At 73.3% G+C, this 113,734-nt stretch carries 107 protein-coding genes and 2 pseudogenes (2 of these 109 only partly in view); 49 read left to right on the top strand and 60 right to left on the bottom strand.

Annotation, left to right across the window (positions count from 1 at the left end; genetic code table 11):
• From AB0F89_RS20735 to AB0F89_RS20720, 4 genes are all read right to left on the bottom strand, one after another.
• Positions 1–60: the beginning of an NlpC/P60 family protein gene (locus tag AB0F89_RS20735; RefSeq protein WP_367138619.1), read on the bottom strand. It extends 1,230 nt beyond the left edge of the window; only the first 60 of its 1,290 coding nucleotides appear in the window; it begins with the start codon at positions 58–60; its stop codon lies off the left edge, out of view.
• A gap of 171 nt (positions 61–231) precedes the next feature.
• Positions 232–1,764: an AMP-binding protein gene (locus AB0F89_RS20730; protein WP_367138617.1), complete on the bottom strand. Its 1,533-nt coding sequence runs from the start codon at positions 1,762–1,764 to the stop codon at positions 232–234.
• Positions 1,765–1,811: 47 nt separating this feature from the next.
• Positions 1,812–2,375: a carbonic anhydrase family protein gene (locus AB0F89_RS20725; RefSeq protein ID WP_367138615.1), complete on the bottom strand. Its 564-nt coding sequence runs from the start codon at positions 2,373–2,375 to the stop codon at positions 1,812–1,814.
• 61 nt (positions 2,376–2,436) lie between these two features.
• Complete coding sequence (locus AB0F89_RS20720) at positions 2,437–3,171, bottom strand: NAD-dependent deacetylase (protein WP_367138613.1); 735 nt, start codon at positions 3,169–3,171, stop codon at positions 2,437–2,439.
• 51 nt (positions 3,172–3,222) lie between these two features.
• On the opposite strand from AB0F89_RS20720, the gene AB0F89_RS20715 reads away from it, so the two are divergent.
• The gene (locus AB0F89_RS20715) at positions 3,223–3,663 is read left to right on the top strand and encodes a hypothetical protein (RefSeq protein WP_367138611.1); all 441 of its coding nucleotides are present in this window, start codon (positions 3,223–3,225) and stop codon (positions 3,661–3,663) included.
• Positions 3,660–5,198, top strand: a complete 1,539-nt coding sequence (locus AB0F89_RS20710; protein WP_367138609.1) for a flagellar basal body protein FliL — start codon at positions 3,660–3,662, stop codon at positions 5,196–5,198. Before AB0F89_RS20715 ends, AB0F89_RS20710 begins: the two co-directional genes overlap by 4 nt.
• Before the next feature lie 54 nt (positions 5,199–5,252).
• Here the strand turns inward: AB0F89_RS20710 and AB0F89_RS20705 are convergent, their stop codons facing one another.
• Both AB0F89_RS20705 and AB0F89_RS20700 read right to left on the bottom strand, forming a co-directional pair.
• Positions 5,253–5,900, bottom strand: coding sequence for a hypothetical protein (locus AB0F89_RS20705; RefSeq protein ID WP_367138607.1), 648 nt, complete (start codon positions 5,898–5,900; stop codon positions 5,253–5,255).
• On the bottom strand, positions 5,897–6,643 hold the full coding sequence (locus AB0F89_RS20700) for an ATP-binding cassette domain-containing protein (RefSeq protein WP_367138605.1): 747 nt from the start codon (positions 6,641–6,643) through the stop codon (positions 5,897–5,899). The genes AB0F89_RS20705 and AB0F89_RS20700 overlap by 4 nt, the downstream gene beginning before the upstream one ends.
• A gap of 154 nt (positions 6,644–6,797) precedes the next feature.
• Between AB0F89_RS20700 and AB0F89_RS20695 the strand changes: the two genes are divergently transcribed.
• The 4 genes from AB0F89_RS20695 to AB0F89_RS20680 all read left to right on the top strand — a co-directional run bounded on the left by AB0F89_RS20695 (position 6,798) and on the right by AB0F89_RS20680 (position 12,686).
• The gene (locus AB0F89_RS20695) at positions 6,798–9,623 is read left to right on the top strand and encodes an aconitate hydratase (RefSeq protein WP_367138603.1); all 2,826 of its coding nucleotides are present in this window, start codon (positions 6,798–6,800) and stop codon (positions 9,621–9,623) included.
• A gap of 235 nt (positions 9,624–9,858) precedes the next feature.
• The gene (locus tag AB0F89_RS20690; protein WP_367138601.1) at positions 9,859–10,596 is read left to right on the top strand and encodes a hypothetical protein; all 738 of its coding nucleotides are present in this window, start codon (positions 9,859–9,861) and stop codon (positions 10,594–10,596) included.
• A 664-nt stretch (positions 10,597–11,260) separates the two neighbouring features.
• Positions 11,261–11,557 (top strand): hypothetical protein, encoded by a 297-nt coding sequence (locus AB0F89_RS20685; RefSeq protein WP_367138599.1) that lies wholly within the window; start codon positions 11,261–11,263, stop codon positions 11,555–11,557.
• Between the two features lie 103 nt (positions 11,558–11,660).
• Entirely contained in the window at positions 11,661–12,686 is a 1,026-nt protein-coding gene (locus tag AB0F89_RS20680) for a hypothetical protein (RefSeq protein ID WP_367138597.1), read from the top strand.
• Here the strand turns inward: AB0F89_RS20680 and AB0F89_RS20675 are convergent.
• Complete coding sequence (locus AB0F89_RS20675; protein ID WP_367138595.1) at positions 12,634–14,238, bottom strand: alpha/beta hydrolase; 1,605 nt, start codon at positions 14,236–14,238, stop codon at positions 12,634–12,636. The genes AB0F89_RS20680 and AB0F89_RS20675 overlap by 53 nt on opposite strands.
• Positions 14,239–14,349: 111 nt before the next feature.
• Here AB0F89_RS20675 and AB0F89_RS20670 point away from each other — a divergent pair, with 111 nt between their 5' ends.
• Complete coding sequence (locus AB0F89_RS20670) at positions 14,350–15,372, top strand: DUF4037 domain-containing protein (protein ID WP_367138593.1); 1,023 nt, start codon at positions 14,350–14,352, stop codon at positions 15,370–15,372.
• Positions 15,373–16,227: 855 nt separating this feature from the next.
• Here the strand turns inward: AB0F89_RS20670 and AB0F89_RS20665 are convergent.
• From AB0F89_RS20665 to aroF, 6 genes are all read right to left on the bottom strand, one after another.
• A complete protein-coding gene (locus AB0F89_RS20665) occupies positions 16,228–17,760 on the bottom strand; it encodes an FAD-dependent oxidoreductase (protein ID WP_367138591.1) in 1,533 nt (510 codons plus the stop codon).
• The gene (locus tag AB0F89_RS20660) at positions 17,757–18,455 is read right to left on the bottom strand and encodes a class I SAM-dependent methyltransferase (RefSeq protein WP_367138589.1); all 699 of its coding nucleotides are present in this window, start codon (positions 18,453–18,455) and stop codon (positions 17,757–17,759) included. Before AB0F89_RS20660 ends, AB0F89_RS20665 begins: the two co-directional genes overlap by 4 nt.
• Positions 18,455–18,769 carry a lycopene cyclase domain-containing protein gene (locus tag AB0F89_RS20655; protein WP_367138587.1) on the bottom strand — a complete coding sequence of 105 codons (315 nt, stop codon included), beginning with the start codon at positions 18,767–18,769 and terminating at the stop codon, positions 18,455–18,457. Before AB0F89_RS20655 ends, AB0F89_RS20660 begins: the two co-directional genes overlap by 1 nt.
• Positions 18,751–19,095, bottom strand: coding sequence for a lycopene cyclase domain-containing protein (locus tag AB0F89_RS20650; protein ID WP_367138585.1), 345 nt, complete (start codon positions 19,093–19,095; stop codon positions 18,751–18,753). The genes AB0F89_RS20655 and AB0F89_RS20650 overlap by 19 nt, the downstream gene beginning before the upstream one ends.
• A gap of 247 nt (positions 19,096–19,342) precedes the next feature.
• Positions 19,343–19,912, bottom strand: coding sequence for an ABATE domain-containing protein (locus tag AB0F89_RS20645; protein ID WP_367138583.1), 570 nt, complete (start codon positions 19,910–19,912; stop codon positions 19,343–19,345).
• Positions 19,913–19,916: 4 nt separating this feature from the next.
• Complete coding sequence (gene aroF / locus AB0F89_RS20640) at positions 19,917–20,942, bottom strand: 3-deoxy-7-phosphoheptulonate synthase (protein ID WP_367138944.1); 1,026 nt, start codon at positions 20,940–20,942, stop codon at positions 19,917–19,919.
• Positions 20,943–21,391: 449 nt separating this feature from the next.
• Between aroF and AB0F89_RS20635 the strand changes: the two genes are divergently transcribed.
• From AB0F89_RS20635 to AB0F89_RS20620, 4 genes are read left to right on the top strand one after another with little or no spacing between them, the layout of a single operon-like run.
• On the top strand, positions 21,392–22,945 hold the full coding sequence (locus AB0F89_RS20635; RefSeq protein ID WP_367138581.1) for an FAD/NAD(P)-binding protein: 1,554 nt from the start codon (positions 21,392–21,394) through the stop codon (positions 22,943–22,945).
• A gap of 44 nt (positions 22,946–22,989) precedes the next feature.
• Positions 22,990–23,787: a class II aldolase/adducin family protein gene (locus AB0F89_RS20630; protein WP_367138942.1), complete on the top strand. Its 798-nt coding sequence runs from the start codon at positions 22,990–22,992 to the stop codon at positions 23,785–23,787.
• 22 nt (positions 23,788–23,809) lie between these two features.
• On the top strand, positions 23,810–24,190 hold the full coding sequence (aroH, locus tag AB0F89_RS20625) for a chorismate mutase (protein WP_367138579.1): 381 nt from the start codon (positions 23,810–23,812) through the stop codon (positions 24,188–24,190).
• A complete protein-coding gene (locus AB0F89_RS20620) occupies positions 24,187–25,038 on the top strand; it encodes a prephenate dehydrogenase (RefSeq protein WP_367138577.1) in 852 nt (283 codons plus the stop codon). The genes aroH and AB0F89_RS20620 overlap by 4 nt, the downstream gene beginning before the upstream one ends.
• Positions 25,039–25,111: 73 nt before the next feature.
• Here AB0F89_RS20620 and AB0F89_RS20615 read toward each other — a convergent pair whose 3' ends face one another.
• The 8 genes from AB0F89_RS20615 to AB0F89_RS20580 form a co-directional block, all read right to left on the bottom strand.
• Positions 25,112–25,867, bottom strand: coding sequence for a class I SAM-dependent methyltransferase (locus tag AB0F89_RS20615; RefSeq protein WP_367138575.1), 756 nt, complete (start codon positions 25,865–25,867; stop codon positions 25,112–25,114).
• A 148-nt stretch (positions 25,868–26,015) separates the two neighbouring features.
• Positions 26,016–26,513: a hypothetical protein gene (locus tag AB0F89_RS20610; protein WP_367138573.1), complete on the bottom strand. Its 498-nt coding sequence runs from the start codon at positions 26,511–26,513 to the stop codon at positions 26,016–26,018.
• Between the two features lie 30 nt (positions 26,514–26,543).
• On the bottom strand, positions 26,544–27,572 hold the full coding sequence (locus AB0F89_RS20605; RefSeq protein WP_367138571.1) for a hypothetical protein: 1,029 nt from the start codon (positions 27,570–27,572) through the stop codon (positions 26,544–26,546).
• 291 nt (positions 27,573–27,863) lie between these two features.
• Positions 27,864–28,805, bottom strand: a complete 942-nt coding sequence (locus AB0F89_RS20600) for a prephenate dehydrogenase (RefSeq protein ID WP_367138569.1) — start codon at positions 28,803–28,805, stop codon at positions 27,864–27,866.
• A gap of 162 nt (positions 28,806–28,967) precedes the next feature.
• Positions 28,968–30,191, bottom strand: coding sequence for a multidrug effflux MFS transporter (locus tag AB0F89_RS20595; protein ID WP_367138567.1), 1,224 nt, complete (start codon positions 30,189–30,191; stop codon positions 28,968–28,970).
• Positions 30,192–30,273: 82 nt separating this feature from the next.
• Positions 30,274–30,912: an NAD(P)-dependent oxidoreductase gene (locus AB0F89_RS20590; RefSeq protein WP_367138565.1), complete on the bottom strand. Its 639-nt coding sequence runs from the start codon at positions 30,910–30,912 to the stop codon at positions 30,274–30,276.
• 503 nt (positions 30,913–31,415) lie between these two features.
• On the bottom strand, positions 31,416–31,910 hold the full coding sequence (locus AB0F89_RS20585; RefSeq protein WP_367138563.1) for a flavin reductase family protein: 495 nt from the start codon (positions 31,908–31,910) through the stop codon (positions 31,416–31,418).
• Between the two features lie 75 nt (positions 31,911–31,985).
• Entirely contained in the window at positions 31,986–33,539 is a 1,554-nt protein-coding gene (locus AB0F89_RS20580) for a 4-hydroxyphenylacetate 3-hydroxylase family protein (protein WP_367138561.1), read from the bottom strand.
• 673 nt (positions 33,540–34,212) lie between these two features.
• Between AB0F89_RS20580 and AB0F89_RS20575 the strand changes: the two genes are divergently transcribed.
• The 5 genes from AB0F89_RS20575 (at position 34,213) to AB0F89_RS20555 (ending at position 40,316) form a co-directional block, all read left to right on the top strand.
• The gene (locus AB0F89_RS20575) at positions 34,213–35,226 is read left to right on the top strand and encodes a helix-turn-helix domain-containing protein (RefSeq protein WP_367138559.1); all 1,014 of its coding nucleotides are present in this window, start codon (positions 34,213–34,215) and stop codon (positions 35,224–35,226) included.
• Positions 35,223–36,224 carry a type I glyceraldehyde-3-phosphate dehydrogenase gene (gap, locus tag AB0F89_RS20570; RefSeq protein ID WP_367138557.1) on the top strand — a complete coding sequence of 334 codons (1,002 nt, stop codon included), beginning with the start codon at positions 35,223–35,225 and terminating at the stop codon, positions 36,222–36,224. The genes AB0F89_RS20575 and gap overlap by 4 nt, the downstream gene beginning before the upstream one ends.
• A complete protein-coding gene (locus tag AB0F89_RS20565) occupies positions 36,221–37,129 on the top strand; it encodes a pyridoxamine 5'-phosphate oxidase family protein (protein WP_367138555.1) in 909 nt (302 codons plus the stop codon). The genes gap and AB0F89_RS20565 overlap by 4 nt, the downstream gene beginning before the upstream one ends.
• 537 nt (positions 37,130–37,666) lie before the next feature.
• Positions 37,667–38,581, top strand: coding sequence for a helix-turn-helix domain-containing protein (locus AB0F89_RS20560; protein ID WP_367138553.1), 915 nt, complete (start codon positions 37,667–37,669; stop codon positions 38,579–38,581).
• Positions 38,582–38,735: 154 nt separating this feature from the next.
• A complete protein-coding gene (locus AB0F89_RS20555) occupies positions 38,736–40,316 on the top strand; it encodes an AMP-binding protein (RefSeq protein ID WP_367138551.1) in 1,581 nt (526 codons plus the stop codon).
• 94 nt (positions 40,317–40,410) lie between these two features.
• Here AB0F89_RS20555 and AB0F89_RS20550 read toward each other — a convergent pair.
• The 3 genes and pseudogenes from AB0F89_RS20550 to AB0F89_RS20540 all read right to left on the bottom strand — a co-directional run.
• Positions 40,411–40,527: pseudogene (locus AB0F89_RS20550) on the bottom strand (ATP-binding domain-containing protein); the annotation flags it as partial.
• Between the two features lie 49 nt (positions 40,528–40,576).
• Positions 40,577–41,212 (bottom strand): FMN-dependent NADH-azoreductase, encoded by a 636-nt coding sequence (locus AB0F89_RS20545; protein WP_367138549.1) that lies wholly within the window; start codon positions 41,210–41,212, stop codon positions 40,577–40,579.
• A 91-nt stretch (positions 41,213–41,303) separates the two neighbouring features.
• A complete protein-coding gene (locus AB0F89_RS20540) occupies positions 41,304–41,924 on the bottom strand; it encodes a TetR/AcrR family transcriptional regulator (protein ID WP_367138547.1) in 621 nt (206 codons plus the stop codon).
• A 99-nt stretch (positions 41,925–42,023) separates the two neighbouring features.
• Here AB0F89_RS20540 and AB0F89_RS20535 point away from each other — a divergent pair.
• The 3 genes and pseudogenes from AB0F89_RS20535 to AB0F89_RS20525 all read left to right on the top strand — a co-directional run bounded on the left by AB0F89_RS20535 (position 42,024) and on the right by AB0F89_RS20525 (position 45,142).
• A pseudogene (locus AB0F89_RS20535) lies at positions 42,024–42,633 on the top strand (zinc-binding dehydrogenase).
• Positions 42,634–42,714: 81 nt separating this feature from the next.
• Entirely contained in the window at positions 42,715–44,211 is a 1,497-nt protein-coding gene (locus AB0F89_RS20530; protein ID WP_367138545.1) for a hypothetical protein, read from the top strand.
• Positions 44,212–44,254: 43 nt separating this feature from the next.
• Positions 44,255–45,142 (top strand): class I SAM-dependent methyltransferase, encoded by an 888-nt coding sequence (locus AB0F89_RS20525; RefSeq protein ID WP_367138543.1) that lies wholly within the window; start codon positions 44,255–44,257, stop codon positions 45,140–45,142.
• Here the strand turns inward: AB0F89_RS20525 and AB0F89_RS20520 are convergent.
• Positions 45,099–45,488, bottom strand: a complete 390-nt coding sequence (locus AB0F89_RS20520; protein WP_367138541.1) for a DUF4267 domain-containing protein — start codon at positions 45,486–45,488, stop codon at positions 45,099–45,101. The genes AB0F89_RS20525 and AB0F89_RS20520 overlap by 44 nt on opposite strands.
• Positions 45,489–45,579: 91 nt before the next feature.
• Between AB0F89_RS20520 and AB0F89_RS20515 the strand changes: the two genes are divergently transcribed.
• Positions 45,580–46,149 carry a TetR/AcrR family transcriptional regulator gene (locus tag AB0F89_RS20515; protein ID WP_367138539.1) on the top strand — a complete coding sequence of 190 codons (570 nt, stop codon included), beginning with the start codon at positions 45,580–45,582 and terminating at the stop codon, positions 46,147–46,149.
• Here the strand turns inward: AB0F89_RS20515 and AB0F89_RS20510 are convergent.
• Complete coding sequence (locus AB0F89_RS20510) at positions 46,142–46,717, bottom strand: TetR/AcrR family transcriptional regulator (protein WP_367138537.1); 576 nt, start codon at positions 46,715–46,717, stop codon at positions 46,142–46,144. The genes AB0F89_RS20515 and AB0F89_RS20510 overlap by 8 nt on opposite strands.
• A gap of 74 nt (positions 46,718–46,791) precedes the next feature.
• On the opposite strand from AB0F89_RS20510, the gene AB0F89_RS20505 reads away from it, so the two are divergent.
• The gene (locus AB0F89_RS20505) at positions 46,792–47,271 is read left to right on the top strand and encodes a GNAT family N-acetyltransferase (protein WP_367138535.1); all 480 of its coding nucleotides are present in this window, start codon (positions 46,792–46,794) and stop codon (positions 47,269–47,271) included.
• A gap of 7 nt (positions 47,272–47,278) precedes the next feature.
• On the opposite strand, the gene AB0F89_RS20500 is transcribed toward AB0F89_RS20505, so the two are convergent.
• The 3 genes from AB0F89_RS20500 to AB0F89_RS20490 all read right to left on the bottom strand — a co-directional run bounded on the left by AB0F89_RS20500 (position 47,279) and on the right by AB0F89_RS20490 (position 51,212).
• Complete coding sequence (locus AB0F89_RS20500; protein ID WP_367138533.1) at positions 47,279–49,357, bottom strand: AAA family ATPase; 2,079 nt, start codon at positions 49,355–49,357, stop codon at positions 47,279–47,281.
• Between the two features lie 101 nt (positions 49,358–49,458).
• Positions 49,459–50,634 (bottom strand): FAD-dependent oxidoreductase, encoded by a 1,176-nt coding sequence (locus AB0F89_RS20495; protein ID WP_367138531.1) that lies wholly within the window; start codon positions 50,632–50,634, stop codon positions 49,459–49,461.
• Positions 50,631–51,212, bottom strand: a complete 582-nt coding sequence (locus AB0F89_RS20490) for a PadR family transcriptional regulator (protein WP_367138529.1) — start codon at positions 51,210–51,212, stop codon at positions 50,631–50,633. Before AB0F89_RS20490 ends, AB0F89_RS20495 begins: the two co-directional genes overlap by 4 nt.
• 168 nt (positions 51,213–51,380) lie before the next feature.
• On the opposite strand from AB0F89_RS20490, the gene AB0F89_RS20485 reads away from it, so the two are divergent.
• Positions 51,381–51,947: a snapalysin family zinc-dependent metalloprotease gene (locus AB0F89_RS20485; RefSeq protein WP_367138527.1), complete on the top strand. Its 567-nt coding sequence runs from the start codon at positions 51,381–51,383 to the stop codon at positions 51,945–51,947.
• Between the two features lie 90 nt (positions 51,948–52,037).
• A complete protein-coding gene (locus AB0F89_RS20480) occupies positions 52,038–52,337 on the top strand; it encodes a DUF6191 domain-containing protein (protein WP_367138525.1) in 300 nt (99 codons plus the stop codon).
• On the opposite strand, the gene AB0F89_RS20475 is transcribed toward AB0F89_RS20480, so the two are convergent.
• Together AB0F89_RS20475 and AB0F89_RS20470 are read right to left on the bottom strand one after the other, a co-directional pair.
• The gene (locus AB0F89_RS20475) at positions 52,315–52,518 is read right to left on the bottom strand and encodes an MbtH family protein (protein WP_367138523.1); all 204 of its coding nucleotides are present in this window, start codon (positions 52,516–52,518) and stop codon (positions 52,315–52,317) included. The two genes, AB0F89_RS20480 and AB0F89_RS20475, sit on opposite strands and share 23 nt — an antisense overlap.
• A 121-nt stretch (positions 52,519–52,639) precedes the next feature.
• Positions 52,640–53,980, bottom strand: coding sequence for a lysine N(6)-hydroxylase/L-ornithine N(5)-oxygenase family protein (locus AB0F89_RS20470; RefSeq protein ID WP_367138522.1), 1,341 nt, complete (start codon positions 53,978–53,980; stop codon positions 52,640–52,642).
• A 136-nt stretch (positions 53,981–54,116) separates the two neighbouring features.
• Between AB0F89_RS20470 and AB0F89_RS20465 the strand changes: the two genes are divergently transcribed.
• The 3 genes from AB0F89_RS20465 (at position 54,117) to AB0F89_RS20455 (ending at position 58,529) form a co-directional block, all read left to right on the top strand.
• Positions 54,117–55,790: an ABC transporter ATP-binding protein gene (locus AB0F89_RS20465; protein ID WP_367138520.1), complete on the top strand. Its 1,674-nt coding sequence runs from the start codon at positions 54,117–54,119 to the stop codon at positions 55,788–55,790.
• Positions 55,790–57,595: an ABC transporter ATP-binding protein gene (locus AB0F89_RS20460; RefSeq protein ID WP_367138518.1), complete on the top strand. Its 1,806-nt coding sequence runs from the start codon at positions 55,790–55,792 to the stop codon at positions 57,593–57,595. The genes AB0F89_RS20465 and AB0F89_RS20460 overlap by 1 nt, the downstream gene beginning before the upstream one ends.
• 298 nt (positions 57,596–57,893) lie before the next feature.
• Positions 57,894–58,529, top strand: a complete 636-nt coding sequence (locus AB0F89_RS20455) for an MBL fold metallo-hydrolase (RefSeq protein ID WP_367138516.1) — start codon at positions 57,894–57,896, stop codon at positions 58,527–58,529.
• A gap of 4 nt (positions 58,530–58,533) precedes the next feature.
• On the opposite strand, the gene AB0F89_RS20450 is transcribed toward AB0F89_RS20455, so the two are convergent.
• Entirely contained in the window at positions 58,534–59,520 is a 987-nt protein-coding gene (locus AB0F89_RS20450) for a LacI family DNA-binding transcriptional regulator (protein WP_367138514.1), read from the bottom strand.
• Between the two features lie 294 nt (positions 59,521–59,814).
• The gene (locus AB0F89_RS20445) at positions 59,815–60,051 is read right to left on the bottom strand and encodes a hypothetical protein (RefSeq protein WP_367138513.1); all 237 of its coding nucleotides are present in this window, start codon (positions 60,049–60,051) and stop codon (positions 59,815–59,817) included.
• A 101-nt stretch (positions 60,052–60,152) separates the two neighbouring features.
• Between AB0F89_RS20445 and AB0F89_RS20440 the strand changes: the two genes are divergently transcribed.
• The 5 genes from AB0F89_RS20440 (at position 60,153) to AB0F89_RS20420 (ending at position 63,288) form a co-directional block, all read left to right on the top strand.
• Complete coding sequence (locus AB0F89_RS20440) at positions 60,153–60,692, top strand: MOSC domain-containing protein (protein WP_367138511.1); 540 nt, start codon at positions 60,153–60,155, stop codon at positions 60,690–60,692.
• A gap of 157 nt (positions 60,693–60,849) precedes the next feature.
• The gene (locus AB0F89_RS20435) at positions 60,850–61,245 is read left to right on the top strand and encodes an SSI family serine proteinase inhibitor (RefSeq protein ID WP_367138510.1); all 396 of its coding nucleotides are present in this window, start codon (positions 60,850–60,852) and stop codon (positions 61,243–61,245) included.
• A gap of 204 nt (positions 61,246–61,449) precedes the next feature.
• The gene (locus tag AB0F89_RS20430; RefSeq protein ID WP_367138508.1) at positions 61,450–62,175 is read left to right on the top strand and encodes a hypothetical protein; all 726 of its coding nucleotides are present in this window, start codon (positions 61,450–61,452) and stop codon (positions 62,173–62,175) included.
• Positions 62,162–62,614, top strand: coding sequence for a phage holin family protein (locus AB0F89_RS20425; protein WP_367138506.1), 453 nt, complete (start codon positions 62,162–62,164; stop codon positions 62,612–62,614). Before AB0F89_RS20430 ends, AB0F89_RS20425 begins: the two co-directional genes overlap by 14 nt.
• Positions 62,590–63,288: a DUF3618 domain-containing protein gene (locus AB0F89_RS20420; protein WP_367138504.1), complete on the top strand. Its 699-nt coding sequence runs from the start codon at positions 62,590–62,592 to the stop codon at positions 63,286–63,288. The genes AB0F89_RS20425 and AB0F89_RS20420 overlap by 25 nt, the downstream gene beginning before the upstream one ends.
• A gap of 102 nt (positions 63,289–63,390) precedes the next feature.
• Here AB0F89_RS20420 and pcaC read toward each other — a convergent pair whose 3' ends face one another.
• From pcaC to AB0F89_RS20380, 8 genes are all read right to left on the bottom strand, one after another.
• Positions 63,391–63,765 (bottom strand): 4-carboxymuconolactone decarboxylase, encoded by a 375-nt coding sequence (pcaC, locus tag AB0F89_RS20415; protein ID WP_367138502.1) that lies wholly within the window; start codon positions 63,763–63,765, stop codon positions 63,391–63,393.
• Positions 63,762–64,505 carry a 3-oxoadipate enol-lactonase gene (gene pcaD, locus AB0F89_RS20410; protein WP_367138500.1) on the bottom strand — a complete coding sequence of 248 codons (744 nt, stop codon included), beginning with the start codon at positions 64,503–64,505 and terminating at the stop codon, positions 63,762–63,764. The genes pcaC and pcaD overlap by 4 nt, the downstream gene beginning before the upstream one ends.
• Complete coding sequence (gene pcaB, locus AB0F89_RS20405) at positions 64,502–65,875, bottom strand: 3-carboxy-cis,cis-muconate cycloisomerase (protein WP_367138498.1); 1,374 nt, start codon at positions 65,873–65,875, stop codon at positions 64,502–64,504. Before pcaB ends, pcaD begins: the two co-directional genes overlap by 4 nt.
• Entirely contained in the window at positions 65,850–66,413 is a 564-nt protein-coding gene (gene pcaG / locus AB0F89_RS20400; RefSeq protein ID WP_367138496.1) for a protocatechuate 3,4-dioxygenase subunit alpha, read from the bottom strand. Before pcaG ends, pcaB begins: the two co-directional genes overlap by 26 nt.
• The gene (pcaH, locus tag AB0F89_RS20395; protein ID WP_367138494.1) at positions 66,406–67,113 is read right to left on the bottom strand and encodes a protocatechuate 3,4-dioxygenase subunit beta; all 708 of its coding nucleotides are present in this window, start codon (positions 67,111–67,113) and stop codon (positions 66,406–66,408) included. The genes pcaG and pcaH overlap by 8 nt, the downstream gene beginning before the upstream one ends.
• An 80-nt stretch (positions 67,114–67,193) precedes the next feature.
• The gene (locus AB0F89_RS20390; protein ID WP_367138492.1) at positions 67,194–67,394 is read right to left on the bottom strand and encodes a hypothetical protein; all 201 of its coding nucleotides are present in this window, start codon (positions 67,392–67,394) and stop codon (positions 67,194–67,196) included.
• 84 nt (positions 67,395–67,478) lie between these two features.
• Positions 67,479–67,751: a hypothetical protein gene (locus AB0F89_RS20385; protein WP_367138490.1), complete on the bottom strand. Its 273-nt coding sequence runs from the start codon at positions 67,749–67,751 to the stop codon at positions 67,479–67,481.
• A 142-nt stretch (positions 67,752–67,893) separates the two neighbouring features.
• Entirely contained in the window at positions 67,894–69,291 is a 1,398-nt protein-coding gene (locus AB0F89_RS20380) for a PP2C family protein-serine/threonine phosphatase (protein ID WP_367138488.1), read from the bottom strand.
• Positions 69,292–69,440: 149 nt separating this feature from the next.
• Here AB0F89_RS20380 and AB0F89_RS20375 point away from each other — a divergent pair, with 149 nt between their 5' ends.
• Positions 69,441–73,829 (top strand): HAMP domain-containing protein, encoded by a 4,389-nt coding sequence (locus AB0F89_RS20375; protein ID WP_367138940.1) that lies wholly within the window; start codon positions 69,441–69,443, stop codon positions 73,827–73,829.
• Positions 73,830–73,999: 170 nt separating this feature from the next.
• Here the strand turns inward: AB0F89_RS20375 and AB0F89_RS20370 are convergent, their stop codons facing one another.
• Positions 74,000–74,329 (bottom strand): STAS domain-containing protein, encoded by a 330-nt coding sequence (locus AB0F89_RS20370; protein WP_367138486.1) that lies wholly within the window; start codon positions 74,327–74,329, stop codon positions 74,000–74,002.
• A 202-nt stretch (positions 74,330–74,531) separates the two neighbouring features.
• Between AB0F89_RS20370 and AB0F89_RS20365 the strand changes: the two genes are divergently transcribed.
• The gene (locus AB0F89_RS20365) at positions 74,532–74,894 is read left to right on the top strand and encodes an ATP-binding protein (protein ID WP_367138484.1); all 363 of its coding nucleotides are present in this window, start codon (positions 74,532–74,534) and stop codon (positions 74,892–74,894) included.
• A gap of 288 nt (positions 74,895–75,182) precedes the next feature.
• Complete coding sequence (locus AB0F89_RS20360) at positions 75,183–75,413, top strand: hypothetical protein (protein WP_367138482.1); 231 nt, start codon at positions 75,183–75,185, stop codon at positions 75,411–75,413.
• A 101-nt stretch (positions 75,414–75,514) separates the two neighbouring features.
• On the opposite strand, the gene AB0F89_RS20355 is transcribed toward AB0F89_RS20360, so the two are convergent.
• Together AB0F89_RS20355 and AB0F89_RS20350 are read right to left on the bottom strand one after the other, a co-directional pair.
• Positions 75,515–75,715 carry an antitoxin gene (locus tag AB0F89_RS20355; protein ID WP_367138480.1) on the bottom strand — a complete coding sequence of 67 codons (201 nt, stop codon included), beginning with the start codon at positions 75,713–75,715 and terminating at the stop codon, positions 75,515–75,517.
• A gap of 92 nt (positions 75,716–75,807) precedes the next feature.
• Positions 75,808–75,963 carry a hypothetical protein gene (locus AB0F89_RS20350; RefSeq protein ID WP_367138478.1) on the bottom strand — a complete coding sequence of 52 codons (156 nt, stop codon included), beginning with the start codon at positions 75,961–75,963 and terminating at the stop codon, positions 75,808–75,810.
• A gap of 284 nt (positions 75,964–76,247) precedes the next feature.
• Here AB0F89_RS20350 and AB0F89_RS20345 point away from each other — a divergent pair, with 284 nt between their 5' ends.
• Complete coding sequence (locus tag AB0F89_RS20345; protein ID WP_367138938.1) at positions 76,248–77,042, top strand: peptidoglycan-binding protein; 795 nt, start codon at positions 76,248–76,250, stop codon at positions 77,040–77,042.
• A gap of 30 nt (positions 77,043–77,072) precedes the next feature.
• On the top strand, positions 77,073–78,011 hold the full coding sequence (locus tag AB0F89_RS20340) for a pirin family protein (protein ID WP_367138476.1): 939 nt from the start codon (positions 77,073–77,075) through the stop codon (positions 78,009–78,011).
• On the opposite strand, the gene AB0F89_RS20335 is transcribed toward AB0F89_RS20340, so the two are convergent.
• The gene (locus AB0F89_RS20335) at positions 77,989–78,918 is read right to left on the bottom strand and encodes an aminoglycoside phosphotransferase family protein (RefSeq protein ID WP_367138474.1); all 930 of its coding nucleotides are present in this window, start codon (positions 78,916–78,918) and stop codon (positions 77,989–77,991) included. The two genes, AB0F89_RS20340 and AB0F89_RS20335, sit on opposite strands and share 23 nt — an antisense overlap.
• 75 nt (positions 78,919–78,993) lie before the next feature.
• Between AB0F89_RS20335 and AB0F89_RS20330 the strand changes: the two genes are divergently transcribed.
• The 4 genes from AB0F89_RS20330 to AB0F89_RS20315 all read left to right on the top strand — a co-directional run bounded on the left by AB0F89_RS20330 (position 78,994) and on the right by AB0F89_RS20315 (position 82,281).
• Positions 78,994–79,803 carry a class I SAM-dependent methyltransferase gene (locus AB0F89_RS20330; protein WP_367138472.1) on the top strand — a complete coding sequence of 270 codons (810 nt, stop codon included), beginning with the start codon at positions 78,994–78,996 and terminating at the stop codon, positions 79,801–79,803.
• Positions 79,804–79,825: 22 nt separating this feature from the next.
• A complete protein-coding gene (locus tag AB0F89_RS20325) occupies positions 79,826–80,446 on the top strand; it encodes a TetR/AcrR family transcriptional regulator (protein ID WP_367138470.1) in 621 nt (206 codons plus the stop codon).
• A gap of 475 nt (positions 80,447–80,921) precedes the next feature.
• Entirely contained in the window at positions 80,922–81,329 is a 408-nt protein-coding gene (locus AB0F89_RS20320) for a hypothetical protein (protein ID WP_367138468.1), read from the top strand.
• A gap of 292 nt (positions 81,330–81,621) precedes the next feature.
• Complete coding sequence (locus AB0F89_RS20315) at positions 81,622–82,281, top strand: hypothetical protein (RefSeq protein WP_367138466.1); 660 nt, start codon at positions 81,622–81,624, stop codon at positions 82,279–82,281.
• 15 nt (positions 82,282–82,296) lie between these two features.
• On the opposite strand, the gene AB0F89_RS20310 is transcribed toward AB0F89_RS20315, so the two are convergent.
• The 3 genes from AB0F89_RS20310 to AB0F89_RS20300 form a co-directional block, all read right to left on the bottom strand.
• On the bottom strand, positions 82,297–83,805 hold the full coding sequence (locus AB0F89_RS20310) for an extracellular solute-binding protein (protein ID WP_367138464.1): 1,509 nt from the start codon (positions 83,803–83,805) through the stop codon (positions 82,297–82,299).
• A gap of 129 nt (positions 83,806–83,934) precedes the next feature.
• The gene (locus AB0F89_RS20305; RefSeq protein ID WP_367138462.1) at positions 83,935–85,011 is read right to left on the bottom strand and encodes an acetate/propionate family kinase; all 1,077 of its coding nucleotides are present in this window, start codon (positions 85,009–85,011) and stop codon (positions 83,935–83,937) included.
• 1 nt (position 85,012) lies between these two features.
• Entirely contained in the window at positions 85,013–87,346 is a 2,334-nt protein-coding gene (locus tag AB0F89_RS20300; RefSeq protein WP_367138460.1) for a phosphoketolase, read from the bottom strand.
• A 93-nt stretch (positions 87,347–87,439) separates the two neighbouring features.
• Here AB0F89_RS20300 and AB0F89_RS20295 point away from each other — a divergent pair, with 93 nt between their 5' ends.
• The 5 genes from AB0F89_RS20295 to AB0F89_RS20275 all read left to right on the top strand — a co-directional run bounded on the left by AB0F89_RS20295 (position 87,440) and on the right by AB0F89_RS20275 (position 95,621).
• Positions 87,440–89,773: an HAD-IC family P-type ATPase gene (locus tag AB0F89_RS20295; protein ID WP_367138458.1), complete on the top strand. Its 2,334-nt coding sequence runs from the start codon at positions 87,440–87,442 to the stop codon at positions 89,771–89,773.
• Positions 89,774–90,028: 255 nt separating this feature from the next.
• Entirely contained in the window at positions 90,029–91,180 is a 1,152-nt protein-coding gene (locus tag AB0F89_RS20290) for an alkaline phosphatase family protein (RefSeq protein WP_367138456.1), read from the top strand.
• Between the two features lie 53 nt (positions 91,181–91,233).
• On the top strand, positions 91,234–94,590 hold the full coding sequence (locus AB0F89_RS20285) for a DEAD/DEAH box helicase (RefSeq protein ID WP_367138454.1): 3,357 nt from the start codon (positions 91,234–91,236) through the stop codon (positions 94,588–94,590).
• A gap of 58 nt (positions 94,591–94,648) precedes the next feature.
• Entirely contained in the window at positions 94,649–94,981 is a 333-nt protein-coding gene (locus AB0F89_RS20280) for a substrate-binding domain-containing protein (RefSeq protein ID WP_367138452.1), read from the top strand.
• A 34-nt stretch (positions 94,982–95,015) separates the two neighbouring features.
• A complete protein-coding gene (locus tag AB0F89_RS20275) occupies positions 95,016–95,621 on the top strand; it encodes an acetoacetate decarboxylase family protein (RefSeq protein ID WP_367138450.1) in 606 nt (201 codons plus the stop codon).
• Here the strand turns inward: AB0F89_RS20275 and AB0F89_RS20270 are convergent.
• The 4 genes from AB0F89_RS20270 to AB0F89_RS20255 form a co-directional block, all read right to left on the bottom strand.
• Positions 95,618–96,817 carry a cysteine desulfurase-like protein gene (locus AB0F89_RS20270; protein ID WP_367138448.1) on the bottom strand — a complete coding sequence of 400 codons (1,200 nt, stop codon included), beginning with the start codon at positions 96,815–96,817 and terminating at the stop codon, positions 95,618–95,620. The genes AB0F89_RS20275 and AB0F89_RS20270 overlap by 4 nt on opposite strands.
• Before the next feature lie 493 nt (positions 96,818–97,310).
• On the bottom strand, positions 97,311–97,676 hold the full coding sequence (locus AB0F89_RS20265; RefSeq protein ID WP_367138446.1) for a hypothetical protein: 366 nt from the start codon (positions 97,674–97,676) through the stop codon (positions 97,311–97,313).
• A 55-nt stretch (positions 97,677–97,731) separates the two neighbouring features.
• Positions 97,732–98,712, bottom strand: coding sequence for a squalene cyclase (locus AB0F89_RS20260; protein WP_367138444.1), 981 nt, complete (start codon positions 98,710–98,712; stop codon positions 97,732–97,734).
• A gap of 9 nt (positions 98,713–98,721) precedes the next feature.
• Complete coding sequence (locus tag AB0F89_RS20255; RefSeq protein WP_367138442.1) at positions 98,722–100,047, bottom strand: PLP-dependent aminotransferase family protein; 1,326 nt, start codon at positions 100,045–100,047, stop codon at positions 98,722–98,724.
• Between the two features lie 81 nt (positions 100,048–100,128).
• Between AB0F89_RS20255 and AB0F89_RS20250 the strand changes: the two genes are divergently transcribed.
• Positions 100,129–100,914, top strand: a complete 786-nt coding sequence (locus AB0F89_RS20250) for an alpha/beta fold hydrolase (RefSeq protein WP_367138440.1) — start codon at positions 100,129–100,131, stop codon at positions 100,912–100,914.
• On the opposite strand, the gene AB0F89_RS20245 is transcribed toward AB0F89_RS20250, so the two are convergent.
• Entirely contained in the window at positions 100,901–101,752 is an 852-nt protein-coding gene (locus AB0F89_RS20245) for a serine/threonine-protein kinase (protein WP_367138438.1), read from the bottom strand. The two genes, AB0F89_RS20250 and AB0F89_RS20245, sit on opposite strands and share 14 nt — an antisense overlap.
• Positions 101,753–101,857: 105 nt before the next feature.
• Entirely contained in the window at positions 101,858–102,805 is a 948-nt protein-coding gene (locus AB0F89_RS20240; RefSeq protein WP_367138436.1) for a lysyl oxidase family protein, read from the bottom strand.
• Between the two features lie 182 nt (positions 102,806–102,987).
• On the opposite strand from AB0F89_RS20240, the gene wecB reads away from it, so the two are divergent.
• The gene (wecB, locus tag AB0F89_RS20235; RefSeq protein ID WP_367138434.1) at positions 102,988–104,196 is read left to right on the top strand and encodes a non-hydrolyzing UDP-N-acetylglucosamine 2-epimerase; all 1,209 of its coding nucleotides are present in this window, start codon (positions 102,988–102,990) and stop codon (positions 104,194–104,196) included.
• Here the strand turns inward: wecB and AB0F89_RS20230 are convergent.
• A complete protein-coding gene (locus AB0F89_RS20230; RefSeq protein ID WP_367138432.1) occupies positions 104,114–105,430 on the bottom strand; it encodes an FAD-dependent oxidoreductase in 1,317 nt (438 codons plus the stop codon). The two genes, wecB and AB0F89_RS20230, sit on opposite strands and share 83 nt — an antisense overlap.
• A complete protein-coding gene (locus AB0F89_RS20225) occupies positions 105,430–106,257 on the bottom strand; it encodes a glycosyltransferase (protein WP_367138430.1) in 828 nt (275 codons plus the stop codon). Before AB0F89_RS20225 ends, AB0F89_RS20230 begins: the two co-directional genes overlap by 1 nt.
• Before the next feature lie 333 nt (positions 106,258–106,590).
• On the opposite strand from AB0F89_RS20225, the gene AB0F89_RS20220 reads away from it, so the two are divergent.
• Entirely contained in the window at positions 106,591–108,006 is a 1,416-nt protein-coding gene (locus AB0F89_RS20220; RefSeq protein WP_367138428.1) for a sugar transferase, read from the top strand.
• Entirely contained in the window at positions 108,003–109,331 is a 1,329-nt protein-coding gene (locus tag AB0F89_RS20215) for a putative glycoside hydrolase family 15 protein (protein WP_367138426.1), read from the top strand. The genes AB0F89_RS20220 and AB0F89_RS20215 overlap by 4 nt, the downstream gene beginning before the upstream one ends.
• A 24-nt stretch (positions 109,332–109,355) precedes the next feature.
• Here AB0F89_RS20215 and AB0F89_RS20210 read toward each other — a convergent pair whose 3' ends face one another.
• The 4 genes from AB0F89_RS20210 to AB0F89_RS20195 all read right to left on the bottom strand — a co-directional run.
• Entirely contained in the window at positions 109,356–110,447 is a 1,092-nt protein-coding gene (locus AB0F89_RS20210) for a glycosyltransferase family 4 protein (RefSeq protein WP_367138424.1), read from the bottom strand.
• A 445-nt stretch (positions 110,448–110,892) separates the two neighbouring features.
• Entirely contained in the window at positions 110,893–111,981 is a 1,089-nt protein-coding gene (locus AB0F89_RS20205) for a glycosyltransferase (protein WP_367138422.1), read from the bottom strand.
• Positions 111,978–113,378 carry an oligosaccharide flippase family protein gene (locus AB0F89_RS20200; protein WP_367138420.1) on the bottom strand — a complete coding sequence of 467 codons (1,401 nt, stop codon included), beginning with the start codon at positions 113,376–113,378 and terminating at the stop codon, positions 111,978–111,980. Before AB0F89_RS20200 ends, AB0F89_RS20205 begins: the two co-directional genes overlap by 4 nt.
• A gap of 38 nt (positions 113,379–113,416) precedes the next feature.
• A protein-coding gene (locus AB0F89_RS20195) for a glycosyltransferase family 87 protein (protein ID WP_367138418.1) crosses the window boundary here: on the bottom strand, positions 113,417–113,734 show its 3' end. 951 nt of this gene lie beyond the right edge of the window; the window shows 318 of its 1,269 coding nt (coding positions 952–1,269); the start codon falls outside the window, past its right edge; the stop codon is at positions 113,417–113,419.

The raw sequence follows: 113,734 nt of genomic DNA, 5'->3' as shown, positions 1-113,734 counted from the left end.
TCCGGCCAGGCCGATCGCGGTGGTCAACGCGATCACGACCGAGATCACCCATCGAGCCACGGTTGCCGCCTCCCGAGCGTCCGGCCGGTCCGCCGTTGCGCCGAACGGCGGTATACCCGGCCGACTCTGCCACCCGTGCCACACCGTTTCCAATGGACCCGATGACAACATCAGCCACACGAGTCACAGCGGCGGCGGAGGACGACCCACGCCCGGGTGAGCGGGTCACGCTCAGTTGACCTTGCGCTCCAGATCGGCCCAGTACGGCTCGCGCAGCAGGAACTTCTGCACCTTCCCGGTGGCGGTGCGCGGGATGGCGTCGCGGAACTCGACCGACGTCGGCGCCTTGTACCCGGCGAGCCGGGCCTTGCAGTGCGCGATCAGCTCCGCCTCGGTCACCTCCGCGCCCCCGGCCCGCACCACCAGCGCCTTGATCGTCTCGCCCCACCGGTCGTGCGGCACGCCGATGACCGCCGCCTCGGCCACCGCCGGGTGGCTGAACAGGGCGTCCTCCACCTCGATGGACGACACGTTCTCGCCGCCGGTGATGATCACGTCCTTCTTCCGGTCGGAGATCGTCAGGTGGCCCTCGTCGTCCAGCTCGCCGCCGTCGCCGGTGTGGAACCAGCCGCCCTCCAGCGCGGCGGCGCTGTCGCCGGGGTTCTCCCAGTAGCCGGCCATCACGACGTTCCCGCGGGCCAGCACCTCGCCGGACTCGGACACCCGCAGCCGCACGCCGAGCCCCGGCGCGCCCGCCCGGGACAGCTTGCGCGCCCGCTCGTCCGCCGACAGCCCGTCGTCGGCCGGCCGGGCGCGGTTGAAGGTGAGCAGCGGCGACGTCTCGGTCAGGCCGTAGAGCTGGATGAACTCCCAGCCCAGCTCCTCGCCGACGCGGGCGATGGTGCGGCTGGGCGGCGGCGCGCCCGCGCAGATGACCCGGACCCGGTCGCGGCCGGGGATCTCGCCGTCCCAGTCCCGGGCGGCGTCCAGCACGGCGTTCCACACGGCGGGCGCGCCGCACATCAGCGTGACGCCGTGGTCGCGGACCCGGCGCAGGATCTCCGCGCCGTCGACCTTGCGCAGCACGACCTGCGGCACGCCGAGCCCGGCCAGGCCGAACGGCATGCCCCAGCCGTTGCAGTGGAACATCGGCAGGACGTGCATGTAGACGTCCCGCTCCCACGCGCGGGCGTGCATGGCGAAGGTGACCGCGTTGAGCCAGACGTTGCGGTGGGTCAGCTGGACGCCCTTGGGCCGGGCGGTGGTGCCGGAGGTGTAGTTGATCGTGGCGGTGGCGTCCTCGTCCGGCTCGGCCCACGGCCGGGGCTCGACGTCGAAGCGCATCAGCTCGGAGTCGGTCTGCCCGCCGAGGACGAACCGGTGCCGCGCGGTGACGGCGGCCGGCTCCAACTCGGGGTCGACCAGCAGCACGGACGCGCCGCTGTGCTCGACGATGTAGGACACCTCGTCCGGCCGCAGCCGGAAGTTCACCGGCACCGCGATCCGCCCGGAGCCGGGCACGGCGTGCAGCAGTTCGAGCACCCGAGCCGAGTTCTGGCTGACCACGGCGACCCGCTCACCCTCGCCGACGCCGAGCGCGTCGAACCCGGCCTGCCACGCCCGGACGCGGGTGGCGAACTGCCGGTAGGTGGTGGTCGGCACGGGCGCGGCGGGCTGGTCCGGCTCGTCCACGGTGGCCGTGGTGTCGGCGAAGACCTGCTCCGCCCGGTACAGGAAGTCCGCGACAGTCAGGGGTACTCGCATGCGACGTGAGCCTATTCACCCCGGCTCGGTCCCGGCCAGCTCCGAGTTCACCCGGTGCTGAGCACGAACCGGCGGTTGACCGGCTGGACCGGGCGCGGGTGGTCGGCGTGGGTGCGGATGAAGGCGCGCAGGGCCGGGTCCTCGACCTGGACCGGCGCGGTCATCACCACCCAGCTGACGATCTCGTCGAACTCGCCGGTGGTCAGCGAGCCCTCGTAGCGGTGGAAGCCGCCGTCGGGCAGCAGCGAGGGCAGGTCGATGCCGCTGGGCGGCTTGGCCTCCGACGCGCCCGGCTCGCCGAGGTCGACGAACACCGCCACCACGCACGCCTGGAGGTCTTCGCCTGCCCTCAGGTGCACGGCGTGCATCTCCGCGCCGCGCGCCCGGCCGCCGACCCAGTGCTCGCTGGGCCGGTGGAAGTGCAGGTTGTCCAGCCGGAACTCGCGGTCGCCGAGGCTCACCAGGTGCTCGCCGCGCGGCCGGAAGCGCCAGCCGTGCCCCTCGTCGGCGGCGCTGAACTGGTCGGCGCGCCACCGCACCACCAGCTCGCGGGCCAGGTCCGGCACCACCACCGCGTCGCGCAGGTTGATCGGCGACTGTTGACCACCCATGCGGCCACCCTCTCACCGCGCCCGCTTCCCGTTGGGGTGATCGAGCCGCACGGACGAGTGATCACCAGGTGCTCGGGTCGCCCCACGTGCGGATCGGGCCGGTCGCCACCACGGGCACCGCGGCCAGCTCGGGCAGCGCCGAACCGGCGGGCTCGCGCACGACGGCCGCCGCCAGGTCGTCGTACGGCGTCGGGTCGAGGGTGCAGATCAGCACCGCCGCGCCCGCCCGCGCGGCCAGCGGCACCAGGTGCGCGGCGGGTTCGACCGTCAGCGACGTCCCGGCCACCAGCAGCAGGTCGCAGTCCAGCGCGGCCGTCCGCGCCGCCCGCAGCACGTCGGCCGGCAGGGGTTCGCCGAACGCGACCGCGGCGGGCCGGAGGACCCCGCCGCACACCGCGCAGCCGGGCACGACCTCGCCGCCGCGCACCCGTTCCAACGCCTCGCCCATCGCGCCCGACGCACCACACGAGACGCAGACCACCCGGGACATCGTCCCGTGCAGCTCCACCACCTCGGACCCGGCGCGCTGGTGCAGCCCGTCGACGTTCTGGGTCAGCAGCGACCGGACCCGGCCGGCCCGCTGCAACGCGGCCAGCGCGTGGTGCGCGGCGTTCGGCGCCGCCGTCCACAAGGGATCGTCCAGCCAGGACCGCCAGACCTCGCGCCGCACCCGCTCCGAGGCCAGGAACCCCGACGCGTCGAACCGGAACCGCACCACCCCGGACCCGACCGACACGCCGGCGCCGGTGAGCGCGGTGATCCGCCGTGCGAGGGCCATCACGTCCCGTGCAGACATGCGCCCACCGTCCCACACGCCTGCGAGCATGTCGGTGTGCGCAGGACATGGGTGGGTGCGGTGCTCGGAGTTGTCGGTTTGGTCACAGCGGTGGTCGGCGCGTTCCTGCCCTGGCTCCGCTCCGGGACGGTCACGCGGACCAGTTACGAAGTGCTCGCTCTTCGTGATTTCGCCGGGTTGGACGGGGTGGCGGGCGAGGTGGTGCGCGGCGTCTGGGTCGCGCTCACCCCGTTGGCGGTGTGCTGCGTGCTCCTCTGGGCGGTGCGGTTTCACCGGATCGCATCATGGCTCGCACTGGTGTTTGGCACGATTGCGGGAACGGTGGCGGCACTTGCCGCCGTCCAAGGGGGCGACGAGGCGGCACTGGTCGGGATCAGCTCGACCGGACCGGTGGTGACCCTCGGTGGTGCTGTGCTGGGGGTCGCCGGGGCGATCACCGTGCTCACCGCGAAATCCCGCACAGCGATCAGCACTCCAGGAGGAGCACCGTGACGCACCCAGGCGGCGGCGGAGGCGAATGGCCACCGCAGAACAACCCCTACGGCCAGCCGCAGGGCGGGTTCCCCCAGCAGGGCCCGCAGCAGGGCGGTCACCCCCAGCAGGGCGGCTACCCGCAGCAAGGTGGCTACCCGCAGCAGGGCGCCTACCCGCAGACCGGCCCCCAGCCGCAGCAGGGCTACCCGCAGACCGGTCCGCAGGGCTTCGCGCAGCCCCAGCCCGGTTACCAGCAGCCCGGTTACCAGCAGCCCGGCTACCAGCAGGACTTCGGCCAGCAGCCGTTCGGCTACGCGGGTGGCGAGCCGCCGAAGAAGAAGCGCACCGGCCTGGTCATCACCGCCGTCGTCGCGGTCCTGGCGCTGGCCGCGGGCACGGTCGCCACGGTGTGGGCGCTGCGCAGCTCCGACGACGTCGCGGCGGGCGCGGAGAGCCCGTCCACCGCGGCGAACAACCTGCTCAACGCGCTGGGCAGCGGTGACGTCCTGGGCATCATGAACGGCCTGGCGCCCGCCGAGGCCAAGCTCAGCAAGGACTACACCGAGGCCACCGTCAGCGAGGCCAAGCGGCTGGAGATCCTGAAGCAGGACGCCGACCCGAACAAGGTCAGCGGCGTGCAGATCAAGAGCGAGGGCATCAAGTTCGACGACGCCGCCGCGGAGAAGGTCAACGACCGCCTGACGATCAACAAGGTGGTCGAGGGCAAGATCACGATCACCTCGGACGTCAAGCAGATCCCGCTGACCGACAAGCTGGTCGACGCGCTCGGCTCGGACCTGCAGAAGCAGGGCACGGAGACCGAGACGCTGGACTTCGCCAAGGAGAAGGCCGACCGCAAGGGCAAGCCGATCGGCATCGCCACCATCAAGGTCGGCGACGAGTGGTACCCGAGCCTCTTCTACACCCTCGCGAACGCCGCGCTGGAGGAAGAGGACCTGAAGTGGCCCGCCAAGGGCATCGCCCCGGCCGGCGCGGGCTCGGCGAACGACGCCGCGAAGCAGCTCGTGGAGAAGGCGCTGGCCGGTGACGTCGAGGGCGTCATCGCGCTGCTGCCGCCGGACGAGATGGGCGTGCTGCAGGACGTCGGCCCGGTGATCCTGGACCAGATCGGCCGCACGCCGCCCACCGGCGCGAAGCTGGTCGAGCTGGAGACCGACGCCAAGGACGTCAAGGGCGGCTCGCAGCTCACCATCCGCAAGCTGGTGGTCGAGGCCGAGGGCGAGCAGGTCGAAATCAGCCGGGACGGCGACTGCTACAGCGCGTCGGTCAAGGGCCAGACCCAGCGGCTGTGCGCGGACGAGCTGACCCAGCTGATCGAGCAGCAGGGCGGCGGCGACATCCCGTCGGCGGCGGTCGACGTGATCGGCCGGGTCGGCGCGCAGGTGCTGAAGGACGGCATCGGCGTGGTCGCCACCGAGGTCGACGGCAAGTGGTACGTCAGCCCGTTCCGCACGTACAGCGAGCTGTTCCTGACGCTGATGCGCGGTCTGGAGCCGAAGGACATCGACGAGCTGATCAAGGCGATCAAGTAGGTCGAGGTCGGAACGAGCGGGTAGAGGTCGACCGGTCGGCCCCCGTCGCGCGCACTAGCCGCGGCGGGGGCCGACCGCTGTCGCGAGCCAGGTCGCGCCGGCCACGAACAGCACGGCGACCACGCCGGACAGCGCGAGCGCGGACGTGACGCCCTCGTCGTGGGACAGCGCCCAGAGCACGTTGCCCACCGGCGGGGTGCGGCCGAACAGGAAGACCAGCACGACCAGCGCGGTCGCGGCGAGCACCGACCAGCCGGTCTGGTCGATCACCGGGCGGCTGCACAGCACGCCGACGCCGACGCCGACCAGCGCGCACACCGCCAGCGCGGCGAAGCCCTGCGCCACCACGCCCGGCGGGTACGGGCGGGGCTGCGTCACGACCGGCGCCAGCGCGGCGAGCAGGGCGACGCCCAGCGCGGCCGGCGCCGACAGCAGGGTCACCGCCGCCTGGGCGCGGGCCCAGCCGCCCGCGGTCACCACCGTGACGGTGCGGCGGACCGGGTCCTCGGCGGTCGCGACCACCACCGTCAGCCACACCGACACCGGGTAGACCAGCACGCACGTCCCGGCGTACGCGGGCAGCGGCGGTCCGGCGTCGGAGGCGTAGAGCATGCCGAGCACGGCCACGTGCAGCAGCAGCGGCGGCAGCCAGCGCTGCGTGCGGACGACGTCCGCCGCCAGGTACCGCACGAGCGCCGTCACGACCGCACGCTCCGCACCGAGCAGCCCAGCCGCAGCGCCTCGGCCAGCACGCCGTCGCTGAACCCGGCCCGCACCTCGACCCGCGCCCCGCCGCCGACCTCGCGGGCCTCCGCCACCCCTTCCAGTGCGCTGATCAGCGCGAACGCCTCCCCCACCCGGTCCAGTTCGATCACCACGCCACCGGGCCGCGCCGGTCCGAGCGCGATCTCGCGCGCGCCGGGCAGGTCGTTGCCGTGGTGGTCGGTCAGCACCACGGCGGCCGGCGACGACGACACCAGCTCGCCGAGCACCGCGCCCGCGGCGGCGTCCAGCCCGGACCACGGCTCGTCCAGCACCAGCAGGTCGGTCGCGTGCAGCGCCTGCGCCAGCGCGACCTTCTGCGCGTTGCCCTTGGACAGGGTGGCCATCGGGGCGGCCGGGTCGCCGACGAACCCCAGCGCCTCGACCAGGTCCCAGCGCGCCGGCCCGCCGCGCACGGCGGCGAGGTGGCGCAGGTAGTCGCGCGCGGACAGCTTCACCCCGGTCGGGAACCGCTCCGGCGCGTAGCCAACGGACGCGCCGCGGCTCACCCGGCCGGTGGACTGCGCGGTCACCCCCGCCGCGATGCGCAGCAGGGTGGACTTGCCGGAGCCGTTGCCGCCCCGCAGCACGACCACCTCGCCCGGTTCCACGGCCAGCGTGACGTCGCGCAGCACCCACGGGCCGCGGCCGTAGCGCTTGCCGACTCGATCAAGACGCACCACGGGTGTGATGATGCCCCGATCAAGGTAGGGCCGGGTTGAAGCGCAATACAGGACACGCGTACTGTTTGGGGTGAGAGGGCATCGCACCCGCGGGTGCGGGAGACTCGGCAGAAGTTCCCCAACCGACTTTGCGCGTCACCAGATGGAGTTTCACGTGACTGCCAGTAAAGACAGCTTCGGCGCCCGCGGCACGCTCAACGTCGGCGACGCCTCCTACGAGGTGTTCCGGCTCAGCGCGGTCGAGGGTGCGGAGCGCCTGCCGTACAGCTTGAAGATCCTGCTGGAGAACCTGCTGCGGACCGAGGACGGCGCGAACATCACCGCCGACCACGTGCGCGCGCTGGGCAGCTGGGACCCGTCGGCGGCGCCCGACACGGAGATCCAGTTCACGCCCGCCCGCGTGGTCATGCAGGACTTCACCGGCGTGCCGTGCGTGGTCGACCTGGCCACCATGCGCGAGGCGGTGACCCAGCTCGGCGGCGACCCGACGAAGGTCAACCCGCTGGCCCCCGCCGAGCTGGTCATCGACCACTCGGTGATCGCCGACATCTTCGGCCGGCCGGACGCGTTCGAGCTGAACGTGGACCTGGAGTACGAGCGCAACAAGGAGCGCTACCAGTTCCTGCGCTGGGGCCAGACCGCGTTCGACGAGTTCAAGGTCGTCCCGCCGGGCACCGGCATCGTGCACCAGGTGAACATCGAGCACCTGGCCCGCGTCGTCATGGTCCGCGACGGCCAGGCGTACCCGGACACGCTGGTCGGCACCGACAGCCACACCACGATGGTCAACGGCATCGGCGTGCTCGGCTGGGGCGTCGGCGGCATCGAGGCCGAGGCCGCCATGCTCGGCCAGCCGGTGTCCATGCTGATCCCGCGCGTGGTGGGCTTCAAGCTGCACGGCGAGCTGCCCCCCGGCGCGACCGCGACCGACCTGGTCCTGACGATCACCGAGATGCTGCGCAAGCACGGCGTGGTCGGCAAGTTCGTCGAGTTCTACGGCTCGGGCGTCGGCGCGGTGCCGCTGGCCAACCGCGCCACCATCGGCAACATGAGCCCCGAGTTCGGCTCCACCTGCGCGATCTTCCCGATCGACGGCGAGACCATCGACTACCTGGAGCTGACCGGCCGCTCGGCCGAGCAGCTGGCGCTGGTCGAGGCCTACGCCAAGGAGCAGGGCCTGTGGCACGACCCGGCGGTCGAGCCGGTGTACTCGGAGACGCTGGAGCTGGACCTGTCCACGATCGTGCCGTCGATCGCCGGCCCGAAGCGCCCGCAGGACCGGATCGAGCTGACCGACGCCAAGGAGGCGTTCCGGCAGGCGCTCGGCGCGTACGTGTCGAACACCGAGCCGACGTCCGGGTCGAGCGTGGACGAGGCCGTCGAGGAGACCTTCCCGGCCAGCGACCCGATCTCGCCCGCCGACGGCGACAACGGCGGCGCGCCGCGCGTCGTCCACACCGCCGCCGAGGGCTCCGAGGGCCGGCCGTCCAACCCGGTGAAGGTGACCCTGGACGGCGCGGAGTTCGAGCTGGACCACGGCGCGGTCGCGATCGCCGCGATCACGTCGTGCACGAACACGTCCAACCCGTCGGTGATGCTCGGCGCGGCCCTGCTGGCGAAGAAGGCCGTGGAGAAGGGCCTGGAGCGCAAGCCGTGGGTGAAGACCACCCTGGCGCCCGGCTCCAAGGTCGTCATGGACTACTACGAGCGGGCCGGGCTGCTGCCGTACCTGGAGAAGCTGGGCTTCCACCTGGTCGGCTACGGCTGCACCACGTGCATCGGCAACTCGGGCCCGCTGCAGGACGAGATCTCGGCGGGCATCAACCAGGGCGACCTGGCCGCGGTGTCGGTGCTGTCGGGCAACCGGAACTTCGAGGGCCGGATCAACCCGGACATCAAGATGAACTACCTCGCGTCCCCGCCGCTGGTGGTGGCGTACGCGCTGGCCGGTTCGATGGACAAGGACATCACCACCGAGCCGCTGGGCGTGGACCAGAGCGGTGAGCCGGTGTACCTGGCCGACATCTGGCCGTCGCCGCAGGAGGTCTCCGAGGTCGTCGCGTCGGCGATCTCGCCGGAGGGCTTCACCAAGGGCTACGCCGACGTGTTCGCGGGCGACCAGCGCTGGCAGTCGCTGCCCACGCCGACCGGCAAGACGTTCGAGTGGGACGCGCAGTCCACCTACGTGCGCAAGCCCCCGTACTTCGAGGGCATGGAGATGGAGCCGGCCCCGGTGACCGAGATCGGCGGCGCGCGCGTGCTGGCGCTGCTGGGCGACTCGGTCACCACCGACCACATCTCCCCGGCCGGCGCGATCAAGGTCGACTCGCCCGCGGGTCGGTACCTGACGGAGCACGGCGTCGAGCGCAAGGACTTCAACTCCTACGGTTCCCGCCGGGGCAACCACGAGGTGATGATCCGGGGAACGTTCGCCAACATCCGGCTGCGCAACCTGCTGCTCGCCGACGAGGACAACGGGCAGGGCGTGCAGGGCGGCTTCACCCGCAACTTCCTGGAGGAGGGCGCGCCGCAGACCACCATCTACGACGCGTCGGTCGCCTACGCCTCGGCCGGCGTGCCGCTGGTCGTGCTCGCGGGCAAGGAGTACGGCTCGGGCTCGTCGCGCGACTGGGCCGCCAAGGGCACCTCGCTGCTCGGCGTCCGCGCCGTGATCGCCGAGTCGTTCGAGCGCATCCACCGGTCGAACCTGATCGGCATGGGCGTCCTGCCGCTGCAGTTCCCGGAGGGGTCGACGGCGGAATCGCTCGGCCTGGACGGCACCGAGACGTTCGACTTCACCGGCATCACCGCCCTCAACGACGGTGACACCCCGCGCACGGTGCACGTGGTGGCCGCGAAGGCGGACGGCTCGAAGGTGGAGTTCGACGCGGTGGTCCGCATCGACACCCCCGGCGAGGCCGACTACTACCGCAACGGCGGCATCATGCAGTACGTGCTGCGCAAGATGGTCCGCAGCTAGTCACCGCCGCACGACGAGGGCCGTCCACCTCCGGGTGGGCGGCCCTCCGCCGTCTGTTGACCCGTTCCGGATGGCCCGGCGGCACTCGTGCCCGCGCGGCGCTCGTGCCTGCGGACCGCAGTACCCGCACTATTGCGGTAATTCGATGCCCATTTGCCGATCGTATTCTCAACCACCGCTAAGGGTGTTCTCAGTCTGCCCCGGTACACATGCGCTACGGGGAAAGGTGGGGGCCATGGTGCGGGAGGCGCACAACGAGTTGAGCGGGACCGCCGACGCCTCGGCTCAAGCGCACACCGTCAACGGAGGGGTGCACTTCCACGGCTCGCCGCGGCGCGAACCGGGGGCCCGCGCGTGGTTCGCGCACGGGCTGTTCGCGGTCGGGATCTTCGTGGTCCTGTCGGTCGGCCTCCAGTCGCGGGGCGGCGACCCGCCCCCGGGGCCCGCGCCAGCGGCGGGCGGACCGGCTCTCGCGCTGCGCATCCCGGCGCGCCTGGACCGGGCGACGTTCCGGTACCGGGCGGACGTGCCCGAGGGGGCGCAGGTCCTGGGGTTGGAGGGGCGCCGCTGCGGCGACCGGATCCACGGCCGGGTCGGCATCGCCCACGTCGGGGTGGACCCTTCGGCGGGCGCGTTGGACCTGGTCGCCCGCGCCCACGCGGACAGGTGGGTCCGCCTGCGGTGGGGTGACGACGCCATGACGAAGTACGGCGCGCCCAGAGAGACCGGCCGGGTCGCCGCGGACGGCGGTGCGCGCTACTACGGCGTCCAGCTCAGGGTCGACGTGCTCGCCCCGCACGCGGACCCGTGCCTCGGGCGCACCGGTGTCGTGCACGTGCTGGTCCTGGACGTGGGCAGCGCCTACTGCGTGCTCGTGCTGTTCGCCGCCACCGGGAGCGACCCGGGGTCCGGGGAACCGGTGACCGACCGGGACCTCGCCGACATCGTGGCGGGCGCGCGGCCCGCCCGCTGACCGGACCCCGCCGGGTCGAAAGGGGCGCGTGGTCGTCACAATTCGAATTCCGCCGGTGACGATCGGCAGATCAAAACGACGGAAAATCTTTTTGCGCTGAACGGGTGCCCCCTTTTGACATTCGCCAAAATGCCCGCCCAACCTTCTGGCGCCGACGCCGCCCGACCTGCACGGAGCTGTCAACCGTCCGGCCTCGGGCGGCGGCGCGCTGCCGGTCAACCCGTCGGTCACGTACACCGACGCCGAGGGCCACGTCGTGATGTTCGGCAACCCGTCGGTGAACGTGCGCGGGTGCGTCGCGGCCATCGACGTCGAGCCCGAGCACGCGGTCGACGAGCTGGGCACGCCCGGCAGACGCACACCGCGACCGCCACCGTCACCGACGACTTCGGCGACCCGGTGCCGGCCACGCCGGTGACCTTCACCGGCCTCGACGGCCCGAACGCGGGCGCGGCCGGCGGCGCGGACACCACCGCCACCGGCACGGCCGACTTCACCTACCCGGACGTCCAGGGCCCGGCTGGGCTCGGCACGGACTCGATCCGCGGCTGCTTCACCCACGCGGCGGGCCACCAGGTCTGCGACGACGTCACGAAGGACTGGGTCGACACCACTCCCCCGGTCGTGACGTGCCAACCGACCGACAACCCCGGCGGGCGGCACCGTGCCGCCCGCCGACAACGAGGACGGGTTCTTCGTCCTGACCGCGACCGACGCGGTCGACCCGGACCCGCTGGTCTTCGTCTCCGGCTCGGCGGGCCCGGCGGTGTTCGGCGGCTTCCCGAGCGGCACCGAGGTGAAGCTGGTGCAGGCCCCCGGCGCGACGCCGAACCAGAAGCCCGGCGTCGGTGACATCGACTGGCGCATCACGCTCAAGGGCGACGCCCTCGTCCACGGCGTCGACGCCTCGGGCAACCGGTCGCTCCCGGTGAGCTGCCTGGTCCCGCCGCCGCCCAAGTAGGGCGCGGCAACGAGTGAGGGGCGTCCGACCGGACGCCCCTCACGCCGCGCGCGGCGGTCGATAGGGTGGCGCGCTTGTGGGGGCTGTCGCTTGGTCGTTACCGGTGTTGCTCGGGCTCGTCCTGCCGCTGTGGGACGACGGCCCGCCGGTCGGGGCCTCGTTCGCCCTGGTGGTCGCCGGCCTGCTGGTCAAGGCGCACCAGGTGCACGCCGACCGGCCCGGCGCGTGGTTCCCGCTGCTGGTGACGGGGTCGACGTCGCTGGTGGTGGCGCTGTCGCCCCCGGTCGAGTCGATCCCCTCCGAGCTGTGGCGGTACCTGATCGGGTTGGCGGCGGCCATCGCCCTGGCGCTGTGGGCCTGGCGGGCGCGCAGCGGCGTGGTGGCGGTGACCGCGTTGGCCTACCTGACCGCCGTGCTCCGCTTCCAGCCCGTCGCCCCCGAACCCGGCTCGCAGTTCCTGTCCGCCGAGCAGTTCCACGCCCTCCCGCCGGCCTTCGACCCCGGGTCGCACCCGGAACTGGTCATCGTCGCGGGCGCCGTGCTCGCGCACGCCCGGCTGGACCGCGCGCGACCGTGGCACGTGCTCGCGATCACCGGCCTGCTCGGCTCGTTGTGGCACGTGGGCGCGTTCGCGCTGGTGGCCGCGGCGGTGGTCGTCGGCGCCCACGACCTCAACGCCCGCCGTCCCGGCGCGTGGTACCCGTTGGCGGTGGTCGGCGTGGGGCTCGTGGCGTGGCCGGTGCTGGAGAGGGCGACCGCGCCGCGGTGGACCGATCCGGCCTTCGAGGGGCTGCCCGACGGCTACTACGCCACGTTGACCTACGTGCCCATGAACGCCGCCGAGACGAGTGCCACCGCGCTCGCCATCTCGCACGCCGACCACGACGAGGTGTTCGCGGCGCTCGTCGTCGCGGTCGGGCTGGCCGTGTGGGCCTGGCGGCGTCGGAGCCCGGTCATGCTGCTCACGGCCGTCGCCTACCTGAGCGTGGCCTACCTCGACGCCTGGTCGCCGCCGGAGCTGGTGGTGCTCGCGGGTGCGGCCGTCGCCCTCGCGACGACGGCCGCACCCGGGGGCGTCAGAACGGCTGGACGTTCGGCTGGAACACCTGGCCGTTGGCCGGGGCCTTGAGGTTGACCAGGTAGTCGGTCACCAGGGTGTCCACACCGGCGCTGTCACCGAGGATGCAGTGCCCGAACGCGTCCACGCTGAGCAGCCGCGCGTTGCCCAGCTGGCGGGCCATCCGCTTGGAGAAGTCGTACCGCGTCGCGGGGTCGTAGTAGTTGCCGACCACGACGACCGGGTTCGGCGTGCGCTTGTTCCACGGCCCGGCCCAGCGGTCCGGGTGGCGGACCGGCCAGGTCGCGCAGGTCAGCAGGTCGGACGCGGCCTGCTGGCGGCCGAACGTCGGCGACTCGCGCTCCCACAGCGCGGCCAGCGCCGGGAACAGCTGCGGCACCCGCAGGAACGGCTTGTCGGTGCAGTTCACGCCGTAGTACGAGTCGTCGTAGAGGTATTCGGTGTCACCGGTGCGGCCGGGGCGGATGTCGGCGAGGCCGTGCTTGTTCGCCAGCGGCGGCAGCGGCTCGGCCTGCTCCTGCGCCGAGAACGCGGCCGCGCCCGGGCGCACCACCGCGTAGGCGTTCTGGAGCCACGCGGCCAGCGCCTTGAACCGGGTCGGCGCGTACAGGTCGCTGGTGACCCGGCCGATGTAGCCGTCGTAGGTGACGACCTCGCCGGACGGCAGCGTGATCGACCGGGTCCGCAGGTGGTCGCGCACCTCGTCGAACTTCGCCCGCGGGTCGCCGTCGCTGTACGCGCACTTGTCGCCCTCGGCGTCGCAGCGCTTCAGCCACGCGTCGAGCGCGACCTCGAAGCCCTGCGCGCGCTGCCGGTCGTACTCCGCGCCGTTGGTGGTGCGCAGCGCCGGGTCCACGTTGCCGTCCAGCACCAGGGCGCGGGACTTCGACGGGAAGATGTTGGCGTAGGTCGCGCCGAGCAGCGTGCCGTAGGAGAAGCCGACGAACGTCAGCTGCCGGTCGCCGACGCCCTGCCGCAGCAGGTCGAGGTCGCGCGCCACGGCCTCGGTGGACATGTGGTCGAGCAGCGGGCCCGCCGTGCGCGCGCACGCGTCGGTGTAGTCCTCGGTGGCGTCCATGGTGTTGCGGATCTCGGTGCGGGTGACCGGGATCGCGGACATCCGGCCGAAGACCTCGTTGGCCTCTTCGAGCGTCTTGAAGCAGCGCAGCGGCGAACTGCGGCCGACGCCGCGCGGGTCGAACCCGATCAGGTCGAACCGGTTCATCACCTCGGGCTGGAAGAACGAGCTGCCGTAGGCCGAGTAGATCAGGCCGGCGCCACCGGGGCCGCCGGGGTTGATGAACAGCGAGCCGACCTTGTTGGCCTGGTCGTCGGCCGGGCGCTTCATCAGCGCGACGGTGATCTTGGGGCCGTTGGGCTCGCGGTGGTCCAGCGGCACGGGGTGGTTGGCGCAGCTGACCTTGTCGCGCTGCGCGGCCGGGATCTCGGCGAGCACGTCGTCGGCGCAGGTCGACCACTCGATCGGCGTCGCTCGTGCTTCTTGCGCTTCCTGGGCGGCGGCGGCGGCGCCGGTCCCCGCGAGGCCGGACACCGCCGTGCCGGCGACCAGCGCGAGGACCAACGCTCTGTTACGAAGTTGCATGCGGTAGCGCTCCCTCGGTTCACTCGACGTCGCCCCTCAGTGACACCGCGACGCCATCGCGCGAGGCTTTCACTCGATCGTGTCCGAGAACACCCGCAGAACGGAGGATTCGTGCCCGACGGACGGTTCTTGCCCGGGCTGACCCTGGCCGAGCGCTTCTACCGGGAGGCGGTCGAACCCCTGGTCAGGGAGCACTTCGGCGAGGTGCCGCACAGCGCGGCCCGGATCGGCGCCGGTTCCGAGGTGCTCGGGTACGACACCGAGCGCTCCGCCGACCACGAGTGGGGACCGCGGGTGCAGCTGTTCCTCGACCCGGACGACACCAGGGCCGAGGACATCCGGACCGCGTTGGCCGAGCACCTGCCCAAGGTGTTCCTCGGGTACCCGACGCACTTCGCGGAGACGGGCGAGGCCGGGATCGGGCGGATGGCCCCGACGGACGGGCCGGTGCGGCACCGGGTGGAGGTCACCGACGCGGGCACGTGGTTCGACCGGCAGCTGGGGTTCGACCCGCGGGCCGGGGTCGGCGTGCGGGACTGGTTGAGCGCGCCGACGCAGCGGTTGGCGGAGACGACCGGCGGGGCGGTGTTCCACGACGGGTTGGCGGTGCTGACGCCGGCGCGCGAGGCGCTGCGGTGGTACCCGGACGACGTGTGGCGGTACGTGCTGGCGTGCCAGTGGTGGCGGATCGCGCAGGAGGAGGCGTTCGTGGGGAGGTGTGGCGAGGTCGGTGACGAGCTGGGGTCGGCCGTCGTCGCCGCCCGGCTGACCCGTGACCTGATGCGGCTGCGGTTGCTGGTGGACCGCCGTTACCCGCCGTACGGCAAGTGGCTCGGCAGTGCGTTCGCCCGGTACGCCGATCTGGTGCCCGTGCTGCGGTCGGTGGTGGCGGCGGGTGATTGGCGGGTGCGGGAGGGGCACTTGGTGGAGGCGTACTCGGTGGTGGCGGGGGCGTGCAACGAGCTGGGGCTCGCCGAGCCGGTGGACCCGGGCGCCCGCCCGTACCACTCGCGCCCGTTCCGGGTGCTGCGCGCCGATCGGTTCACCGCCGCGCTGCGTGGTGCGATCACCGATCCCGAGGTGGCCGGTCTGCCGCTCACCGGTGCTGTGGACCAGCACCGGCACATGTCGTGAGCGTTGTGGGAGTTGCGATCCGGGTGTCGATTCCGGACTTAGGACGCGCGGGTTCTGGGTAGTCCGGGTGGGACAAGGAGGTCGACATGGTGCAGCCTCAACCGCCCCAGCCGAAGCCCGTGCCGGTTCCGGAGCCGGTGCCCGAGCCGCCGGGCCCCGAACCCTCACCCGCCACCGAACCACCGCTCCCGCCCACCCCGGAGCCACCCACGCCCAGCTGATCAGCAGGTCCAACGACCGAGCCCGCCACCGCTGACCGATCCGGTCGCCGCGGTGGCGGGCTGGTCTGCGAGCCGGAACGGCTAGCAGCGATACCACCCCTAGCGATGGTAGTTCTTCTAGTAGCGATAGTTCAGCTAGCAGCGCTAGAGTGAATAGCGTTGACAGGGCGGCGAGCAGCGGCAGGTCGGCTAGCGATGACAAGGCGACTGCCTGTTGAGTCGGCTGCGGTGGCGGACGGCTGCGGGGCGGCAAGCGGCTGTAGGGCGGCAAGCGGCATGGAGCGGCAAGCGGTTATGGAGCGGTGGTTGGCGCCCGTAGCGGCGGCTGGCCGTGGCGGGCGGCTGCAATAAGTAGCTGGCGGTGGTCGGCGGCTGTAGTAGATAGCCGGCGGGCGTTAGCGGTTGCGGTAGGCGGCTGGCGTGGTTAGCGGCTGCTGTAGGCCAACCACGGCCAGCCGCCAGCTGCCCCCGCCCACCTACACCGCAGCCGCCCGCCACCGCCAGCCGTCCATCCAGCCGCTGACCGTCGCCAGCCAACTACAGCAGCCGCCAATCACGGCCAGTGGCGGGCGCGATGTGGCGGGTGAGGGACGGTGGGCGGCGGTGGTGTGGTGGTGCCGGGTGGGGGGGCGGGTCAGGTGCTGGGCACTGCTGCCGGTCGGGTTGTGGACGGGTTGCGGCCGAAGCGGCGGGCCAGGGTGCGCAGCACGGGGCCCCGGCCGGTGGTGGGGACGCTCCACAGGTCCGTCCCGGAGACGCCCCACCCGGCCAGCAGGTGGTTGGCCGCCGCGAAACCCGTCGTCGCCGCGCGTTCCATCAGCGCCACCGGCAGGTCCACCCGCACCAGGTCGCCAGCCAGCACCAAACCCTCCACCGGAGTCCGCACCGCGGGCCTACGAGCGAATCCGCCCGGCGCGAACAGCGGACAATCGGCACGCAGCTCGTGCCGCACGTCCACCACCCGCGCCGCCCGCGTCTCCGGGTACACGACGTGCAGCTGCTCCAACAACCGCTCCGGGTCCACATCGGACTGCAACGCGTACCCGTGCAGCTCGACCACCGACCCGCCGGTGCGCGACGCCCACTCACGAGCCTCGCGCTCGTAGTGGTTCAACACCGAGACGTTGTCCAGCTCCCCGTAACCACTGGTGCCGAGGAACCCCGGCCGGTCCGCTCGCACCGGCCGGTCCAACCAGTAGCGGGACACCAGGAACGGTGGGGCGCACTCCAGGTCGGCGATGTCCGCCCGCCACTCCGGGGTGCCCAGGTCGGACGCGCCGACGACCTCCCGCAGCCCTCCGACGTCCATCGCCAGCACCACGGCGTCCGCCGCCACCGTCGAATCCGCCAACCGCACGGCGAACCGCTCGCCCCGCTCCACGCCCAGCACCGGCGTGCCCGTCCGCACGCTCACCCCGAGCCCGGCCAGGTACCGGCCCAGCGGGTTCCACATCGACTGCGGGAACGGGTCGGCGGCCACGTCGAACAGCAGGCCCTCGCTGGAACCCAGGAAGTAGATGTGGAACATGGTCGCCAGCTCGGCCGCCGACATCCGGCTGGGGTGCGCGAAGAAGCTCCGCGAGAACACCTCGAACGCCAGCGCGTGCACGGCCGGTGGGAAGCGGATGCGTTGCAGGTACGTGGCCGCGTCCAGGTCGTCCAGCTCGTGGTAGGTGCGCGGCACGGAGACGTCCAGCAGCGGCAGGGCGGCGCGGGCGTCCACGGAGGGCAGGTCGCGCAGCGCGAACGCGGGGCTGCGCAGCAGGAAGCCGGCCGCGTTCCACGGCACGGCGCGCGGCAGCCCGGCGAAGCCCTCGCGGTGCCCGGACGCCTGCCACAGCGGGTAGTCCGGCAGGCCGACCAGCCCCGCACCGCCCGGGTCGACCCTGGCCAGCAGCGACCGCAGGTTGTAGTACTGGCGGAAGAACGCGTGGAAGCCGCGGGTCATGGTGGCGCGGCTGCCGTCGGCCAGCCGCGTCTCCCAGCCGCCGACCCGGCCGCCCAGGTAGTCCTCCCGCTCGCACAGCACGACCCGCGCGCCGCGTTCGGCCAGGACGGTCGCGGCGGCCAGGCCGGCGATCCCGCCACCGACGACCACGACGTCCTTGTCGCACGTCGGCCGCCCGGCCGGTCCGGGCAGGCGCACGGCCTTGCGGTCCCGCCTCATGCCCGTCCCACGACCGTGTGCACGATCCCCCGCTGCCACCCGGCCGCCGGCAGCACCCGGACGTCGGCGAACCCGGCCTTCACGACCCGGCGGCGCAACGCGCGGACGCCGTCGAAGTCGAGCACGCTGCGCCACAGGTACGTGTAGAGGCTCGCGGACCGCGTCACTGCCACGCCGCCGGGGATGATCACGGTCCAGCAGACGGCCGTCCACAGCGCGGTGGCCGCCACCGAGTCCCGCACCGAGTACTCGTGCGCCACGAACCTCGCTCCCGGCTTGAGCAGGCCGCGCACCTCGCTGAGCACGGGGTCTGGGTCGGCCAGGTTGCGAACCAGGTAGGCGGCGAAGACGCCGTCGAACGGGCCGCGCTCCGCCAAGTCCTCGGCGCGCGCGTGCACGAAGGACACGTTGTCCGGCCAGGGTTTGCGCTTCGCCTGGTCGAGCATCCCGGCCGACGCGTCCACGCCGATGATCTCGGCCCGGGGCGCGACCGACAGCAGCGCCGCCGTGGACGCCCCGGTGCCGCACCCGAGGTCCAGCAGGCGCTGCCCCGCACCGTCGCCGACGACGCCGAGCGCCGTGGCCGACCGGCGCAGCTCCCGGTGGTAGCCGGGGTTCGCGCCGACCAGCAGGTCGTAGCCGCGGGCCGCCGCGTCGAACGCGTCGGGCACCTCGGCCACCGCCAACTTCGCCATCAGACCGCCTTCCGGGTGCGGGCACGTTCCCACAGCAACAGGGTCAGGGTGATCATCGAGAAGCCGAACAGGAAGTCCTCGACGGGGATGTCCCACGGCACGCGCACACCGCTGATCACCGCGGGCTCGTAGAGGACGATGGGCGCGCTCAGCTTGGTCAGCCAGCCGTCGACCGGCACCTGGAACGCGAAGACGATCGCCATCGTGAGCCAGTAGGCGCGGCGGCGGAACAGCCCGGTGCGCAGCAAGAGCAGTTCGGCGGCGACCGTCAGCCCGACGGACGCCGCGGCGGCGATCAGGTACTCCGGGCCCACCGCGCGCCTTCCGGTCGGGGAGCCGTCACGGCCGACACGGCCTCGTAGGTGAGCAGCGCGCACAGCGGGATCACCAGGAAGAACAGCAGTTCCTCCACCGGCATCCCACCGGGCAGGACGAGTCCCAGCGTGAACCGCTCGCTGAACGTCCAGTGCCCGCGCGCGATGGCGATGAGGTCCCACGTGGCGAACAGCAGCACCACCGGCAGGAGCGTGCGGGCCACCGCCTCGAACCGCCGGTACACACCCGCGCCCAGGAACTCCAGCGGCGCGGTCAGCAGCAGGCAGACAGCGAGCACCGCCAGGTACTGCCACCGGTCTTCCATGCGACTCACCGTAAGGCGGCACACCGCGGTCCGCATGACAGGCGGAACGGCGGGCGGCAGGCAGCGGATGGCGGTGGCGGATGGCTGGTGGCGTTGGCGGGTGGGGGCAGAGCAGCGGCGGCAAAGCGGCGGGCGGCGGTGGAGGGAGCGCGGCGGGCAATAGCGGTGGCGGTGGCAGAGCGGCGGTGGCAGAGCGGCGGGGGCGCCGGGGGCGGGGGCTTCCCCTCCCCCGGCGCCGACCGCGCCGTCAGGACCAGGACGCGGGCGACTGGCGGCGGTAGTGGCGGGCGACGCGCACCCGGTTCCCGCACTGCCGGGAGCACCACTGCCGCCGGCCGGTCCGCACGTAGTGGTGGACGCACCCCGGCGCCCGGCACGCCGACAGGCGACCGTCGGCGAGCAGGTCGACGGCCTCGGCCGCGATGCCCGACAGCAGTCGCTCCGCCGGGGTGCCCGAGCAGCACGGGCGGCGGCTCGGGCCCTCCTCGGTCAGCACGAGTTCCGTCCAGACCGTCGTCGCGGTCACCGCCCCGTTGATCACCTCGACCGCCCGCGCCACCCGCTCGGGCGGCAGCGGCGACGTGGCGGTCCGGTGGTGGACGACGTCCCGCAGCGCGTCCCGCAACTCGCGGAACGCGGCCAGGTCCCCGTCACCGGCAGTCGTCCCCGCGCTCACCACCTCGACCCACCGGCGCAGGCGCCGGACGTCGGACAGGGCGTCGTGCACCCGGCCGCGCTCGGACCACACCGTGTTCATCAACCGCACGGTCAGCGGTTCGTCGGGCAGCACGAGCACGAAGCCGTCCGTCGGCGGCACCGGTTCAGACCGCCAGGCGGTCGCCCGCGGCCGCGGTGCGACCGGTGAGCCGGGCGAAACCGTCGACCACCTCCGCCAGCTCGGCCATGTCGGCCGACACCAGCGCCTGCGGGCCGTCGCACAGCGCGGTCTCCGGCGACGGGTGCACGTCCACGATCACGCCGTCGGCGCCGACCGCGATCGCCGCCTTGGTCAGCGGCAGGACCAGGTCGCGCCGGCCGCCCGAGTGCGACGGGTCGACGATCACCGGCAGGTGCGAGAGCTGCTGCGCGACCGGCACGGCCGAGACGTCGAGCGTGTTGCGGGTGGCGGTCTCGAAGGTGCGGATACCGCGCTCGCACAGCACGATGTCGAGGTTGCCGCGCTGCGCGATGTACTCGGCGGCCATCAGCCACTCCTCGATGGACGAGCTCATCCCCCGCTTGAGCATGACCGGCTTGTCCAGCGCGCCGGCGGCTTGCAGCAGCGGGAAGTTCTGCATGTTCCGGGTGCCGATCTGCACCATGTCGACGTGCTCGGCGACGATGTCGATGTCGGCCGGGCTGACCACCTCGGTCACCACCGGCAGCCCGGTCGCCTCGCGGACCTCGGCGAGGATGCGCAGCCCCTGCGGCCCCAGCCCCTGGAACGCGTACGGCGACGTGCGCGGCTTGTACGCGCCGCCGCGCAACAGCGTCGCGCCCGCCGCGCGCGCCATCACCGCCGCCTCCATCGTCTGGTCCAGCGTCTCGACCGCGCACGGTCCGGCGATCAGGGTGACCGTCCCGGGGCCGATCGGCACGCCGCCGACGCGCACGGTCGAGCGGTGCGCGTGGTGCTCCCGGCTGACCAGCTTGTACTTCGACGAGATGCGGACGACCTCCGCCACCCCCGGCAGCGCGCGCAGCTCGGCATCGCTGAACTGCCCCACGTCGCCCACCAAACCGATGATGGTGCGATTGACACCGCGGCTCACGAACGCCTGGCAGTTTCCGCTCTCGATGCGTTCCACGACCCCGCGCAAGTCAGCCTCGATCGCACCCGCCCCCATGACGATGACCACGGCACCCGCCCCTCGCTCGACATTTGAATTGACGATCCAATCGCTGCGGAACGCTACCCAGGACGCGTGTCCTGGTATGTCGAACCAGCGCAGGCTCGTTGCCGCATTCGCGAACACGGGCACGTCCGACCCGGTGCCGCCCCCTGAAACCGGCCCCCGGGCGTCTCGGATACCGCAGCGGGCGAACGTCGCCGGAAGAATGTCGTCGCACCCGTTCGAAGGCAAACGGTCGGCACCGTAGCACGGGTGGGCCGGTCCGGAACAATAGACCGATCGGCCCACACCGCACTCGCGGTTCGCTTTTTGGCAATCGTCGTCGCGCGCAAGCGTCAGCCGCCGCCGAGAACCGCTGTCTACCATGTCGGGACACATCGCAACTTTTCCGCGAATAACCACGAATGCACCCGACCACTGTGCGGGAGAATATCGGGTTCGCCATGAAAACAATTCCGGCAATAGCTGTGGTGGGTGGCGGCGCGTCCGCGGTCTGCCTGCTCGACGCACTCGCCTCGGACGACCGCCTGCCCACCGGCGAGGTGGTCGTCTTCGAACCGTCCGGCCACCTGTGGCGCGGCCGCCCCTACCAGCCCGACCTGGAGGTCATCCGGGTCAACGCCGTGCCGGAGGACATGTCGGTGCGCGCCGGCGACCCGGCGCACCTGGCCGACTGGCTCGCCACCAGGGCGTCGGCCGGCTCGCGGCCGAACGCCTACCTCGACCCGCTCGGCGGCGCGCGGTTCGTGCCGCGCGCGGTGTTCGGCGACTACCTGGAGCAGTCCGCGCGGTCGGCGCTGTCGGCGCTGGTGCGCAAGGGCTGGCAGGTGCGGATCGTGCGGGACGCGGTGACCCGCGCGACGCCCACCGCCCACCGCCTGGCGCTGGAGACCACGGCGGGCGCCCGGTTCGAGGTCGACCACGCGGTGCTGTCCTTCGGCGCCGGCCAGCCGGCGGACGTGTTCGGGCTGACCGGCGCCGCCGGGTTCGTCGCCGAGCCCTACCCGACGGCGCGAGCGCTCACCGCGGTCCCCGACGACGCCGACGTCGCCGTCATCGGCTCCGGGCTCACCGCGATCGACGTGGTGCTGGCGCTCAACGCGCGCGGCCACCGGGGTCGGATCAGGATGGTGTCGCGCCGCGGCGCGCTGCCGGGCGTCCGGCAGCGGCCGATCCACCACCGGTTGCGGCACTTCACCCCGGCGCACTTCCGCCGGATCGCCGCGAGCGGTGGCGCCGTGAGCCTGCGCGACGTCGTCTCGCTGATGGAGACCGAGCTGCGGACGGTCGGCGAGGACCTGGCCGTGGTGCGCGCCGAGATCGACGCCATCGCGCACGAGGACCCGGTGGACCGGCTGCGCCGCAACCTCGCCGAGGTGGACTCGCCGAGCATCGCGATCCGCGTGCTCCAGCAGGCGGTGCCCGACGCCGGTCCCGACGTGTGGCCGCTGCTCGACGAGTCCGCCCGGCAGTGGCTGCTGGCCCGGCACGACCGGAGCCTGATGAGCCTGTGCTGCCCGATGCCGCCGGCGAGCGCGGCCACCCTGCTCTCGCTGCTGGACGCGGGCCGGGTCGAGCTGGTCCGGGGCGTCACGGCGGTCCGGCCCGGCGAGCACGGCGGGTTCACCGTCGTCGCGGGCGGCGTCGAGTCGTCGGCGGACGTGGTGGTGAACGCGGTGAACGCCCGGCTCAACCACCGGGCGGGCTCGTCGCAGCCGCTGGTGGAGTCGCTGGTCGAGGCGAAGCTGGCCGAGCGGCACCCGCGTGGCGGCGTCCACGTGCTGCGCTCCACCAGCGAGCTGGTCGCGGACGGCGTGGCTGACGCCAGGCTGCACGCGCTGGGCGACCCGGCCCGGGGCACCCTCTTCTTCACCTTCGGCGTGCAGTCCCTGGTGGACCGCGCCGTCGACATCGTCGAGTCGATCCGGCTCCGCTGGGCGACCTCGACGCCGACACCCGCCGACCGCTTCGACGACGACAGCCTCCAGCTGATCTGAACCCCGCCCGTCCGACGATGTGAGGAGTTCTGCTCGTGACCACGATGGAAGTGAAGGCGCCCGGCTACCTCGCCGACACCCACACCGGCCTGCCGATGCCGGCCCGGGAAACCCGGACGACGGAAGAGGAGCGGCGCGACCGCAAGCAGCGCCTGACCGCCGCCCTGCGGCTGTTCGGCAAGTACGGGTTCGGCGAGGGCATCTCGGGGCACATCTCGGTGCGCGACCCGGAGTTCGACGACCGGTTCTGGGTGAACCCGTTCGGGGTCTCCTTCAACCTGGTGCGGGTGCGCGACCTCATCTGCGTGGACTCCGAGGGAGTCGTCGTGGAGGGCGTGCACAAGGTCAACCCGAGCGCGTTCGTGATCCACTCGAAGATCCACGAGCTCAACCCCGGCGCCGAGGCCGCCGCGCACGCGCACACCGCGCACTCGCGGGCGATGGGCGCCCTGGGCAGGCTGCTGGAGCCGCTGGACCAGGAGTCGGCCGCGTTCTACCAGGACCAGGTCCTCTACGACGACTACCGCGGGCCGTCCATCGCCGTCGAGCAGGGCCTGGACATCGCCGAGAAGCTGGGCGACCGGCGGGCGATCCTGCTGCGCCACCACGGGCTGATCACCGTCGGCGGCTCCATCGAGGAGGCCGTGCACTGGTTCTTCACCTACGACAGCTGCGCGCAGGTGCAGCTGCTGGCCGCCGCCGCCGGGACGCCCCAGCGGATGAGCCACGAGCAGGCGGTGGCCGCCAAGGACGGCTTCGGCGACCGGCAGCTGGGCTGGTTCAGCTTCCAGCTGCTCTACGACGAGATCGTCGCCGAGCAACCCGAACTGCTGGACGAGTGAGTCGCACCGGGAGGAGCAGGTGATGGCAGGCACGGTCCGCGCGGTGCGCGGTGCGGTTCAAGTCGACGCCGACGAGCCCGACCTCATCGCCGACGCCACCAGGGCGCTCGTGAGCGCGATGCTGGCCGACAACGCGCTGGACCCGGAGGACGTGATCAGCGTGCTGTTCACCGTCACGCCGGACCTGGTCAGCGCCTACCCGGCGACGGCGGCGCGGACGGGTCCGCTCGACGGCGTGCCGCTGATGTGCGCCACCGAGATCGCCGTGCCGGGCGGCATGCCCAGGGTCGTCCGCGCCCTGGCGCACGTCAGCGTCCCGGACGCGGCGACGTCGGTCCGGCACGTGTACCTGGGCGGCGCGGCGGCGTTGCGCCCGGACCTGGTCCGGACGGGCGCTCGGTGACCCGACCGGCGCTGCGGACCCTGGTGGTGGTGGGCACCGGCCTGATCGGCACGTCGATCGCGCTGGCCGCCCGCGCCGCCGGGGTCCGCGTCCTGCTGGCCGACCGCGACGTCGACGCGCTCGACGTCGCGGTCGGCCGCGGCGCGGGCCGGCCCGTGGGCGACCGCCCGCCGCGCGCCGACCTGGCCGTGCTGGCGGTGCCGCCGGACGCCGTGCCCCCGGTCCTGCGCGACGCGCGGGACCGGGGGCTCGCGCACGTCTACACCGATGTCGCGAGCACCAAGGCGACCGTGGTCCGCGCCGCCGGGGCGGCGGTGGACTTCGTGCCCGGCCACCCGATGGCGGGCAGCGAGAGGTCCGGCCCGGGGGCGGCCGACGCGGCGCTGTTCCGGGGCGCGGCCTGGGTGCTGTGCCCCCGGCCAGGCGTGGGCGCCGGGGCGGTCGACGTGGTGCGCGAGCTGGTGGCGCTGTGCGGGGCGCGGGAGGTGGAGATGGACGCGGTGGAGCACGACCGCGCGGTGGCGCTGGTGTCGCACGCGCCGCACGTGGTGGCCGGCGCGATGGCGGCGGCGCTGCGCGGCGCGGGTCCGGACGTGCTGCGGCTCGCGGGGCGCGGTGTTCGGGACACCACCCGGATCGCGGCGGGGGACGTCGCGCTGTGGACCGACATCCTGCGGCACAACGCCGAGCACGTCGCACGGGTGCTGGCCGGTGTGGCGGCGGACCTGGGCCGCACGGCCACCGCGCTGGCGGCCGTCGCCCGCGGTGACGACGAGCCGCTGCCCGAGGTGGCCGAACTGCTCGCGCGCGGGTGCGCGGGACGTGCGGAGCTGACCGACCGCGGTTGACCCGCCGCGCGCACGACGAGAACCGGCCGCCCTCAACCGAGGGCGGCCGGTTCTCGTCGTGCCGGGGGGTGGGTCAGCGGTCGATCTCGGCGACCTGGATCAGCGGGCCGCGGCCGACCGGCGGGGTGGACCGGAACGAGCCGTGCTCGGCGACGACCCGGAACCCCGCCGCCGCCAGCAGGTTGCGCAGCTCGGGCGCGGTGAGCACCCACTGGTCGAAGAAGTTGTGGTGCAGCGTGGCCGGGCCGCCGGAGGCGCCGACCAGCAGCGTCTCCTCGTTGCGCCACGTCGCGCGGTGCGGGTGGACCGAGATCCGGGCGAGCCGGGTGACGACCGTGCCGTCCGCGGCCGGGTGGTGGGTGACCTGGCTCGGCTGGAAGGAGTCGACGAAGTTCAGCAGGTGCGCGGCCTCCAGCACCAGCCGCCCGCCGGGCTTGAGCCACTGGCGCGCCTTCACCAGCAGTCCGGGCAGCTCCGCCGGGTCGACCATGTTGAGGGTGGCGAACAGGCAGGACACCACGTCGAAGGTCTCGTCGGTGTCGAACTCCAGGAAGGAGGCGTTGACGTAGCGCTCGCGGTCGTTCGCCCGGCTCTTCGCGTGGTCGACGAACTGGCCGCTCACCTCGACGCCGACGCCCTCGAACCCCTGTTCGGCCAGGGCGTGCAGCGTGGAGCCGGAGCCGGACCCGAGGTCGAGCAGCCGGCCGCCGGCGGGCAGCAGCCCGGCCAGGAAGTCGGTCTCGCCCGGGAGGTCGCGCATGCCGGCCCTGATGGTCTCGTAGACCTCGCCGGGGAACTCGAACGCCATCGGAACCTCGATTCTGCTCACGGGACTGGGGTGTCGACCGCGCGGGGACGTGCGGTGGTCCGGCTGCGGCGGACCACCGCACTGGCTCTGGGGCCGTTCCCGGTGGCGCGGTCGTGGTGGCGCGGCGCCCGGTGACCCGGGCGCGGTCGGGACCCGCGACCGGTCGCGGTCAGCGCCGGGCGCGGACGCCGGTCATCGTCACCGGGTTGGGGCCGACGGTGGTGCCGTCCGGCTTGTCCACGAACGACTCGCCCGAGCTGCTGAACCGGAAGGCGGAGAGCTGGCCCTCCTGGTGGCCGCGGAGGGTGCCGATCACGCCGCCGCTGCCGTCGGGCAACGGGTGCTGCAGGTCGAAGCTGAAGGTCCTCGGCGACGTCCGCACCCAGCTCCCGGTGCCCACGTAGACCGGCTCGCCGTCGGTCCCGATCGGGCCGTACATCTCGATCCGGTGGTCACGGCGGAACACCAGGACCACCTCGCTCGGCGGCTTGCCGTTGGGCAGCACGGTGGTGTTCCAGCGCCCCTGCACCAGTCGCGCGCCGAGGGCGTCGACCTGCGCGCCCGCGCCGGTCGACATCAGCGGCAGCGCCAGGGCGGCGGCGAACACGACAGCCCCCGCGCGGAGGGCGCCGCGCAGTCCGCGCACGCCCACGAGTCTTCCGGTCATTGCTCGTCCCTTCGTCGGTGTCCGACGGCTCTAGCTGTGGCTGAAGTCCTGGAGCGTCACGACGTACTCGTCGCGGTTCGGGCGGAACTCGGTGCAGTAGACCTTCGGGTACCAGCCGGGTTCCTGCCACGCCGCGGGCTGGTTGATCGGGAAGCAGCCGCCGGCCTGCTGCCCGGAGGACAGCCGGTCGAACCACCCCTTGGTGATCATCGGCTCCAGGAAGGTGATCTTCCCGGCGTAGGCGCCGTAGATGAACGTCTTGACGAACGGGGAGCCGTTCCACTCCTCGTCGGTCATGTCCACCAGGTGGTTGCCCATCAGCGCCTCGACCGCGGCGTTGTCGGAGTAGCCGGCGGGCAGGTACTGCGCGGGCACGGGCGCGGTGCCGGTCGCGAAGTCGTCGCAGTGGACCACGACGCCGCACGGGCCGAGCCGGATCGCGTCGCGCTCCGCCTTGGGCTGGGTGTAGAAGTGGAAGTCGAAGTGCGAGTGCTCGTAGATGCCGGGCGGTCCGTGCCCGTGCGGGTTCCAGTTCACCAGCGCCCACTTGAAGGGCACGTCGGACAGCCTGGTCAGCGCGGCGGGCAGCTCCAGCGGCCGCTCGTGGCCGCCCGCGCACTCCAGCATCTCCTGGCGCACGCCGTCGCCGTTGACGTCGAAGCAGCGCAGGCCGTCGGTCATCTCGGACGGCAGACCGGTCAGGGTCTTCGGCGAGAAGGTGATGCCGACCGAGGTCGGCCGGTTGCCCTGCAGCTGGGCGAACGTGCGGACCGTGCCCTGCCCCAGCGGGCGGGCGGCGCCGTACACCGCGCACGGGCCGTAGTACGACGAGGACTGCCGGACGAGCAGGTCGGCCACGCGCTGCGACACCGTCAGGGTCCGGCCGTGCTCGGAGTTCGCGTCGCGGTGCGCCACGACGCAGACCGTCACCGGGTTCTGCCCCGGGGCAGCCGCCGCGGAGTCGTCCGCGGTGAAGTAGGCGGGCGCCGCGACCGCCAGCAGGGCGAGCACGCCGAGCACGCTGCCGGACAGCAGTAATCGTCTTCTTGGAGAAGTCATCGACCGACTCCTAGGTGGGTGTGGTTGACCGCCACTGGCGAAGAGCGCGGGAGCCGGCTCGAAGCGGCTCGGCGGCGGGACTCGGTCTTTCCGATGGGCAAACGCTAGACGCCCGCGAGGGCGGTGGCACCACCTGAACACGCACGGTTGTGGCCCAAAAGCGAACGGGTGAACCGAATTTCACCGTCCGAACAGGACTCGTCACGCACCGGGCGCGGCCGCCCGGCGGCAAGGCGGGCGCGGCCGGGACCGCGGGCTCGGTTCGCGAGCGCGGTCCCGGCCGCAGCGGGCTCAAGCCTGCTGCCGCGCCGTCGGGTTCACGGGCGGCAGGAGGTCCGCTGACGGGGCGGGCAGGCGCGCGGGGTCCAGCACCACCGTCTCGACCAGGTCGCGCCGGCCGGCGGCGCCCAGGGTCAGCAGCTCGGTCACGTCGCCGATGAACGACCCGTCGCCCTCGCCCGCCAGCTGCAGCGCGGCGGCCACGTCGGTCAGGTTGGCGGCGATCTCGGAGAGCACGGTGGCCACGCCGCGCGCGTTCTGGGTCAGGATCTCCGTCCACAGCGCCGGATCGCCCTCGGCGACCCGCGTCACGTCCCACACCCCCGCGCCGCCCAGGCGCAGGGTCCGGTGCTCGGCGCCGAACAGCGCCGCCGCCATCGCGCCGGCCACCAGGTGCGGCGTGTGCGAGACGAGGGCGAGCGCGTCGTCGTGCTCGGCGGCCGACATCACCACCGGGATCGCCTCGCACAGCGCGATCAGCTCCCGGACCACGCGGACGGCCTCGTCGGCGGTCTCCTCCTCGGGGCACAGCACCCAGGACTTGCCGCCGAACAGCGAGCCGGACGCGACCGCCGCCCCGGAGTGCTCCCGGCCGCCGACCGGGTGGCCGGGCACGAAGCTGGTCATGTCGCAGCCCAGCCGCCGGGCGGCGGTGCTGGGCGCGGTCTTGACGTCGGCGACGTCGGTGTACCACTCGGCGACGCGGTCGGCCTGGGCGCGCAGGAGCACGGCGGGCACCGCGGCCGGCGGGACGGCGAGGACCGCCAGGTCCGCCGGCGGCTCGTCGGGCGTCGACGCCCGACCGGCGCCCCGCCGGACCGCCGCGGCGACGGACTCGGGATCGCGGTCCGCGAGCGTCACGCTGATGCCGTGCTTGCGCAGGACCAACCCGATCGACGTGCCGACAAGGCCCGCGCCCAGCACGGCGACCGTGCCCAGCCGAACGTCGCTCACCACAACTCCTCACGTAGGAAGCCCGGCGCGGGTGGACGGGTGCGGCGCACGTCGGCGGCACGTCGGTGACGGCCGCGCGACGGGACCGGCGACGACCCGGCCGGGGGTTCGAGGTCCGAGCGGTGGCGGCGGGGCCGGTGGACCGGACCCGCCGCCACGCGATCAGTCCTGTCCGGCCAGGGCGACCGGGGCCGCGCTGTCGACCGGGACGTCCTTGCGCTTGCGCGCCAGGACGGCGAACGACAGCAGGGCGGCGACGCCGAGCACGGTGATCGTCACCGCCATCGGCAGGGCGTTGACCGCGCCCGCGACACCGGCGAACGGGGCGGCGACCGCCCCGAGCAGGTGCTGCACGAGCCCGATCAGCGCGGCGGCCGAGCCCGCGACCGCGCCGTGGTCGTTCAGCGCGAGCGCCATCGAGTTCGGCATGATCAACCCGACGCTCGCGACCACCACGAACAGCCCGATCAGCAGCGCCACCAGACCGAGGTCGGCGAGCACCGCGGCGAGCACGACCAGACCGCCCGCCGCGGAAGCGGCGACCCCGGCGCCCAGCAGCGCACGGGGGTTGACGCGGTGCACGATCCGACCGCTGACCTGGGCCGCGATGACCAGGCCGAAGGCGTTCACCGCGAACACGGCGCTGTACGCCTGGGGGGAGAGCCCGTGGATCTCCTGGAGCACGAACGGGGAGCCCGCGATGTAGGCGAACATCGCGCCGAAGCCGAACCCGCACGCCAGGCCGTAGCCGACGAACACCCGGTCGGACAGCAGCCGGCCGAAGGTCGGCAGGATGGACTTGAGCCCGCCCGCGTCCCGCCGTTCCGGTGGCAGCGTCTCGCGCAGCCCGAGCGCCACCGCGACGACCATCAGCCCACCCGCGGCGGCCAGGGCGATGAAGATCCCCGGCCAGGTGGTGAACCGCAGCAGCTGGCCGCCGATCACCGGCGCCAGGACCGGGGCGAGCCCGGTGACGAGCAGCAGCATCGAGAAGTACTTCGCCGCGGCGGCGCCCACGTGCCTGTCGCGGACGATCGCGGCGGCGATCACGATGCCGGTCGCGCCGCCGAAGCCCTGGAGCAGGCGCAGCACGATCAACAGCCAGATCGAGGGCGCGAAGGCGCACAGCACCGACGTCACCGTGTACAGGAGAAGACCGACGAGCAGTGGTCCCCTGCGCCCGAACCGGTCCGACAGCGGTCCGGCGATCATCTGCCCGACGCCGAGTCCGACCAGGCAGGCGGTGAGGCTCAGCTGCACCGCGGACGGGGTGGCCGAGAGGTCCGCTGCCAGCTGCGGCCAGCTCGGCAGGTAGGCGTCGTTGGACAGCGGACCGAGGGCCGTGAGCGCGCCCAGGATGATGATCAGGCCCACGTTGCCCGACAACCGGGCCGGTTTTGTCGTACCCGCTGTAGACATCGCTGCGGGTTCCTTTCTGCTCGTGTCCGTCCCAGGCGATTCGCCGACGTCAGTAGGCAACGCCGATGCGGCGCTTGATCGCATTGCCCTTCTCCAGCTCGTCGACGAAGGCGACGGCGTAGTCGGGGATCGAGATGTTGCTGTCCCCGTTCTCGTCCACGAGCAGGTCGTCGCCGCCGACCCGGTACTCGCCGGTGCGCTCGCCCGGTTCGATGTGGGCCGCGGGCGAGATGAACGTCCAGTCGAGGTCGTCGACCGTGCGGAACAGGTCGAGCACCGCGATCTGCGCGAGCGCGTTGGCCTTCCACATGGCGGGGAAGTGGGGGTTGTCCACCACCCGCTCGCCGGACGGGGTCTTCAGGCTGCCCGCGCCGCCGAGCACCACCACGCGGCGCACGTCGGTCTTGGGCAGCGCCTCCACCAGGCTGCGCGCGGCGCCGAGCAGGATCTCCTCGTCGTTCTCGACACCGACCTTGGGGCCGACCGCGGAGGCGACGGCGTCGTGGCCCTCCACCAGCGCGATCACCGTCTCCGGGTCGGTGATGTCGCCGGACTTCACGGTCAGCCCGGGACGGGCGTCGCCCGAACCGGAGCGCGTGACGGCGGTGACCTCGTGGCCACGGGAGAGCAGCTCGTCGGCGATGGCCGAGCCGATGTGGCCGCTCGCACCGAACAGCGCGATCTTCATCGTGTTGCCTCTCTGTTGTCCGGCTGCGGGACGCAGCCGTCATCCTTGGGCGACCGCGGGGAGCGTCGGGGGCGCTCCCCGCGGTCGCGAACCCGCTCGGGCGGCAGGGTGGTGGGGCGCCTGGCGGCGGTCAGGCGCCCCGTGCCGTCGAGCGGGGTCGCGCACCGGTCGCCCGGCTCCCCCACCCCGCCCGGCAGGGCCTGGGCGGGAGCGGGGGACCTCCGGGTCCGGTGCGCTGCGCTGATCTGGTCGGGGGTGTCGCGGGCGCAGAGGTCGAGGGCTCCGACCGCCCTCAAGACGCGCGCCTCACCGACAGGTAGTGCACGAGGCCGCCAAGAGCGGCCGCCCCGGGTTCGCGGCGTGCGGGAACCGCGGAGAGCCGAGCGCCGGACGACCGCGCAGGTCGCTTCCCGCGGGTTCACCTCCACGCCTCTCCCCTCTCACGTCCGGCACGCCGGTGTTGTCGTCCCATCGCCGCCCACCCGGATGTGAGCGGCGGCCCGTCACACTCCGCTGAGCGTGTGGAACCCGCCCTGGAGGAAGATCAGCGGCGGTCGGCGCTCCTTCGTGCCGAGCCCGATCACGTCGCCGATCAGCATCACGTGGTCGCCCACGGTCACCGTGTCCGCCAACTTGCACTCCAGCCAGCTCGGCGAGTCCAGGACCAGCGCACCGGTGAGGTCGCCGCGTCGCGTCGACAGGGTGCGCATGGCCACGCTGCGGGTCTCCCGGTCCTTGGCCAGGGCGCGGGCGATGTCCTCGGTGCCCGCGTCCAGGATCGACAGGGCCCAGAAGCCGACGGCGCGGACGTTGGCCAGGAACCCGGAGTCGGGCCGCAGGCACATCGACACCAGTGGCGGGTCCATCGACACCGAGGTGAGCGAGTTGATGGTGATCGCGTCGTCGAGCCGACCGTCCGGCCCGTCGGAGTAGGTCGTCGCCACGCACACGCCGGTGGCGTAGTTGCGCATGACGTCGCGCAGGTTTGTGGTGCTCATCGCAATCCCTTCCCCGTGCGGCGGGTGTCCCGTGCCCCAGGCGCGCGGCGCCCGCCTCCGACCTGCTCCGTGGGATCAGCTGCCGGTGGCCCAGCGACCCCGGGTCCAGCCGTCGACGTCGTAGTCGTCCATGCACTGCTCGACCAGGGCGCCGTAGTCGTCCATCAGGCCCACCGCGCGCGACCAGTTCAGGGTGTCCAGCCGGACCTGGTCGGGCCCGCCCGCGTAGTTGAGCTCGTAGAGCTCGTGCCGGCCGCCGAACTCGCTGCCCAGCGCGTCCCAGGCCAGCTTGAACAGCTTCACCCGGTCGTCGGCGGAACCCGCCGAGCCCCGGTAGTACCGGTCGATCAGCGGGCGCAGCTCCGGGTTCTTCATGTCCTCGGCGCCGGCCGGGGTCATCAGCAGCGCCGCCGCCAGGTGCTCCTCGAAGAAGCGGTGCGTGCGCTCCCACGACATCGGCGCGAGCGCGCGGTAGCCGGCCGCGTAGGACATCTTCGGCAGCACGGTGCCCGCCGGGCCCGGCTCCGGGTCCATCGCCATCGCGGTGGTGATGGCGTGGGTGACGTGCCGCCACGCCAGCATCTCGCCCAGCCCCGCCTGCACGCCGCGGAACTGGTGGGTGCCGTTGAGCCTGGTGCCCTTGTCCATCAGGCCGGCCATGAACTCCAGCTTGGTGGCCATCCGGATCGCGCCCTGGAAGAACCCGCGCGAGAGCAGGCCCGAGCGCGGGAAGTACTCGTGCACCTTCTCCACGTCGCGGTAGATCAGGACGTTCTCCCACGGGATGAACGCCCGGTCGAACACCAGGACCGCGTCGTTCTCGTCGAACCTGCTCGACAGCGGGTTGTCGTACGGGCTGTTGGCCTTCTGCTCGTAGGACGGGCGGCAGATGACCTTCATGCCCGGCGTGTCGAGCGGGGCCATGAACGCCAGCGCGTAGTCCTCGGCCTTGCCCTTCTCCAGGTTCGCCAGGTGGATCTGGCCGACGAACGCGGCGTGGGTCAGCGCCGAGGCGGTGCCCATGAGCTTGGCGCCGTCGACGACGATGCCGCCGTCGCGCTCCTCGACGACCTTGACGAACACGTCGCCGACCTCGTGCGTCGGCTTGTTGCGGTCGACCGGCGGGTTGACGATCGCGTGGCTGATCGACAGGCCCTGGCGGGCGTACCTCTCGTACCAGGCGCGGGCGTTGTCGCCGAACGGCTCGTAGTACTCGTGGGTGACCGCGAGGCCCGCCATGAAGGAGGCCTTGTAGTCGGGGGTCCGGTTCATGAACCCGTAGCTGAGGCGGGCCCAGTGCTCGATGGCGGCGCGGGCGTCGAGCAGGTCCTGCGCGGAGTGCGCGGGGGTGAAGAAGCGGTGCACCCGGGCGCCGGTGTAGCGGTCGACCGTCGTCATGAGGTCGGCGGTGGCCGGGTCGTGCAGCGCGTCGTACAGGTGCGCGGTCGACCGGGCGGCCTGGGCGAAGGCCGGGTGCTTGGTCACGTCGGTGACGCGCTCGCCGTAGAGGTAGACCTCACGGCCGTCCCGCATGCTCTCCAGATATCCGTCACCGGTGAGCAGGTCGTTGGGCGCCTGCGTCACTTCCTCCGGCCGGTTCAGCAGGGTCGTCGCAGTGGTTTCGGCCACGATCAATCCTCCAAGAGTGGTTCCAGAAGAGGTCATCGGTCGACCACCAATCGTTGCTCGTTGCCCCGGGTGCGGCGTCGGACAATGAGTGGTCATTGGACTCGACCGGGCGAAATTATTTCGATCCCAGTGGCCGGAACTGACCTCGATGTCGGTCTACTCGTACAGTACGACCCCTGGCCGGCAGCACTTGCCGGTCCGCGCATCGGATGTTGCGGATCGGCGCACCACCGACCGATCAGGGCCCTCACCAGTGCGGAACGTGAGTTCGCCACGGCTCTGCGACGGGTCGCGAGGTAACAGAAAGCCCCTTGATACAGTTAACTTTCAACATCATCGCGACTGGCAATGACCCCGATAGCACCGCGCCGCACTTTGCTCCGCGGCACCTGGGTGCGGTTTCAGGACTGCTTGCCCAGCCGCTACCACTGGGGTAAATTTATTGGGCCAAACGGAACCGGAGGGGTCCAATCCCGAAGGTGGGTGTTCGCTCCGGGGGAAATCGGAGCGCCAACGGTGCATCCACTCCGGCCCGAATGGAGTATCGGAAGCCCGCTGCGGCACGACACCACGCGACGGTCGGTTCGCACCGAAGATCCTGGGGGATTGGTGGACCATGGCGTTACACACGGCGAGCATTACCGGCAATTCGGACAAAACAGATCGTAGCTTATTGGACAACGGTTCGGTGGAAGTCCTCACCGCCGACGAAGCCGCTCCGGGACAGCGGCTCGACCTGTGGCGCAGGCAGGTCCAGCTGACCTGCGGCGCCCTCCAGGTCGGCGGCAACCGGGACGAGTTCGCCAACGGCACGATCACCACCGGCAGGTTCGGCAAGATGCAGGTGTCGCTGATCGCGGCCGACCCGCACATCGTGTCCCGCAGCGACCGCGTCACCGGCAGCCCGGAGGACGGCTGGCTGTACGTGTGCCGGATCGAGAGCGGGCGGGCCTACCTGCGGCAGGACGACAAGGAAGCCGTCTCCGTCGCGGGCGACGTCATGTGCTTCGACAGCCTGCGCGCCTACACCCTGGCCATGCCCGAGCCGTTCGAGATGGTCGCCCTGCGCTTCCCGCACCAGGCCATCGGCCTCAAACCGGGCCGCACCCGCTGCCTGACCACCGAGCCCTGGTCCGGCGCCAGGGGGGTCGGCGCGCTGGTCGGCCAGCTGCTGCACAGCCTGGGCGCCAACCTCGGCGAGCTGGACGCGGCGGCGGTCGAACCGCTCGGCTCCACCATCAGCAGCCTGATCAACACGCTGTTCGCCGAACGGCTGCGCACCTCGGGCAACGACCCGCTGATCGCCAGGCAGGTGCTGATGATGCGGGTCCAGGCGTTCGCCCGGGAGCAGCTGGCCGACCCGGACCTCACCCCCGCCTCGCTCGCCAAGCGGCACAACATCTCGCTGCGCTACCTCCAGCAGCTCTTCGCCGAGCTCGACACCAGTCCCGCCCGCTGGATCCGGGAGGAGCGGTTGACGCGCTGCCACGCCGCGCTGCGCAACCCCGCCTACGACCACCTGACCGTGGCCGCCATCGGCGAGCGCTGGGGCCTGCCGGGCCCGTCGCACATCAGCCGGCTCTTCCGCGACCAGTACGGCCTGACGCCGCGGGAGTTCCGCAAGCAGTGGCAGCTCGACCACGGCACAGCAACGACGACGCAACCAGAACTGGGGAATGTCTCATGACGATCAGGATCGGCGTCAACGGCTTCGGGCGCATCGGCCGCAACTTCCTGCGTGCCCTGCTCGACTCCGGGCGGACCGACATCGAGGTCGTGGCCGTCAACGACCTCACCGACGCGGCGACGCTGGCGCACCTGCTGCGCTACGACAGCATCCGCGGCAAGCTCGCCCAGGAGGTCGGCGCGGGTGAGCGCGAGCTGGTCGTGGGCGCCAAGGCGATCGCCACGTTCGCCGAGCGCGACCCCGCGGCCCTGCCCTGGGGCGACCTGGGCGTCGACGTGGTGCTGGAGTCCACCGGCGTGTTCACCGACGCCGACAAGGCCCGCGCGCACCTGACCGCCGGCGCCCGCAAGGTGATCATCACCGCGCCGGCGAAGAACGAGGACGTCACGATCGCCTACGGCGTGAACCACGAGGTCTACGACGCCGAGGCGCACTCGGTCGTGTCGAACGCCTCGTGCACCACGAACTGCCTGGCGCCGATGGTCAAGGTGCTGCACGAGTCCTTCGGGATCGAGCGCGGCCTGATGACCACCATCCACGCCTACACCCAGGACCAGAACCTCCAGGACGGCCCGCACCGCGACCTGCGCCGCGCGCGGTCGGCGGCCACCAACACCGTGCCCACCTCGACCGGCGCCGCCAAGGCCATCGGCCTGGTGCTGCCGGAGCTGGCGGGCAGGCTCGACGGCTACGCGCTGCGCGTGCCCGTGGCCACCGGCTCGGCGACCGACCTGTCGGTCGAACTGGGTCGCGAGGTCACCGTCGAGGAGGTCAACGCCGCGTTCCAGGCGGCTTCCGAGGGCGTGCTCAAGGGCGTGCTGGCCTACACCGAGGACCCCATCGTCTCCAGCGACATCGTGACCGACCCCGCCTCGTGCGTCTTCGACGCGGGCCTGACCAAGGTGATCGGCTCCCAGGTCAAGGTCGTCGGGTGGTACGACAACGAGTGGGGCTTCGCCAACCGGCTCATCGACGTCGCCGGACTGGTGGGTCGGTGAGCGCCGCCCACGAGGGCGAGCAGGCCGTCCAGCGCAAGGCGGGAGAGGGCCGCCCCGGCTGGGGCTCGCCCATGTTCGACGGCGAGATCCCGGACGGCTTCGCCGAGTACATGCGCGCCCAGCGGTTGATCGCGATCGGCGGCCAGGACGACCGGGGCGCGGTCTGGTGCACCGTGCTCGACGGCGACCCGGGTTTCGTCGACGCCCTCGACGACCGCACCATCGACATCCACGCCCTGCCGCCGCCCGGCGACCCGGTGCGCGAGGTGTTCGGCTCGGGGCCGGGCAAGGACATCGGCATGGTGGTGATGTCGCCGGAGACCCAGCGCCGGGTGAAGGTCAGCGGCACCGCCCGGCGCGAGGGCGGCAAGCTCGTGCTGCGCACCGAGCAGGTGCTCGGCAACTGCCCCAAGTACCTCCAGGGGCGCGAGGTCGTCGGTGTCGCGCCGGCCGTCGAGCCCTCGGCGCACCGCGGTCGCGAGCTGACCGCCTACCAGCGCGAGCTGGTCGAGAGCGCGGACACGTTCTTCATCGCCAGCTCGGCGCCGGGGCACGGCGCGGACGCCAACCACCGCGGCGGCCTGCCCGGTTTCGTCACGGTGACCGGTCCGCGGAGCCTCACCTGGCCGGACTACGTCGGCAACTCCTTCTACATGACCCTGGGGAACATGGAGCTCCAGCCGCGGTGCGGCCTGGTGTTCCGCGACTGGGAGACCGGCGGCACGGTGCAGCTCACCGGCACCGGGCGCGTCAACTGGAGCCGCGAACCGGCCGAGCGGTTCCCCGGCGCCCTGCGCACGATCGACTTCGAGGTCGAGGAGGTCGTGCAGGTCGACAACGCCACCCGGCTGCGGTGGAAGCTGTTCGGCTACTCGCGGTTCAACCCGCCCGCGCCGGAGCGCTAGCCCGCGTTCGGCGGTGCGGGCACGTGGAACACGGACGAACGACCGACCGGTCGCCGACGGCGCGGGTCCGACGCGGGTCACCACCCGCGCGACCCCCGTGCCGACGACGCGACGGGCGCCGGCCACCCCCGGCGCCCGGCCGCGGACGTCGGCCACCCCGGCCTGCCCGCGACCGGTGGGCCCGATCGCCCGCCACCGGTGTGGGCGGCACGCCGTTCCGGTGAAGCGGTGCGGTGAAAGCGGTGCGGTGCGGATCACCGGTCGGGCGGGGGCGCCGACCGGGTTCCCGATCGCGCCCGGACCGCGTCCGAACGCTTCCGGAGGAATCGACCGGCCGATTACGAACTCCCGAACCAGGGAATTGCCGGAAATCGAACCGCGCCGGTAGCCTACCGGTCGAATTCGGACGCCGAACTTTTCACGATTGGGTATCGAACATATTCTGGGGGAGCACCGAGCGTCATGAGAGAAAAAACGGAACCCGAGTTATGCTCAGCGCCTGACGCTGATTCCCGATGGCCCGCGGGCAACGTCGTGGTGAAGACCGAGGACCTGTGCGCCATCTGGGACGACCTCGTGCGGGCGCCGGTGCGGGTCCGGGTCGACGGCGCCGGCAGCCGACGGGGCGGCACCCGCACCGGCGCGCTGGGCGCCGCGGCGGTCCGCACCGTCCGGGCGGGGCCGCACGCGGTGGTCGCGCGCCCGGCGACCGGCGCCGGGCACGTGCACTTCTGCCTGGTCCTGACCGGGTCCGCGACCCTGGCGCAGGACGGCCGGGAGGCCACGGCGTGCGCCGGCGACCTGATCTGCTTCGACAGCAGCCGGGCGTTCACGCTGACCATGACCGAGCGGTTCTCGCTGGTGGCGGTCCGGGTGCCGCACGCGTCGCTGCGCGCACGCGCCGTCGACACCAAGAGCGTCACCGCGCAGCCGTGGGGTTGCGAGCCGGGGCTGGCCGCGGTGGTGCGCCACACGCTGTCCGGGTTCGGCGACTGCCTGGAGGACCTGCACGAGGACATCACGGACCTGATCGGCGCGAGCTTCGTCAACCTGCTGGGCATGCTGCTCGCCCAGTGGCTGGAGAACCGGGCCGACGAGTCCGCGTGCGGTCGCGGTGACCTGCTCGCCCAGGTCATGCGGCACGGCGAGGCGCGCCTGGGCGACTTCGAGCTGACCCCGCACGACCTCGCCCAGGCGAACCACGTGTCGGTGCGCCACCTGCAACAGCTGTTCGCCGACAAGGGGACCAGCCCGGCCCGGTGGATCCGGGAGAAGCGGCTGGAGCAGTGCTACGCCGACCTGTGCGACCTGGCGAAGCGGCACCTGTCCGTCGCGGCGATCGGCGCGCGCTGGGGCCTGCCCAACGCGTCGCACTTCAGCCGGCAGTTCCGCCTCCGCTACGGCGTGACTCCCCGGGAACTCCGCAACATGCTGCAGGCCGGCGTCGCTTGACCGCGAGCCGCCGTCCCGCACCACCGAAAGAACAAAAACCTCACCCGACCGCGTGAGGGAAATCCGACAGGAGTCGTCCGGTAGTGCGCCGGGCGATCGTTCGCGGTTGACACCCACCTGTGCCGGCCATTTCGCCGGTCGCGTTGGAGGACCCATGACGAACACCCTCGAAACCCTTGCCGTGGCCGACGGCGGCCCGCTCCCGGAACCCGCGGACGCCACCCTGGTGGACGTGCTGGTGCGCTCCGCCGAGGCGGGCACCGGCGGGATCGTCCACATCGGATCGACCGGCAGCGCGGAGCAGTCCTACGCGGACCTGCTGGCCGACGCCGCCCGCGTGCTGACCGGTATCCGGTCGGCGGGCGTGCGGCCGGGCGCGAAGGTCCTGATGCAGCTCGACCACGCGCCCGACCTGCTCGCCGCGTTCTGGGCGTGCGTCCTGGGCGGGTACGTCCCCGTGCCGGTGACCACCTCTCCCCCGCCGAACAGCCCGTTCGACGCCGCCCAGCTGCTGGAGGGCATGTGGGGCGTGCTGGGCGACGCCTGGGTGATCGCCGACCGGCAGTTCCGGACGTCGTACCTCGGCACGGTGGACGACCTGCGGGCCGCCGACCCCGCGACCTCGTTCCACCGCGCCGAGCCGGACTCCCCCGCCGTGCTGCTGCTGACGTCGGGCAGCACGGGCCTCCCGAAGGCCGTCGCGCTGACCCACCGCAACATCGTCAGCCGATCCGCGGCCACGGCGGCGGTGCGCGGCCTGTCGTCGGCCAACCGGACGTTCAACTGGATGCCGCTGGACCACGTCGGCGGCCTGATCATGTTCCACGCGCGGGACGTCTTCCTCGGCTGCCACCAGGTCCACGCCCCGATCGACTGGGTGCTGGCCGACCCGCTGCGCTGGTTGGACGCGATCAGCGAGCACCGCTGCGACACCACGTGGGCGCCCAACTTCGCGTTCGGCCTCGTCGTGGACCGGGCCGACGAGGTCGCCGCGCGGTCGTGGGACCTGAGCCGCCTCGGGTACATCATGAACGGCGGCGAGCCGATCAAGGCGAGGGTGGCCAACCGCTTCCTGGACCTCCTGGCGCCGTTCGGCCTGCCGCCCACCGCGATGCACCCCGGGTGGGGGATGTCGGAGACGACGGCCGGTGTCGTGGACTGCGTGTACCCCAAGGGGATGGACGAGGAGGTCCGGTTCATCCCGGTGGGCACGCCGCACCCCGGCCTGTCGCTGCGGGTGGTGGACGCGGCGGGCGCCGTGGTGCCCGAGGGCGTGGAGGGCCGCCTGCAGGCCACCGGGCTGCCGATCATGCCGGGCTACTACGCCAACCCCGAGCAGAACCGGCAGTCGTTCACCGCGGACGGCTGGTTCAAGACCGGCGACCTGGCCTACCTGCGGGACGGGGTGCTGACCGTCACCGGCCGGGTGGACGACGTGATCGAGGTCGAGGGGGTCGGGTACTTCGGCCACGAGATCGAGGCGGCGGTCGAGGAGCTGCCGTTCGTCGCCCCGTCGTACACGGTCGCCTGCACGGTGCCCGGCGGGCTGGTGATCTTCTACCACCCCCGGTCGGGCGGTGGGTCCGACGCGGAGTCGTGGCGGATCGTGGACCACATCGCCCAGCGGATGGACGTGCCCGTGCACCGGGTCGTGCCGGTGACCAGGGAGCAGGTGCCCAAGACGGGCATCGGCAAGCTCCGCCGGGCCGCGCTGGCCGCGACCCTCGTGGACTGACCGGCGGCCCCCGGCGCCGGTGGCGCGGCTCCGACGCGGGGTCGCGCCGCCGACGGGGTGGCCGCACCGGCCGGGGGCTCCGAAGCGCCCCCGGTCAGCTCCGGAGCACGACCAGCCGCTGGGTGGCCCTGGTCAGGGCCACGTACCGCTCGGCGGGCGTCATCAGCTCCGGGTCCACCACCACGACCGCGTCGAACTCCAGGCCCTTGGCCGCGCGGGGTGGGCGACGTCGAGGGCGCGCCCGACCGCTCAGGCCGTCGTCACCGGGTCGAGTCGGCCCAGAAGTTCCCGGCGGCGGTCGCGGCGGCGTCGTGGGCCCGCTCGCGCCGCTGCCCGGCGTCGGCGGTGGCGAGGTTCGGGCGGAACTCGACCTCGGTCAGGTCGGTGATGCCGGCCCAGCGCAGCCAGCCGGAGAAGAACGGCCGCTGGAAGTCCGCGCCGAAGGCCGGGTCGCGGCCGTCGCCGTACACCGCGCTGGTGTAGACGACGGCGGCCCGCTTGCCCTCCAGCAGGCCCGAGTAACCGCGCGAGGGGTCGAACGAGAACGCCAGGCCGGGCTGGCTCACGACGTCGACGAACTGCTTGAGCACGTAGGGCACGCCCGCGTTCCACATCGGCACGGTGAACAGGTACGCGTCGGCGGCGGCGAAGCGGGCGAACGTGCCGGTCACCGCTTCCCACGCCGCGCCGGCGGCCGGTCGACCCGCGAACACCTCCATCTTGGCGGCGACGGCCTCCGGGCCGAACGGCGGCAGCGTGCCGTCCCAGAGGTCGAACTCCTCGACCGCGTGGTCGGGGTGCGCCGCCCGGTAGGCGTCGAGGAACGTGCGGGCGATCGACAGCGACTCCGAGCGCTCGCCCCTCGGTGACGCGGAGATGTGCAGCAGGGTCGTCATGGCCGGGTCCTCCATCGCGGAACAGAAGCGGACTGCGGTCCGCTTGCACCACTTTAGCGGACTGCGGTCCGGTTCTGCGCGGAGACCCCGATCACGCCACGATCCGACCCGTCAGGACCAGTCGGGCCAGGTGGCCGACGTCGGCGGCGGCGCGTTCGGCGGTGAACGCGTCGGCGGTCGCGTGCCGCAGGTCGGCGGCCAGCGGGGCGAGCAGCGCGTGCGCGAAGTAGTCCACGTCGAGGTCCGGCCGCGCCTCGGCCAGCAGGACGCGCACGTGCAGCCGCCAGAACCGGTACGCGCCGGTCCGGTAGCGCGCGCCGGGGCTGGCCGTCTCCGACAGCCGCACGAGGTCGAGGTTGGCCTCCAGGAACCGCGCGTAGGCGGTCACGAACGCGATCAGCCGCTCCCCCGCCGGCGCGCCCGGCCCCAGCGGCGGCGGCCCGTTGAGGATCGCGCCCTGCAACTCCTCCTCGCGCGCGCCCAGCAGGGCCGAAGCCAAACCCGCCTTGTCGCCGAAGCGGCGGAACAGCGTCCCCTTGCCCACCCCGGCCTCGCCGGCGATCTGGTCCATCGACACGTCCGCGACGCCGTCCCGGGCGAACAGCCGGGCCGCGACGTCGAGGATCCTGGCCCGGTTGCGCGCCGCGTCGGCCCGCTCCCGCGGCGGGGACTCGCGCGACCGGGCCGGTTCCAGGTGGTGCATGTCCGTCATGGGGGCGGACTGTAGTCCGGTCGGACCGACCGGAACGCGACCTCGCCGGCGCGCTCGGACCCGCGACCGCCGGCCGTGGCTCGAAGGTGGGACACCGTGGTGAAAGGCGTTGTGCTGAGCCGTTTCGGCGGCCCCGGGGAACTGCGCCCGGACGACGTCGACCGGCCCGAGCCCGGCCCCGGCCAGGTCCGGATCCCGCTGCCGACAGTCCTGGGCTCCGAGGTGGCGGGCGTGGTCGACGCGGTCGGCCCTGACGTCACCGGCGCGTCGGTCGGCGATCCGGTCCTCGGCTGGGCCGACCCCGGGGCGTGCGCCGAGTACGCGCTGGTCACGACGTTCGCCCCCAAGTCCGGGGCCTGCCCTGGGAGCACGCCGCGGCGCTGCCCGTCGCCGTCGAGACCGCCGACCGCGTGCTGGGCCTGCTCGGCGCCGAGCCGGGCGGGACGCTGCTCCTGCACGGCGCGTCGACCGCATCGTCACCATCGCCGACGACGCCGCCGCGGAGCTGGGCGTGACGTTCTCCGGCGGCCCGCAGCAGCGGTCTCCCGAACGCCTGGCCGAGCCGGCGGAGCCGGCCGCGCGCGGCGAGCCGGTGACCACCGTGGCCGCCACGTTCCCGCTGGCCGACGCCGCCGAGGCGCACCGGGTCAGCGCCTCGGGTCACGCGGGCGGCAAGCTCGTGCTCCTCGTCGCGGAGGGCGCCCGCTGAGCCGGACGGCCTATGGACACTTCCTCACGCCTGCCTGTAACACATGGTTGACAAGTACCGGCAGGAGTCCGAGGAGGTCCGATGACGGCACGGGATCTGGATCGGCGCACGCTGCTCCGCCACGCTGGGACGGCGGGCGCGGTCGGGGCGCTCTCGGCGCTGCTCGGCACCGTGCCGGCGATGGGCTCGCCCGCCGCCACCCCGTTCGACCTGCACTTCGAGGTCTTCCACAAGCACCGCCCGTTCGACCTGGTCGCGCCGCGGTTCGTGCAGTACGACAGCGCGATCGCGCCGCCCGCCGCCGCCTCCACCCTGGTCCGCACCGGCGTCCGGCCGCGCGCGCCGTTCGGGTCGGTGCTGGTGGAGGTGCAGCGGGCCGAGGGCGTCGTGGTGGCGGGCCTGGCGGGCGGCGCGACGTCCGTGCTCGGCACGCTCGACGTGACCGCCGGCCGGGCCGCCATCGAGGTGACCACCGGCGGCACGACCACCGTGGTGAAGTCCGCCGAGGTGCGGGTGACCGGCGCGTTCCGGTTCGCCGTGGTGGTCAACGAGAACGCGGTCACCGTCCTGGTCGACCCCACCGGCACCGGCGCGGGCTGGCAGCCGGTGCTGACCGAGCGGGACGGCGTGCGCGCGCTGGTCGACCTGCGGGTGCCGGCGGTGCTCGGCGCCCTCGACTACGCCTACGGCGGGCGCGGTGGCGACGTGCGGCTGGGCCGGGTGCGGGCGGGCTACTTCGGCCAGGCCGGCGTGCGCGACCCGCACGTCGTGCAGCACGCCGACGGCAGGCCGTTCATCCGCGACGGCAAGCTGTACCTGACCATGACCAACGCCGGGCTGGGCTTCTTCCAGCAGGCGCACTGGGCGGTGTGGACGCTCGACCTCGCCGACCCGTCCCGGCTGGAGCAGGTGGCGGTGCTGTTCTTCGAGCGCGACGGCGTCGTGCTCGGCGACCACGCGGGCCAGGTCGTGTACGACGACCGGACCGGCCGGTTCATCCTGCTGATGAGCTCGTGGGGCGACTTCGCGTTCCAGGGCGTGCACATCAGGCACACCACGACCAGGGCGAACGTCCTGAGCGGCGTGCACGTCCTGCGCACCGAGCGGCTGCCGCTGCCCACCGCGGTCAGCTCCTGGGACCCGGCGCTGACCCGGATCGACGACCGCTGGCACCTGGCGTTCGTGGAGAGCGAGGCGCAGCAGCCCGCGTTCGTCTTCCACCCGGCGCTCGCCGTCTCGGCCCGCGGCGCGGACTACACCGCGACCCGGCTGGTCGGCGCGGACGACACCGTGGACCAGACCGAGGGGACGATCATCCAGCGGGTCGGTCGCCGGTGGTACGTGTTCGCCAGCGACGGCGACGCCCGGCAGTACCCGGTGTACGACCTGGCGATGCGCAAGCTCGGCGCCCTGGACGCGCCCTACGGCACGAACATCCCCCACCCGGTGCTGCTGCCGGTCGGCCGCGAGTGGTGGATGATCACGTTCGACGGCACGCAGTACGCCGAGCCCGTGCTGGGTTACGGCGGGCACGGCGACCTGGTGGTGATGCGCAGCCCCGCCCCCGGCCGCGGGTGACGCGGCGTCCGCGCGCCGGCGCGCGCCTTGACATGCTCGTGCGATGACGAACCACATCGACCGGGCACTGGCGGCGCTGGCCGCGGACGACCTCGACCTGGCCAGGGAGGCGGCGCTCGGCGGCGGCACCCCGCTCGCGGCGGCGTTGGCCGAGTACCTGGCGGCGACCCGGGACGGCTCGGTGTACGACCAGCCGGCCGCGTTCGAGGCGTTCATCGACGGCGGTGGCAACGTCGGGCTCTACGGGGCGGTGACCGCCGCGCTGGGCCGGGTCCACGCCGACGCCCGGCCGACGAGCCTGCTGGACGTCGGCTGCGGTGACGGCCGGTCGCTGCGACCGGCGCTGGCGTCCGGGCACGCGCCCGCCTCCGTCACGCTGGTCGAGCCGTCCACCGCGTTGCTGGACGTGGCGGTGCGGGCGTTGGCGGAGTTCGAGGGGGTGCGGGTGGACGCGCGCAACGGCCGGGTCGAGCCGTTCGCGGCGGAACTGCCCGAGGGCGCGGTGTTCGACGTGGCCCAGTCGACGTTCGCGCTGCACGCGTTGCCGCACGAGGTGCGCGACGGCGTGCTGGCCGACCTGGTGGACCACGTCGGCGTGCTCGCGGTGGTCGAGTTCGACGTGCCGGACCTGCCGCACGCGAGCCCCGAGCACCGGCGCTTCCTGGCCGAGGCGTACGAGCGCGGGCTGGCCGAGTACGACGCGGACCGCGACCTCGTCGCGCAGGGGTTTCTGATGCCGGTGCTGACCGGGCAGCTGGCGCCGGGCGCGACCCGGGCGACGTGGGAGCAGCCGGCGACCCGGTGGGCGGAGCAGGTGGAGCGGGCCGGGTTCACCGACGTCCGGGTCGCCCGGCTGCACGACTACTGGTGGTCGCCCGCGTTCCTGCTCACCGCTTCCGGGTCTCCCACAGCAGCGACGCCGCCGCGATGAGCACCAGCGCGGCGGCCGAGCCGTGCACGCCGAGGGCGTGGGCCGCGGTGCCGCCGTGGGTGAACACGGCGACGCAGTCGCCGATCGGGATGATCGCGTCGGCCAGCACCACCCAGCCGAGGGCGCGGCGGTGCCCGAGCAGCAGCAGGACCAGCGCCGTCAGCCCGTACGCGATGTCGCGCACGCCCTTGACCACGTAGTAGCCGGCCGCCTCGCCCCGCGGCCACGGGTCGATGCCGAAGCCGGAGGCGGCGTACTCCGGGTCGAGCAGGAAGCCGAGGCCGAACCAAAGACCGGCGAGGACGACGAGCACGGCAAGACCTGTGTTGACCCGCTTGTGGGACATGGCGTCGACTCCTGAAGCTAGCAGTGCTAGATATACGAGCAACACTAGACATAGTGGCGCTCGGATGTCTAGCACTGCTAGAATTCCGGTCGTGGCCAACCAGGAACGCCGTGCGCGCGACCGCGCCGAACGACACCGGCTGATCATCGACGTGGCCCGGGAGCTGGCCGAGGCGGAGGGCTGGGACGCGGTCACCACCCGGCGGCTCGCCGAACGCGTCGAGTACAGCCAGCCGGTGCTCTACAGCCACTTCGAGAACAAGGACGCGATCGTGCGCGCGGTCGCCGTGCGGGGTTTCGACGAGCTGGCCGAACGGATGCGCGCCGCCCGCGCGGCGCACCGCTCGCCTGCGAAGGCGCTGCGCGCGGTCGCCGAGGCGTACCTGAGCTTCGCCGCCTCCCACCCCGCGCTCTACGACGCCATGTTCGTCCGCGAGGTCGACCTGCCGTTCGGCACCGACGAGACGCCGGCCGAGGTGCGCGCCGGGTTCACCGAGTTCGTGGCCGCCGTCGGCCCGCTGGCCGGTGACGAAGACGTGGAGCCCCTGGTCGAGGTCCTGTGGAGCGCCCTGCACGGCCTGGCCGCCCTCGACCGCGGCGGGCGGCTGCGCCCCGTCCACCGCCGGGCCCGGCTGGACCTGCTGCTGGGGCGGATCACGTGAGCGCGAGCGCGGCCTCGATCGCGGTGTCCTTGACGTCCTGGGTGTAGGTGCCGGGGTCGCGCACGGCGAGCACGTTGAAGCCCTCGACCAGGGCGACCAGCGCCTTGGCGGTCCGACCGCGGCGCGCCTCGTCCCAGTCGGGGCGGACCGGGGCGAGCAGCCGTTCCAGCCGGCGCAGGAACGCCCGGCTGTGCGCGACGTGGACGTCGGCCAGCGCGGGGTCGGCGAGCGAGGCGGCCAGGAAGCCGATCCAGACGCGGGACTCGTCGTGGTCACCGGTCGGCGTGACCGCCAGCGACAGCACGGCCTTGAGCTTGCCCATCGCGTCCGGCGCGTCGTCCTCGGCGGCGTCGGCCCGGACGGCCGTGCGGTGGTGCAGCAGTTCGCGCGCGTGCACGAGCAGCGCCCTCTTGTCCGGGAACGTGTGCAGCACGAGCCCGGTCGTGCACCCGGCCCGCTCCGCCACCGCGCGCAGGGTGAGCCCGGTGGGACCCCGTTCGGCCAGCACGGACCAGACCGCGGCGGACAGCCGCCGCCGGTCCCCCTCCACGTCCTTCTTCCTGGCCACCCCGACCTCTCCCCGCCGACTGCCACCAGATCGTACCGTTTGTTACGGTAACGCTTGTTACGGAGGAGGCGCGGGTGGACGTGCGGGTCGAACCCTGGGACGGCGTGGACGGCACGCGGCTGCGTGCCGCGCAACGGGCGGAGCTGGACGCCCGGTACGGCACCGACGACCACGAGCCCGGCGCCACGCCGGGAGCGCACGACGTGGTGGTCTTCGTGGTCGCCCGGGATCGCGACGGTCGCGCGGTCGGCTGCGGCGGCCTGCGGCTGGTCGAACCGGGCACGGCCGAGGTCAAGCGGATGTACGTCGCCCCCGCGTCACGCGGCGCCGGCGTGGCCACGCGCATCCTGCGGGCCCTGGAGGACCAAGCCCGCCGCGCGGGTGTCGTGGACGTGCTGCTGGAGACCGGCACGCGCCAACCGGAGGCGATGCGCTTCTACGAACGCGAGGGCTACCACCGCATCGACAACTTCGGCCCGTACCGCGGCGCCCCGGAATCCGTCTGCTACGCCCGCCGGCTGCCGGCGTTCGCGGTCGACGGCACGACCCGCTGACCCGCGCTCAGTCGGGCGGCTGAGGGCCTGGCGTGTCCGAGAAACGGGCGTTCCAGCTCACGCAGGACTCCAGCATCCCCGTGAACCGGGCGCGGAGGTCTTCGGCTGCCAGTGGGAGATCGTCACGCGTGCTCTCATCGCCGTCCATTTCGTCGACCATGGTGATGAGCCGGACGATCTCCTCCTCCAGCACGTGGTCGGCCGCACCGGCCCGGTGCATCCGCCGCCACAAGTGCCCGACCAGGCTGACCTGCGTCGTGAAACCGATCCGCTCCACCCCGCCGAACACCTGCCGCCCGAGCCGGACCACGTCGCGGTAGTGCTCCGCGACCGAGGGACCTCCCGAATCGTGGGACCGGACCAGCGCCAAGTCGAACCGGCACAACAGGGTCAGCGGATCTTGTTCGCCCAGGGTGTCGCGGCACCGCCGGGTCAACACCTCGTACTCGTCCACGCACTGCCGGAACCGGTCCTGGTCGGTGGCGGCGTTGTTCCAGTGCAGCCACGCGACCTCGCGACGCACGCCCAGCACTTCGGGGTGGTCCTCGCCGAGCAGTCGGACTCGCACCACCAGAGCGTGGTTGAACAGGACCTCGGCCCTCATGTGGTCCTCGGTCACCTGTGCGAACCTCGCCACGGTGCAGGCGAGCTTGGTCGCCAGCAGCGCCCAGTCGTCGGAGAACACCCCCTGCTCCTGGTGGATCCAGTAGCTCACGTGCTCGCAGTGCGGGCTCAGGGCGGCCCACCTGGACATGTCCTCCGCGACTCCGATCGAGAGGTAGGACGTGAATCCGTCCAGCACGGCGACCGCGACCTTGATGTACTCCCTGAGGTCGCGGGCGAAATCCGGTTGGTGGCGGTTCGCCTCGCGGATGACGGGGTGCAGTCGCAGGCTGTCGGTGGTGACCGAGGACGAGAGGACGTGGCGGAAGGCAGCGTTCTCCGTCAGGCCGAACCTCTCCAGCGCGACGAGCGTCCGCAACACCGACCTGCCGGTGGCGCCGGCGAACAGCGGACTGCGGGCGATCACCCTCGCATCCACGAGCGTGTAGGGGATCGGCGCTTGGGCGAAGCACGACAACCACCGCAGCAGCGGGCGGGCCAGCGGGTGGCCGAGCTCGTGCAGGAGGTCGAGGGTGAATTCCCACGTGCGGGTCAGCAGCTCGCGCGGCCCCAGCGCCCGGTCCAGCCCGTGCAGCTCGTCCAGGGTGCCGAAGTCGCTGCGGAAGACGAGCCGGTAGCTGTCGAAGTCCTGCGGCAGCTGCACGTCCGGCACCGGGGGGAACGCCTTCGCCGCGCTGAGGTACCGGCCCGCCAGGTGCAGGGTCAGGGGCAGGTGACCGAGGGTGCCGGCGAGGTCACGGGCCTGCTTGACGGTGCCGCTGTCGGGGGCGAGGGCACGCAGCAGCGCCACGGCCTCCTCCTCGTCCAGCGGGCCGACCCCGCGCAGCTCGGCGTTGGGCCAACTCACGGGACGGCCGTCGCGGGTGGTGACCAGCACCGCGCCGCGCTGCTGCGCGAGCGGCTGCCACCAGGGCTCCAGCAGCCGCTCGTCGTCGGCGTTGTCGATGACGAGCACCCACGGGTGCGCGCAGTTCCCGAGCGCGGCCCTGAGGACCCGGGCCGCCGATTGACCACCCGACCACGCCTGGATCACCTGGTCCAGCGGGGCGCCCGCCTCCAGCGCGACCTCGCGGAACCCGGCGCGCAACGCCTTCTCGGCCGACGCGTCGAGCCACCACACCCTGATGTCCCGGGAATCGCGGGCCAGTCGGGCCGCCACCGCGAGCGCGGCGGTCGTCTTGCCGCTGCCGCCCAGTCCGTGCAGCACGACGTGGGCGCCCCGCTGCGCGCGAACGGTCCGGACCAGGTCCCTGATCAGCTCGGCGCGGCCGTGCAGGGCGCCGTCGAGCCGGAACGTCGGCGGCACGACGGACACCAGGTCCGGCCCGAACCCGGCGCCCGCTGCGCCGTGGAAGACGACGCCGCCCGTGATGGTGCCCGCCTGCACGACGCCGCCGGTCGCGTCGACGACGCGATTGCCCACCACCCGGTCGGCGGAGCGGGGAGGTCCCGCGTCGTCCATGGCTCTCCCCAAGTCGGCGAGCCGCGACGATAAAGCCCCGTTCCGGGCCATCGGTCCCGATCATGCATCCCGTCACCCGAAGGTGGACATTTCAGCGGTTGCTACGCGGCGGTGAGGGTGTCGTCCCACTCGATGCGGTGGTCGAACTGCCAGGTGAACCGGGCCGGGTCGGTGAACTTGAACGCCAGCGGCAGGAGGGCGGAGAGCAGGAGCCTGGCCACGGGGCCCGCGGCCTTGTCGCGGTTGGTCCTCGCGGCTTGGGCGATGATCCGCTCGACCCGGTCGCGGCGCAGGGACTCGTAGGTCCGGAACGCCTCGGGGTGCGGCAGGTCGCGCAGGCAGCGGGCCAGTTGCACGGCGCTCTCGAACGCCAGGGAGGCGCCCTGGCCGGAACTCGGCGACGTGGCGTGCGCGGCGTCGCCGAGCAGCACCAGCCGGCCCCGGCTCCACCTCGGCACGCTCGGCACGTCCTCCAGCGCGCCCGTCACCACCAGGTCGGCCGGGTCGGTGGCGGCGATCAGGCGGGTGGCCGGTGTGCGGTCGGCGGCGAACGACCCGCGCAGCACGGCCAGCCACTCGGCCGGCGCGGTGGCGCGGGCCTCGGTCGTGGTCAGCGGGGTCTTGCGGGGCAGGTTGGCGAACCAGCCGCCGGAGCCGTCGTCGTGGACCTGGTAGCCGAAGAACGCGCGCTTGCCCGAGACGAGCCGCATCGCGCCGCCGGTCGGCGGCTCGCCCGTCCGCCCCACCCGCGCGCCGAAGCCGAGCAGTCCCGCGTACCGCGGGCCCGGGGCGTCCGGGTCGATGGCCCGGCGCACCGCCGATCGGATGCCGTCCGCGCCGACCAGCAGGTCGGACGCCACCTCGGACCCGTCGGCGAAGCGCGCGGTGACGTGCGGGCCGTGGTCGACGGCGGCCACGAGCTCCCGGCCGTGCTCGATGACGACGCCGCGCCGCGCCGCCTCCTCGCGCAGCACGCGGTGCAGGTCGTTCCGCCACACCAGCAGCTGCGGCGGCTCGCTGCCGAACCGGCCGAGCGTCCGCCCGGTCCAGCTCTGCAGCTCCACGGCGGTCATCGGCGTGCCGATGGCGCGCACCGCGTCGGCGAGACCGACGACCGCCAACGCCTGCAGCCCGTTGGGCGCGATGCTCAACGCGCCGCCCGATCCGCCGGTCGTCCCGGGGTGGCGCTCGTGGACGGTCGCCTCGATCCCGGCCTTCCGCAGCGCCATGGCCGCCACCGGCCCGCCGATGCCGCCGCCGATGACGGTCGCCCTCATCGTCCCCCCTCGTGGAAGCCCGCCCACTGCGGGCGCCAGTCGCCGATGCGCGCCAGGAAGTGCCGCACGAAGGCGACCTCGGCGTTCAGCAGCGCGATCCGGTACTCCTCCTCGACCAGGAACAACGGGTGCGCGTCGGCGCCCGCCAGCACCGCCTCGGCCTCGTCCAGCTGCAGGCGGAGCCCGACCAGCCGGTCGCGCAGCAGGTCGACGACCTCGTCCGGGTGCAGCGCGGCGATCATCGAGAGCGCCGCGACGAACTGCGGGCGCTCGTGCCGCGGTTCGGCGACCAGCTCGCGCATCCAGTCCTTCAGCTCGGCCCGCCCGGCGTCGGTCAGCGCGTAGGTGGTCCGCTCCGGCCGCTGCCCCTCGCGGGACGTCCCGTGCTCCACGATGAACCCGGCCTTGGCTAGCTGCCCGAACACCATGTACAGCGAGCCGTGGGTGAACTTGATGCTGCGGTCGTCGCCGTGCGCCCGCATGAGCCGGCTCAGCTCGTAGGGGTGCAGGGGCTCGCGGACGAGGTACCCGAGCACCGCCAACCCGAGCAGGTTGCCGACCTTGCGCTTGGACGTCACCGCCACCTCCTAGTCAGCTCTGACTATTACTGAGAGATCAGTCAGAGTCAACTATTCTCCAGGACCCTACGTATGGGGCTGGTGACGGCGGGCTACGGCTGGTTCGTTGGTGGGGCGGGAGCCTCCCCTGTCCTGTGGCTCCCCGTCCCTGTACCCAAGGAGACCACCATGCTCGTACGAAAGGCCGCGCGTGTCGTCGTGGCCGTGATGGGCCTGCTGCTGCCGCTGGTCGCGGTCGGCGCGCCCAGCGCGTCGGCGGAACCCCAGGCCCTGGTGCGCACGCTGTACTACGACGTCAGCCAGGCCCAGGAGTTCACGGCGGACTGGGACCGCGCCGCGGCGAACTGGAACAACTCGGTGAGCAACGTCAAGCTGGCCCGCCGGGCCTCCGGCACGCCGACCAACATCCGCATCCTCGCGGACAACGGCTGGCCCCGCGCCTACGTGACGTCGCTCGGCAACGGGACGGTCTACATGGGCCGCCAGGCCGTGCAGCAGGGCTACCACCGGCCCCGGATCAGCACGCACGAGATCGGCCACATCCTCGGCCTGCCGGACCGGCGGACCGGCCTGTGCGCCGACCTGATGTCCGGCTCCAGCGCGCCCGTCTCGTGCCGCAACGAGCTGCCCAACGCGGCCGAGCGGGCCGAGGTGGACCGCCGGTTCGCGGGCCAGCTGGCCACCGCGGACGTCCGGGTGGCCGGGTACGCCGGCACGGAGTGCTTCGTCTACTGATCCCGCCGCCCGTGACGGGGCCGGTCGGCCCCGTCACGGGCGTTCGCCACCGCGTCGGAACACCACCGCCCCGCCGGCCGTTCGGGTGGTGTGGACTCGGTGGAGCTGGTGCTGGCCTGGTCGATCCCCGGCGGCACGCTGTCGATCGTCGGGGTGGCCGTGTACGAATTGCTGCGTCAGCGGCGGCGCAAGCGCGCGGGCACACCGCTGGCGACCACGACCGTCAACGAGATCACCGCGATGTTCTACGGGTCCAAGCGGATGGAGCTCGACCACCGCGATTCCACGGCCGTGATGCGCGAGGAGGACGCCCAGGGCGCCCCGCCGCACGGCGTCGACCTGGACAGCGGTGTCGCGGTCATCCGGCTCAAGCCGGTCCGCGAAGGCTGAGCGGGCGCAGGTCGGTCCAGTTCTCCTCCACGTGCGCGACGCACGCCTCCCGCGTGTCGGGGCCGAACGCGGCGGTCCAGCCGGCCGGGACTTCGGCGAACGCCGGCCACAGCGAGTGCTGGCCCTCGTCGTTGACCAGGACGTGGAAGCGGCCTTCGGGGTCGTCGAACGGGTTCGTCACGGTGGGTCCTCCGGTCGGGGTCGGTTGTCGCTGACTTCTGCCACGCACGCCGTGGCCGCGCCGCGGTCGGGAAAGCCCCGGGCCGCACCGGAGGCCCGGGTCGGGCTCGTCGGGAGGCCGGTCAGCGCATCGGAGAGGCGCTGACCGCGTACTCGGGCCGCGGGGGCACGGCCGCCGCGGCGCTCTCGCAACGGCGGTCGAGGACGGAGCGCAGGATCTCGCCGACCCGCACGGAGGTGTTGGACAGCAACGACGACGAGATGCCGTGCGTGTGCTCGGTGCCGCCCTGGAGGTAGAGGCCGGCCGCCAGGTCGTCGTCGGTGACCAGGCGGTAGTCGCGGCCGACGTCGAGCCTGCCGCGCGGGTCGCGGGCGCAGCGCCGGGCCAGGTCGCCGAGCAGCGCGGTCGGGTCGGCCTCGCGGTAGCCGGTGGCGTAGACGACCGCGTCGGCTTCGAGCACTTCGCGCGCGCCGGTGCCCAGCGACTCGACGGTGACGGTCACCCCGTCCTCGCGGTCGTCCAGCTCGGCCACCCGGGACAGGTTGAGCACCCGCAACCGCTGCCGGCCCAGCACCTTCTCCCGGTAGACCCGCCGGTACAGCTCGGCGATCAGGTCCTGGTCGACCACCGCGTAGTTGGTGTTGGCGTGGTAGTCCATGAGCTTGTGCTTCACCGGTTCCGGCGCGGCGTAGTAGTCGTCCACCGCCGCCGGGTCGAAGACCCGGTTCGCGAACGAGCTGTCGTCGGCCGGGCTGTAGCCGTAGCGGGCGAACACCGCGCACACCTCGGCGTCGGGGAACCGCTCGTGCAGGTGCGCGGTGACCTCCGCGCCGCTCTGCCCGGCGCCCACCACGACCAGCCGGCGCGGGTCGGCCAGCGACTCGACGCGGTGCAGGAAGTCGCGGTTGTGCCAGACCCGCTCGGACGGCTCGACGCCGTCGGGCAGCGCCGCGCGCAGACCGGTGGCCAGCACCAGGTTGCGGGCCCGGCGGACCTCCTGCTCGCCGGTCGCGGTCCGCGAGACGACGTCGAAGTGCGTGACCGCGCCGCCCGCCGCCACCGGGTGCACGGCCACCACGTCGTGGCCGTAGGACACCAGGTCGTCCACCCGGCCGGCGGCCCACTCGAAGTAGTCGTGGAACTCGACCCGCAGCGGGAACATGCTCTTGTGGTTGATGAAGTCGACCAGCCTGCCCTCGCCGTGCAGGTAGCTGAGGAAGGTGAAGTTGCTGTTCGGGTTGCGCAGGGTCACCAGGTCCTTGAGGAACGACACCTGCATGGTGGCGTCCTCGATCAGCATGCCGCGGTGCCAGCCGAAGCCCGGCTGCCGCTCCAGGAAGTGGGCGGTCACCACGTCTTCGGCGCGCGCGGTCGCGTTGTACTCGGTGAGGGCGATAGCGAGGGCCAGGTTGGAGGGCCCGAAGCCGACGCCGAGGACGTCGAAGACCGGTGGCTGCGGCATGGGTGTCCCATCGGTGCGACAACAGGATGATCGAACTTTGGTTACCCTAACCTAAGTCAACCGCCCGCGGGAGTGATCCAGCCCTCTTCACTGATTAGGCTAGCCTCACCTGGGAATCAGCGGAAGGCGGCACCGGGTGAAACCCGTCCTCAAGACGGACGTCCTCAAGACGGCGGTGACCGGGCAGTGGAGGTCGGTGGCCGTCGCCGCGGTGCTCGGCGCGGCCCACCAGGCCGGCGAAGCCGCGGTGCCGCTGCTGATCGGCGTGGTCATCGACGAGGCGGTGCGCACCGGCGCGGGCGGGCGGCTGGTGTTCTGGGTCGGCGTGCTGGCCGCGGTGTTCCTGGTGCTGTCGCTGAGCTTCCGCTTCTCCTTGCGCAGCGGGGAGAGGGCGTCGCACCGGGCCGCGCACGAGGTGCGGACCAGGCTGGCGACGCGGGTGCTGTCGACCGGTGGCGCGACGCGCGGCAGGCTGTCCGGCGAGCTGGCGAGCATCGCGACCAGCGACGCGCAGCGGGTCGGCCAGGTCAACCTGGCGCTGCCGATCGCGTTCTCCGCGGTGGTCGGCGTGCTGGTGGGCGCGGTGGCGCTGCTGCAAGTGTCGCTCGCGCTCGGCCTGCTGGTGCTGGTGGCCGCGCCGGTCCTGCTGGTCCTCGCGCACTTCCTCGGCAAACCGCTCGAACGGCGCAGCGACGCCGAGCAGGACCAGGCCGCGCTGGCGTCCGGGGTGGCGGCCGACCTGGTGGCCGGGCTGCGGGCGTTGAAGGGCATCGGCGCGGAGGCGACGGCGGCGCGGCGCTACCGGGCGACCAGCCGGTCGTCCATGGCGGCCGCGGTGCGGGCGGCCGGATCGCGGGCCTGGCTGGATGGCTCGATGCTCGCCCTGACCGGCGTGTTCCTCGCGGTCGTCGCGCTGGTCGGCGGGACGCTGGCCGCCGCCGGGACGATCACCGTCGGCGAGCTGGTGGCCGCCGTCGGGCTGGCGCAGTTCCTGCTGTGGCCGCTGTCGGTCTTCTCCTGGGTGAACGGGCTGCTCGCCCAGGGCCGGGCGTCCGCCGCGCGGGTGGCCGAGGTGCTGAACGCTCCCCCGGCCGTGCCGCCGGGCTCGACCGACCTGCCGGCCCCGGTGGCGGGCCGGGTGGAGCTGACCGGCGTGGTGTCCGGGTCGCTGCGCGGCGTGACGCTGGCGGCGGCGCCCGGCGAACTGCTCGGCGTGGTGGCCCGCGACCCGGCGGACGCGGTGTCGCTGCTGGCCGTGCTGGCGCGCGAGGTCGACCCCGAGGCGGGCTCGGTGACCCTGGACGGCCTACCGCTGTCCACTGTGGAGGGTGTCGCGCTGCGGTCCGCGGTGCTGGTGGCGGCGCACGACGCGGACCTGTTCGAGGGCACGGTGCGGGAGAACGTCGCGGCCGGCGGCGACCTGGTCGAGGAGGCGATGGCCGCGGCCCGGGTGGACGACGTGGCGCGGGCGCTGCCCGACGGGCTGGACACGGTGGTCTCGGCCCGCGGCCGGTCGCTGTCCGGCGGGCAGCGGCAGCGGGTGGCGCTGGCCCGCGCCCTGGCCGCCGCCCCACCGGTGCTGGTGGTGCACGACCCGACGACCGCGGTGGACGCGGTGACCGAGGTGTCCCTGGCCGCCGGGATCAGGCGGGTGCGGTCGGGCCGGACCACCGTCGTGGTGGCGACCAGCCCGGCGCTGCTGGCCGCGGCGGACCGGGTGGTGTTCCTGGCGGGCGGCGTCGTCGCCTCGGCCGGCGCGCACGCGGACCTGGTCGCGGACGAGGACTACCGACTGGCGGTGTTGAGCTGATGCGCGGACTGCTCGCGACCGCGTCCGGCGCGCGGACCTGGGCCGCCGTCGGCGAACTGGCGCGACCGCGCCGGGGGTTGGCGTGGGCGGCGCTGCTGGTGCTGCTGGTCGGCACCGCGGTCGGGCTGCTGACCGCGCCGGTGCTCGGCCGGATCGTGGACCTGGTCGGCGCCGGGTCGTCGGACATCGCCTGGCCGGTGGTCCTGCTGGCGCTGGTGGCCGTCGTCCAGGGCGTGTCGACCGCGTTCGGGACGTCGCTGGTGGCGCGGCTGGGCGAGGGGGTGCTCGCCGACCTGCGGGAGCGGTTCGTGGACCGGGCGCTGCACCTGCCGCTGGAGCGGGTGGAGGAGGCGGGCGCGGGCGACCTGACCTCGCGGGTGACCCGGGACGTGCAGGTGATCGCCGACGCGGTGCGCAACGCGCTGCCGGTGATGGCCCGCTCGGCGCTGACCATCGGGCTGACCGTGGTCGGCATCGCGGTGCTGGACTGGCGCTTCCTGGTCCCGGTGCTGCTGGCGCTGCCGATCCACGTGCACACCGTGCGCTGGTACGGCGGGCGGGCCGTGCGGCTGTACGCGGCGCAGCGGGTCGCCGTGGGCGTGCAGCAGCAGCAGTTGCTGGACTCGATCGGCGGCGCGGCGACCGTGCGGTCGTTCGGGCTGGCGCCGTCGCACGTGGCGCGGGTGCGGGTGCGGTCGCGGGAGGCGGTCGACCTGGCGCTGCGCGGCATCCGGCTGCTGACCCGGTTCTACGGCAGGCTCAACGCGGCCGAGTTCATCGGGCTGGCCGGTGTGCTGACGACCGGTTTCTGGCTGGTCGGCGCGGGTTCCGCGTCGGTCGGCACGGCGACCGCCGCGGCGCTGTACTTCCACGGCCTGTTCAACCCGATCAACGCGGCGCTGGCGCTGGCGGACGACGCGCAGGCCGCGACCGCGTCGCTGTCGCGGCTGGTCGGGGTGACCGACGAGCCGGCGCCCGCCACCGAGGGCCGGGTGCGGCCCGCCGACCCGGTGGTCGGGCTGACCGGCGTCTCGTACTCCTACGTGGACGGTCACCCGGTGCTGCGCGACGTCGACCTGGAGCTGGCGGCGGGCGAGCGGGTGGCGCTGGTCGGCGCGTCCGGCGCGGGCAAGACGACGCTGGCGAAGCTCATCGCGGGCGTGCACGAGCCGACCTCCGGGTCCATCACCCTCGGCGGGGTCGAGCTGGCGTCGGCGGCGCGGTCGGTCGCGCTGATCACCCAGGAGGTGCACGTCTTCGCCGGACCGCTGGCCGACGACCTGCGGCTGGCCCGGCCGGGCGCCGACGACGACGAGCTGCGGGCGGCGTTGGCGAAGGTCGGCGCGCTGGGCTGGGCTTCGGCGTTGCCGTCAGGTCTGGGCACCGTGGTCGGCGAGGGCGGCCACCGGTTGACCGTGGCGCAGGCGCAGCAGCTGGCGCTGGCGCGGCTCGTGCTGGCCGACCCGCCGGTGGCGATCCTGGACGAGGCCACCGCCGACGCGGGCAGCGCCGGGGCGCGGGAACTGGAGGAAGCGGCGGCGCGGGCGCTGGACGGCCGGACCGGGCTGGTGGTCGCGCACCGGCTCACCCAGGCCGCGACGGCGGACCGCGTGGTCGTGCTGGAGGCCGGTCGCGTGGTGGAGAGCGGGCCGCACGAGGAGCTGCTGGCCGCCGGCGGCCGTTACGCCGAGCTGTGGGCGGCCTGGTCGGGCACCCGGTCCCAGGGGGCGCGAACGCACGTCCCGCCGGTCGGACTGCTCGCGTCCGACCGGCGGGAAGGCTTGTGCGCCAGGGGTTCCGACTAGAAGAGGATGATGAGCAGGATCACCGCGAGGATGATGGCGATGATGGTCGGAACGGTGGCGGGCGACTTGCGGTAGTGGCTCTGCACCGACGTCGTGCGGAACCAGCTGTACGGCACGCGGCGACGGTGTCGCTGGACCCAGGGCATTTCGGCTCCCAACGTAGTGTTGTCCCCCATGCTGGGTCCTGGACTACCCGGGATCACCGGATCGAACACCTCCGGGTGATCGGGAACCGGTCCGGTCCGCCCGTGGCGAAACCCGGCGCGGTGCGGCGGTCGAGCGGTTTAGCTTGGCGGGCGTGGAGATCATCGAGGTGGCGCCCGGCCTGAGGATGCTGCGGTTCCCGGTCGGGCAGGCGTACGTGTGGGACGACGGCGGCGCGCTGACCGTCGTCGACACCGGGACCACCGGGCACGCGGAGCGGATCGCCGAGCTGGGACCGGTGGAGCGGATCGTGCTGACGCACTTCCACGACGACCACATCGGTTCGGCGGCGCGACTGCGGGCGCTGACGGGCGCGGAGGTGTGCGCGCACCCGTTGGAGGCGCCGGTGATCCGGGGTCTCGCGCCGGCGCCCGCGCCGGTCATCCCGCCCGAGGAGCGGGAGCTGTTCGACCGGATCACGCCGGGCGTGCCCGTCGCGCCGCGGTCACCGGTGGACCGGGAGGTGGAGGAGGGCGACGTCCTGGACTTCGGCGGCGGCGCGCGCGTGCTGTCGATCCCCGGTCACACGCCGGGCAGCATCGCGATCCACCTGCCGGAGCACGGGGTGCTGTTCACCGGCGACACGGTGGCCACCTGGGAGGGCGCGGCGATCCCGGGCGTGTTCAACGTGGACCGGCCGCGGCTGCTCGACTCGGTCCACCGCCTGCTCGCCCTCGAACCGGCCGTGCTGTGCGTGGGCCACGGCGACCCGCTGATCGCTCGGCCCTGACCGGTCAGCCCGATCGGCGGGCGACGAAGGCGGTGGGGAGGACGACCGGCTCCCTGGCCAGGGTCGCGCCCTCCAGCCGCGACAGCAGCAGCCGGGCGGCGGCTTCGCCCATCTCGCGCATCGGCTGCCGCACGGTCGTCAGCTCGGCGTGCGCGGCGATGGGTATGTCGTCGAACCCGACCACCGCGACGTCGTCGGGCACCTTCCGGCCGGCCGCGCTCAACGACCGCACCACCCCGAGCGCCGACAGGTCGTTGTGCGCGAACACCGCGTCGAACCGCAACCCGGTCGCCATCAGCTTCTCCGTGGCCACCGCGCCGCGATCGGTGCTGAAGTCGCCCTCCACCACCAACCGCGGGTCCACGTGCACCCCCGCGTCGCCCAGCGCGTCGAGGAACCCGTCCAGCCGCTCGCGCACGCACCCGAAGTTCGCCGGTCCCGTCACCACCGCGAACGCCGACCGCCCGGCCGCCACCAGGTGCTGCGCGGCGGCCTGCGCGCCCTCCCGGTTCGTGGTGCTGACCGACGGGAACCCGGGCCGGCTGCCGCGATCGTCGATCATCACCACCGGCAGGCCCTGGTCGTGCAGCGTCTCGATGTAGCTCAACGTGTCCGGCGGCTCGATCACCAGCAGCCCGTCGAACGCCTTCGCCGACACGTGGCTCGCGAACTGCGCCAGCGACTCCGAACCCCGGTTCACCGTGTACAGCAGCAGCCCGTACCCCTCGGCCTCCAGCTCGTCCACCGCGCCCTGCACCACCTCGCCGGTCCACGGCCAGGTCAACGACGGCACCAGCATGCCGACGGTGCGGGCGCGGCCGCGGGCGAGGCCGACGGCGCGGGCGCTCGGCACGTAGCCGACGTCCGCGATCACCTGCCGCACCCGCGCCGCCGTGGCGGCGTCGACGTCCGGTTTGCCGTTGAGCACGCGGGACACGGTCGCCTTGCTCACCTGGGCGCGTTGGGCGACTTCGGCGATCGTGACCCGCACGGTGCACTCCTCGGCTGCTGCCCTGCTGAAACGGTTCCGTAACCGGTACCGAAACCGGTTACGGACACGCAGTCAACCGCTACGTGCACGCAGCGTCAAGAGTTGTTCCGCGCAGGACCGATCCGGGCACACCGGTCAGGCGCGCCCCATTCGGGCGGTGGTCAGGCGACGACGGCCCGGCCGGTGGGCACCGGCCCAGGCGATAACAGCCCGACCGGCGGCTGCCGAATCCGGCGACGACAGCCCAGCCGGTCGGCACAGGCTCAGGCAACGGCCTGACCGGCGGGCGTCAGCTCAGGCGATGACAGCCCGACCGGCGGGCGTCAGCTCGGCGGGCACCCACGGTCCGGGAGCTTCGCGCCCCGCCGGGCGGAGCAGTCCGGCGTGAGCCAGCTCGCGAGCGGCGACCTGGTCGCAGCACAGCAGGCCGTCGACCCTGAGGTCCGGTTCGCTGCTCCGGGTCACCTCGGCGCGACCCGCCCCGATCGCGCGCAGCAGGGCTCGCGCCCGGTGGTTCAACTCGTCATCCATGTCCGATCACCATCATCCCCAGGTGGTTGTGCACCTGGTCTATCGCCGCGGGGCCGCGAAGTCTTACCGGGGCTCGGTCCCGCCTGGGTAGGGTCGGCCCCATGGGGATGGTCACGGCCGTGAGCCGCAGCGCCGAGCACACGTTCACCAAGCCGAACCAGGACTCGATCACGCTCGTGGCCGGCCTCGGCGTCGAGGGCGACGCGCACCAGGGCGTCACGGTGAAGCACCGGTCACGCGTGCGGCGCGACCCGACGCAGCCGAACCTGCGCCAGGTGCACCTCATGCACGCCGAGCTGCACGACGAGCTGAACGCCGCCGGTTTCGAGGTGGCCGCCGGCCAGCTCGGCGAGAACGTGACCACGCGCGGCGTCGACCTGCTCGCGCTGCCGACCGGCACGCTGCTGCGCCTCGGTCCGGAGGCCGTGGTGGAGGTGACGGGCCTGCGCAACCCGTGCCCGCAGATCGACCGGTTCCAGGACGGCTTGCTCAAGCGGGTCGTCGGGCGGGACGAGGACGGCAACGTGGTCCGCCGGGCGGGGGTCATGTCGGTCGTCCTGGTGGGCGGCGTGGTCGGGCCGGGCGACGGGATCCGGGTCGAACTCCCCGCCGGGCCGCACACCCCGCTGGTGCCGGTTTAACCGGGAAAATACCTGGTGAAGCCCGGTCCAAACCGCGCCGGACACCTCTCCCGAGCTATTCTGCGTGAATTGGAAACGTTAATTCACAGATTAGTGCATATCGGTGAGATGCGAATCCTGCCGAATACGTTCCACTCGATCGGGTCACCCCATTGCCATGCGACGAACACGAACCCTCATGGCGTCCTTGTTCGCCTCCGGCCTGCTGGCCGCCCCGCTGATCGGCGCGGGCTCCGCAGCCGCCGCACCACCGGAGACGGACCTCGTGCTGGCGGTCTACGACGAGCGGACCGGAGTCGAGAGCACCCGCCTGACCTGCGACCCGGCGGCCGGTGAGCACCGGGCGGCGCAGGCCGCGTGCGGCGAGATCGAAGCCGCTGACGGCGATTTCGCGCAGTTGGAGGGCACCGAGCCGCAGCTGTGCACGTTCGACTACACGCCGGTGACGGTGGCCGCGTTCGGTTCTTACCGCGGCGAGCCCGTGCGGTACGTCGAGGAATTCCCGAACCGGTGCGTGATGGAGCAGGAGACCGGCACGGTCTTCTCGTTCTGACCCGTCCACCGGACACCACCACCGACAATTCGACCCCGCGGCCGGAACCCGGCCGCGGGGTCGCCGCGCATTCACCGCCGATTACCCGCCCGGCGTTCCGCTGTGGCGACGGTCACCCAGATGGTTGTTCTTGCGAAGGAGGTTAGCCCTCGCCCAGATGGGTAGGTCGGTAGGCGAGAGCACGCCGACCGTGAGGAGTCCGTCGTGGACGAGAACCAGGTGGGTGCGGTCCGCGAGACCGCCGAGCAGGAAGGCACCGCCGTGGCGCAGCACGCCAGGCAGGCCGCCGGAGAGGTGCGTGCGACCGCGCGTGAGCAGGTGGGGCAGGTCGCCCACGAGGCGAAGGGCCAGGCCAAGCACGTCGTGCACGACATGCGCGAGCGCGTCGCGAGCGAGGCCGAGGACCAGGCGCGACGGGTGTCGAAGCAGATCGACCGGATCGCCGACGAGCTGGGGTCGATGGCCGAGAACTCCGGCCCGGACTCGCTGACCGCGGGCACGTTGCGCCAGGTCTCCGACGCCGGCCGGAAGGCGGCCCGCTACCTCGACGAACGGGGCGCGAGCGGCCTGCTGGACACGACTCAGGACTACGCCCGGCGCAAGCCGGGCACGTTCCTGATCGGCGCCGCGGTGGCCGGCTTCCTGATCGCGCGGGCCGCGAAGAGCCTCAACGCCCCCGACCAGCCGAAGCACGCGCAGCCGCAGCAGCCGCAGCACGGCTACACCGACACCCTGCCGACCACGCCGGTGGCCGCGCAGAGCGCGGTGCCGCCGGTGGCGTCCTCGCCGTCGCCGGTGCCGGAGTACAGCTCGCCGGAGTACGGCTCTTCACCGGAGTACGGCACCCCCGGCTACGGCACGCCCGGTTACGGAACGCCGACGCCGCGCGCCCCGTACCAGCCGGAGGGGGCGCCGTATGTCCAGCGCTGAGCCGCACGTGCGGGAGGTGCGGGTGCCGGAGAGCCGGATACCCCCGACCGGGGCGGCCGACGACGAGGCGTCGCTGGGGCAGTTGATCGGTGAGCTGACCGAGGACCTGTCCCGGCTGATGCGGCAGGAGCTCGAACTGGCCAAGGCGGAGATCCGCCAGGAGGCCACCAAGGCGGGCAAGGCCGCCGGGATGCTCGGCGCGGCCGGGTTCGCGGGCTACATGACCGCGGTCCTGCTGAGCCTGGCGCTCGCGTTCGGCCTGGCGACGTTCATGGGCCTGGGGTGGGCGACGCTCGTCGTCGCCGTGCTGTGGGGCATCGCCGGGTTCGCCCTGTTCTCCGCCGGCCGCGCGCGGCTGAAGACCGTCAACCCCAAGCCGGAGCGCACGATCGAGACGTTGAAGGAGGACGCGGAATGGGCCCGTCACCCGACCAAATAAGGCACGAGATCGACCGGACTCGCGCCGAGCTGGTGGCCGACGCGAACCGGATCGTCGACCACACGAGGCCGCGCAACATCGCCCAACGCCGGGTGGACCGGGTCCGGTCCCGGATGAGCACGTTGAAGGAGCGAGTCATGGGCACGGTTCCGGAGACCGCGTCGACGGTGCAGGACCGCACGGCGAACATGGCGTCCACCGTCGGTGACAGGGCGCACGACGCCGCGTCGACCGTCGGCGACAAGGCGCAGCAGGCCGCTTCGGTGGTCGGCGAGAAGGCGCAGGAGGCCGCGCACGCCGTGCAGAACGCGCCCGCGCAGGCACGGCAGCAGGCGCGCGGCAACCCGTTGGCGGCCGGCCTGATCGCGTTCGGGGCGGGCGCGCTGGTCGCCACCCTGATCCCGGCGACCAGGGCCGAGCAGGACGCCGTGCGGCAGCTCAGCGAGCGGGCGAGCGGCGCCGTGGAGCCGGTGAAGGAAGCCCTCACCGAGTCCGCGCAGAAGCTGAAGGACGACGCGACCGCGGTGGTCGGCGAGGCGGCGGACCAGGTCAAGCAGGTGGCGCAGGAAGCCACCCAGACGACCGTGGAGCAGGCCAAGGGCTCGGCCCAGGAGGTCGGCCAGCACGCCCGCGAGTCCGGCCAGCAGGTCAAGTCCGAGGTCAAGAGCCAGTAGCGGACCACCCTCCCGCTCAGCGCACGCGAGCAGCGCCGCTCCCCTTCGCGGGGTAGCGGCGCTGCTCGCGTTCGCGGTCCGTCCAGCGCGCCGGGAAGTCGCTCACGACGGCTCGCCCGCCAGGATCGGCTGCGCCACGGCGAACGCGCGGTTCGCGGCGGGGACGCCGGCGTAGACCCCCACCTGCAGCAGGACTTCCTTGATCTCCTCGCGCGTGACCCCGTTGCGCAGGGCCGCGCGGACGTGCATCGCCAACTCCTGCTCGTGACCGAGCGCGGCCAGCACGGCCAGCGCGACGCACGACCTCACCGGCCGCTCCAGCCCCGGCCTGGTCCACACCTCGCCCCACGCGTAGCGGGTGATGAAGTCCTGGAAGTCCGCCGTGAACGCGTCGGTGCGCGCGACCGCGCCGTCCACGTGCTCGTCGCCCAGCACCTCCCGGCGCACCCGCATGCCCTCGTCGAAGACCGGGTTCACAGGTGCTCGTCCAGGATCGCCGACACCTCGTCGGCCGCCTCCACGTTCGCCAGGTGCGCCCCCGCCACCAGGTGGAACGACGCGCCCGGGATCGAGGCGGCGACGGAACGGCCGCAGTCCGGCGGCGTGGCCTCGTCGTGCCTGCCCGCGATGACCGCCGTCGGCGCCTCGATGGCGGGCAGCACCGAGCGCAGGTCCATCACCGCCAACGCGTCGCAGCACCCGGCGTACGCCTCGTCGTCCACTTCGGACAGTCCGCGTTCGAACGCGGCCACCAGCTCCGGTGACCGGAAGGCCGGGGTGAACCAGCGGCCGACGACGGCGGGGGCGATGGAACCGGTCCCGGCCGCGCGGACGGCCGCCGCCCGGTCCAGCCACGGGACACCGGTCGGGAACGCGGCCGTCGTGCAGCACAGCACCAGTCGCTCGATGCGCTCCGGCGCGTGCCCGGCCAGCCACATGCCGACCATGCCGCCCATCGACACCCCGCAGTAGGACACCCGGTCCAGGCCGAGGGCGTCCAGCAGCTCCAGCACGTCGTCGGCGAGGTCGTCGATCCGGTACGGGCCCGCGGGCGCGCCGGACCCGCCGTGCCCGCGGTGGTCGTAGCGCAGCACCCGGAACCTCCGGTGCAGCACCGGTAACTGCCGGTCCCACAACGCCGTCGTGGTGCCCAGCGAGTTGCCCAGGACGACGACCGGCGCGCCCGGCGGACCGGTCAACTCGTAGTGCGGCTTCACGGCCGGCCCCTCCCCCGGTGCGCCGCCAGGGCGCGGTCCACGAACTCGCCCGCGCTGCCGGTGTACCCGGCCGGGTCGAGCGCGTCGTCCAACTCCGTCTCCGACAACCCGATCCGCAGGTCGGCCAGCAGCGCCTCGCGCAGCGACAGCCCGGACGCCGCCGCGGTCCGGCACACCTCGGCCACCAGCTCCTGCGCCTCGGCCCGGCCGATCCGGTCGGCCAGCCGACCGGCGACGTTCTCGGCCATCAGCAGCCCGCCGGTCAGGTCCAGGTTGCGGCGCATCCGACCCGGGTCGACCCGCAGCCGCGGCAGCAGCTCGCGGGCGCCGCGCACCGCGCCGCCGACCAGCCGCAGCAGGTCGGTGACGGTCTGCCACTCGCTGTGCCACGCCCCGGCCGCCCGCTCGTGCTCCTGCGCCATCCCCGACAGCACCGTGGCCACCAGCCCCGGCACGCGGCGGGTGCACGCGGTCACCAGCACCGCGCGCACCGGGTTGTGCTTGTGCGGCATCGCCGACGACGTGCCGCCGTCTGCCTCGGCCACCTCGGCGACCTCGGTCTGGGCGAGCAGCACCACGTCCTGGGCGATCTTGGCCAGCACCCCGGACGCCTCGCCGAGCGCGCCCGCCAGCTCGGCCACCCTGGTCCGGTTGGTGTGCCACGGGATCAGCGGCGCGGCCAGGCCCAGTTCGGCGGCCAGCTGCCCGGTCAGGTCGCCGCCCGAGCGCACCGCCGCCATCGTGCCCGCCGCGCCGCCGAACTGCACGGCCAGCCGCTGCTCGCGGACGCGGGTCAGCGCGGCCTCGGCCTCGTCCACCGCGACCAGCCAGCCCGCGCACTTGAGCCCGAACGTGGTCGGCAGCGCGTGCTGGGTCAGCGTCCGACCGGCGATCAGCGTGTCGCGGTGCCGCCTGGCCAGCCGCTCGCACTCGGCGGCCACGCCGCGCAGCCCGGCCAGGATCGGGCCCAGCGCCCGGTGCGCGACCAGCGACAGCGCGGTGTCCAGCACGTCCTGGCTGGTGGCGCCGTTGTGCACGGCCGCGCGCCCCTCGGCGGTGACGTGCGCGCCGATCGCGCGGACCAGCGGCACGACCGGGGTGCCCGAGGTGATGGCGCCCTCGCCGAGGGCGACCGGGTCGTAGTGCCCGACGTCGATGGCCGTGACCACCATCCGCGCCGCCTCCTCGGTCACGATGCCCGCCCTGGCCTGCACGATCGCCAGCGCGCGTTCGAAGTCCAGCATGGCCCGCACCCAGGCCCGGTCACAGGTCTCGGCCTCCACGTCCGGGTCGGTGAACAGCGTGCCCCACAGCGAGCGGGCCCCGCTCGACCGGGAGGTGTGCTCAGAGGTCGAAGAAGACGGTTTCATGCTCCCCTTGCAGGTGGATGTCGAAGCGGTAGCCGAGCGGGTCGCTCCCGGCGATGAGCGTGGCCCGCCTGGCCGGGTCGTCGATCGAGGTGAGCACCGGGTCCGCGGCGTTGGCCTCCTCGTCGGGGAAGTAGATGCGGGTGACCAGCCGCACCAGCATGCCCCGGCAGAAGACCGACACGTTGAGGTGGGGTGCCTCCCGACCGCCCCCGGGCACCGGCAGCGGGCCCGGTTTGACGGTCAGCACCGAGTACCGCCCGTCCGGGTCGGTGGCGCTGCGGCCGAAGCCGCGGAAATCCTGCCGGCGGACGGGACCGCGCGGGTCGTCGGGGTGGTCGAACCGGCCGTCCGGGTCGGCCTGCCAGGTCTCGACCACCGCGTCCGGCACCGGCGCGCCCGCGCCGTCCAGCACGACGCCGCCGACCCGGAACGCGCCGGGCGTGCCCTCGGGCACCACGAACGGGCCGTCCTCCCACACCAGGCCGAACGAGAAGAACGGGCCGACGGTCTGCGACGGCGTGGTCCGCAGCTCACTCATCGTCGTCGTCCTCGTCCAGCGGGGTGGGGTTCTTGCCGCGCAGCACGATGTCCCACCGGTAGCCCAGCGCCCACTCCGGCACGGTGGTCGCCAGGTCGAACCGGGCCACCATCGCCGCGCGCGCCGCCGGGTCGCGGACCGAGTTGAAGATCGGGTCCTGGTCGAACAGCGGGTCGCCGGGGAAGTACATCTGGGTGATCAGCCGCTGGGTGAACGCGGTGCCGAACAGCGAGAAGTGGATGTGCGCGGGCCGCCAGGCGTTGTCGTGGTTGCGCCACGGGTACGCGCCGGGGTGGACGGTGGTGAACGAGTAGCGGCCGTCGGCGTCGGTGATCGTGCGGCCGACACCGGTGAAGTTCGGGTCGAGGGGCGCGGGGTGGCGGTCGGCGTCGTGCCGGTACCGGCCGCCCGCGTTGGCCTGCCACACCTCCAGCAGCGTGCCCGCGACCGGCCGGCCGTCGCCGTCCAGCACCCGGCCGGCGACGATGATCCGCTGGCCCTGCGGCTCGCCGTCGTGGCCCAGGGTCAGGTCGTTGTCGTCCGGGCCCACGCGGCCCTCGCCGAGCAGCGGCCCGGTGATCTCGCCCAGCCGCTGCGGCAGCAGCGCGAACGGCCGGCGCGGCGCCCGGAGCGCGTTGGACCGGTACTCGGGGAAGTGCGCGGGCGGGTGCGACGACGCGTCCGAGCGGTAGGTCGGCACCTCGTTGTCCTCCGGATCGTCGTGCCGCGGGCGTCCGGCCGCGGGCGCGGCGGAACGCTATTGAGGGCGCTCGACGGAGGTCAACGGGATCTTCCACTCACCGGAAGGCGCGATCCGTCGGCGTGCCAGTCCGGCAGGTCCTGCCGACGCGCCGGGTAGGCGGGCCACGGCCCCAGGTCCGGCAGCGGCGACGGCTCGGCGACCTGCGCGTCGGTCAGCCCGGCGATCGCCCGGAGCAGCCGGCGGTGGGCGAGTGCGACCGCGTCCAGGGGTGGCTCCACGTCACCCGAGGCTAGCGACAGCCGGCACGGTGATCACCCCCTCTGGCGGACACGTCCTCGACCGGGATGCGACCGGCGCGACGATCAGCCGCCGAGCCCGGCCAGGCGCCGCCGCACCCGTTCGACGTCGTCGTCGCCGTCCTGCGCCCGGTACACCTCCAGCGCGCTCTCCCACGCGGCGCGGGCGGCGTGCGGGTGGGTGTTGTCCAGGTCGCGGAACAGGGCCGTCGCCTGCCGCAGGTGCCCGATCGCCTCGTCGTGCCGGCCGAGGTCGGCGTCAGCAGTGCCGAGGAAGCGGTGCGCGAGGGTGGCGGCGGTCGGATCGTGCGGTGCACCGCCGAACCGACCGCCGCTCACCGCCCACCTCCACCGCGCAGGCCGAAGTCCCGACGTGAGCAGGGTCGGGCGCGACGGCGGGACGTCAACCGCCGCCGGGTGATTCGCCCGATCACCGCAGACCCGATCACCGCCGACCTGCGCGCCGCCGACCCGCGCGCCGTCAGGGCGCGGCCTGCACCACCAGCAGCGTCAGGTCGTCGTGCTCGGTCGGCCCCAGCCAGTCGAACACCACCCGCCGCAGGTGGTCCGACACCGCCGAGGCCGACAGGCCGGCGCAGTCGGCCAGCGCCGACTTCAGCCGCGCGTCGCCGAACAGCTCCTGCCGGTCGTCGTGCTTGCGCGCCTCGGTCAACCCGTCGCTGTACAGCAGCAGCGTCTCGCCCGGCGCGAGGGTGACCGAGGTCTGGTGGAACCGCACCTCGGCCAGCACGCCGACGATGCCGCCGTGCACCGCCACCTCGTCCACCCGCCCGTCACCGCGCAGCACGAGCGGCGCGGGGTGGCCGCCGGCGGACAGGGTCAGCCGAAGCCCACCGGCCTGCACCGGCATCATCGAGCCGACCACGAGGGTGGTGAACAGCCGGCTGCCCGCCGCCCGCAGCGCGGCGTTGAGCAGGTGCAGCAGGTGCGCGGGCCGCTGCTCGACCACCAGCAGCGAGTGCAGGCTCTGCCGCACCCGGCCGCTGTGCGCCGCCGCCTCGATCCCGTTGCCCGCCACGTCGCCGAGCACGAACGCCGCGCTGCCGTCCTCGCGCGGGTGCACGTCGTAGAAGTCGCCGCCGATCATCGCCCCCCGGTGCGCGGGCTCGTAGACGCACGCCAGCCGGGCCCCCACCACCTCCGGCAGCGGGGTGGGCAGCAGGTTGGCCCGCAACGCCTCCACGACCCGCTGCTGCTCGCCGGCCCGGGTGCCGGCGGCCACCGCCGGCTCGACCCGCGCCGCGTACCGCTTGAGCAGGTCCACGCCCCACGTGCCGCCGAAGCACACCAGCGCGCCGCCCGGCGTCAGCGGCACCGCCACGCCCACCCCCGACACGCCCCACGGCCCATCACCCAGTTCGGTGAGTTCGGCGTGGTCGACCACCCCGTCCAGCACCTCGGTGAGACCGGGCGCGGTGCCGGCCACCTGAGGGGTGGTGCGGGCCACCGCCACGTCGCCGGCGGGCGTGCGCCGCCACCACTCCAGACGACCGCGCACCCCTGGCAGCACCACCACGGCGTGATCGACGGGCGCCAGCTCGACCACGGCCCGCACCGCGTCCGCGCGGTCGGTCAGCGGCGCCAGCAGGCGGGTGGCCTCGTCCAGGTGGTCGTCCACGCCCCGGTACCACGCGACCCAGCCGCCGCCGAGCTCCTGCCGCCGGGCGCCCCGGGCGGGCGCGGGCAGCGCCGAGCCGGTCCTCGCCTGCGGGAACAGCGCGCCTGCCGGGGAATTCGCCAACCGGACGACGCCTTCCGGGTCCAGCACGACGACGGCCTCGTGGAAGCCGTCGACCACGCGACGCCACGCGTCGAGGTCGAGGCCCGTCTCGGCGCCTTGCCGGTAGCCCTGGGCCATCACGGCTCCTGTGTGTCGGTTCGACCCAACCTATCGGACAAGCCACCACCAACAGTGGCAGGCTTGGCGCAGTTGCGCTGACATCGGAGGCTCGTGTGACGACCGCTCAGGACGACACGGACGTGACCCTGTCCCGACTGCTGACCGCGATGCGGGAGATGAGGGACGGCAACTTCCGCCGTCGTCTCGTCGTGCCGCGCGACGGGGTGGCGGCGGAGCTGGCCGGGGTCTTCAACGAGATCGCCGAGCGCAACCAGTGGCTGGTCGGCGAGCTGGTGAAGGTCCGCCAGTCGGTCGGCCAGGAGGGCAGGCTGGGCGAACGGCTCGCCCCGAGCACCGCCACCGGCGGCTGGGCCACCGCCGCGGACGCGGTGAACGGCCTGGTCGAGGACCTGACCAGACCGACCGCCGAGCTGAGCCGGGTGCTCGCCGCGGTCGCCGAGGGCGACCTGTCGCAGGAGATCGTGGTCGACGCCCGCGGCGAGGTCGCCGCGCTGGTGGAGAGCTTCAACTCGATGACGGCGACGCTGCGCACGTTCGCGGGCGAGGTCACCCGGGTGGCGCGCGAGGTCGGCACCGAGGGCCGGCTGGGCGGCACGGCGGCCGTGCCGGGGGTGGCGGGCACCTGGAAGGACCTCACCGACTCGGTCAACTTCATGTCGGACAACCTGACCAAGCAGGTCCGCGACATCGCGCAGGTCGCGACCGCGGTGGCGCAGGGCGACCTGACCCAGAAGATCACCGTCACGGTGGCGGGCGAGATGCTGGAGCTGAAGGACACCGTCAACACGATGGTCGACCAGCTCTCCTCGTTCGCCGACGAAGTCACCCGCGTCGCCCGAGAGGTCGGCACGGACGGCCGACTGGGCGGCCAGGCCCAGGTGCCCGGCGTCGGCGGCACCTGGCGCGACCTGACCGACAACGTCAACTTCATGGCGAACAACCTGACTTCGCAGGTCCGCAACATCGCCCAGGTCGCGACCGCGGTGGCGCAGGGCGACCTGTCGCAGAAGATCACGGTCGACGCGCGCGGCGAGATCCTGGAGCTGAAGTCGACCATCAACACCATGGTCGACCAGCTCTCCTCCTTCGCCGACGAAGTCACCCGCGTCGCCCGGGAAGTCGGCACCGACGGCCGACTGGGCGGCCAGGCCCAGGTGCCCGGCGTCGCCGGGACCTGGCGCGACCTCACCGACTCCGTCAACTTCATGGCCGGCAACCTGACCTCCCAGGTCCGCAACATCGCCCAGGTCACCACGGCGGTGGCACAGGGCGACCTGTCCCAGAAGATCGACGTCGACGCGCGCGGCGAGATCCTCCAGCTCAAGACCACGATCAACACGATGGTCGACCAGCTCTCGTCGTTCGCGGCCGAGGTCACCCGCGTCGCCCGGGAGGTCGGCAGCGACGGCCGACTGGGCGGCCAAGCACAGGTGCCCGGCGTCGCCGGGACCTGGCGCGACCTCACCGACTCCGTCAACTTCATGGCCGGCAACCTGACCTCCCAGGTCCGCAACATCGCCCAGGTCGCGACGGCGGTCGCCCGGGGCGACCTGTCCCAGAAGATCACGGTCAACGCGCGGGGCGAGATCCTGGAGCTGAAGGACACCATCAACACCATGGTCGACCAGCTCTCCTCCTTCGCCGACGAAGTCACCCGCGTCGCCCGGGAAGTCGGCACCGACGGCCGACTGGGCGGCCAAGCACAGGTGCCCGGCGTCGCCGGGACCTGGCGCGACCTCACCGACTCCGTCAACTTCATGGCGAACAACCTCACCGCGCAGGTGCGGTCGATCGCCCAGGTCACCACGGCCGTCGCGGGCGGCGACCTGTCGCAGAAGATCACGGTCGACGCGCGCGGCGAGATCCTGGAGCTGAAGTCGACCATCAACACCATGGTCGACCAGCTCTCCTCCTTCGCCGACGAGGTCACCCGCGTCGCCCGAGAGGTCGGCACCGACGGCCGACTGGGCGGCCAGGCGCGGGTGCCGGGCGTGGCGGGCACCTGGAAGGACCTCACCGACAACGTCAACGTCATGGCCGACAACCTGTCCACCCAGGTGCGGTCGATCGCGGCGGTGGCCACGGCGGTCGCGGGCGGCGACCTGTCCAAGAAGATCGCCGTCGAGGCGAAGGGCGAGGTCGCCGCGCTGGCCGACACGATCAACGGCATGGTGGACACGCTGCGGGCGTTCGCCGACGAGGTCACCCGCGTCTCGCGCGAGGTCGGCACCGAGGGCATCCTCGGCGGCCAGGCCAGGGTGCCGAACGTGGCGGGCACCTGGAAGGACCTCACCGAGAACGTCAACTTCATGGCGAACAACCTGACCTCCCAGGTGCGCAACATCGCCCAGGTCACCACGGCGGTGGCGCGCGGCGACCTGTCGAAGAAGATCGACGTCGACGCGCGCGGCGAGATCCTGGAGCTGAAGACCACCATCAACACCATGGTCGACCAGCTCTCGTCGTTCGCCCAGGAGGTCACCCGCGTCGCCCGGGAGGTCGGCACCGAGGGCAAGCTGGGCGGCCAGGCCGAGGTGGAGGGCGTCTCGGGCACCTGGAAGCGGCTGACCGAGAACGTCAACGAGCTGGCCGGGAACCTGACCCGGCAGGTGCGCGCGATCGCCGTGGTGGCCACCGCGGTGACCGCGGGCGACCTGACCCGGCAGATCACCGTGGACGCGTCCGGCGAGGTCGCCGACCTCAAGGACAACATCAACCGGATGATCGGCAACCTGCGGGCGTCCACCAGGGCGAACCAGGAGCAGGACTGGCTGAAGACGAACCTGGCCCGGCTGTCCGGCCAGATGCAGGGCCACCGCGACCTCAACGCCATGGCGTCGCTGGTGATGAGCGAGCTGACCCCGCTGGTGTCGGCGCAGCACGGCGCGTTCTTCCTGGCCGACCTGGAGTCCAACGCCCTGGACCTCACCGCGACGTACGGCTACCTGCCGCCCGCCCGCCGACCCGTGCGGTTCACCCGCGGCGACTCGCTGGTCGGGCAGGTCGCGGTGGAGAAGAAGACGGTGCTGGTCACCGACGTGCCGCCGGGGTACCTGGCGATCGGCTCCGGGCTCGGCTCCGCGCCGCCCGCCAACCTGGTGATCCTGCCGATCGTGTTCCAGGGCGAGACGCTGGGCGTGATCGAGCTGGGGTCGTTCGGCGAGTTCACCGAGGTGCACCTCGACCTGCTGGACCAGCTCAAGGAGAACATCGGCGTCAACCTGAACACCATGCTGGCCAACGCCCGCACCGACAGCCTGCTGGTGGAGTCGCAGCGGCTCACCGAGGAGCTGCGGGCGGGCTCGGTCGAGCTGGAGGCCAGGGCGCGGCAGCTGTCGTCGGCGTCGAAGTACAAGTCGGAGTTCATGGCGAACATGTCGCACGAGCTGCGCACGCCGTTGAACAGCCTGCTGATCCTGGCCAAGCTGCTGGCCGACAACCTGGACGGGAACCTGAACCCGAAGCAGGTGGAGTTCGCGAAGACCATCCACTCGTCGGGCACGGACCTGCTCCAGCTGATCGACGACATCCTGGACCTGACCAAGGTCGAGGCCGGGCACATGCAGGTGCAGACCGACCCGGTGCGGGTGGCCGACGTGGTCCGCTACGTCGAGGCGATGACCACGCCGCTGGCCACCGAGAAGGGGCTGGCGTTCGGGGTGGTGGTCGACCCGGACGTGCCGTCCACCCTGCACACCGACGAGCACCGGTTGCAGCAGATCCTGCGCAACCTGCTGTCCAACGCGGTGAAGTTCACCCACGACGGTGAGATCAAGCTGCGCATCCGGGCGGCCGAGGGCTCGATCGCGTTCGACGTGCAGGACACCGGCATCGGCATCCCGGCGGAGAAGCTGTCGGTGATCTTCGAGGCGTTCCAGCAGGCGGACGGCACGACGTCGCGCAAGTACGGCGGCACGGGGCTCGGCCTGTCGATCAGCCGGGAGCTGGCGGCGCTGCTGGACGGCCGGCTGGACGTCCGGTCCGAGCCGGGGCTGGGTTCGACGTTCACGCTGTACCTGCCGCTGGGCGAGCTGGGCCTGGTGGCGCAGGTCGAGGTGGAGCCGGAGGCCGTGGCGGAGCTGCTGACCCCCGCCGACGCCGAGCCGCAGTCCCTGGTCGCGCCGGCCGAGCTGCCGCCCGCGCCGATGCGGTTCCACGGCGAGAAGGTGCTGATCGTCGACGACGACCTGCGCAACGTGTTCGCGCTGACCAGCGTGCTGGAGCTGCACGGGTTGCAGGTGATCTACGCGGACAACGGCATCACCGGCGTGCGGGCGCTGGAGCAGTACGACGACGTGACGCTGGTGCTGATGGACATCATGATGCCGGAGCTGGACGGCAACGCGACCATGGCGGCCATCCGGGCGATGTCGCGGTACTCGGACCTGCCGGTGATCGCGGTGACGGCGAAGGCGATGAAGGGCGACCGGGAGAAGTCGCTGGCGTCGGGGGCGACGGACTACGTGACCAAGCCCGTGGACACCGAGCACCTGCTCCGGCTGATCGCGTTCTACCTGGGCGTCGAGCAGGACTGACCACCGCCCGCTCTTTCACCCGCACGGGGGAATCCGTCGTCGAACGGCCCGGCGCCGACCCACCCGGTCGGTCCCGGGCCGGCGCGCGGGACGGGGCGGTCAGCGCGGGCCCGGCGACGCGGCGCGCCACGCGGGACCGTCGGGGCGCGGGTCCCGGGAGCCGTCCGGGATCACGCGGCGGTCGTGGCCGACTCCACGGTGTCGTGGATGTGCATGACCTCGGTCAGCTCGGTGAGCCGGAACAGCTTGTGCACCGACGGTTGCAGGGACGCCATCCGGAACTGGCCGCCCCCGCCGTCGAGCCGCCGGTGCCAGTCGAGCATCAGGGACAGGCCGGTGGTGTCCATGAACGGCACGCCGCTCAGGTCGACCACCACCCGGTCGCCCGTGCTCTCCTCGAGGCGGTCGGACAGCACGGGGACCGTGTCCGCGTCCAGTTCGCCCGACACCGCGACGACCGTCCAGCCGCCCCGCACCTCACTGCGCACCCGCAACTCCATGGTGCACGAGCCTAGCCACCGGACCGACCGGATGCCGCCACCTGTTCGCCGCCACGCCGGCGCGGCCGGTCACGACGACGCCGTTGGCCGTCGCCAGGCGGCCGATCGGCGCGACCGCCCGGTGCCGCGCCGGGGGGATGTGCGACGATGCGGTGACGGCCGATCAACGGGAGCGGATGTGCGCAATGAGCCAGCAGCGCCGGTGGCCGTGACGCTGCCCGCCTCGGCGGGCTCATCGGCGCAGGCACGGCAGGTGGTGGGAGACGCGGCGGCGGCGTGGGGGCTGTCCGAGGACGCGACCGACGACGCCGCCTTGGTGGTGACCGAGTTGGTGTCCAACGCGGTGGACCACGCGACCGGCCCGGTGGGGCTGACCGTGACCCGGACCGAGTCCGGGATGCGGATCGAGGTGGCGGACGAGTCGACCGCCATGCCGCAGCCCAGACCGGTGCAGGTCGACTCGGCACGGGGGCGCGGGCTGATCATCGTCGCCGCCCTGAGCCGGTCGTGGGGCACGGACCTGACGGCCGACGGCAAGGTCGTGTGGGCCGAACTGGACGGCTGACCGGGCGCTCTCGGCCGGGGTGCCGCGCGGACGCGCGGAAGCCCCGACCGGGCAGGGTCCGGTCGGGGCGGGATCCGCGCCGGGTCGTGGCGGGCGCGGGGGCTCAGGCGGCGCGCGGGGCGAGCTCGCCCACTGTCGGGTGACACCCGGACGGGAACAATCAGGGACCCGATCCGCAGGGGTACGGCACTGATCCGGCGGGACGACGATCGGGTGGTCCACCACGCGGTCGGCGTTCGACGGGTGGGAACGGGGTAACCCCGGTGCGCCGACTAGTGAGGAGGTCAGGTGTCCACCACCGAGGCCGGTCAGGTGACCGGCACGCAGGACAAGGACTACAACATCATCTGGTTCGTCGAGGCGTGCCTGAGCAACGCGCTGCGGCTGGAGACCTACATCGCCGACGCGGAGCGCGCGGGTGACGGCGAGCTGGCGGACTTCTTCCGCCGCGCCCAGGGCGAGAGCCGCAAGGGCGCCGAGCAGGGCAAGCGACTGCTCGCGTCACGCCTGGCGCCCTAGCGGGCCCCGTCCTGGCGGGCCTGACGCCAACCGAAGGGCTCCGGACGCCGAAGGGCCGCCCTCCACGTCGGAGGGCGGCCCTTCGTCCGTCTCGGAATCCGCTACTGCTGCTCGCGGAACCGGTCCAAGCCTTCCTTGGCCTTGTCCGTGCCCGTTCGGATGTGCTCGGAGTGCTGACCACCGGTCCGCTCGTCGGCGAACTGACCGGCCTTGTCGATGCCCTGATCGGCCTTGTCGCCGTGCTGGCCGAGGGCGTCCTTGGCCTTGTCCTTCAGCTCGTCGAACTTGTCGCCAATGCCCATCTGCGCTCGAACCTCCTCCGAGTGTCCCTCTTGGACACCCCGCGGCACGGGTACCCGCGAGTCGGCGGAGTTGATGCGCGACGGGAGCTACGTCACCCGGTCGGGTCGGGGTCGGGCAGGCCGAGCATCAGCAGCAGCTCGCGGCAGTCGTTCGCGTCGACCGAGTTGTCCACCACGGTGCGGGCGGCCATGCTGCGCTGGATGGTCTCGGCCCGGTCCGCCGCGGCGCGCGCGTCGGCGAAGCCCACCGCGGCACCTTGGGAACGACCGGGTCTGGTCTGCGTCATGGCGAGAAGCCTCCCCTGCCGGCAGTGCCGACTGGGCCGGGGACCGCGCCGACCGAGTGCCGACAGCTCGTGCCCCAACCCGGAGGACTCTACTCCACGACCGCGTCGTCAATTTTCAACCAACCAAACGGCACTCTTGCCAGGAAGTGCCGGTCCGCGCTTGACTGGCCCGGTTCGTCGGTTCCCGACCGGAGGTGGACGTGCTCAACGCCAAGATCGCCGCGGTGGCCGGCGTGCTCGTCGGGCTGGTGGGCCTCGCGTCGCCGGTGACGGCCGCGCCCCAGGTCACCGCACTGCCGGTGGTGGACATGGAGGCCGTGCTCAAGGCCGCGCAGATCGACCCGCGCCGGGCCGACTCGGCCGTCACGCCGGGCAGCGGCGACAGCGTGCGGGCGGTCGAGCAGGCGCTCGTGGCGAAGGGCCTGCTGGCCTCGACCTACGCCGACGGGCACTTCGGCACCAGGACGATCGACGCCTACGCGGCCTACCAGCGCTCGCTCGGCTACACCGGGCTCGACGCGTCCGGCCTGCCCGGACCCACCTCCCTGCGGCTGCTGGGCGACGCGCGGTACACGGTCGCGCGCGTGGTGTCGGCGGGCAGCCGGGTCACCTACCGCGCCGCGCTGATGAACACCCGCACGAAGGCCATGCTGGTCGAGGCCGAGCGGCTGCTCGGCCGGTCGCTGGCCATCACCCAGGGCTCCTACAACCCCGGCGGCGTGCCCGGTTCGGCGGGCACCCACGACGGCGGCGGCGCGCTGGACGTCTCGGTGTCCGGGATGACCGCGACCACCCGCACGACCGTGGCCAGGGTGCTGCGCCAGGTCGGCTTCGCGGCGTGGGTGCGCACCCCGGCCCAGGGCGACTGGGGTTACCACATCCACGCGATCGCGCTCGGCGACCCGGACCAGGCCACCGGCGCGCGCAACCAGGCGGGTGACTACTACCTCGGCTTCAACGGGCTGGCCAACCGCGCGCCGGACGACGGGCCCGCGGTCAGCCCCAAGCGGACGTGGGAGGAGTACCAGCGTTCGCCCTAGCCGCCCGCACGGGGCTCTACCATGGCTGACATGGGCGTTGAAGTGCTCGAACCCCGGGACGTCCCGCTCGGCGGGCCGCGCGCGATGACCGTGCGGCGCACCCTGCCGCAGCGGTCGCGGTCCCTGATCGGCGCGTGGTGCTTCGCCGACCACTACGGCCCGGACGACGTGTCGGCCAGCGGCGGCATGGACGTCGCGCCGCACCCGCACACCGGGTTGCAGACCGCGAGCTGGCTGTTCAGCGGCGAGATCGAGCACCGCGACAGCCTGGGCGTGCACGCCGTCGTGCGGCCGGGCGAGCTGAACCTGATGACGGCCGGGCACGGCATCTGCCACTCGGAGGTCTCGACGCCGGGCACGACCGTGCTGCACGGCGTCCAGCTGTGGATCGCGCTGCCCGACGCCGACCGCGACGCGCCGCGCGACTTCCAGCACCACGTGCCCGACCCGGTGGCGCTGGACGGCGCGACCGCGCGGGTGTTCCTCGGCACGCTCGCGGGCCGGACGTCCCCGGTGCGCACGTTCACGCCGTTGCTGGGCGCGGAGCTGGTGCTGGACGCCGGGGCGCGGGTGGCGCTCGACGTCGACGGGGCGTTCGAGCACGGCGTGCTGGTCGACGTCGGCGAGGTGGCGCTGGACGGCACGCCGTTGGGTCACGGCGCGCTGGGCTGCGTCGACGTCGGCGCGACCCGGCTGGAGCTGGCCAACACCGCGACCGGCCCGGCGCGGGTGGTCCTGCTCGGCGGCCCGCCGCTGGGCGAGGAGCTGGTCATGTGGTGGAACTTCGTCGGCCGCAGCCACGAGGAGGTCGCCCGGTACCGCGACCAGTGGCAGGCCGGGTCGGAGCGGTTCGGCCGGGTCGAGGGCTACCCCGGTGACCGACTGCCCGCGCCGCCGCTGCCGGGGGGCCACCTCCGACCGCGCGGCAACCCGGCCCCCACCTCGCTCACGCCCGCCGAACCCCACTGACCGACGGCCGCGGCCGATTCAGCAGGGCGTCGGCGAGGGCGACCTCCTCCCGGTCCAGCGCGGTCCCGCCGTCCTCGACGTCCCACAGCGCGTTCTGCAGCACCCGCCCCAGGGTCCAGGCGGTGGCGCGGTCCCGGTCCAGCTCCAGCGCCTCGGTGAGCAGGTCGAAGCGGCGCAGCAGGGCGCGCGGCACGTCACCCGTGGCGACCACGGCATCCCAGCGCCCGTTCAGCGCGGGCCACAGGTCGAACCCGGGGTCGCCCGCCAGCGGCTCGGGGTCGATCGCCAGCCACGGCTCCCGCTCGCCCGCCAGGACGTTGTCGTGGTGCAGGTCCCAGTGCAGCAGCCGGTCGCCCGCCTCGGGCAGGACCTCCGCGACCGCCGAGGCGCACGTGCGCAGCAGCCCCCGGTCGGCCTGGTCCGGCAACGCGGGCAGCGCCGCCGGCGCCCGGTCGAGCATGGCGGCCGCGATGTCGGCCAGCCGCCGCACGCCCGGCGGCGCGGGCACGGCGACCAGGCGGACGAGCAGGTCGGCGATCACCCCGGTGGCGGTGTCGTCATCGGGCATCGAGGACAGCGGGCGGCTCGCGTCCAGCCGTTCCAGCAGCGCCGCGCCCGGCTCGTGGTCGAGCAGCCGGACCGCGCCGTCGCCGTCCCACGCGCGCAGGCCGACCGCCGCGGCGGCGTTGTCCTCGGTGACGGGTTGCAGCTTGAGCGCGGCGGGCGTGCCGTCCGGGCGGACCACCGGCAGCACCAGCCCCGCCATGCCGTGCGCGGCAGGGCCGTCCGGCCGCAGCTCCCACCTGTCCAGGACGTCGGCGGCCCGCGCGGGCAGGTCGGCCGGCCACGCCGACCCGACCGGGTCGTGCCGGTAGGAGGCGGCCAGCGCCTCCGGGACTTCGATCACCCCACCAGCTTGACACAGCCGCCCTTGTTATGAACAGTTGTTCATGAACACACGTTCACAACGAGGGGCGACACCGTGCCGAACATCGTCAACACCCACCAGGCCGAGGCGTGGAACGGGTACGAGGGCCACCACTGGGCCGACAACCAGGACCGCTACGACGCGGTGAACAGCGGTTTCAACGAGCTGCTGCTGACCGCGGCCGCCCTCGCGCCGGAGCACCGGGTGCTCGACGTCGGCTGCGGCAACGGGCAGGTCACCCGGTTGGCGGCCCGCCGCGCCGCGCACGCCACCGGCATCGACCTGTCCGGCCCGATGCTGGCCAGGGCGCGGGCGTCCGCGGTGGCCGAGGGCGTGCCCGACGTCGTGTTCGTGCAGGGCGACGCCCAGGTCCACCCGTTCCCGCCGCACGCGTTCGACGTCGCGCTCAGCCGGTTCGGGATCATGTTCTTCGCCGACCCGGTGGCCGCGTTCGGCAACATCCGCGGCGCGCTGCGACCCGGCGGCCGGTTGGCGGCGCTGGCGATGCTCGACCTCGGCGACCTGGCCGGGGTGTTCGCGGCGCTCGGCGGCCGGTCGACGCCCACCGGCGCCGGTCCGCTGTCGCTGTCCGACCCCGCCGCGGTCGACCGGGTGCTCACCGGCGCGGGCTTCGCCGACGTCCGGTCCGAGGCGGTGCGGGCCACGCAGGTGTGGGGCCGCGACGTCGCCGACGCGACCCGGTTCGTCCTGGGCTGGGGTCCGGTGCGGTTCGCCCTGCGCGACGCCGACCCGTCCACCGAGGACCGGGTCGAGGCGGCCGTGGCGGCGGCGCTGACCCCGTTCGCCGAGGCCGACGCGGTGCGGCTGCGCGGCACCGCCCGGCTGATCACGGCGACGGCCTGACCGGGGCCTACGATGCAGCGCGATGGCACCGCGACGAGCAGCAGCCCTGCGTGACGGCGACGTGAGCCTGCGCGACCACCTGATCGCCGCGGCCGCCCGCCTCATCGCCGAGCGCGGCACCGCCGGGCTCACCGTCCGCGACATCGCCCGCGCGGCCGACGTCGCGGTCGGCGTGCTCTACAACCACTTCGCGGACAAGGAGGAACTGCTCGCGCTCGCGCTGCACGAGCACGTCCGCGCGGTGGAGCGGCGGATCGGCCCGCCGGCCACCGACGGCACGCCGGCGGAGAACCTGCGCGCCTTCGTCGCGCACGCCCTGGCCGTGCACGCGGCGTTCCTGCCCGCGTTCGCCGGGCTGATCGGCCAACCGGAGGTCTTCGCCAGGTTCGACGCCCTGCCGAACCCGATGGCCGGGGGCCGCGGCCTGCACGCGGCCCTCGCCGACCACCTGCGCGAGGAGCGCGACCGCGGCCGGATCGCGCGGGGCGCCGATCCCGACGCCGTGGCCACCCTCGTCGTCGGGGCGTGCCACGAACTGGTGCTCCCCCACGTCCTGCGCGGCCTGACCGACCCGGTCGAGGTGCCGACGGACCGGGTCGACGCCATCGTGGCCACCGTGCTGGACGGCATCGCGCCCCGCTGAACCCGGCCCGGGGAGGCCGATTGGCGGATGGCGGTATCGGCCAAGTCGACATCGGACGTCGATGTGACGCAGAACACCATGTTCTCAGTGATCGGACTGCACCGGAATTCGCCGCAACGGCATGTTTGAGCGCTTGCGTCCACCCTGCCGGAGCACGGCGGCCACCACCCTTTCGCGATTCATCGAGCAAGCCTCGCACTCGGCCGGTCGGCGCAGCCGGAAATGTTAGCGATCCTCTGCTACCCCACCCGCCCCGCCACCCTCTTGGCGCAATCCCGACTACGGCCGGTGAAGCGATACGCATTTGTTCCCGATTGTCCACCGACCCGGACCTGAGACGATCGGAGTAATTCACGGACACCTGATCGTCCGATGCCGCGTTCACCGGGTGTCCCCGGTCAAGCCTTTCTGCTTTTATTTGTCATGTCGCCGATCCCGGCGAAGAAGAGCAGGATTCCACCACCAAGGAGACCTCGTGTTGAAGCGTCTTGCCTCGGGTGTCGCGCTGGCCGCCATGACCGGCGCGATGGTGTTCGGTGGCTCCACCGCCGCGCAGGCCACCACCGTTCCCGACGCGTCGTGCATCAACTCCGACCCGCTGGGTCTGGTGAACGTGCTCGTGTGCACGATCAACACCACCGTGCAGGTGCCGATCGACCTGCACGACTCGATCATCACCATCGGTGACATCGCCAGCGGCAACGACATCGACGTGCTGTCCGGCGCCGAGCTGGACCTGGTCGAGGTCACCATCAAGGACGTCATCGACAACGTGAACGTCGAGGACAACCTGGTCTTCAAGGAGGCCCTGGTGGACGCGCTGAACGACGCCGACATCATCGACGACGTCGACGTCTCCAAGATCTTCGTCGACCTCCTCTGAGTGGTAGTCGACCGCACTTCGGGCACCTGATTCACAAAAAGAGCGGAGCCCTTGGCCCCGCGAGCCGTCCCACCACCTCGGGACGGCTTGCGGGGCCATTTCCGCGTGCCTATTTCCTCAATCCGGAATGCCGACCGCGACTTCTCGACCGCAGTGCTCGCTGCTCCGTCGCGGTGACGACTCCGGAAAGCGGGACGGCGGCGCGAGCGGTGCGGGACGCTGGGCCCGGTCCGCGCGGCCCGGCCCCGGTCGACCGCCGCCGACACCGTCGCCCGAGCACCGAGGAGGGGTCGTGGGGCTGTGGAGGTCACGTCGTCCGGAGCCGTTCGTGGACGAGGCGCAGGCGCGGCTGGCGTTCCTGCTCGGCGAGTACAACGCCATCCGGGCCGAGCTGGTGGCGGCGGTGTCCACCCAGCAGACCGTGATGACGTACGGGTTGGCCGCGATCGCGGTGATCTACTCGGGGCTGCTGGCGTCGTGGTCGAACGTGGCGGTGCGGACCGGCATCCTGAGCCTGTCGCCGGTGCTGCTGGTGTTCGTGTGGTTCGTCTGGTTCGGCGAGGTGCAGCGGCTCGGCCGGGCTCGCTGGTTCCTGTGGGAGCTGGAGCAGAAGGTGAACGCGCTGCTGCGGCCCGCGGTGGACGTGCCCGCCGGGTCGGCGCTGCCCGCGTCGGCCGTGCTGCACTGGGAGAGCTGGGTGCGCGGGCGCAACCGGTGGCGGGTGAACCTGCACTCCCGCCCGGCCTACCACCTGGCCACCGGGCTGCTGTGCGGCACCGGCCTGGGCGGCACGGCGCTGTCGGTGGCGCTGAGCCTGCTGTCGCCGCAGCCGGCGGGGCTGCGCGTGCTGGTGTTCGGCGGCGCGGGCGTGTTCCTCGTGCTGCTCTGCTACGCGTGGTCCTGCTTCCGCCGCAACCCGTTCGTCGGCAACGGGAAGCCGATCACCGACTGAGCCGGCCAGGCGCGCTCACCGGTTCAGGATCTTCGCCAACTCTTCCAGGAAGCCGGCTTTCAGCTGGCCGTTCGGGTCGTCGAGCGCGTGCGCGATGCCCTCGCGGAACACCCGGCTGAACTCCACGTAGTGCTCGGTGACCGGACGCAGGCGTGCCTTGTTCAGGGCGGTGCGCACTTGCCCGAGTTCAGCGCGCCCGGTGTCCTCGTACGCGGATTCCCTGGTCGGCGCGAACCCGCCCATCTCGGCCAGGATGAGCTGGCTGGGTGAGCTGGTCAGGAACTCGATCAACGCCCGTGCGGCCCGAGGCTTGTCCGTGGTCGCCGAGACCGCGAGGTTCTGACCACCCAGCACGCTCGCCGACGGCGGCTCGGCGACCTCGACCTTGAACTCGGCCTTGTCGACCAGGTTGTCGTAGGCGACCGGCCAGTTGCGCAGGAACATCGTCCGCCCTTCGGCGAACATCGTCACCGCGCTGTTGTCCGTGGTCGACCTGGCCTCCTCGGTCAGCACGATGTCCGAGTCGTGGGAGGCGGCGACCAGGAGGTCGATGCCCGACCGGTCGGCGGAGTCGAGTTGCACGGCGGTCTTGTCCTCGTTCTGCGTGACGGTCCCCTTCGCGCTGAACGCCTCACCACCGGCGGCCCACATGGCCTCCAGCGCGGTGACCGTGAGGATTTCCTCGTCGGCCAACTGCGCCGCGTTCGCCGCTTCCACCCCGGGCGTCCCGTCGGCCTGCGCCAGGGCGGCGGCGGCCGGGCCGAAGTAATCGGCCCAGGACGTCGGCTTCTCCACGTCGCCGCGGTGGTACAGCATCCCGACGTCGGTGTTGAACGGCAGCGCCCACAGCCTCTGCTCGTCGTCGGTGCAGGTGTCCAGCACCTTGTCCACGAAGTCGTCCCGGTCGACCGGTCGCGACCCGTCCAACTCCTGGACGTACCCGCGTTTCACGAACTGCTCCATCCACACGATGTCGAGCACGTAGACGTCGGCCTCGTGCGCCCCGTCCGGCTTCGCGTCGTTCACCATCGCCGCGTTCTGCTGGTCGGGCTCGCCGGCCACGTACTTGACGGTGGCCCGGTGGTCGGGGTACGCCTCGTTCCACTGGTTGACGAGCGCTGTGCGCGGGTCGTCCGTGCTCTCGTCCTGCGCCGTCATGATCACCAGCCCGCCCTCCTCCAACCCGAGGTCGGGCGGCGGCGCGGGCCGCAGGGCCACACCGGTCGCCACGATCGCGGCGATCGTCAGCACGATCGCGGCCCACCTCCGCTTCTTGCGCAGCCACCGGCGGGCGGTGTCGATCACGGCGTTCACCGTGGTGTCCGGCGCCTCCGGCCGCCGCCACACCCGGACGATCGCCGCCAGCACCAGGTTGACGTAGATCCCGGAGAACAGCGCCAGCACCGCGCTGAGCACCCAGCGCGTGACGGACCCCGGGCTCGAAGACCGGTCCACCTCCGCGACCAGGATGGTGGACACCATGGTCACGGCGATGCCGACGGCCAGCATGAGCACGATCAGCACAACGCGAAAGCGGAGGCTCCAGCGCCTCCCGGGCTCGGTCATCCCCACCCCTTCGCATGACGCGATGAGTCAGGTAACACCGGCCTCGGCGGGCCCGTCAATCCGCCCAAAGGGGATGGGAGAACCGCACTATTGCCGACTCGCCAGCGCCGCTCGCGTCCCGCGGGCGATCTCCAGGTCCTCGCGCGCGGTGACGACGAGGGTCCGGACCCGCGCGCCCGGTGCGGAGACGTCGGTGTCGCCGTCCGCCCGCTCGTCGCGGTCCGGGTCGACGGCGACGCCGAGGAACGCCAGCCGCTCGGCGGCCCGGCGGCGCACGGTGACCGACTTCTCGCCGACGCCGCCGGTGAACGCCAGGGCGTCCAGGCCGCCCAGCGCGGCGGCCATCGCGGCGACCCCGGCGACCAGCCGGTGGACGTAGACGTCCAGCGCCAGCACCGCGTCCGGGTCGCCGCCGGCCGCCGCCGCGTCGATCTCCCGCAGGTCGCCGGTCCCGGCCAGGGCGGTGAGCCCGGACTCCTCCTCCAACGCGGTGGCGACCTCGTGCGGCGACAGGCCCTCGTGCTCCTCCAGCCACAGCAGCAGGCCCGGGTCGACGCTGCCGGACCTGGTCGCCATCACCAGGCCCTCCAGCGGGGTGAAGCCCATGGTGGTGTCGACGCTGCGGCCGTCGGCGACGGCGGTCAGCGACGCGCCCGCGCCCAGGTGGCAGGTCACCAGCTTCAGGCCGGGCGACACCAGTTCGGCCACCCGGCGCGCGCAGTAGGCGTGCGACAGGCCGTGGAAGCCGTAGCGGCGGATGGCGTACCGGTCGCGCCACCGCTTCGGCACGGCGTAAGTGGCCGCCGCGGGCGGGATCGTGGTGTGGAACGCGGTGTCGAAGCACGCCACGGCGGGCACGTGCGGCAGCAGCTCGCGCACCGCGTCCAGCCCGGCCAGCGACTTCGGCTGGTGCAGCGGCGCGAGCGACGTCAGGTCGACCAGCGCCTGCCGCACCAGGTCGTCGACGACGACCGGGTCGCGGAACCGGGCGCCGCCGTGCACCACCCGGTGGCCGACGGCGTCCGGCTCCGGCCAGTCCGCCAGCACCTCGCCGAGCCGGGCCGGGTCCGGTTCGACGTCGGCCGTGCGCTCCACCCCGTCGTCGGCCGCCAGCAGGCGCAGCTTCAGGCTGGACGAGCCCGCGTTCACCACCAGGACCCGCACGTCAGCTCCAGGTCCAGCCGGAGATGGCCGGGTCGTCCTCGCCGTGCTCGCGGGTGTGCTGCCGGGCGGCCAGCCTCTCGTCCGCCATCCGCTGGCGCAGCGACGCCGCCGCGCCGCCCAGCGACGGCACCCGGTCGATCACGTCCATGACCAGGTGGAACCGGTCCAGGTCGTTCAGCATCACCATGTCGAACGGCGTGGTGGTGGTGCCCTCCTCCTTGTAGCCGCGCACGTGCAGGTTGACGTGGTTGGTGCGGCGGTAGGTGAGGCGGTGGATCAGCCACGGGTAGCCGTGGAAGGCGAAGATCACCGGCTTGTCGGTGGTGAACAGGGCGTCGAAGTCGCGGTCGGACAGCCCGTGCGGGTGCTCGGTCTCCGGTTGCAGCCGCATCAGGTCCACCACGTTGACCACCCGCACGCCCAGCCCGGGCAGGTGCTCGCGCAGCAGCTTCGCCGCCGCCAGCGTCTCCAGCGTCGGGATGTCGCCCGCGCAGGCCAGCACCACGTCCGGCTCGCCCTCGGTGGTGCCCGCCCAGTCCCAGATGCCCAGGCCGCGCGCGCAGTGCGCGATCGCGTCGGGCATGTCCAGGTAGGTCAGCGCGGGCTGCTTGCCCGCCACGACCACGTTGACGTAGTGCCTGCTGCGCAGGCAGTGGTCGGCCACCGACAGCAGCGTGTTCGCGTCCGGCGGCAGGTAGACCCGGACGATCTCGGCCTTCTTGTTCACCACGTGGTCCAGGAAGCCGGGGTCCTGGTGGCTGAAGCCGTTGTGGTCCTGCCGCCACACGTGCGACGACAGCAGGTAGTTCAGCGACGCCAGCGGCGCGCGCCAGGGGATGGCCCGGGTCGTCTTGAGCCACTTCGCGTGCTGGTTGAGCATCGAGTCGACGATGTGGATGAACGCCTCGTAGCTGGTGAACAGGCCGTGCCTGCCGGTGAGCAGGTAGCCCTCCAGCCAGCCCTGGCACATGTGCTCGGACAGCACCTCCAGCACCCGGCCGTCGGGCGCCAGGTGCTCGTCGCCGGGCTCGGTCCCCGCCTCCCACTTGCGGCCGGTGACGTCGAACAGCTCCGACAGCCGGTTGGACGCGACCTCGTCCGGTCCCATCACCAGGAAGTTGTCCGGGTTGCGGCGGGTCACCTCGCGCAGGAACCCGCCGAGCACCTTCGTCGCCTCGCTGCTCTCGACGGCGGGCCGCGTCACGGTGACCGCGTGGTCGCGGAAGTCGGGCATCCGCAGGTCGCGCAGCAGCCGGCCGCCGTTGGTGTGCGGGTTGGCGCTCATCCGCCGGTCGCCGGCCGGCGCCAGGGCCCGCAGCTCGGGCACGAGCCTGCCGGCGGCGTCGAACAGCTCCTCGGGCCGGTAGCTCCGCAGCCACTCCTCCAGCCGGGCGCGGTGCCCGGCGTCGGTGCGGGTGGCCGACAGCGGCACCTGGTGCGCGCGGAACGTGCCCTCGACCCGCTTGCCGTCCACCTCGCGCGGCCCGGTCCAGCCCTTCGGGGTGCGCAGCACGATCGCGGGCCACGGCGGGCGGTGCTTCGACAGCTTCATCTCGGCGATGTCGTCCAGCACCCGGTCCAGGGTGGAGGCGAGCTGTTCGTGCACCGCCGCCGGCTCGTCGCCGACCACGAAGTGCGGCGTGTGCCCGTAGCCGCGCAGCAGGGACGCCAGCTCGTCGTCCGGGATGCGCGCCAGCACGGTCGGGTTGGCGATCTTGTAGCCGTTGAGGTGCAGCACGGGCAGCACGACGCCGTCCCGCGCCGGGTCGAGGAACTTGTTCGAGTGCCAGCTCGCGGCCAGCGGCCCGGTCTCCGCCTCGCCGTCGCCGACCACGCACAGCGCCAGCAGGTCGGGGTTGTCGAACACCGCGCCGTACGCGTGCAGCAGGGCGTAGCCCAGTTCGCCGCCCTCGTGGAGGGAGCCGGGCGTCTCCGGCGCGACGTGGCTCGGGATGCCGCCGGGGAAGGAGAACTGCCGGAACAGCGCGCGCAGGCCGTCCACGTCCTCGCCGACGCCGGAGTAGACCTCGCTGTAGGTGCCCTCCAGGTAGGCGTTCGCGACGAGGCCGGGACCGCCGTGGCCCGGACCGGCCACGTAGAGGGCGTTCAGGTCGCGCTGCCGGATCACGCGGTTCATGTGCGCGTAGAGCAGGTTGAGGCCCGGCGTGGTGCCCCAGTGGCCGAGCAGGCGGGGCTTGACGTGCTCGGGGCGCAGCGGCTCGCGCAGCAGCGGGTTGTCGAGCAGGTAGATCTGCCCGACGGACAGGTAGTTGGCCGCGCGCCAGTAGGCGTCCAGCAGGTCCAGTTCGTCGGCGTGCTGCCCGGTCGACGGCATGGGCCCGACGCTAGTCGCGATCACCCGGACCCGAAACTCGAATGCCGCGCGGGTGGGCGGGCGGGAACGGCGGGCGCGGGTGACCATGGTGGCGTGGAGCGGGCGTTGGGGCTGACTGCCGCCGAGGTGGCGGAGCGCGTCGCGGACGGCCGGACCAACGCCGTCGGCTCGCGCACCAGCAGGGGCGTCGGGCAGATCGTCCGGGCGAACGTCCTCACCCCGTTCAACGGGCTGCTGACCGCGTTGTTCGTGGTCGTGCTCGCCACCGGGCGCTGGCAGAACGGCCTGTTCGGGCTGGTCGTGGTGGCGAACACGGCGATCGGCGTGCTCCAGGAGCTGCGGGCCAAGCGCACCCTCGACCGGCTCGCCGTGCTCAACGCGCCCCGCGCCAGGGTGACGCGCGACGGCGTGACGTCCGAGATCGACGTCGGCGACGTGGTGGCCGACGACCTGATCGGGCTGCGCACCGGCGACCAGGTCGTGGCGGACGGCGTGGTCACCGGGTCGGACGGGCTGGAGGTGGACGAGTCGCTGCTGACCGGCGAGTCCGACCCGGTGCACCGGGCGGTGGGCGACGAGGTGCGGTCCGGGTCGATCGTGGTGGCCGGGTCCGGCCGGTTCCGGGCGACCGCGGTCGGCGAGGACGCCTACGCCACCCGGCTCACCGCCGAGGCGCGCCGGTTCACCGCGGTGCGCTCGGAACTCGTCGGCGGCACGAACGAGCTGCTGCGGTGGATCTCGCTGATGATGCTGGTGGTCGGCCCGCTGCTGCTGTGGGGCCAGCTGCGCAGCCCGGACACCGACGACTGGCAGGAGGCGATGACCGGCGCGGTGGCGGCGCTGGTCGGCATGGTGCCGGAAGGGCTCGTGCTGCTGACCAGCCTGGCGTTCATGGTGGCGGCGGTGGCGCTGGCGCGGAAGCGGACGCTGGTGCAGGAGCTGCCCGCGGTGGAGGTGCTGGCCCGGGTCGACGTCGTGTGCCTGGACAAGACGGGCACGCTCACGGACGGCGACATCGTGTTCGACTCGCTGGTGGTGGACGGGCCGCGGGACGAGGTGCGCGAGGCGCTGGCGCTGCTGGCGTCCGCGCCGGACGCGAACGCGACCTCGGCGGCGCTGGCCGGGACGTTCGACGCGGGCACGTGGCGGCGCACCGGTGGCGTGCCGTTCTCGTCGGCGCGCAAGTGGTCCTCCGCGGACACCGACGGGCACGGCACGTGGGTGCTCGGCGCGCCTGAGGTGGTGTTCCCCGAGGGCGGCGCGCTGACCGACCGCGCCGCCGACATCGCCGCGCGGGGCAAGCGGGTGCTGGTGCTCGCCTCGGCCCCGTCGGCGGCGGAGGGCACCTCGCTGCCGGCCGACCTCACCGGGCGGGCGCTGGTCGTGCTGGCCGAGCGGATTCGTGACGACGCCGCCGACGCGCTGCGGTACTTCACCGAAGAGGGTGTCACCCTGCGGGTGATCTCCGGTGACAACCCGCGCACGGTCGGCGCGGTGGCGGTGGCGGTCGGCGTGCCCGGCATCTCGTCGGCGGACGAGGCGGTGGACGCGCGCACGCTGCCGGAGGACCCGGACGAGCTGGCCGACGTGCTGGCGAGGTCCGCCGTGTACGGCAGGGTCACGCCGCAGCAGAAGCGGGCCATGGTGGGCGCGTTGCAGCGGCGCGGGCACGTGGTGGCGATGACCGGCGACGGCGTCAACGACGCGATGGCGTTGAAGGACGCCGACATCGGGGTGGCGATGGGCAACGGCGCGGCGGCGACCAGGGCGGTGGCGCAGCTCGTGCTGCTGGACAGCCGGTTCGCCCACCTGCCGGACGTGGTCGCCGAGGGCCGGCGGGTGATCGCGAACATCGAGCGGGCGGCGAACCTGTTCCTGGTGAAGAACGCCTACTCGCTGGTGCTGGCGCTGGTCGTGCTGGTGAGCGGCGTCGCCTACCCGCTGGCGCCGATCCAGCTCACCGTGATCTCGGCGCTGACGATCGGCATCCCCGGCTTCGTGCTCGCCCTGGGCCCGAACCGCCGCCGCTACGTGCCCGGCTTCCTGCGGCGCGTGCTGCGGCTCGCCGTGCCGACCGGCGTGGTGATCGGCCTGGCGGCGTTCGCGGGCGACCTGGTGATCCGCTCGCTGGACCCCGGCGGCGGGAGGGCGGCCGGGCAGACCGTGGCGACGGTGGTGGTGCTGGTCGCGTCGCTGTGGACGCTGTCCCTGCTGTCCCGGCCGCTGACCGGGTGGAAGGTGGCGCTGCTGGCCGGCCTGGCCGCCGCGGCGGCCGTGGTCCTGGCCGTGCCGGTGCTGGCGGGCGACGTGTTCCTGCTGTCCGTGACGCCGCAGCGGCTGCTGGTGGGGGTCGCGGTCGGCGCGGTCGCGGCCGGGCTGGTGGAACTGGTCGGCCGCTTCGTGCGGCGGCCGGCGCGCCAGGACTGATCACGCGTCCACGACGCCGTCGATCCCCTCGCCCCGGCGCTCCTGGTACCCGTGACGTCCAGCGACTCGGCCTCGCGCTCGACGCGGCGGGCGCGCTCGACCTCGGCCCGCCACGCCTCGAACGCCTCGGACCAGCCGAGCAGGGTCAGCGCGGACGGCGGCATCGAGCGGCGTCTCGCGCTCGCCCGCGCGCAGGGGCGACCGATCCGTTCGGTGGTCATCGGAGCACCGTCGTCGGCGCTAGGGTCTGCCGTCATGGAGCCGCTGGTGCCCCGGTACGGGAGCGGATCGCTGGCCGACGTCGTGCCGTCGCTGCTCGCCGGGCTCGGCGTGCCCGGGATGGTCGACGTGCTCGGCATCGGCGGCGCGTCCCGGGTGTGCGTGCTGCTGGTCGACGGGCTGGGCTGGCAGTTGTTGCGCGAGCACGAGGCCGACGCGCCGTTCCTGGCCTCGCTGGCCGGCTCCCCGATCACCGCCGGTTTCCCGTCGACCACGGCGAGCAGCCTGGCCGCGCTGGGCACCGGGATGCCGACCGGTGAGCACGGGCTGGTCGGGTACTCCTTCGCCGAGGGCGACGAGGTGCTGAACGCGCTGCGCTGGTCGCGGTACGGGGCGCCGGAGCACGTGGACCTGCGGGACGTGCTCGTGCCGGAGCAGGTGCAGCCGCGGCGGACGGCGTTCGAGGCAGCGGCCGACGCCGGGGTGGCGGTGCGGCTCGTGCTGCCGCGCGACCAGAGGGGCAGCGGGCTGACGCGGGCGGCGTTGCGCGGTGGGCGGTTCCAGGGCGTGCTGGGGTTCGGCGACCTGGTGACGCGGGTCGGGCAGGCGTTGCGGTCCGCCGACCGGGTGCTCTGCTACGCCTACCACGCCGACCTGGACGCGCTCGGGCACGTGCACGGACCGGGCAGCGCGGCGTGGCGGTGGCAGCTGCGGTTCGTCGACCGGTTGGCGGCGGCGGTGGCCGACGAGCTGCCCGCCGGTGGCGCGCTGGTGGTGACGGCCGACCACGGGATGGTGGCGGCCGACGACCGGGTCGACTACGACACCGACGACGTGCTGCGCGACGGGGTGCGCGCGCTCGGCGGCGAGGCGCGGGTCCGGCACGTCTACACGGCCGACCCGGAGGGCGTGCGGGAGCGGTGGTCGCGGCGGTTGGGCGACCGGGCTTGGGTCGCGTCGCGCGCGGAGGCGGTGGCGGCGGGGTGGTTCGGGCCCCGGGTGGCCGACCACGTGCTGCCGCGCGTCGGCGACGTGGTCGTGGCGGCGAGGGGTTCGCTGGTGGTGGTGCGCTCGGTGGTCGAGCCGGGGCTGACGGCGTTCGTCGGCCACCACGGCTCGCTGACGGCCGAGGAGCAGCACATCCCGGTGCTGGTGGCGACCGGGACGGGTGTCGGGGGTTCGGCATAGCATCACGTGTCGGCTCGCCGGGGGTCGGCGGCGGGCCGGGACGGAGGCGGCGGGTGGAGTCGGTGGACACGTCGGTCGCCGGGGTCGTGGAGGCCCGGTGGGGTGTCCGCCCGGAGCCCGCGATCGCGCGGTACGCCGAGCCCGGCTGGCAGCTGTCGCCGGTGCCCGTCGACCGCCGGTGCCCGAGGTGCGCGGGCGAGCTGCACGGCCTGTACCGCGCCCACCCGGACCGCGGCCGGCAGCAGTTGCAGGCCGCGGTGGCGTGCCCCGCCTGCCCGGCGACGTTCACGCTGCGGGAGTTGAAGCTGGCGCAGCGGTCGGTGCTGGGCGAACTGCGCCCGGACGCCGTGACGCGCCGCCTCGCGGAGGACGCGCAGCTGGAGGCGCTGGCCCTCGGCGCCCGCGCCGACCGGGCCGTCGCGCCCACCCCGAAACCCGAGCCGGAACGCAAGCCCAAGCCGGAACGCGAGCCGAAACCGACGGCGGAGCCCGAGCCGCGGTCCGCGCCCGAGACCGAGCCCGAGCGGCAGCCGGAACCGGAGCCGCAGGTCAGCGCGCCGGAGCCGAGGCCGAAGCGGCGGGTGTCCACGGTCGCGATGGCGGCCCGCATCCGGTCCATCCTCAGCGGCTCGGAGGTCGCCCCGACTGCCCGCGAGGCGAGCGCGCCGGTGCTGCCGCCCGCCCTGGCCGCGCTGGAGTCGCGGCCCGTGTGGTGGCACAAGACGGTCGACCCGGCGTTGGACGTCCCGCACGTCCCCCCGGGCGTCGACGCGCGGGTCGTGCTGCCCGACCGGCCCGAGTTCGACGGGTTGCGGTCCCGGCTGACCGCCGCCGGCGTCCCGTTCCGGGCCGTGCGGCACTGGCTGGAGCAGGAGGAGGTGTCCACCACCGCCGCCACCGCCTGGCTGTCCGACGTCGGCGGCGTGGTGCCGGAGCGCTGCGAGTCGGTGGTCGGCGACGGCGCGCGGGCCGCCCGGCTCGCCTTCGACCTGCTGTGGGACCTGCACGAGCCGGTGGACCGCGACGACGTGCCCGACCCGGTGCCGGTGACGCGGTTCGCGCCGGACGACTGGGCGCGGTTCCTGCCGTTCCCGGTGCTCAACCCGGCCCAGGCGCAGGCCGCGCCCCACCTCGTGGACGGCGACTCCCACGTCCTGATCACCGCGCCCACCGGCGCGGGCAAGACCGCGATGGGCATGCTGGCCGTCCTGAAGGCCGTCCTGCACGAGGGCCGCAAGGCCGCCTGGCTGGTGCCCCAGCGCTCGCTCACCGACGAGCTGGACCGCGAGCTGGAGGCGTGGCGCGACGAGGGCCTGCGGGTCGAGCGCCTGTCCGGCGAGTACGCGGTGGACGTCGAAGCGGTCAAGGCGGCCGACCTGTGGGTCGCGACCACGGAGAAGTTCGAGGCCATCTGCCGCGCCAGTTCGCTCCAGGCCGCGCTGGGCGAGGTCGGCTGCCTGGTCGTGGACGAGATCCACCTGCTCGGCAGCCCCGGTCGCGGCGCGCTGCTGGAGGCCCTGCTGGCCCGCGTGCGCGGCGCCGACTCGCCCGTCCGGATCGTCGGGCTGTCGGCGACGGTGTCCAACGCGGCCGAGGTGGCCGAGTGGCTGGAGGCGGAGCTGGTCGCCACGACCTGGCGGCCGTCCCGGGTGACCTGGCAGCTGCCGACGATCCCGGCCGCGTCCGGGTTCGCCGCGAACAACCGGCTGCGCGAGCAGGTCGTGCTCGACCTGACCCACCGGCACACCGCCGAGGGCGGCAGCGTGCTGGTGTTCTGCGGCTCCAAGCGCAACGTCCGCTCCACCGCGATGGCCATCGCCGCCGACCGGGGCGCGCCCGTGCACACCGTCGCCGCCGACGACGTCGACGGCCTCACCAAGGCGTGCGCGGAGGTCGGCGTCCGGCTGCACTACGCCGACTACGAGCACAAGCACGCCGCCGAGCGCGCCTTCCGCGCGCGTGAGGCCGACGTCCTGGTCGCCACCTCCACCGTCGCCGCCGGCGTGAACCTGCCCGCGCGGGCCGTGGTCGTGCGCGACGTCTCCATCGGCGGCGAGCCGATCGACACGTCGACGGTGCTGCAGATGTTCGGCCGGGCCGGGCGGATCGGCGCGGGCGAGACCGAGGGCTGGTCCTACCTGGTGGTGGACGAGACGCAGCGCGCCGACTGGCAGACCCGCCTGGTGGCCGGCTACGCCGTGTACTCGCGAATCCGCGACTCGCTGCCCGACCACGTGCTGGCCGAGGTGCTGCAAGGCCGGATCGGCACGGTGGACGACGCGCAGGCGTGGTGGGTCGAGACGCTGGCGCACGCGCAGGGCGACGACGACCTGGAGCCGGTGCAGGAGGCGGTGTCGTTCCTGGTGGACGAGGGCCACCTGACCCTGGCCGACGGCAAGCTGGCGATCACCGAGCTGGGCAGGTTGACCGCCCGGATGATGGTGTCCACCCACACCGGCCGCCGGTTGCGCCGCACGCTCGGCCTGCTGCCCGTGCCGCAGGACCCGGACGAGGCGGAGAACGCGCTCAGCCTGGTGCTGTCGGTCGCGGTGCGCGACCTGGCGGGCATCCCGGTCCCGGAGCCGGTGCGGCCCGCGGTGGCGACGGTGATCAAGGCGGGTGGCAGGACGTCGCAGATCACCCACTCGACCTCGGTCAAGGGCCTGGGCTCCCAGACCACCACCGCGCCCGGCGACCTGGCGTGGGCGGCGCTGCTGCTGGCGGCCCGGTCACCGCACCTGTTCACCTCCCGCGCCCGCCGCGTGGCCGGCGGGATACCCCTGTCGACCCTGCACCCGGTGTACGAGCAGGCGCCCCGGTTCCTGGCGTGGCTGGCCGCGCAGGGCGTGCTGGGCACGGTGCACCCGTGGATCGCCGTGGTGGCCGCCGACCTGGACCACCGGGTCCGCTGGCGCGGCCTCGCCCCCGGTCGCGGCGCGGGCCGGCTGCTGTGGATGTGCGAGGAGATGGCCACCCGCGCCCACCTGAAGGAGGTCGTGCCGGACCTGTGGCGGTCGGCCGTCGCGCGCGGCGTGCGCGCGCCGGACTGGTCACCGGGCCGGTCACCGGCGGGCTGCGTCCTCGACCACGCCGGCTACACGGCGCTGCTGCGCGAACGCACCACCACCTACACCCTCGCCGCGCACGCCGACGGCGCCACCGCCACCGGCGGCACGGGCGCGCTCGCCATCGCCTGGCGCGGCCGGACGTGGACCGCGCCCACGTCCTCCTCGACCCTCGCGTACCCGGAGGACGACGAGGAGCCGACCGGCGTGGCCGTGTTCACCAGGCGCGGCGACTACCGCGCCACCGGCTGGCTCGACGCCTACACGGCCCTCCGCCCCGCCGAACCGACCACCCCGCCACCACCCGCCCGCACCCGCCGGGGCCTGGGCGGCGCCCGCCACTGACACCACGTCACCCAGGCGCGACCACCCGCGCCGGTCCGCCGGGGGTCAGAACCCGGAGTTGCCCGGCCCGCGGACCAGCGTGCAGCCGCCCGGGTTGAGCAGCCCGCCCGACGCCGCGCGCGTCACGGTCGTGTTCGAGACCGCAGCGCTGCCGGTAGCGTTCAACTCGAAGCCGGTCGGGTCCTCCACCACGATCGGCGTGGTGATGGAGCACGTGACGCCCAAGCTGACCACGGTGGCGCAGGACACCACCGGGAAGGCGATCACGGCGGTGCGGCTGCTGCCGGCGTCGGTGGAGACGGGCCGGGCGCCCACCGAACCGGTGACGACGGGTGTCCGACTGGTCGAACGCGCCTCGACCGCGCCGCCACCCGCCGGCCGGCGGACGTAGTCTGCGGGTGCCGTCCCGTCGTGAGGGGGCTCGGATGGTCAGCTACCCGCCGGAGCCGTGGCGGCTGCACGGCCGCGCGTGCGTGTCGGTGTGGCTGGTCCGCGCCGAGGCGGTGCCGCCGCTGCCGGTGCGCCCGGTGACGTTGTTCGGCCACGCCGTCGTCGGCACGGCCTTCGTGGACTACCGGCCGCCCGGCCTGGCCTACCACGAGCTGCTGGCCGCGGTGCTGGTGCGGAAGGGGCTCCGGTTCGGCGTGACGATCACCCGGATCTGGGTGGACAGCCCGGCGTCCCGCGCGGGCGGTCGCGAGCTGTGGGGCGTCCCGAAGGAGTCGGCCGGGTTCGACTGGGACGACCGGGTCGCGTCCGCCCGTGACGCGGACGGCCCGATCGCCTCGGTGCGCGGCCGGGTGCTGCCCTTCGGCGCGTGGCTGCCCGCGGCGGCGTCGACGTGGCAGGAGTTCGGCGACGGCCTGGCCCGGACGCCGCTGCGCGCCACGGCACGCGTGAGCGCGGCGCGGGCCGTCTGGGACATCGCCCCGAACGGCCCGCTGGCCTGGCTGCCCCACCGGCCGCTGCTCAGCGTCGCGGTCCGGCGGCTGCGGTTGAGGTTCGGCCCGCGCGCGTCGGGCCGGGCCTAGCGGAGGAACCCGGCCAGCCCGTCGAGCAGCCGGTCCACCTCCTCCTCGGTCGAGTACGGCGCGAGCCCGATCCGCAGCCCGCCGGTGTCGCCCAGGCCCAGCCACCGGGACGTCTCGATCGCGTAGAACGACCCGGCGGGCGCGTTCACGCCCACCTCGGCCAGGCGCCGGTACGCGTCGGCCGCCGCGCGTTCGGCGAACGTCACCAGCACCGTCGGCGTGCGCAGCCGCGCCCGCGACCACACGACCGCGCCGGGCAGCTCGGCGAGCCCCGCCTCGACCTTCTCCCGCAGCCGCTCCTCGTGCCCCTGCACCGCCGTCAGCGACGTGGTGATCCGGGTCCGGCGGTCGCCCCCGGACGGGACCAGGTCGGCGATGAAGTCCACGGCGGCGGTGCAGCCGGCCAGCAGCTCGTAGGGCAGCGTGCCCAGCTCGAACCGCTCCGGCACCGCGTCCGACGACGGCAGCAGCTTGTCCGGCCGCAGCTCCGCCAGCAGCTCCGGCCGCGCCGCCAGCACGCCGCAGTGCGGCCCGAAGAACTTGTAGGGCGAGCACGTGAAGAAGTCCGCGCCGATAGCTGCCACGTCCACCGGGTGGTGCGCGGCGAGGTGCACGCCGTCCACGTAGACCAGCGCGCCGCGCGCGTGCGCCAACGCCGCGATCTCGGCCGTCGCGGGCCGCGTGCCGATGAGGTTCGACGCCGCGGTGACCGCCACCAGCCGGGTCCGGTCCGAGAGCACCCCGGCCACGTCCGCCGGGGTCAGCTCGCCGGTGGCCGGCTCGAACCCGACCCACCGCACCACCGCTCCGACCGCCTCCGCCGCCTGCACCCAGGGGCGCACGTTGGCGTCGTGGTCCAGCCTGGTCAGCACCACCTCGTCGCCGGGTCGCCAGGTGCGGGCCAGCGTGCGGGCGAAGTCGTAGGTCAGCTGCGTCATGCTGCGGCCGAACACCACGCCCTCCGGCGCCGCTCCGAGCAGGTCGGCCAGCGCCCGCCGGGCGTCCAGCACGATCGCGTCGGCCGCGCGCTCGGCGGCGGTGACCGAGCCGCGGTTGGCCAGGGGCGAGACCATCGCGTCCCGCACCGCGTCCGCGACGGCGGCGGGCACCTGCGAGCCACCCGGACCGTCGAAGTGGGCGGCGCCGGAGGCGAGGGAGGGGAACCGGGCGCGGACGGCCTCGACGTCGTAGCTCATGCCGCCACTCTCGTCGGTCCCCCGACGCGGCACCACCCCCCGATCGCCGTCCACACCGGACCCCGACCGTGACGTTGGTCCAACCACCGCGAACCTCGCGCTAGCGCCGCTACAAGCTCTAGCGATGCTAGGAAAAAGAGCGGTGAACTGATTCCGAACGCCACCAAACCGGTCGCGGTGGTAGCGCTGCTGTCGGCCACCGTGGTGCAGCGGCTCATCCGAAACTCGTACAACCGGCTCCGGCACGACGCCTGACACCGGGCGCCACCGACGCGCACCCGGTGTCGAGCCCTCACAGGTACTCGCGGAACCACCAGCCGGGCCAGGTGGGCGACGTCCTCCAGCGCCCCCGGCTCCTCGAACAGGTGCGTCGCCCCGTCGACCACCTCCAGCCGCCACGGCACGGCCGGCCGCCCGGCCGCCGCCCGGTTCAGGTCCAGCACCTGCTCGTCCCATCCACCGATCACCAACAACATCGGCGCCCGCACCCGGCTCAGCGCCCGACCCGCCAGGTCCGGCCGGCCACCGCGCGACACCACCGCCCGCACCAGGTACGTCCCCGCCGCCACCACCAGCGCCGCCGACGCCGCGCCGGTGCTCGCGCCGAACAGGCCGATCGGCAGCCCCCACGTCGGCCGCGCCCGTGACGTCCACTCCACCGAGCCGCCACCCGCTCGGCCGGCAGGCCGATGTCGAACCGCAGGCGGCCGGTGGCGCGGTCCTCGTGCCCCTCGCGCTCGGTCAGCAGGTCGGTCAGCAGGTCGAGCAGCGGGGTCGCGAAGCCGTCGCGGCGCAGGGAGTCGACGACGAAGCGGTTGCGGACGCTGTGGCGGGAGCTGCCCGAGCCGTGGGCGAACACGACGACACCGGCCGGCGCGGCGACGGGTGAACGGCCGGCGCCGACCGCCGGGCAGCTAGGCGCCCGAGTCGTCCCACCAGGACAGCACCCTGGTCCCGGACAGGGTCAGCCACTTCGACGGCTCGCCCGCGGGCACGTCCACCTCGAACCACACGCGGCCGGGGTGGCGGCGGGACTGCGGCCAGGTCCCGTCCGGTCGCCGGGCGGCGCGGATCAGGTCGACCGCCTCGGCCATCCGCGGATCGGGCGGTGTGCCGTCGCGCAGCGACACCGCGCGGAAGTGCTCGGCGGCGTTGAGCACGGTGTAGAACCACCGGAACGGGTAGGAGAAGCGGGTCACCCACGGACCCACGGGTTCGCCGGTGGATAGGCGGCGGAACAGGCCGCGCCGCAGCAGGTACTCCTCGCCGGAACGGCGGGCGGCGCGGGTGGCGTCGGTGCCGCCGGTGGCGACCTCGTGGGCGAAGAGGCCCTTGAGGGAGTTGAGGGTCGAGTGCACCGACGACCGGGTCGAGCCCTCGACCCACTCGCAGTTCCAGCCGCCGTCGGGCAGCTGGTGCTCGGGGAACCAGTGGGCGAGACCGGTGACGTCGGCGCCGAGCCACACGCCGTTCGCGACCGTGTAGCCGTTGATGCAGCAGTCGACCTCGCCGCCCCAGTACGGCAGGTCGTCGTACTCCCAACGGCTGTTCTCGGCGAGCAGTTCGGCGGTGCGGCGCTCGCGCAGCACGGCGGGGTCCAACCCCCACTCCCGCAACGTGGTCAGTGTCCACGTCGTGGCCGTGTACGGCTGCCCGGCGCCCTCGGCCGCTTCGGGGCCGTGGAAGTCGAAGCCCGCCGGGAAGTACGCGCCGCCCGCCCACTGGCCGTCCGGGTCCTGGAGGGCGAGCAGGCGCGCGCCGAAGCCCTCGACGCCGATCCTGGCCCGGGTCGCCTCCCACACCTCGGCCGGCTCGCCCGCGACGTCGCGCTCGACCTGCCAGCGCAGCGCCGGGTCGGAGTCGAGGAGCCACGCGAGCAGGTCCCTGGTCACCATGGCGTGACCTTAATCGACCTGGTCGTCCTCCGAACTCCCCGCGGCGAGCGCGGCGAGGACGTCCAGCGCGGCGGTCAGGGTGGCGGTGGGCGTGGAGGCGAGGGCGAGGCGGACGGCGTTCGGCGCGTGGCCCGGCACGACGGCGAACGCGGCGGCGGGCGTGACGGCGATGCCGCGACGGCCGGCGGCGGCGACGAACGTCTCGGCCCGCCACCGGTCCGGCAGCCGCCACCAGCAGTGGTAGGAGCCGGGGTCGGCGCGGATGTCGAACCCGGCCAACCGATCGCGGACGAGGTGCTGCCGTTCCAGCGCCAGCGCGCGCTTGCGCTCCACCATGGACGCCGCGGTGCCGTCGGCGAGCCAACCGGTGACGGCGGCGAGCGCGAAGCGGCTCGCGGCCCACCCGCCGGAGCGGGCGGCGGCGGCGACCCGGTCGACCAGGTGGGCGGGCGGCACGGCGAAGCCGACCGCCAGCCCTGGCGCGAGGCGCTTGGACGTGCCGTCCACCACGGTCGTGCGCTCGGGCGCGAGGGGCGGCAGGTCGGGGCCGAGGAAGGCGTAGACGGCGTCCTCCACGACCTGGACGTCCAGTTCCCGCACCACGTCGGCGAGTTCGGCGCGCCGCCCCTCGGGCATGGTGACGCCGAGGGGGTTGTGCAGCGTCGGCTGGAGGTAGACGGCGCGCACGTCGGCGGCGCGGACGGCCTGCGGCAGCACGCCCCCGTCGTCCGCGGGCAGCGGCACGAGGGTGATGCCGAGCCTGGTCGCGATGGCCTTGACCACCGGGTAGGTGACGGCTTCGACGCCGAGCCTGCCGCCGATCGGGACCAGTGCCGCCACGACGGCGGCGATCGCCTGCTTGCCGTTGGCGGTGAACAGGACCTGCCGCTCGTCGGGGGTCCACCCGCCGCGGGCGACGGTCCGCGCGGCGGCGGCCCGAGCCTCGGGCGTGCCGCGCGCGCCGACGGGGGTGAGCGCTTCGGCCAGGCCGTGCCGGACGAGCCGGTCCAGGCCGGGCGCGAGGAGTTCGGGCTGGTCGGGCAGCACGCAGAAGTTGAGCTCCAGGTCGACCCGCGCGCCGCCCGGTTCGACCAGGGCCGGTTCGAGCGGCGGCCGGGCGGCGCGGACGAACGTGCCGCGCCCGACCTCGCCGACGGCGAGCCCCCGGCGGACCAGCTCGCCGTAGACGCGGGCCGCCGTGGACCCGGCGATGCCGTGCGCGCGGGCGAACCGGCGTTGCGGCGGGAGGCGGTCGCCCGGCTTGAGCCGACCGGCCGCGATGTCGGCGGCGAGCCGGTCGGCGATCAGGCGGTAGTCCACGCGGCCACCCCACATTGCACCGAGAGCATTGTTTTCATTGCACCGAGCATGGTGGCGTTCCTAGGCTGCTCACGTCAACGCGAACCAGGGGGGCGCATGCGGGTCAACGGCATCGACATCGGTTACGACGACAAGGGCGACGGCCTCCCGGTGCTGCTGGTGCACGGCCACCCGTTCGACCGGTCGATGTGGCGGCCCCAGGTCGAACGGCTCAGCCGGTGGTGCCGGGTCGTGGCACCCGACCTGCGCGGGTACGGCGGGACGACGGTGGTGCCCGGCACGACGCCGCTGGGCGTGTTCGCCGACGACCTGGTCGGCCTGCTCGACGCCCTCGGGCTGGAGCGGGTGGTGGCGTGCGGGTTGTCCATGGGCGGTCAGGTCGTGATGGAATTGCACCGAGCCCACCCGGAGCGCGTCCGCGCGCTGATCCTCGCAGACACCTTCGCCGAAGCGGAGACGCCGGCCGGTCGCGAGGCCCGCCACGAGGCGGCGGAGCGCGTCCTGCGTGAGGGCATGGGCCCCTACGCGGACGAGGTGCTGGACAGGATGATCGCGCCGCGCAACGTCCGCGACCTGCCCGGCGTCGCCGAGCACGTGCTGGGCATGATGCGCGGCACGGCGCCGGAGGGCGCGGCGGCGGCCCTGCGCGGGCGTGCCGAGCGGCCCGACTACCTGGATTCGCTGTCCCGCGCCGCGGTGCCGGCGCTGGTGGTCGTCGGCGAGGAGGACGGGTACACGCCGGTCGACGTGGCCAGGCGGCTCTACCGGACCATCCCCGGCGCGGCGCTCGCGGTCATCCCGGACGCGGCCCACCTGCCGAACCTCGAACGGCCGGAGGAGTTCACCGACGTGGTGGAGCGGTTCCTGCTCAGCCTGCGGTGAGCGGGGTCCGGCCGCCGCAGAGCAGCCGGTCGGGCGCCAGCGAGGTCGGCGCGGGCCGCAGCACGTCGGCGCACTGCGCGGCCGTGGGGCGGCGGTCGGCGGACCGGGCCGTCATCGCCGTCAGCAGCCGGCCGAGGTCGAGGGGCAGGCCGCGCGGCACCTCCGGCCGGCGGTGCAGCCGGGCGACGGCGGCCTCGACCCGGTTGCCCTGGTACTCGCGGTAGCCGGTCAGGCACTCCAGCAGCACCAGGCCGAGCGCGTAGACGTCCGCGGGCGGGCCGACCTCGTCGCCGCGCACCTGCTCGGGGGCCAGGTAGGCGGCGGTGCCGACGACCTGGCCGGCCGCGGCGGCCCTGGTCGAGCCGATCGGCCGGGCCAGGCCGAAGTCGGCGAGGTAGGCGGTGTCGGAGCCGTCGAGCAGGATGTTCGACGGCTTCACGTCCCGGTGCACGACCTGCCGGCCGTGCACGTGGGCCAGGGTCTCGGCGAGCTGGTGGCCGAGGGCGCGGACCTGCGCGGAGGTGAACGTGCCGGACGGCAGCCGGTCCCGCAGCGTCGTGCCCTCGACCAGCTGCATCACCACGAACGACGAGCCGTCGCACGTGCCGACGTCGTACACCGACAGCAGGCCGGGGTGCGACAGCGCGGCCAGCGTGCGGACCTCGTGGTCGAACCGCTCGTCGTCCGCCGGGTCGCCCGCCCGGAACAGCTTGACCGCGACGAACCGGCGCAGCAGCACGTCCCAGCCCCGGTGGACCTCGGCCGCGCCACCAGCGCCGATCTTGCCCGCCAGCTGGTAGCGGCCTGCGAGCACGCGGTCTTCGGTGGCCAACGACATGGCCCCACCCCTCGGGTAACCGATTCGGACGGACTTCTGGCGAATTCCCCCGGCGGACCACGACCAAACCGGCCGGTCACGCGCCTCCCGGCGGGAGGCGGCCGGTCAGCGGATCGACTCGGCGCAGCGCTCCCGACCCGGGCACTGGCCGAGCAGCACCACCCGCGGCGGCCCGGTGATCGTCGCCGGCCTCGAACCGCCGCCCGGCCAGGTCAGCGAGATCGCCATCGAGGAGGCGTTGTTGGCGTAGGACTCCTCCACCAGCGTCCGGTCGCCGTTCACCACGTTCACCACGTCGTACACGCCGGACGGCACGTCGGTGACGTCCAGCCACTGGAAGTCGACCGTGTGCCGGTAGTCGTCGCCGGAGCCGACCGAGATGCCCTGCGACACCGCCAGCGCCTCGGGGGTGTGGTGGCCGCACCGGTTGCGCCGCAGCTGCGCCGCCAGCTGCGACTGCGGGGTGCCCGCCGCGTCCGGCCGGTTCGGCAGGCGGTCCGCCACCCGGTAGCGGTCGCCGAGGCAGAAGCCGGTCTTCCGGTCGGTGACGACCGCGTCGCCCGCGCGGGTGCGGAGCTGGAAGTGCTCGAACCCGAGCAGGTGCCAGTGCTCGTGGGTGGCGGCGGGCTCGTAGTACAGCTGAGCCGGGATCGGGTGCTGCGCCCGCTCGTAGGTCAGCGGGATGTCACCGTCCACAGTGGTCTGGAACGCCTGCCGGGCGGACATCCGCGGCCGGCCGGCGTCGGGGCGGCTGCCGTGGATCACCAGCGGCCCGTCGCCGATGTTGTCGACCGATGTGGTGAACCTCAACCTCACCGCGCCGATCGGGCCCGCTTGCACGCACTCGCCCCTCGGCGCGGCCGGGTCGGCGACCGCGCACACGTCCCAGTCGACGCACCGCATCAGGTCGCCCGAGAAGCCGCCCGCGCACCCGACGGGGGCCTGCCGCAGGTCGGGCAGCAGCGCGCCGGCCCCGGCCCGCGCGTGCGACGGCCCCACCAGCGCCACCACGAGCAGTGCCGTGACGGGCAGGGCAAGTCGTCTTCGCACCATGATCTCTGAATTCCGTCCACATTGCCGCAATGGTCCAGCGACCAACCTAGTGAGCCTCCTTGCCAGTTGGCCTCGTCCTCGGCGAAGTTCACTCGATAGATTGAGGCACAAGGGAAATCGAGCAGCGGGACTCTAACCTTCACCGCGATCGCGCCCCGGGAGCGCGTCATCCGCGACTGGAGGTGGGTCCGATCGACCAGGGGTTCCCCGGCGCCGTCACGATGGTGTGCGGCACGAGGCCGGAGCTGATCAAGCTGGCGCCGCTGATCCGCGCGCTGGGCGCGGAGGCCACCGTCGTCTACACCGGCCAGCACTACGACACCGCCATGTACCACCGGATCCGGCAGGACGTCGGGCAGCCGGGCCGGTTCCACGAGCTGGGCCTGGGCGGCGGGCGGCGCGGCGGTCAGCTCGGCGCGGCCGTTGCGGCGGTGGACGAGGTGCTGGCCAGGCACCCGGCGAAGGTGGTGGTCGTGCAGGGCGACACGACGTCCGCGCTCGCGGGGGCGTTGGCCGCCAACGCCAACGACGTGCCGCTGGTGCACGTGGAAGCGGGCCTGCGCAGCTTCGACCGGGCGATGCCCGAGGAGCACAACCGGGTGGCCATCGACCACCTCGCCGACCTGTGCTGCGCGCCGACCCGGCTCAACCACGCCAACCTGCTGGCCGAGCGGGTGCCCGAGGAGCGGATCGCGATCACCGGCAACACCGTGGTCGAAGCGCTCGCGACCGCGCTGCCCGACCGGGCGGAGGAGGACGTCGTGCTGGCCGCGCACGAGCTGGAGCGCGACGGCTACGTGCTGGCGACCATCCACCGGCCGGAGAACGTGGACGACCCGGTCGCCCTGGAGGCGGTCCTGCGCCAGCTGGGCGGGTTGCCGCTGCCGGTGGTGCTGCCGCTGCACCCGCGCACGGCCAAGCGGGTGGCGAGCTTCGACCTGTCCGTCCTGTTGGGACGGTTGCGGGTGGTGGAACCGCAGGCGTACCCGGCGTTCCTGGCGCTGGCCCGGTGCGCCGCCGTGGTGGTGTCCGACTCCGGCGGCATCCAGGAGGAGGTGAGCGTGCTGAAGCGGCCGGTGGTCGTGGTGCGCCGCAGCACCGAGCGCCCGGAGATCGAGGGCACGTTCGGCACGCTCGTGCCGCCGGGGCCGCGGGTGCGCGCGGAGGTGCTGCGGTGGCTGGACGACGTGCCGGGCCACCGGGAGCGCCTGGAGCGCATCCCCTCGCCCTACGGCACCGGCTCGCCGTCGGCCCGGATCGCCGCGGCGCTGCGGCAGCTGGTCCGCGGTGAGCCGGTGCACGCCGCGCTCAGCCCGGAACGGGTTGTGGTGCCCCCGCCAGCGTCGCGACGACCCGTCGCGCGAGTGCCGCACTCGAGTTCCAGCTCGTGACGTCCGGGTAGACGTGCGCGGTGGTCGCCAGCAGCAGCGGGGTGCCGGCGACCACCACCGGCGGGCGGCTCGCCAGGTAGCCGAGCGGGTACACCGGTTCCACGAACGGCGCCTTGAACACCCGCACGTCGTCCACGTCGGCGCGGCACAGCGAGGGGTGCAGCGCCAGCAGCTGCGAGGTCCACCGGGCGGCGATCGCCGCGTCGTCCTCCCCGAACAGCGCGGACTCCCGGTCGGTGTAGCGCATCGCGTAGACGAGGTGCCGCCCGCCGTAGGGCTCGACGCCCGCCAGCGGCGTCATCTGGATCAGGCCGTCGAACTCCGTGCCGGACCGCACCACCGGCGTCCAGTAGTGCCCGGACAGCGGTCGGCGCAGGAAGAACAGCGCGTTCACCACGCCCTGGTACGGCAGCCGCACGTCGGGCAGCCGGGCGGCCAGGTCGTCGTCGGCGAGGTGGCGCAGCTGCGGCAGCGGCAGCGTCGACACCACGCGGTCGGCCGTCACGACCTCGTCGCCGTCGAGCCGCAGGCGCACGGCGGCGCCGCCGTCGACCAGGCCGACCCGCCGCACCGGCGCGCCGAGCCGGACCACCCCGCCGCCCGCCTCGATGGACGCCCTCAGCGCGTCGATGACGGCCCGGTAGCCGCCGTCCGGGTACCCGCGCACCGAGACGGCGCCCTCGCGGCCCAGGCGCTGCCACAGGTACAGCGCGGGCACGTCGCCGAAGCGCGCGCCGAACTTCGCGCCGAACAGCGGCGCGAGCAGCAGCTCCCACACCCGGTCGCCGTACAGGCCGCGCAGCCAGTCCTCGGTGCGGGTGCGGTCGAGGTCCTTGCCCCGGCCGAGCCTGCGCAGCAGCACCGAGACCACGCCGAACCGCAGCCGGTCCAGGACGCCCAGCGGGGTGAACCCGAGCAGGTCGAGCGCGGTGTTGAACGGGAACGCGCGGCCGTCCACCACCATGCCCATCCGGGTGGGCCGCCACGCCACCGAGTCGCGCAGGCCCAGTTCGCCGAGCAGGTCGAGCAGGTGCTCGTCGGTCGGCATCACGCAGTGGTAGAAGCGCTCGACCCAGCGGTCGCGCCAGGGGAAGAACGTGCCGAGCCCGCCGAGTTGGTCGCTGCCCTCCAGCAGGGTCACCCTGGTGCCGGCGCGCGCCAGCCGGTGGGCGGTGGCCAGGCCGCAGATGCCGCCGCCGACCACCACCACGTGCCCGTGGTCCACCGGCGCCATCACAGCGCCCGGTACGGCGCGGGCGAGAGCCGGTCGCGGACCAGCAGCCGCACGTACTGCCAGACCGTCCGGGCGATCCGGATCTTGCTCGGCCCCTGCTTGCGGTCGTAGCGCAGGGCCAGCGGCACCTCGGCGACCACCGGGCGGCAGTGCCGCAGCTTGAGCAGCAGCTCGACCATGCAGGCGAACCCGCGCTCCTCGATCAGCCGCTCGCCCCAGTGGCCGGTCGCCCTGGCCAGCAGGCTGACCCGGTAGGCGCGGAAGCCGCTGGTGAAGTCGCGGACGCCCTCGACCCGCAGCACCCGGCGGAACAGCACGGCCGCGCCGCGGGACAGCAGCCGGCGCAGCGCGGGCGCGGTCGCGTCGTCGCCGCCCTCGACGAACCGGGAGCAGATCACCACGTCCGCGCCCGCCGCGATCTCGCCGCCCAGCCTGCGGATCAGCGCCGGGTCGTGGGTGTCGTCGGCGTCCATCACGATGACCACGTCCTCGTCGCCCGCCTCGGCCAGCACGGCGCGCAGCCCGGACTGGACGGCCTGGCCGAGGCCGAGGTTGACCGGGTGGCTGACCAGCCGGACGTCGAGGTCGGGCCAGCCGCCGGCGACGACGTCGGCCGTGCCGTCGGACGAGCCGTCGTCCACGACCCAGGCGGTCAGCTCCTCGGTGAGCGCGACCTGGGCGAGCCGGGTCAGCAGCGGCGGCAGCGAGGCGGCTTCGTTGTAGGCGGGCAGCACCACGTGGGCGCGGGCGGTGGTGCGCGCGCCGCCGGAAAGGGCGGGTCCGCCCTGTTCCGACGTGGTGCGCACGTCGCCTTCGTCGACGGTCAAGAGGCCCCATTTCACTGGATGGCGGATGACGGTCCAGAATTATTCGCCTCCGCACCGCGACTAGGTTCGACCACCCCGGGGGAATCTCGTCGCACGTCGGGCTGAATTCAGGCGAAGAACAGGGCCGGGGGCCACTGGAAAGGGGAAATGTGATCACCGAAAGAGTGAATTAGCGCCGAACAAACACCCTTGGTACACACGGTGTGCGCAGAGATACCCGTTCGCATGGTCTCGAACGGGTGACCATTATCGGGTTCGTGGTGGGAAGGACGTCGTCCGGATGTGGTGTGGCGTGGACGGGACGCGCTCGGTCCCCGGCAGGGGTGGTCCGCGGTGAACGGGGTGGGCTCGGCGACCACCCCGCCGCTGGTGTCGCGGCGGCGGCACCAGCGACCGCGCGAGGTGGCGTGGTCGGACCTGCTGCGGCGGGTGAACGCGGTGGCGGTGCTGCTGGTCGCGGTGGACGTGACCGCGGTGGCCGCGGTGGTCACCCGGTACGCGCCGGGCGCGCGGTGGACGGCGGTGGTGGCGCTGGCGCTGCTCGGCGTGCGGGGCGCGTGCCGGCTGTACCGGCGGCGGCTGTGGCTGTCCTGGTTCCACGACCTGCCGCGGTCCGTCGGCGCGACGGCGGTGGCGTTCGCGCTGGTCACCCTGGTCGGCCTGGTCGGCGGCGCGCCGGCCGGGAGCACCGGCGCGGCCCAGTGGTCGGTGCTGGCGTTCGCCGTGCTGAGCGAACCGGCCAGGCTGCTGGTGTTCGCCTTCGGCCGCTGGTGCCGCCGCCGGTTCCACCGCTGCGACCGCACGATCGTGGTCGGCGCCGGGAAGGTCGGCGTCGACCTGGTCGGCGCGATGCTGGCGCACCCCGAGTTCGGCCTGCGACCCGTCGGGTTCGTCGACCCGGAGCCCGCGCTGGACCGCGCCGCCCTGCCGGTCGAGCTGATGGACGAGGACCTGGCCGACGCGATCACCCGGCTGGGGGTCGGCACGGTCGTGCTGGCGTTCTCCCACGCCCGCGAGTCGTCGGTGGTCGACTCGGCCATCACCGCCCACCGGCTCGGGTGCACGACGCTGGTCGTGCCCCGGATGTTCGAGCTGTACCAGGACGGGCCGGACATCGAGCGGCTGCGCAGCTACCCGCTGATGCGGCTGGGCACCGCGCCGACCAGCAGGCCGAGCTGGTGGGTCAAGCGGGCCATGGACGTGCTGCTGGCCGCCGTGGCGCTGGTCGTGCTGGCGCCGGTGATCGCGGCGTGCGCGCTGGCCGTGCTGCTGGAGAGCGGGCGGCCGGTGATCTTCCGCCAGGTCCGGGTCGGGATGGACGACCACCCGTTCGTGCTCTACAAACTTCGCAGCGTGAGGATGCACGGCGAAGACGATTCCCAAGTCACCTGGTCAGTGGTCGGAGATCGCCGCGTCGGACCAGTGGGGCGCTTTCTTCGTAGCACTTCGTTGGACGAACTCCCCCAATTGTGGAACATCCTCCGCGGCGACATGTCGATCGTGGGACCACGCCCGGAACGCCCCGGTTTCGTTCGCGAGTTCTCGGCGATCCACGAGCTATACTGGGCCCGGCACCGCGTTCCCACGGGGTTGACCGGGCTCGCGCAGGTGCACGGGCTGCGTGGCGACACGTCGATTGTCGACAGGTCCCGTTACGACAACTACTACATAGCCAACTGGTCGTTGTGGCTGGACGTGAAAATCCTGTTGCAGACGGTGGGTGAGCTCTTGTGCCGAAGGAATCGTTGAACCGCCGCCTGGCGGCGTTGCTGTGCGCCGCCGCGCTCCTGGCGCCGATCGCGGCGTGCACGGCGGGCGCGGCGGTGGGGTCGACGCCACCGCTGGGCCCGGTGCCGAAGGCCCTCGCGCCGTGCGGCTGGTGGTACGGCATCGGCGAGCAGCCGACCAACCGCGACCTCGCGTTCGCCGCCCAGCACTACAGCCTGGTCGTGCTGAACGCGACCGAGACGTCCGCGCTGCACCGGCTCAAGCGGCTCAACCCGAAGATCAAGGTGCTGGTCTACAAGGACTTCTCCAGCGCCCGCAACTACCCCGGGGCCGTCGACGGCGACGTGGACGCGCCGCTGCTGCCCACGGGCATCGGCTACTTCAAGGCGCAGCGCGAGAGCCCGCACTGGTTCGCCGTGGACACCGACGGCAAGCGCATCGAGTGGAAGACCTACCCGAAGCACTGGCAGATGACCGTGTGGGACCCGGCCTACCAGAAGGCGTGGAGCGAGGCCGTCACCACCGAGGTGGTGCGCGAGGGCTGGGACGGCGTGCTGGCGGACAACGACTTCAGCAGCCTGAAGTACTACTCGTCGGCCGTCCTCAAGGGCGCCGCCGACGCCGCCGAGTCCGACCGGATCATCCGCGAGGGCATGGACGCCTTCCTCACCACCGCGGGCGACGCCCTGCGCAAGGCCGGGAAGATGCTGATCCCGAACGTGTCGGAGTCGCACCTGACCGCCGGCCGGTGGGCCGCCCACTCCCGCTACGACGGTGCGATGGAGGAGAACTTCAGCCTGCACGACAACGGCTCGGGCGAACTGCTGACGTTCAAGGGCAACGAGTGGAAGGAACTGCGCTCCCAGGCCGCCCTCGGCGAGTCCTGGCTGCTCCTCATCACCCACACCAAGGGCGCGCGCGAACAACGCGTCGGCTACGCCACCGCCGCCCTGCTCGCCAGCCCGCACACCTGCTGGTCCGGCGCCACCACCAGGGACTACCGCGACCCCGACTGGTCCCGCTACCAGGACTCGAACCTGGGAGAGGCGACCGAAACCGCCAACCGCCTCCCCTCCGGCATCTGGGACCGCCGCTTCACCGGCGGCTACGTCGCCGTCAACCCCACGGGCAAACCGGCCCGCATCGCCCCACCCCCCGGCCTGGTGAACATCGACGGCGGCTCCCCCACCCCGGAAACCGTCGAACTGGCCGCCAGCGACGCCCTCATCCTCGTCCGCCCCACCACCACCCCCACCGCACCAACCACCCCAACCCCCACCACCACCACCCCAGCTCCAACCCCCACCACTCCGACCACCACCTCCCCCCTCCCCCCAACCCCCTAGCCCTCCCCAACTCCCTAGCGCCCCTCAACCCCCACCGACCACCTCACTACCCGCGACCTCACCGGCACCTCCGCCCTCCCGCACCACCTCGCGGTAGAGGGCGAGGTGCCGCCGCGCACAAACCTCCGGCGCGAACCTCTCCCGCGCCCGTTCGGCGAGCAACCGCCCCACCCGCCCCGGCTCCGGCTCCGCGAACAACTCGCGCAACCTCCCCGCCAACTGCTCGACGTCACCAGGCGCCGCCAGCAGACCGCCCGCACCCCCGAGCATGTCGGCCACCCCACCGGTGTCCGTCGCCACCACCGGCTTCCCCGCCGCCATCGCCTCCGCCACCACCAACGGCTGCTGCTCCATCACCGACGGCAGGACCAAGGCGTCGTGGTGCCGCAACAGCTCGGGCACATCTTCCCGGAATCCCAGGAACTCCACCCTCCCCCCCAACTCCGCGGCCAACCGCTCCGCCCGCTCCCGCTCCGGCCCGTCCCCCACCACCGTCAACGTGGCGTCCTCAGGCATCACCCCGGGCCGGGCCAACGCCGTCAACAACGTCGCCAACCCCTTCCGCTCCACCAACAACCCCACGAAGACCAACCGCCGCACCACCCCCACCGGCGGCTGGACGTGCGCGGGCTCCACGCAGTTGTCTATGTGCACCAACCGATCCCCCGGCACCCGCAACCGCCGTGACAGGAAACTCCCCATCTCCGACGCCGGCACCACCGTCCTCCGCACCGCCCGCGCCACCACCGCATCCGCCGCCAACACCGCCCGCGTGTACGCCGACGGCCCAACAGCCCGCGGCACCCCCCGGAACCACTCCTCCCCCACGTCATCCGGCACACCGTGGTACGTCTGCACCACCTCGTGCCCCCACCGCAACCCGGCCCCGACCAACCCGGCCCGCCGATCCTGCGCGTGCACCACATCCGGCCGCCAAGCCCTCACCACCGCCCGCGCACGACGCCCTGCCAACACGTCCGCCTTGTCCCCCACCTCCACCAACTCGTGGTGCCCCGCCAACCCCTTCGCCCCCCGCCGCGGAACCGGCCCGAACACCCTCACCTCCACCTCACCCCCACCGATGAACGCCCGCGCCAACCGAACCGTCACATCCACCGGCCCCCCGCTGTCCTGCGTGAGCAAGTACGCCACCCTCAACGGCCGCACCGAAGTCACCCCAACCCACCTCCACAACGGACCCGCAGCCAACCCACCGAGGCTTGATTTGACATGGGTTCGGGTGCCATAGGCTGGACGAAGCCGGCAGGCCCGGCGGGACGCTCTTCCCCGCCGGGCCTGCCGGCTTTGGCCTGCATAGGGCGCCCGTAAGGGCCCCATGTCAAATCAAGCCGGACAGCACCACCGCCCTGAACTCTGAACCCCACCTGAACGTTGAACTCACCCATCCCGAACGTAGGACTCTCACACCCCGAACGTAGGACTCTCGCGTTCGGAACGTAGGACACGCGCGACCGGAACGTAGGACACGCGCGGGACGTGAGCGTTGAACTCGGGGTACGGGAACGTTCGACACGCGGTACGTGAGCGTTCGACTCGCGGGTCACAGGGCGCCCACCACGAGCTTGTCGACCAGGGTGGCCACCTGGTCCGCCGTCTGCCGGCGGTCGAACAGCAGCTCCACGCGCCGCCTCCCGCGAACCCCCTCCGAATCCGCCCGAGCCGGGTCGGCGAGGCGAGCAGCGACCGCCTCGGCCAGTGCTCCGACATCACCCGCCGCCAGCACCTCCCCCGCCTCCCCCACGCTCTGCCGCACCCCACCCACGTCGAACCCCACCACCGACCGACCACAAGCCATGGCCTCCAACGGCACCAGCGCCATCCCCTCCTCCCGCGACGGCAGCACCACCACGTCCGCCGCCGCGTAGAAATCGGCCACCGCGTCGCAGTGCCCCCACCACAGCACCGACTCGTCCCCGCACTCCGCCCGCCACCGCTCCGCCATCGGCCCGTCGCCGACCAGCACCAACCGCGCCCCCGGCACCCGCGCCCGCACCACCGGCCAGGCCGCGAGCAGCTGGTCCTGCCCCTTCAACGACGCCAACCGACCCACGCACACCGCCGTCGGCGCCTCCGGCAACCCCAGCCGACGCCGCGCCGCGCCCCGATCCCCGGGCCGCAACCGGTCGAGGTCCACCCCGTTGCACACCACCTCGGCCGGTCCACCCACCCCGGCCGCCCGCCCCGCGGCGAGTTCGTCGTCGCTCACGCACACCAGCTGGTGCGTCCACCGGGTGGCCACCCGCTCCCACTCCCGCGACGCCCACCCCACCGGCCCTCCGACGCTCTGGAACGACCACATGTGCGGCTGGAACAACGTCGGCACCCGCCCGCGCACCACCAACCTCCCGACCAACCCGGCCTTGGAGCTGTGCAGGTGCACCACGTCCGGCGCCAGCTCCCGCAGCACCCGGCGCAGCCGCACCGCCTCCGCCGCCATCCCGATCCCCGGCCGACGCCCGGCGGACCAGGCCCGCACCTCCACCCCGAGGCCGCGCGCCCGGTCGGCGAGCGGACCCGGCGGGCAGACCACGGTCACCGCCCACCCCAGGTCCCGCTGCGCCCGGACCAGCTCCAGCACCACTCCCGCCACTCCCGCCGTCACGGGCTGACTGACGTGCACGACCTTCATCGACGCAACACCTCCCGGTTAGCCGCCAGCAGGACCACCCCGCACACCACCGCCACCACGACCCCCTCACCCAGCACGGCCGCCACCGACCCGGGCGGCCCGAACAGGTCACCGACGAAGAACCCCAGCGCCGCCGCCACGACCACCCCGGCCGCACCGCGCGCCAGCACCCCGACCGGAGGCCCGATCCCCCGCCGCGCCAACGCCCACCACGTGCACGGCACCACCAGCCACGCCGCCACGACCTGCACCAGCGCGACGGCAACCACCCCGTGCCGGGTGAACACCAGCAGCCCGCCGACCAGCAGCACCAGGTGGCCGACCTCCAGCGCGAGGTAGCGCCGGGCGTGCCCGGCCGCCTTCAGCACCTGGTACCACAGGTGCAGCAACCCGATCCCCAGCCCGTACAGGCACAGCAGCGCCAACGGCGTCGCCGCACCCGCCCACCGCTCGCCGAACACCACCACCCGGTCCGCCAACGCCGCCGTGACCGCGTACAGACCTCCGGTGATTGCCAGCACCACCGCCGTGAACCGGCCGACCACCACCGCCAACCCCGCCCCCCGCTCCTCCCGGAGCAGCCGCGCGCACAGCGGGAGCACCACCCCGCCGAGCACCACCGCCACCAGGATGTAGGGCACCCAGGCGATCCGGAACGCCAGCGAGTACACGCCGACCGCGTCCGCGCCGTGCACCCGGGAGATCGCCAGGTAGTCGACGTTGATCAGCAGCACGGCCACCAGCGCGCCCGGTCCGACGACCGCGATCCACCGCAACGCCTCGCCCGCCGCGTCCGCGTCCCACACCGGCCGCACCCGCACGCCCACCACCACGCCCAGCACGGGTTGCGCGACCGCCGTGCACAGCAGCCCGACGACCAGCGAGTGCGGTCCGGCGCCCGCCACCGCGAGCACGACCGTCACCACCGCGCCGAGCACCGCGCCGCCCGCGTCGGGCAGCAGCCGGCGGCGGAAGTCCAGTTCGCGGTGCAGCAGCCCCAGCTGCACGCCCGCCACCGCCGAGAACGGCAGGCTCACCGCCGCCAGCCGCACCAGCGGCGCGACCGACGGCGCGTCCAGCGCGTGCGCGATCCCGTCCGCCGCCACCACCAGCGCCAGGGCCAGCGCCGCCCCGGTCCCGGCGCTGAGGACGAGCAGCGTGCCCGCCACCCGGCCCGGGTCCCGGTCGGTCCGGCTGACCACGTCGTACACGCCCATCGACTGGACGACCTGGCCGATGTTCACCAGCGCCACGGCCAGCGCGACCAGTCCCAACCCCTCTTCGGTGAGGAAGGCGGCCAGCACCAGCGTGACGGCCATCTGGCTGCCCTTGCTGACCAGGTTGACGCCGAACAGCCACAGCGAGCCGCGCACGGCCTGCCCACCGACGCCTGTCACACCCCCGCCACCGCGCCTCACGCCCGCGCCACCGCGCCTCACGCCCGCGCCACCGTGCCGACGGCCGAGCAGCGGCGGGTCGCCGCGAACCCCACCACCAGCACCCACGCCGCCACCACGGCCACGCCGTCCACCGTCACGTCGACCCGCACGCCCGCCACCGCCCGGATCGCCAGGCTGACGAAGTGCAGGTGCGCGAACGGCACGAGCAGCAGCACCAGCGCCGGGCCGATGAACCGCCAGTCCCGCCTGCGCCGGCACCGCCACCACACCGAACCGACCGCCACCAGCGACGGCACGGCGATCAGCACGTCACCGGGCTGGTGCACCACCGCCACCACGACCGCCAGGCAGGT

It is taken from the genome of Saccharothrix sp. HUAS TT1, assembly GCF_040744945.1.
In the GTDB taxonomy this organism is placed as follows: Bacteria; Actinomycetota; Actinomycetes; order Mycobacteriales; family Pseudonocardiaceae; genus Actinosynnema.
This window is presented reverse-complemented; position numbering and strand designations above follow the sequence as displayed.

What these genes read in the sequence shown, in the direction of transcription:
- AB0F89_RS20730 (WP_367138617.1), bottom strand. Translation starts at nt 1,764, where the DNA reads ATGCGAGTACCCCTGACTGTCGCGGACTTCCTGTACCGGGCGGAGCAG.
- AB0F89_RS20725 (WP_367138615.1), bottom strand. Translation starts at nt 2,375, where the DNA reads ATGGGTGGTCAACAGTCGCCGATCAACCTGCGCGACGCGGTGGTGGTG.
- AB0F89_RS20720 (WP_367138613.1), bottom strand. Translation starts at nt 3,171, where the DNA reads ATGTCTGCACGGGACGTGATGGCCCTCGCACGGCGGATCACCGCGCTC.
- AB0F89_RS20690 (WP_367138601.1), top strand. Translation starts at nt 9,859, where the DNA reads ATGGTGCGGGAGGCGCACAACGAGTTGAGCGGGACCGCCGACGCCTCG.
- AB0F89_RS20675 (WP_367138595.1), bottom strand. Translation starts at nt 14,238, where the DNA reads ATGCAACTTCGTAACAGAGCGTTGGTCCTCGCGCTGGTCGCCGGCACG.
- AB0F89_RS20665 (WP_367138591.1), bottom strand. Translation starts at nt 17,760, where the DNA reads ATGAGGCGGGACCGCAAGGCCGTGCGCCTGCCCGGACCGGCCGGGCGG.
- AB0F89_RS20660 (WP_367138589.1), bottom strand. Translation starts at nt 18,455, where the DNA reads ATGGCGAAGTTGGCGGTGGCCGAGGTGCCCGACGCGTTCGACGCGGCG.
- AB0F89_RS20650 (WP_367138585.1), bottom strand. Translation starts at nt 19,095, where the DNA reads ATGGAAGACCGGTGGCAGTACCTGGCGGTGCTCGCTGTCTGCCTGCTG.
- aroF (WP_367138944.1), bottom strand. Translation starts at nt 20,942, where the DNA reads ATGGGGGCGGGTGCGATCGAGGCTGACTTGCGCGGGGTCGTGGAACGC.
- AB0F89_RS20635 (WP_367138581.1), top strand. Translation starts at nt 21,392, where the DNA reads ATGAAAACAATTCCGGCAATAGCTGTGGTGGGTGGCGGCGCGTCCGCG.
- AB0F89_RS20630 (WP_367138942.1), top strand. Translation starts at nt 22,990, where the DNA reads ATGGAAGTGAAGGCGCCCGGCTACCTCGCCGACACCCACACCGGCCTG.
- aroH (WP_367138579.1), top strand. Translation starts at nt 23,810, where the DNA reads ATGGCAGGCACGGTCCGCGCGGTGCGCGGTGCGGTTCAAGTCGACGCC.
- AB0F89_RS20610 (WP_367138573.1), bottom strand. Translation starts at nt 26,513, where the DNA reads ATGACCGGAAGACTCGTGGGCGTGCGCGGACTGCGCGGCGCCCTCCGC.
- AB0F89_RS20605 (WP_367138571.1), bottom strand. Translation starts at nt 27,572, where the DNA reads ATGACTTCTCCAAGAAGACGATTACTGCTGTCCGGCAGCGTGCTCGGC.
- AB0F89_RS20590 (WP_367138565.1), bottom strand. Translation starts at nt 30,912, where the DNA reads ATGAAGATCGCGCTGTTCGGTGCGAGCGGCCACATCGGCTCGGCCATC.
- AB0F89_RS20585 (WP_367138563.1), bottom strand. Translation starts at nt 31,910, where the DNA reads ATGAGCACCACAAACCTGCGCGACGTCATGCGCAACTACGCCACCGGC.
- gap (WP_367138557.1), top strand. Translation starts at nt 35,223, where the DNA reads ATGACGATCAGGATCGGCGTCAACGGCTTCGGGCGCATCGGCCGCAAC.
- AB0F89_RS20555 (WP_367138551.1), top strand. Translation starts at nt 38,736, where the DNA reads ATGACGAACACCCTCGAAACCCTTGCCGTGGCCGACGGCGGCCCGCTC.
- AB0F89_RS20545 (WP_367138549.1), bottom strand. Translation starts at nt 41,212, where the DNA reads ATGACGACCCTGCTGCACATCTCCGCGTCACCGAGGGGCGAGCGCTCG.
- AB0F89_RS20540 (WP_367138547.1), bottom strand. Translation starts at nt 41,924, where the DNA reads ATGACGGACATGCACCACCTGGAACCGGCCCGGTCGCGCGAGTCCCCG.
- AB0F89_RS20530 (WP_367138545.1), top strand. Translation starts at nt 42,715, where the DNA reads ATGACGGCACGGGATCTGGATCGGCGCACGCTGCTCCGCCACGCTGGG.
- AB0F89_RS20525 (WP_367138543.1), top strand. Translation starts at nt 44,255, where the DNA reads ATGACGAACCACATCGACCGGGCACTGGCGGCGCTGGCCGCGGACGAC.
- AB0F89_RS20520 (WP_367138541.1), bottom strand. Translation starts at nt 45,488, where the DNA reads ATGTCCCACAAGCGGGTCAACACAGGTCTTGCCGTGCTCGTCGTCCTC.
- AB0F89_RS20500 (WP_367138533.1), bottom strand. Translation starts at nt 49,357, where the DNA reads ATGGACGACGCGGGACCTCCCCGCTCCGCCGACCGGGTGGTGGGCAAT.
- AB0F89_RS20495 (WP_367138531.1), bottom strand. Translation starts at nt 50,634, where the DNA reads ATGAGGGCGACCGTCATCGGCGGCGGCATCGGCGGGCCGGTGGCGGCC.
- AB0F89_RS20485 (WP_367138527.1), top strand. Translation starts at nt 51,381, where the DNA reads ATGCTCGTACGAAAGGCCGCGCGTGTCGTCGTGGCCGTGATGGGCCTG.
- AB0F89_RS20470 (WP_367138522.1), bottom strand. Translation starts at nt 53,980, where the DNA reads ATGCCGCAGCCACCGGTCTTCGACGTCCTCGGCGTCGGCTTCGGGCCC.
- AB0F89_RS20460 (WP_367138518.1), top strand. Translation starts at nt 55,790, where the DNA reads ATGCGCGGACTGCTCGCGACCGCGTCCGGCGCGCGGACCTGGGCCGCC.
- AB0F89_RS20445 (WP_367138513.1), bottom strand. Translation starts at nt 60,051, where the DNA reads ATGGATGACGAGTTGAACCACCGGGCGCGAGCCCTGCTGCGCGCGATC.
- AB0F89_RS20440 (WP_367138511.1), top strand. Translation starts at nt 60,153, where the DNA reads ATGGGGATGGTCACGGCCGTGAGCCGCAGCGCCGAGCACACGTTCACC.
- AB0F89_RS20435 (WP_367138510.1), top strand. Translation starts at nt 60,850, where the DNA reads ATGCGACGAACACGAACCCTCATGGCGTCCTTGTTCGCCTCCGGCCTG.
- AB0F89_RS20425 (WP_367138506.1), top strand. Translation starts at nt 62,162, where the DNA reads ATGTCCAGCGCTGAGCCGCACGTGCGGGAGGTGCGGGTGCCGGAGAGC.
- AB0F89_RS20420 (WP_367138504.1), top strand. Translation starts at nt 62,590, where the DNA reads ATGGGCCCGTCACCCGACCAAATAAGGCACGAGATCGACCGGACTCGC.
- pcaB (WP_367138498.1), bottom strand. Translation starts at nt 65,875, where the DNA reads ATGAAACCGTCTTCTTCGACCTCTGAGCACACCTCCCGGTCGAGCGGG.
- pcaG (WP_367138496.1), bottom strand. Translation starts at nt 66,413, where the DNA reads ATGAGTGAGCTGCGGACCACGCCGTCGCAGACCGTCGGCCCGTTCTTC.
- AB0F89_RS20380 (WP_367138488.1), bottom strand. Translation starts at nt 69,291, where the DNA reads ATGGCCCAGGGCTACCGGCAAGGCGCCGAGACGGGCCTCGACCTCGAC.
- AB0F89_RS20375 (WP_367138940.1), top strand. Translation starts at nt 69,441, where the DNA reads ATGCGGGAGATGAGGGACGGCAACTTCCGCCGTCGTCTCGTCGTGCCG.
- AB0F89_RS20370 (WP_367138486.1), bottom strand. Translation starts at nt 74,329, where the DNA reads ATGGAGTTGCGGGTGCGCAGTGAGGTGCGGGGCGGCTGGACGGTCGTC.
- AB0F89_RS20355 (WP_367138480.1), bottom strand. Translation starts at nt 75,715, where the DNA reads ATGGGCATTGGCGACAAGTTCGACGAGCTGAAGGACAAGGCCAAGGAC.
- AB0F89_RS20340 (WP_367138476.1), top strand. Translation starts at nt 77,073, where the DNA reads ATGGGCGTTGAAGTGCTCGAACCCCGGGACGTCCCGCTCGGCGGGCCG.
- AB0F89_RS20325 (WP_367138470.1), top strand. Translation starts at nt 79,826, where the DNA reads ATGGCACCGCGACGAGCAGCAGCCCTGCGTGACGGCGACGTGAGCCTG.
- AB0F89_RS20300 (WP_367138460.1), bottom strand. Translation starts at nt 87,346, where the DNA reads ATGCCGTCGACCGGGCAGCACGCCGACGAACTGGACCTGCTGGACGCC.
- AB0F89_RS20290 (WP_367138456.1), top strand. Translation starts at nt 90,029, where the DNA reads ATGGAGCCGCTGGTGCCCCGGTACGGGAGCGGATCGCTGGCCGACGTC.
- AB0F89_RS20275 (WP_367138450.1), top strand. Translation starts at nt 95,016, where the DNA reads ATGGTCAGCTACCCGCCGGAGCCGTGGCGGCTGCACGGCCGCGCGTGC.
- AB0F89_RS20270 (WP_367138448.1), bottom strand. Translation starts at nt 96,817, where the DNA reads ATGAGCTACGACGTCGAGGCCGTCCGCGCCCGGTTCCCCTCCCTCGCC.
- AB0F89_RS20260 (WP_367138444.1), bottom strand. Translation starts at nt 98,712, where the DNA reads ATGGTGACCAGGGACCTGCTCGCGTGGCTCCTCGACTCCGACCCGGCG.
- AB0F89_RS20255 (WP_367138442.1), bottom strand. Translation starts at nt 100,047, where the DNA reads ATGTGGGGTGGCCGCGTGGACTACCGCCTGATCGCCGACCGGCTCGCC.
- AB0F89_RS20250 (WP_367138440.1), top strand. Translation starts at nt 100,129, where the DNA reads ATGCGGGTCAACGGCATCGACATCGGTTACGACGACAAGGGCGACGGC.
- AB0F89_RS20245 (WP_367138438.1), bottom strand. Translation starts at nt 101,752, where the DNA reads ATGTCGTTGGCCACCGAAGACCGCGTGCTCGCAGGCCGCTACCAGCTG.
- AB0F89_RS20240 (WP_367138436.1), bottom strand. Translation starts at nt 102,805, where the DNA reads ATGGTGCGAAGACGACTTGCCCTGCCCGTCACGGCACTGCTCGTGGTG.
- AB0F89_RS20230 (WP_367138432.1), bottom strand. Translation starts at nt 105,430, where the DNA reads ATGGCGCCGGTGGACCACGGGCACGTGGTGGTGGTCGGCGGCGGCATC.
- AB0F89_RS20205 (WP_367138422.1), bottom strand. Translation starts at nt 111,981, where the DNA reads ATGAAGGTCGTGCACGTCAGTCAGCCCGTGACGGCGGGAGTGGCGGGA.